At 68.6% G+C, this 112325-nt stretch carries 110 protein-coding genes, 2 tRNA genes and 3 pseudogenes (1 of these 115 running past the window's edge); 80 read left to right on the forward strand and 35 right to left on the reverse strand.

The window, feature by feature from the left end:
- Positions 1–81: 81 nt before the first annotated feature.
- The 4 genes and pseudogenes from A5732_RS27855 to gatB form a co-directional block, all read left to right on the forward strand.
- Positions 82–247: pseudogene (locus tag A5732_RS27855) on the forward strand (hypothetical protein); the annotation flags it as partial.
- 38 nt (positions 248–285) lie between these two features.
- Complete coding sequence (locus tag A5732_RS17240) at positions 286–1317, forward strand: ATP-dependent 6-phosphofructokinase (protein ID WP_064950315.1); 1032 nt, start codon at positions 286–288, stop codon at positions 1315–1317.
- 262 nt (positions 1318–1579) lie between these two features.
- The gene (locus A5732_RS17245) at positions 1580–2626 is read left to right on the forward strand and encodes a MinD/ParA family ATP-binding protein (RefSeq protein WP_253189083.1); all 1047 of its coding nucleotides are present in this window, start codon (positions 1580–1582) and stop codon (positions 2624–2626) included.
- Positions 2627–2710: 84 nt separating this feature from the next.
- The gene (gatB, locus tag A5732_RS17250) at positions 2711–4225 is read left to right on the forward strand and encodes an Asp-tRNA(Asn)/Glu-tRNA(Gln) amidotransferase subunit GatB (RefSeq protein ID WP_076102853.1); all 1515 of its coding nucleotides are present in this window, start codon (positions 2711–2713) and stop codon (positions 4223–4225) included.
- Positions 4226–4263: 38 nt separating this feature from the next.
- On the opposite strand, the gene A5732_RS17255 is transcribed toward gatB, so the two are convergent.
- The gene (locus A5732_RS17255) at positions 4264–5394 is read right to left on the reverse strand and encodes a PQQ-dependent sugar dehydrogenase (RefSeq protein ID WP_076051145.1); all 1131 of its coding nucleotides are present in this window, start codon (positions 5392–5394) and stop codon (positions 4264–4266) included.
- A gap of 263 nt (positions 5395–5657) precedes the next feature.
- On the opposite strand from A5732_RS17255, the gene A5732_RS17260 reads away from it, so the two are divergent.
- The gene (locus tag A5732_RS17260; protein WP_076102854.1) at positions 5658–6521 is read left to right on the forward strand and encodes a DoxX family protein; all 864 of its coding nucleotides are present in this window, start codon (positions 5658–5660) and stop codon (positions 6519–6521) included.
- A gap of 9 nt (positions 6522–6530) precedes the next feature.
- Here A5732_RS17260 and A5732_RS17265 read toward each other — a convergent pair whose 3' ends face one another.
- Positions 6531–6890 carry a PH domain-containing protein gene (locus A5732_RS17265; protein WP_178413010.1) on the reverse strand — a complete coding sequence of 120 codons (360 nt, stop codon included), beginning with the start codon at positions 6888–6890 and terminating at the stop codon, positions 6531–6533.
- Between the two features lie 355 nt (positions 6891–7245).
- Here A5732_RS17265 and A5732_RS17270 point away from each other — a divergent pair, with 355 nt between their 5' ends.
- From A5732_RS17270 to ilvC, 3 genes are all read left to right on the forward strand, one after another.
- Positions 7246–9114 (forward strand): acetolactate synthase large subunit, encoded by a 1869-nt coding sequence (locus tag A5732_RS17270; protein ID WP_076051126.1) that lies wholly within the window; start codon positions 7246–7248, stop codon positions 9112–9114.
- Positions 9114–9614 carry an acetolactate synthase small subunit gene (ilvN, locus tag A5732_RS17275; RefSeq protein WP_064880870.1) on the forward strand — a complete coding sequence of 167 codons (501 nt, stop codon included), beginning with the start codon at positions 9114–9116 and terminating at the stop codon, positions 9612–9614. The genes A5732_RS17270 and ilvN overlap by 1 nt, the downstream gene beginning before the upstream one ends.
- Before the next feature lie 62 nt (positions 9615–9676).
- Positions 9677–10678 (forward strand): ketol-acid reductoisomerase, encoded by a 1002-nt coding sequence (ilvC, locus tag A5732_RS17280; protein WP_064880872.1) that lies wholly within the window; start codon positions 9677–9679, stop codon positions 10676–10678.
- 73 nt (positions 10679–10751) lie between these two features.
- Here ilvC and wrbA read toward each other — a convergent pair whose 3' ends face one another.
- Together wrbA and A5732_RS17290 are read right to left on the reverse strand one after the other, a co-directional pair.
- Positions 10752–11354: an NAD(P)H:quinone oxidoreductase gene (gene wrbA / locus A5732_RS17285; protein WP_076051127.1), complete on the reverse strand. Its 603-nt coding sequence runs from the start codon at positions 11352–11354 to the stop codon at positions 10752–10754.
- Positions 11351–12802 (reverse strand): phytoene desaturase family protein, encoded by a 1452-nt coding sequence (locus A5732_RS17290; RefSeq protein ID WP_076102855.1) that lies wholly within the window; start codon positions 12800–12802, stop codon positions 11351–11353. Before A5732_RS17290 ends, wrbA begins: the two co-directional genes overlap by 4 nt.
- 29 nt (positions 12803–12831) lie before the next feature.
- Here A5732_RS17290 and serA point away from each other — a divergent pair, with 29 nt between their 5' ends.
- Together serA and A5732_RS17300 are read left to right on the forward strand one after the other, a co-directional pair.
- Positions 12832–14418 (forward strand): phosphoglycerate dehydrogenase, encoded by a 1587-nt coding sequence (serA, locus tag A5732_RS17295; protein WP_076102856.1) that lies wholly within the window; start codon positions 12832–12834, stop codon positions 14416–14418.
- On the forward strand, positions 14415–15425 hold the full coding sequence (locus A5732_RS17300; protein WP_076051129.1) for a 3-isopropylmalate dehydrogenase: 1011 nt from the start codon (positions 14415–14417) through the stop codon (positions 15423–15425). Before serA ends, A5732_RS17300 begins: the two co-directional genes overlap by 4 nt.
- Here the strand turns inward: A5732_RS17300 and A5732_RS17305 are convergent.
- Positions 15325–16629: an MFS transporter gene (locus A5732_RS17305; RefSeq protein WP_076051130.1), complete on the reverse strand. Its 1305-nt coding sequence runs from the start codon at positions 16627–16629 to the stop codon at positions 15325–15327. The genes A5732_RS17300 and A5732_RS17305 overlap by 101 nt on opposite strands.
- A 200-nt stretch (positions 16630–16829) precedes the next feature.
- On the opposite strand from A5732_RS17305, the gene A5732_RS17310 reads away from it, so the two are divergent.
- From A5732_RS17310 to A5732_RS17325, 4 genes are all read left to right on the forward strand, one after another.
- Positions 16830–17636, forward strand: a complete 807-nt coding sequence (locus A5732_RS17310; protein ID WP_075236204.1) for a fumarylacetoacetate hydrolase family protein — start codon at positions 16830–16832, stop codon at positions 17634–17636.
- Positions 17633–19111: a glutamate--tRNA ligase gene (gltX, locus tag A5732_RS17315; RefSeq protein WP_076102857.1), complete on the forward strand. Its 1479-nt coding sequence runs from the start codon at positions 17633–17635 to the stop codon at positions 19109–19111. Before A5732_RS17310 ends, gltX begins: the two co-directional genes overlap by 4 nt.
- 150 nt (positions 19112–19261) lie before the next feature.
- A tRNA-Gln gene (locus A5732_RS17320) sits at positions 19262–19333 on the forward strand.
- A gap of 83 nt (positions 19334–19416) precedes the next feature.
- Positions 19417–19489, forward strand: a tRNA-Glu gene (locus A5732_RS17325).
- 12 nt (positions 19490–19501) lie between these two features.
- On the opposite strand, the gene A5732_RS17330 is transcribed toward A5732_RS17325, so the two are convergent.
- Together A5732_RS17330 and A5732_RS17335 are read right to left on the reverse strand one after the other, a co-directional pair.
- Positions 19502–20014 (reverse strand): pyridoxamine 5'-phosphate oxidase family protein, encoded by a 513-nt coding sequence (locus A5732_RS17330; RefSeq protein WP_076102858.1) that lies wholly within the window; start codon positions 20012–20014, stop codon positions 19502–19504.
- 114 nt (positions 20015–20128) lie between these two features.
- Entirely contained in the window at positions 20129–20830 is a 702-nt protein-coding gene (locus tag A5732_RS17335; RefSeq protein WP_064950744.1) for an IclR family transcriptional regulator, read from the reverse strand.
- Positions 20831–20914: 84 nt separating this feature from the next.
- On the opposite strand from A5732_RS17335, the gene leuC reads away from it, so the two are divergent.
- The 3 genes from leuC to A5732_RS17350 all read left to right on the forward strand — a co-directional run bounded on the left by leuC (position 20915) and on the right by A5732_RS17350 (position 23830).
- Positions 20915–22354 (forward strand): 3-isopropylmalate dehydratase large subunit, encoded by a 1440-nt coding sequence (gene leuC, locus A5732_RS17340; protein ID WP_076051134.1) that lies wholly within the window; start codon positions 20915–20917, stop codon positions 22352–22354.
- A gap of 27 nt (positions 22355–22381) precedes the next feature.
- Positions 22382–22978 (forward strand): 3-isopropylmalate dehydratase small subunit, encoded by a 597-nt coding sequence (leuD, locus tag A5732_RS17345; protein WP_076103025.1) that lies wholly within the window; start codon positions 22382–22384, stop codon positions 22976–22978.
- 210 nt (positions 22979–23188) lie between these two features.
- Positions 23189–23830 carry an HU family DNA-binding protein gene (locus A5732_RS17350; RefSeq protein ID WP_076051135.1) on the forward strand — a complete coding sequence of 214 codons (642 nt, stop codon included), beginning with the start codon at positions 23189–23191 and terminating at the stop codon, positions 23828–23830.
- A gap of 94 nt (positions 23831–23924) precedes the next feature.
- On the opposite strand, the gene A5732_RS17355 is transcribed toward A5732_RS17350, so the two are convergent.
- The 3 genes from A5732_RS17355 to cofC all read right to left on the reverse strand — a co-directional run bounded on the left by A5732_RS17355 (position 23925) and on the right by cofC (position 27901).
- A complete protein-coding gene (locus A5732_RS17355) occupies positions 23925–24872 on the reverse strand; it encodes an NUDIX hydrolase (protein ID WP_076051136.1) in 948 nt (315 codons plus the stop codon).
- Between the two features lie 88 nt (positions 24873–24960).
- Positions 24961–27150: an RNA degradosome polyphosphate kinase gene (locus tag A5732_RS17360; protein ID WP_076051137.1), complete on the reverse strand. Its 2190-nt coding sequence runs from the start codon at positions 27148–27150 to the stop codon at positions 24961–24963.
- Between the two features lie 88 nt (positions 27151–27238).
- Positions 27239–27901, reverse strand: a complete 663-nt coding sequence (gene cofC, locus A5732_RS17365; protein ID WP_076051138.1) for a 2-phospho-L-lactate guanylyltransferase — start codon at positions 27899–27901, stop codon at positions 27239–27241.
- 167 nt (positions 27902–28068) lie between these two features.
- Here cofC and A5732_RS17370 point away from each other — a divergent pair, with 167 nt between their 5' ends.
- On the forward strand, positions 28069–29103 hold the full coding sequence (locus A5732_RS17370; RefSeq protein WP_076051139.1) for an NAD(P)H-dependent glycerol-3-phosphate dehydrogenase: 1035 nt from the start codon (positions 28069–28071) through the stop codon (positions 29101–29103).
- Positions 29104–29184: 81 nt separating this feature from the next.
- Positions 29185–30330 carry a D-alanine--D-alanine ligase family protein gene (locus A5732_RS17375; protein WP_076102859.1) on the forward strand — a complete coding sequence of 382 codons (1146 nt, stop codon included), beginning with the start codon at positions 29185–29187 and terminating at the stop codon, positions 30328–30330.
- Between the two features lie 6 nt (positions 30331–30336).
- Here A5732_RS17375 and A5732_RS17380 read toward each other — a convergent pair whose 3' ends face one another.
- Entirely contained in the window at positions 30337–30897 is a 561-nt protein-coding gene (locus tag A5732_RS17380; protein WP_076102860.1) for a DUF3515 domain-containing protein, read from the reverse strand.
- 145 nt (positions 30898–31042) lie between these two features.
- On the opposite strand from A5732_RS17380, the gene A5732_RS17385 reads away from it, so the two are divergent.
- Genes A5732_RS17385 through A5732_RS17395 form a run of 3 tightly spaced genes read left to right on the forward strand, consistent with a single transcriptional unit; the run spans position 31043 to position 33656 of the window.
- Complete coding sequence (locus A5732_RS17385) at positions 31043–31996, forward strand: thiamine-phosphate kinase (protein WP_171975043.1); 954 nt, start codon at positions 31043–31045, stop codon at positions 31994–31996.
- A 41-nt stretch (positions 31997–32037) separates the two neighbouring features.
- The gene (locus A5732_RS17390) at positions 32038–32721 is read left to right on the forward strand and encodes a uracil-DNA glycosylase (protein WP_076103026.1); all 684 of its coding nucleotides are present in this window, start codon (positions 32038–32040) and stop codon (positions 32719–32721) included.
- Positions 32722–32726: 5 nt separating this feature from the next.
- Positions 32727–33656 carry an NADP-dependent oxidoreductase gene (locus A5732_RS17395; protein ID WP_076051148.1) on the forward strand — a complete coding sequence of 310 codons (930 nt, stop codon included), beginning with the start codon at positions 32727–32729 and terminating at the stop codon, positions 33654–33656.
- Between the two features lie 84 nt (positions 33657–33740).
- Here A5732_RS17395 and A5732_RS17400 read toward each other — a convergent pair whose 3' ends face one another.
- From A5732_RS17400 to A5732_RS17415, 4 genes are read right to left on the reverse strand one after another with little or no spacing between them, the layout of a single operon-like run.
- Complete coding sequence (locus A5732_RS17400) at positions 33741–34571, reverse strand: oxidoreductase (RefSeq protein ID WP_065054394.1); 831 nt, start codon at positions 34569–34571, stop codon at positions 33741–33743.
- A 2-nt stretch (positions 34572–34573) separates the two neighbouring features.
- A complete protein-coding gene (locus A5732_RS17405; RefSeq protein ID WP_076102862.1) occupies positions 34574–35818 on the reverse strand; it encodes a hypothetical protein in 1245 nt (414 codons plus the stop codon).
- Entirely contained in the window at positions 35811–37028 is a 1218-nt protein-coding gene (locus A5732_RS17410) for a sulfotransferase family protein (RefSeq protein WP_076102863.1), read from the reverse strand. The genes A5732_RS17405 and A5732_RS17410 overlap by 8 nt, the downstream gene beginning before the upstream one ends.
- 3 nt (positions 37029–37031) lie before the next feature.
- Complete coding sequence (locus A5732_RS17415) at positions 37032–37475, reverse strand: nuclear transport factor 2 family protein (protein WP_076051665.1); 444 nt, start codon at positions 37473–37475, stop codon at positions 37032–37034.
- 95 nt (positions 37476–37570) lie between these two features.
- Here A5732_RS17415 and A5732_RS17420 point away from each other — a divergent pair, with 95 nt between their 5' ends.
- Positions 37571–38470 (forward strand): SDR family NAD(P)-dependent oxidoreductase, encoded by a 900-nt coding sequence (locus A5732_RS17420; protein ID WP_076103027.1) that lies wholly within the window; start codon positions 37571–37573, stop codon positions 38468–38470.
- A gap of 2 nt (positions 38471–38472) precedes the next feature.
- Positions 38473–39294 (forward strand): mycofactocin-coupled SDR family oxidoreductase, encoded by an 822-nt coding sequence (locus A5732_RS17425; protein ID WP_076051666.1) that lies wholly within the window; start codon positions 38473–38475, stop codon positions 39292–39294.
- Between the two features lie 24 nt (positions 39295–39318).
- Here A5732_RS17425 and rpmB read toward each other — a convergent pair whose 3' ends face one another.
- Entirely contained in the window at positions 39319–39513 is a 195-nt protein-coding gene (rpmB, locus tag A5732_RS17430; RefSeq protein ID WP_064950728.1) for a 50S ribosomal protein L28, read from the reverse strand.
- A gap of 509 nt (positions 39514–40022) precedes the next feature.
- Here rpmB and A5732_RS17435 point away from each other — a divergent pair.
- The 4 genes from A5732_RS17435 to A5732_RS17450 all read left to right on the forward strand — a co-directional run bounded on the left by A5732_RS17435 (position 40023) and on the right by A5732_RS17450 (position 45441).
- On the forward strand, positions 40023–40646 hold the full coding sequence (locus A5732_RS17435; RefSeq protein WP_436971834.1) for a hypothetical protein: 624 nt from the start codon (positions 40023–40025) through the stop codon (positions 40644–40646).
- A 177-nt stretch (positions 40647–40823) separates the two neighbouring features.
- Entirely contained in the window at positions 40824–42509 is a 1686-nt protein-coding gene (locus A5732_RS17440) for a DAK2 domain-containing protein (protein WP_142256638.1), read from the forward strand.
- Positions 42510–42511: 2 nt separating this feature from the next.
- Positions 42512–44731 carry an ATP-dependent DNA helicase RecG gene (gene recG, locus A5732_RS17445; RefSeq protein WP_076102865.1) on the forward strand — a complete coding sequence of 740 codons (2220 nt, stop codon included), beginning with the start codon at positions 42512–42514 and terminating at the stop codon, positions 44729–44731.
- A complete protein-coding gene (locus A5732_RS17450; RefSeq protein ID WP_076102866.1) occupies positions 44728–45441 on the forward strand; it encodes an HNH endonuclease family protein in 714 nt (237 codons plus the stop codon). Before recG ends, A5732_RS17450 begins: the two co-directional genes overlap by 4 nt.
- Positions 45442–45445: 4 nt before the next feature.
- Here A5732_RS17450 and A5732_RS17455 read toward each other — a convergent pair whose 3' ends face one another.
- Together A5732_RS17455 and A5732_RS27635 are read right to left on the reverse strand one after the other, a co-directional pair.
- Positions 45446–46291 (reverse strand): aldo/keto reductase, encoded by an 846-nt coding sequence (locus tag A5732_RS17455; RefSeq protein ID WP_076051958.1) that lies wholly within the window; start codon positions 46289–46291, stop codon positions 45446–45448.
- A gap of 5 nt (positions 46292–46296) precedes the next feature.
- A pseudogene (locus A5732_RS27635) lies at positions 46297–46510 on the reverse strand (aldo/keto reductase); the annotation flags it as partial.
- 252 nt (positions 46511–46762) lie between these two features.
- On the opposite strand from A5732_RS27635, the gene A5732_RS17460 reads away from it, so the two are divergent.
- The 6 genes from A5732_RS17460 (at position 46763) to A5732_RS17485 (ending at position 52552) form a co-directional block, all read left to right on the forward strand.
- Positions 46763–47881 (forward strand): alpha/beta hydrolase, encoded by a 1119-nt coding sequence (locus tag A5732_RS17460; RefSeq protein ID WP_076102867.1) that lies wholly within the window; start codon positions 46763–46765, stop codon positions 47879–47881.
- A 101-nt stretch (positions 47882–47982) separates the two neighbouring features.
- On the forward strand, positions 47983–48750 hold the full coding sequence (locus A5732_RS17465) for a DsbA family protein (RefSeq protein ID WP_064950757.1): 768 nt from the start codon (positions 47983–47985) through the stop codon (positions 48748–48750).
- A complete protein-coding gene (locus A5732_RS17470; RefSeq protein WP_076051671.1) occupies positions 48747–49394 on the forward strand; it encodes a vitamin K epoxide reductase family protein in 648 nt (215 codons plus the stop codon). The genes A5732_RS17465 and A5732_RS17470 overlap by 4 nt, the downstream gene beginning before the upstream one ends.
- A gap of 10 nt (positions 49395–49404) precedes the next feature.
- Positions 49405–49959 carry a 16S rRNA (guanine(966)-N(2))-methyltransferase RsmD gene (rsmD, locus tag A5732_RS17475; protein WP_076102868.1) on the forward strand — a complete coding sequence of 185 codons (555 nt, stop codon included), beginning with the start codon at positions 49405–49407 and terminating at the stop codon, positions 49957–49959.
- A 122-nt stretch (positions 49960–50081) separates the two neighbouring features.
- Positions 50082–50564, forward strand: coding sequence for a pantetheine-phosphate adenylyltransferase (gene coaD / locus A5732_RS17480; protein ID WP_064950721.1), 483 nt, complete (start codon positions 50082–50084; stop codon positions 50562–50564).
- A 278-nt stretch (positions 50565–50842) separates the two neighbouring features.
- Positions 50843–52552: a thiamine pyrophosphate-requiring protein gene (locus A5732_RS17485; protein ID WP_076102869.1), complete on the forward strand. Its 1710-nt coding sequence runs from the start codon at positions 50843–50845 to the stop codon at positions 52550–52552.
- 6 nt (positions 52553–52558) lie between these two features.
- On the opposite strand, the gene A5732_RS17490 is transcribed toward A5732_RS17485, so the two are convergent.
- Positions 52559–53773, reverse strand: coding sequence for a permease (locus A5732_RS17490; protein ID WP_436971831.1), 1215 nt, complete (start codon positions 53771–53773; stop codon positions 52559–52561).
- 420 nt (positions 53774–54193) lie between these two features.
- On the opposite strand from A5732_RS17490, the gene sepIVA reads away from it, so the two are divergent.
- From sepIVA to mutM, 4 genes are all read left to right on the forward strand, one after another.
- A complete protein-coding gene (gene sepIVA / locus A5732_RS17495) occupies positions 54194–54931 on the forward strand; it encodes a cell division protein SepIVA (protein WP_064880965.1) in 738 nt (245 codons plus the stop codon).
- A gap of 68 nt (positions 54932–54999) precedes the next feature.
- Entirely contained in the window at positions 55000–55590 is a 591-nt protein-coding gene (locus A5732_RS17500; RefSeq protein WP_212568074.1) for a YceD family protein, read from the forward strand.
- The gene (gene rnc / locus A5732_RS17505) at positions 55587–56300 is read left to right on the forward strand and encodes a ribonuclease III (protein ID WP_076051676.1); all 714 of its coding nucleotides are present in this window, start codon (positions 55587–55589) and stop codon (positions 56298–56300) included. Before A5732_RS17500 ends, rnc begins: the two co-directional genes overlap by 4 nt.
- A complete protein-coding gene (mutM, locus tag A5732_RS17510) occupies positions 56301–57203 on the forward strand; it encodes a bifunctional DNA-formamidopyrimidine glycosylase/DNA-(apurinic or apyrimidinic site) lyase (RefSeq protein ID WP_076102871.1) in 903 nt (300 codons plus the stop codon).
- 8 nt (positions 57204–57211) lie between these two features.
- Here the strand turns inward: mutM and A5732_RS17515 are convergent, their stop codons facing one another.
- A complete protein-coding gene (locus tag A5732_RS17515) occupies positions 57212–57988 on the reverse strand; it encodes a PIG-L deacetylase family protein (protein ID WP_076102872.1) in 777 nt (258 codons plus the stop codon).
- Between the two features lie 52 nt (positions 57989–58040).
- Here A5732_RS17515 and A5732_RS17520 point away from each other — a divergent pair, with 52 nt between their 5' ends.
- From A5732_RS17520 to A5732_RS17550, 7 genes are all read left to right on the forward strand, one after another.
- On the forward strand, positions 58041–58466 hold the full coding sequence (locus tag A5732_RS17520) for an OsmC family protein (protein WP_076102873.1): 426 nt from the start codon (positions 58041–58043) through the stop codon (positions 58464–58466).
- Positions 58453–58746 (forward strand): acylphosphatase, encoded by a 294-nt coding sequence (locus A5732_RS17525; RefSeq protein ID WP_076051680.1) that lies wholly within the window; start codon positions 58453–58455, stop codon positions 58744–58746. Before A5732_RS17520 ends, A5732_RS17525 begins: the two co-directional genes overlap by 14 nt.
- Before the next feature lie 279 nt (positions 58747–59025).
- On the forward strand, positions 59026–62622 hold the full coding sequence (gene smc / locus A5732_RS17530) for a chromosome segregation protein SMC (RefSeq protein WP_076102874.1): 3597 nt from the start codon (positions 59026–59028) through the stop codon (positions 62620–62622).
- A gap of 88 nt (positions 62623–62710) precedes the next feature.
- The gene (ftsY, locus tag A5732_RS17535) at positions 62711–64066 is read left to right on the forward strand and encodes a signal recognition particle-docking protein FtsY (protein ID WP_076102875.1); all 1356 of its coding nucleotides are present in this window, start codon (positions 62711–62713) and stop codon (positions 64064–64066) included.
- A gap of 100 nt (positions 64067–64166) precedes the next feature.
- A complete protein-coding gene (locus A5732_RS17540) occupies positions 64167–65645 on the forward strand; it encodes an ammonium transporter (RefSeq protein WP_076051683.1) in 1479 nt (492 codons plus the stop codon).
- A complete protein-coding gene (gene glnB / locus A5732_RS17545; protein ID WP_003878721.1) occupies positions 65642–65980 on the forward strand; it encodes a nitrogen regulatory protein P-II in 339 nt (112 codons plus the stop codon). Before A5732_RS17540 ends, glnB begins: the two co-directional genes overlap by 4 nt.
- Before the next feature lie 45 nt (positions 65981–66025).
- Positions 66026–68512: a [protein-PII] uridylyltransferase gene (locus tag A5732_RS17550; protein ID WP_076102876.1), complete on the forward strand. Its 2487-nt coding sequence runs from the start codon at positions 66026–66028 to the stop codon at positions 68510–68512.
- A gap of 139 nt (positions 68513–68651) precedes the next feature.
- Here the strand turns inward: A5732_RS17550 and A5732_RS17555 are convergent, their stop codons facing one another.
- From A5732_RS17555 to A5732_RS17570, 4 genes are all read right to left on the reverse strand, one after another.
- Entirely contained in the window at positions 68652–69362 is a 711-nt protein-coding gene (locus A5732_RS17555) for a hypothetical protein (RefSeq protein WP_081396051.1), read from the reverse strand.
- Positions 69359–69787: a hypothetical protein gene (locus tag A5732_RS17560; protein ID WP_076051686.1), complete on the reverse strand. Its 429-nt coding sequence runs from the start codon at positions 69785–69787 to the stop codon at positions 69359–69361. Before A5732_RS17560 ends, A5732_RS17555 begins: the two co-directional genes overlap by 4 nt.
- 628 nt (positions 69788–70415) lie before the next feature.
- Complete coding sequence (locus tag A5732_RS17565) at positions 70416–72179, reverse strand: DEAD/DEAH box helicase (protein WP_076102878.1); 1764 nt, start codon at positions 72177–72179, stop codon at positions 70416–70418.
- A gap of 101 nt (positions 72180–72280) precedes the next feature.
- The gene (locus tag A5732_RS17570; protein ID WP_075236220.1) at positions 72281–73075 is read right to left on the reverse strand and encodes an alpha/beta hydrolase; all 795 of its coding nucleotides are present in this window, start codon (positions 73073–73075) and stop codon (positions 72281–72283) included.
- A 135-nt stretch (positions 73076–73210) separates the two neighbouring features.
- Here A5732_RS17570 and ffh point away from each other — a divergent pair, with 135 nt between their 5' ends.
- The 5 genes from ffh to A5732_RS17595 all read left to right on the forward strand — a co-directional run bounded on the left by ffh (position 73211) and on the right by A5732_RS17595 (position 80119).
- Positions 73211–74767, forward strand: coding sequence for a signal recognition particle protein (ffh, locus tag A5732_RS17575; RefSeq protein ID WP_076102879.1), 1557 nt, complete (start codon positions 73211–73213; stop codon positions 74765–74767).
- A gap of 75 nt (positions 74768–74842) precedes the next feature.
- Positions 74843–75922, forward strand: a complete 1080-nt coding sequence (locus A5732_RS17580) for a metal-dependent hydrolase family protein (RefSeq protein WP_142256639.1) — start codon at positions 74843–74845, stop codon at positions 75920–75922.
- Between the two features lie 37 nt (positions 75923–75959).
- Positions 75960–77597, forward strand: a complete 1638-nt coding sequence (locus tag A5732_RS17585; RefSeq protein WP_076102881.1) for a serine/threonine-protein kinase — start codon at positions 75960–75962, stop codon at positions 77595–77597.
- A 103-nt stretch (positions 77598–77700) separates the two neighbouring features.
- Positions 77701–79521, forward strand: a complete 1821-nt coding sequence (locus A5732_RS17590) for an N-acyl-D-amino-acid deacylase family protein (RefSeq protein WP_076102882.1) — start codon at positions 77701–77703, stop codon at positions 79519–79521.
- A 1-nt stretch (position 79522) separates the two neighbouring features.
- Positions 79523–80119: a TetR/AcrR family transcriptional regulator gene (locus A5732_RS17595; RefSeq protein WP_076051692.1), complete on the forward strand. Its 597-nt coding sequence runs from the start codon at positions 79523–79525 to the stop codon at positions 80117–80119.
- Between the two features lie 7 nt (positions 80120–80126).
- Here A5732_RS17595 and A5732_RS17600 read toward each other — a convergent pair whose 3' ends face one another.
- Positions 80127–81020, reverse strand: a complete 894-nt coding sequence (locus A5732_RS17600; protein WP_076051959.1) for a D-alanyl-D-alanine carboxypeptidase family protein — start codon at positions 81018–81020, stop codon at positions 80127–80129.
- 58 nt (positions 81021–81078) lie between these two features.
- Between A5732_RS17600 and A5732_RS17605 the strand changes: the two genes are divergently transcribed.
- From A5732_RS17605 to trmD, 5 genes are all read left to right on the forward strand, one after another.
- Positions 81079–81498: a nuclear transport factor 2 family protein gene (locus A5732_RS17605; RefSeq protein WP_076051693.1), complete on the forward strand. Its 420-nt coding sequence runs from the start codon at positions 81079–81081 to the stop codon at positions 81496–81498.
- Between the two features lie 175 nt (positions 81499–81673).
- Positions 81674–82195 carry a 30S ribosomal protein S16 gene (gene rpsP / locus A5732_RS17610; protein ID WP_076051694.1) on the forward strand — a complete coding sequence of 174 codons (522 nt, stop codon included), beginning with the start codon at positions 81674–81676 and terminating at the stop codon, positions 82193–82195.
- An 8-nt stretch (positions 82196–82203) separates the two neighbouring features.
- Complete coding sequence (locus tag A5732_RS17615) at positions 82204–82446, forward strand: RNA-binding protein (protein ID WP_003878715.1); 243 nt, start codon at positions 82204–82206, stop codon at positions 82444–82446.
- 24 nt (positions 82447–82470) lie between these two features.
- Entirely contained in the window at positions 82471–82998 is a 528-nt protein-coding gene (rimM, locus tag A5732_RS17620; RefSeq protein ID WP_076051696.1) for a ribosome maturation factor RimM, read from the forward strand.
- Positions 82999–83007: 9 nt separating this feature from the next.
- Positions 83008–83721, forward strand: coding sequence for a tRNA (guanosine(37)-N1)-methyltransferase TrmD (gene trmD / locus A5732_RS17625; RefSeq protein WP_076102883.1), 714 nt, complete (start codon positions 83008–83010; stop codon positions 83719–83721).
- A gap of 5 nt (positions 83722–83726) precedes the next feature.
- Here trmD and A5732_RS17630 read toward each other — a convergent pair whose 3' ends face one another.
- Entirely contained in the window at positions 83727–84704 is a 978-nt protein-coding gene (locus tag A5732_RS17630) for a hypothetical protein (protein ID WP_076102884.1), read from the reverse strand.
- Between the two features lie 343 nt (positions 84705–85047).
- Here A5732_RS17630 and rplS point away from each other — a divergent pair, with 343 nt between their 5' ends.
- The 4 genes from rplS to A5732_RS17650 all read left to right on the forward strand — a co-directional run bounded on the left by rplS (position 85048) and on the right by A5732_RS17650 (position 87508).
- Entirely contained in the window at positions 85048–85389 is a 342-nt protein-coding gene (rplS, locus tag A5732_RS17635; protein ID WP_064877853.1) for a 50S ribosomal protein L19, read from the forward strand.
- A gap of 94 nt (positions 85390–85483) precedes the next feature.
- A complete protein-coding gene (gene lepB, locus A5732_RS17640) occupies positions 85484–86389 on the forward strand; it encodes a signal peptidase I (RefSeq protein WP_076051699.1) in 906 nt (301 codons plus the stop codon).
- Between the two features lie 2 nt (positions 86390–86391).
- Positions 86392–87198: a ribonuclease HII gene (locus A5732_RS17645; protein ID WP_076051700.1), complete on the forward strand. Its 807-nt coding sequence runs from the start codon at positions 86392–86394 to the stop codon at positions 87196–87198.
- Positions 87199–87202: 4 nt separating this feature from the next.
- Positions 87203–87508: a DUF2469 domain-containing protein gene (locus A5732_RS17650; protein WP_064954476.1), complete on the forward strand. Its 306-nt coding sequence runs from the start codon at positions 87203–87205 to the stop codon at positions 87506–87508.
- Positions 87509–87514: 6 nt separating this feature from the next.
- Here the strand turns inward: A5732_RS17650 and A5732_RS17655 are convergent, their stop codons facing one another.
- On the reverse strand, positions 87515–88285 hold the full coding sequence (locus A5732_RS17655; RefSeq protein ID WP_076051701.1) for a GAF and ANTAR domain-containing protein: 771 nt from the start codon (positions 88283–88285) through the stop codon (positions 87515–87517).
- A gap of 304 nt (positions 88286–88589) precedes the next feature.
- Between A5732_RS17655 and A5732_RS17660 the strand changes: the two genes are divergently transcribed.
- The 4 genes from A5732_RS17660 (at position 88590) to A5732_RS17675 (ending at position 92564) form a co-directional block, all read left to right on the forward strand.
- On the forward strand, positions 88590–89570 hold the full coding sequence (locus A5732_RS17660) for an NAD-dependent epimerase/dehydratase family protein (protein WP_076051960.1): 981 nt from the start codon (positions 88590–88592) through the stop codon (positions 89568–89570).
- Positions 89571–89679: 109 nt separating this feature from the next.
- Positions 89680–90501, forward strand: coding sequence for a formate dehydrogenase accessory sulfurtransferase FdhD (gene fdhD / locus A5732_RS17665; protein WP_076102885.1), 822 nt, complete (start codon positions 89680–89682; stop codon positions 90499–90501).
- Between the two features lie 174 nt (positions 90502–90675).
- Entirely contained in the window at positions 90676–91053 is a 378-nt protein-coding gene (locus A5732_RS17670) for a YraN family protein (RefSeq protein ID WP_076051703.1), read from the forward strand.
- Entirely contained in the window at positions 91053–92564 is a 1512-nt protein-coding gene (locus A5732_RS17675; protein ID WP_076102886.1) for a YifB family Mg chelatase-like AAA ATPase, read from the forward strand. Before A5732_RS17670 ends, A5732_RS17675 begins: the two co-directional genes overlap by 1 nt.
- Positions 92565–92590: 26 nt before the next feature.
- Here A5732_RS17675 and A5732_RS17680 read toward each other — a convergent pair whose 3' ends face one another.
- Complete coding sequence (locus A5732_RS17680; protein WP_076051705.1) at positions 92591–92866, reverse strand: DUF4190 domain-containing protein; 276 nt, start codon at positions 92864–92866, stop codon at positions 92591–92593.
- A 110-nt stretch (positions 92867–92976) separates the two neighbouring features.
- Between A5732_RS17680 and dprA the strand changes: the two genes are divergently transcribed.
- From dprA to A5732_RS17700, 4 genes are read left to right on the forward strand one after another with little or no spacing between them, the layout of a single operon-like run.
- Positions 92977–94155, forward strand: coding sequence for a DNA-processing protein DprA (dprA, locus tag A5732_RS17685; protein ID WP_076102887.1), 1179 nt, complete (start codon positions 92977–92979; stop codon positions 94153–94155).
- A gap of 34 nt (positions 94156–94189) precedes the next feature.
- A complete protein-coding gene (locus tag A5732_RS17690) occupies positions 94190–95047 on the forward strand; it encodes a siderophore-interacting protein (protein WP_076051707.1) in 858 nt (285 codons plus the stop codon).
- A 24-nt stretch (positions 95048–95071) separates the two neighbouring features.
- Positions 95072–96232, forward strand: coding sequence for a lactate 2-monooxygenase (locus A5732_RS17695; protein ID WP_076051708.1), 1161 nt, complete (start codon positions 95072–95074; stop codon positions 96230–96232).
- Positions 96233–96265: 33 nt separating this feature from the next.
- Positions 96266–97162, forward strand: a complete 897-nt coding sequence (locus A5732_RS17700; protein ID WP_076102888.1) for a tyrosine recombinase XerC — start codon at positions 96266–96268, stop codon at positions 97160–97162.
- Between the two features lie 9 nt (positions 97163–97171).
- On the opposite strand, the pseudogene A5732_RS17705 reads toward A5732_RS17700, so the two are convergent.
- A pseudogene (locus A5732_RS17705) lies at positions 97172–97657 on the reverse strand (M23 family metallopeptidase); the annotation flags it as partial.
- 295 nt (positions 97658–97952) lie between these two features.
- Here A5732_RS17705 and rpsB point away from each other — a divergent pair.
- From rpsB to A5732_RS17725, 3 genes are all read left to right on the forward strand, one after another.
- Complete coding sequence (rpsB, locus tag A5732_RS17715; RefSeq protein WP_064954458.1) at positions 97953–98783, forward strand: 30S ribosomal protein S2; 831 nt, start codon at positions 97953–97955, stop codon at positions 98781–98783.
- A gap of 12 nt (positions 98784–98795) precedes the next feature.
- The gene (gene tsf / locus A5732_RS17720) at positions 98796–99611 is read left to right on the forward strand and encodes a translation elongation factor Ts (protein WP_076051711.1); all 816 of its coding nucleotides are present in this window, start codon (positions 98796–98798) and stop codon (positions 99609–99611) included.
- A gap of 94 nt (positions 99612–99705) precedes the next feature.
- Positions 99706–101112: an amidase gene (locus A5732_RS17725; RefSeq protein WP_076051712.1), complete on the forward strand. Its 1407-nt coding sequence runs from the start codon at positions 99706–99708 to the stop codon at positions 101110–101112.
- Between the two features lie 42 nt (positions 101113–101154).
- Here the strand turns inward: A5732_RS17725 and A5732_RS17730 are convergent, their stop codons facing one another.
- On the reverse strand, positions 101155–101574 hold the full coding sequence (locus A5732_RS17730; protein WP_064877890.1) for a MarR family winged helix-turn-helix transcriptional regulator: 420 nt from the start codon (positions 101572–101574) through the stop codon (positions 101155–101157).
- A 122-nt stretch (positions 101575–101696) separates the two neighbouring features.
- Here A5732_RS17730 and A5732_RS17735 point away from each other — a divergent pair, with 122 nt between their 5' ends.
- Positions 101697–102110: a ChaB family protein gene (locus A5732_RS17735; RefSeq protein WP_076051714.1), complete on the forward strand. Its 414-nt coding sequence runs from the start codon at positions 101697–101699 to the stop codon at positions 102108–102110.
- A gap of 117 nt (positions 102111–102227) precedes the next feature.
- Entirely contained in the window at positions 102228–102557 is a 330-nt protein-coding gene (locus A5732_RS17740; RefSeq protein ID WP_076051715.1) for a DUF2795 domain-containing protein, read from the forward strand.
- A 26-nt stretch (positions 102558–102583) separates the two neighbouring features.
- On the opposite strand, the gene A5732_RS17745 is transcribed toward A5732_RS17740, so the two are convergent.
- Positions 102584–103423 (reverse strand): SDR family oxidoreductase, encoded by an 840-nt coding sequence (locus A5732_RS17745; protein WP_076102890.1) that lies wholly within the window; start codon positions 103421–103423, stop codon positions 102584–102586.
- 80 nt (positions 103424–103503) lie between these two features.
- On the reverse strand, positions 103504–103680 hold the full coding sequence (locus A5732_RS27360) for a hypothetical protein (protein ID WP_170879970.1): 177 nt from the start codon (positions 103678–103680) through the stop codon (positions 103504–103506).
- Between the two features lie 311 nt (positions 103681–103991).
- Here A5732_RS27360 and A5732_RS17750 point away from each other — a divergent pair, with 311 nt between their 5' ends.
- Positions 103992–104543, forward strand: coding sequence for an MPT63 family protein (locus A5732_RS17750; protein ID WP_076051717.1), 552 nt, complete (start codon positions 103992–103994; stop codon positions 104541–104543).
- A 95-nt stretch (positions 104544–104638) separates the two neighbouring features.
- Complete coding sequence (locus A5732_RS17755; protein WP_076051718.1) at positions 104639–105577, forward strand: lysophospholipid acyltransferase family protein; 939 nt, start codon at positions 104639–104641, stop codon at positions 105575–105577.
- Positions 105578–105639: 62 nt separating this feature from the next.
- Here A5732_RS17755 and A5732_RS17760 read toward each other — a convergent pair whose 3' ends face one another.
- A complete protein-coding gene (locus A5732_RS17760; protein WP_076102891.1) occupies positions 105640–106356 on the reverse strand; it encodes a winged helix-turn-helix domain-containing protein in 717 nt (238 codons plus the stop codon).
- Positions 106357–106560: 204 nt separating this feature from the next.
- Positions 106561–106800, reverse strand: coding sequence for a microaggregate-binding protein 1 (mbp1, locus tag A5732_RS17765; protein ID WP_007775289.1), 240 nt, complete (start codon positions 106798–106800; stop codon positions 106561–106563).
- A 345-nt stretch (positions 106801–107145) separates the two neighbouring features.
- Here mbp1 and pyrH point away from each other — a divergent pair, with 345 nt between their 5' ends.
- The 6 genes from pyrH to A5732_RS17795 all read left to right on the forward strand — a co-directional run bounded on the left by pyrH (position 107146) and on the right by A5732_RS17795 (position 112079).
- Positions 107146–107943: a UMP kinase gene (gene pyrH, locus A5732_RS17770; protein ID WP_076102892.1), complete on the forward strand. Its 798-nt coding sequence runs from the start codon at positions 107146–107148 to the stop codon at positions 107941–107943.
- A 64-nt stretch (positions 107944–108007) separates the two neighbouring features.
- Entirely contained in the window at positions 108008–108565 is a 558-nt protein-coding gene (gene frr, locus A5732_RS17775) for a ribosome recycling factor (RefSeq protein WP_007775283.1), read from the forward strand.
- Positions 108566–108595: 30 nt separating this feature from the next.
- Positions 108596–109525, forward strand: coding sequence for a phosphatidate cytidylyltransferase (locus A5732_RS17780; protein WP_076102893.1), 930 nt, complete (start codon positions 108596–108598; stop codon positions 109523–109525).
- 33 nt (positions 109526–109558) lie between these two features.
- The gene (gene rlmN, locus A5732_RS17785) at positions 109559–110653 is read left to right on the forward strand and encodes a 23S rRNA (adenine(2503)-C(2))-methyltransferase RlmN (RefSeq protein ID WP_076102894.1); all 1095 of its coding nucleotides are present in this window, start codon (positions 109559–109561) and stop codon (positions 110651–110653) included.
- A gap of 57 nt (positions 110654–110710) precedes the next feature.
- On the forward strand, positions 110711–111217 hold the full coding sequence (locus A5732_RS17790; RefSeq protein WP_076051723.1) for a protein disulfide oxidoreductase: 507 nt from the start codon (positions 110711–110713) through the stop codon (positions 111215–111217).
- 1 nt (position 111218) lies between these two features.
- Positions 111219–112079 carry a cytochrome c biogenesis CcdA family protein gene (locus tag A5732_RS17795; protein ID WP_076051724.1) on the forward strand — a complete coding sequence of 287 codons (861 nt, stop codon included), beginning with the start codon at positions 111219–111221 and terminating at the stop codon, positions 112077–112079.
- A 17-nt stretch (positions 112080–112096) separates the two neighbouring features.
- On the opposite strand, the gene A5732_RS17800 is transcribed toward A5732_RS17795, so the two are convergent.
- Positions 112097–112325: the 3' portion of a DUF2631 domain-containing protein gene (locus tag A5732_RS17800; RefSeq protein WP_076051725.1), read on the reverse strand. The gene runs 26 nt beyond the window's last position; only the last 229 of its 255 coding nucleotides appear in the window; the start codon falls outside the window, past its right edge; it ends in the stop codon at positions 112097–112099.

Consider the following 112325-nt stretch of genomic DNA (forward strand, 5'->3'; position numbering starts at 1 on the left):
GCGGGCGTGCGGGCGGCCCTCTACAACCCCCGCTTCTTACGCGGTCTTCGGGTGTCCTATTCATCGGGGTTCTTCCGCCAATGCGGCGTAGCGGCCGGTCTGTCGCCGGACGACGACCTGCCGGTCGGCCTGCAGATCATGGCGCCCGCCCTGGCCGACGACCGGCTGTACCGGGGGGGGGGCCGCCTACGCGGGGGCCCGCGGACCGCTGCCGTCGGCGCCCACCGTCGGGACTGTCGCCGGCTAAACGCGCCATGGAGCCGCCGCCCCAGGCAAAATGGGGGGATGCGGATCGGAGTGCTCACCGGAGGCGGCGACTGCCCCGGGCTCAACGCGGTCATCCGGGCAGTGGTGCGAACGTGCGACTCCCGGTACGGCTCGTCGGTGGTCGGATTCCAGGACGGTTGGCGCGGACTGCTGGAGAATCGGCGCATCCAGCTGCAGAACGACGACCGCAACGACCGCCTGCTGGCCAAGGGCGGAACCATGCTGGGCACCGCCCGCGTGCACCCCGAGAAGCTGCGGGCCGGGCTGAACCAGATCAAGCAGACTCTGGACGACAACGGGATCGACGTGCTGATCCCGATCGGCGGGGAGGGCACGCTGACGGCCGCGCACTGGCTCTCGGAGGAGAACGTGCCCGTGGTCGGTGTGCCGAAGACCATCGACAACGACATCGATTGCACCGACGTGACTTTCGGGCACGACACCGCGTTGACCGTCGCCACCGACGCCATCGACCGGCTGCACAGCACCGCCGAATCGCACCAGCGGGTGATGCTGGTCGAGGTGATGGGCCGCCACGCCGGCTGGATCGCGTTGAACGCGGGCCTGGCTTCGGGCGCGCATATGACCCTGATCCCGGAGCAGCCCTTCGATGTCGAAGAGGTCTGCCGGCTGGTCAAAAGGCGCTTCCAGCGCGGAGATTCGCATTTCATCTGCGTGGTCGCCGAGGGCGCCAAGCCCATTCCCGGATCGATTGCGTTGCGGGAAGGCGGGATTGACGAATTCGGCCACGAGAAGTTCACCGGCGTGGCGGCCCAGCTGGGCGCCGAGGTGGAGAAGCGGATCAACAAGGACGTCCGGGTGACCGTGCTGGGCCACGTTCAGCGAGGCGGCACCCCGACGGCTTACGACCGGGTGCTGGCCACCCGGTTCGGGGTGAATGCCGCCGACGCCGCGCATGCCGGCGAATACGGCCAGATGGTGTCGCTGCGCGGGCAGGATATCGGCCGGGTGCCGCTGGCCGACGCGGTGCGTCAGCTCAAGCTGGTGCCGGAAAGCCGCTACGACGACGCCGCCGCGTTCTTCGGTTAGCCGCGGTGGCGGGCAAACAACCGGTGGATCTGAGTGAACCGCGGCTTGAATTTGCCGGCTAATGATCCAGGTGGTTCGCACTTGCGACCATTTGGTGGTTTCCGGACCGGTCTTTCGGGGTTATACCGGGGGTATGAGCAACCGCGGTGCGATTCGCGGATTCGTTCAGCGATCCGCTGGAGGGGCGAGACCACCGAGCCCGCCGAATCAGATGCCAGATCGGCGCAGGCGGCGCGCCAACGGCGACCCCTTAGCGGCCACCGTGCCGCAGTCCCGCGGTCCGAATCAGCCCACGGCCGGCCCGCCACAACCTCCGCCGGCCGCGCCGCCGCCCCCCCAGCGGGTGGCGCCACCGCGGCCCGAGCCGATGCTGGGCGCGACGGCGCTCGACCGCTTCGACGCGCACGACACGGACTCCGCGGGGTTTAACTGGCGGCAGCTGCTTCATCGCGTCACCGGGATCGAGGTCGGCCCTGGCAAAAACACGGCCTACGAGAACGAGCTGCGGCGGCGCATCCGCGCGACGGTGGGTAGCGCCTTTCCGATTGCCGTGCTCAACCTCAAGGGTGGGGTCGGCAAGACGACGGTGGTGGAGGCGTTGGGGTCGACGTTCGCCGAAGTGCGCGACGACCGGGTCCTTGCCCTCGATATCGACGCCGGAGACCTGGCGGAGCGCCACGGCCGGCGCAACCCGCACAGCATGGCCGACCTGCTGCACGGCAAGCCGGCGGCGCAATACGAGGACATCCGCGCGCTGACCTATATGAACGGCTTCGGGCTGGAAGTGCTCGGGTTGCCGGACTCCGACTGGCGTCTGGAGCGCCACGACATGCTGCGGGCCTTCTCGATGCTGCGGAACCAGTACTCGCTGCTGTTGGTCGACTGCGTCAAAACGCTCAATTCCGCTGTGATGGACGCCGTTCTACCGGAATCGCGCGCCCTGGTGGTGGTCACCAGCCCCGCCATCGATGCGGTACGTAAAACGCGGGCGACGCTGGAGTGGTTGTGCCACAACGGCTATCAATCCTTGATGCAGTGGACGGTGCTGGCCGTCAACCATGTCGAGCCGGCCAAGGTCGACGGCGTGGCCGTCACCGAACTCGACCGCCTGTCCGCCCGCGTCGGCGCCACGGTGGTGTTGCCGTTCGACCGGCATGTGCACGATGGGCGAAGGATCGCGCTGGACCGGTTGAGCAAGGAGAGCCGGCGCAGTTACCTGGAGATGGCGGCGGTGCTGGCCGACATGTTCCCGGGCCGGGGAGGGCAGCGCGACCAATTCCCGGCGGCGCGATCACCGCGCACGGGCTGATGTGAGTTGACCACTAGATGTGATCGGTGGTGACCCGCTTCGCCCGGCTCCGCCGCGCTCGCGATCACCACTAGGATCGAGCGCATGAGTGTTGCCGCCAGCGCCGATCTGATGGACTACGACGACGTCATCGCGCGTTTCGATCCGGTACTCGGCCTCGAGGTGCACGTCGAACTGTCCACCGTCACCAAGATGTTCTGCGGCTGCACCACCGCATTCGGCGCCGAACCCAACACCCAGGTGTGCCCCGTGTGCCTCGGCCTGCCCGGCTCGCTGCCCGTGCTCAACCAGAACGCGGTCGAGTCGGCCATTCGCATCGGTTTGGCACTGAATTGCGAGATCGTGCCCTGGTGCCGTTTCGCCCGGAAGAACTACTTCTACCCGGACCAGCCGAAGAACTACCAGATTTCGCAGTACGACGAGCCCATCGCCATCAACGGCTACCTCGAGGCACCGCTGGAGGACGGCACCACCTGGCGGGTCGAGATCGAGCGCGCCCACATGGAGGAAGACACCGGCAAGCTCACCCACATCGGCAGCGAGACCGGCCGCATCCACGGCGCGACCACCTCGTTGATCGACTACAACCGCGCCGGTGTGCCGTTGATCGAAATCGTCACCAAGCCCATCGAGGGCGCCGGGGACCGGGCACCGCAGATCGCCCGGGCCTACGTGACGGCGTTACGAGACCTGTTGCGCGCCCTGGGCGTATCCGACGTGCGGATGGACCAAGGCTCGATGCGGTGTGATTCCAACGTGTCGCTCAAGCCGACCGGTGCGACCGAGTTCGGCACCCGGACCGAAACCAAGAACGTCAACTCGCTGAAAAGTGTTGAGGTCGCGGTGCGTTACGAAATGCAACGCCAAGCCGCCGTATTGGCGTCCGGCGGTCGAATCATCCAGGAAACCAGGCACTTTCACGAGACGGGCGGCTACACTAGTCCGGGCCGCACCAAAGAGACAGCCGAGGATTACCGGTATTTCCCCGAGCCGGACCTGGAACCCGTCGCGCCCAGTCGTGAGCTGGTCGAGCGACTGCGTAAGACCATCCCCGAGCTGCCGTGGTTGAGCCGCAAGCGCATTCAGGACGAGTGGGGCATCTCCGACGAGGTCATGCGTGACCTGGTCAACGCCGGGGCGATCGAACTGGTCACCACGACCATCGAACACGGCGCGTCCAGCGAGCAGGCCCGCGCCTGGTGGGGAAACTTCCTGATGCAGAAGGCAAACGAGGCAAACGTCGCGCTCGACGAGCTGGCCATCACGCCCGCCCAGGTCGCCGCGGTGGTGGCGCTGGTCGACGAGGGCAAGCTGTCCACCAAGCTGGCCCGCCAGGTCGTCGAGGGTGTGTTGGCCGGCGAGGGCGAGCCCGAAGCGGTAATGACCGCCCGCGGTTTGGCGCTGGTGCGCGACGACTCGGTGACGCAGGCCGCCGTCGACGAGGCGCTGGCCGCCAATCCCGATGTGGCAGAAAAGATCCGCGGTGGCAAGGTGGCCGCGGCCGGCGCGATCGTCGGCGCGGTGATGAAGGCAACCCGCGGCCAGGCCGACGCCGCCCGGGTGCGCGAATTGGTGTTGGCCGCCTGCGGCCAGGGCTAGCCGAGGGTTATTCGGCCGTCGTCACGGCGGCGAGGCCGTCAGCTCTTGTCGTCGCTGTTGCGCGGGAATCCGCCGCCCTGCGGGAAGAGCGGGAACACCACGTCGTCCAGCTTCTCGGCGTCCCCGGCCGTCTTGTTAACCGTTGCGCCCCAGACGTTCCCATCCGGCGACATGCGCAGCGCCCAGGCGTGCGCGTGGGTGTCCTTGCGCACGACGTCGGGTTGACCGGTGACCGCCCCCGTGCCCGGCGCCAGCCGGACCGCGACCGTCAGCTTGGTGTTGATCAGGTTGACCAGCACGGTCCCGTCCATCGCCGCGCATCCGGCCACGCCGGGCTTGTCCGGCCAGGTCCACACCGTGGACACCTCCGACGTTTTGGTGATGCGCTGCAACCGGTCTGCCGTCGGGGTGCGGTCGGCGACATACAGGGAGCCGTCGACCGGGTCGGTGCACAGGCCGCCGCCGGCGCCCACCCCGGACAGCGCGGTCGTCGGTGGCGCCTGGCCCACGGTGGTGGGTTGTTCGATCCGCAGTACCTTGCCGGCCAGCGATTTGGGATCGGCGGCCGCCGCCGGGTTGCCCGCGTCGCCGGTCATCACCACCAGCGTGGTGGGGCTGGTGAAGATCAACGCTCCGGTGTTCCCGGTGGCGCCCTTGGGGATCCCGGTCAGGATGTCCTTGGGGATGTCGCCGTCGGCCACGCGGATGACCCGGTTGTCGGTCGGCGTGCTGATGTAGGCGTACATCAGGCGGTCCTGCGTGTAGGTGGGCGACATGACGATGTCCATCAGGCCGCCATCCCCGGACCCGTCCACCGGGATCACCGTCTTCACCTTCGGCTCGGCGCTGACGGAGATCTCCTTGACCGCGCCGGTGGTGCGCTCGGCGACGAGCGCGGTTTTGCTGTCGGGGCCCATGATCAGGCCGCTGGTGCTCTCCAGGCAGCCCTGCATCACGCCGGGAGCGGGGCAGACCTTGGGAAACGGCGTGGGCGGCAGCGGCGGCGGCGGGGGAGGCGTCGAACTGGGCTGCGGCTTCAGCTCGGGGGCGGTGGTGAACGGCTGCGATTGGGCGTCGTTGAAGCGTGCGCACCCGCTCGTCGCCAGCACGAGGGCGCACAGCACGGCGAACCCGCGCCGAACCGGCCGCCCCGATCGCCCTAATCGCATGAACGTCAGGCTACGGACACTGCCAGTGGCGCCGCCACACACGTCCCCGTTGGCCACCGCCGAAAACTCGACCACGACGCTTCGGGCCCATGCCTGGTGCCACCTCCAGCGAACGGGCGATCTCCCGTGGCGGGCCCCTGAAACGGGCTCGGAAGGCGATTTGGGGCCGATCCGGGCCGGTTTGACGGGCAAACCACCGATTGCCAGGCGAAAGCGCCGCTCAAATCCCCAATTCAGGGCCGAATGCACTTACCCTGACACCCGTGACCAGTCAACCGAATGACGCACATTGGCAACGGCCCGGCGAATCGCCGGAGCCGACCCCGGGACGCCCTGCCTCGGCGCGGCTGGTCGATCCCGAAGATGATCTGACGCCAGTCGGCTACCCCGGCGACTTCAACCCGTCGACCGGAACCACCACCGTCATCCCCTACGGCAGCGCCCCCGCGGTCGCCGGCTCCGGGGTCGGTGGCTACAACCTGCTCGAACAGCAGGAGCCGTTGCCTTATGTCCAGCCGCATTCGGCGGCCCGGCACTCCGCCGCCGAGTCCGCCGACATCGACGACGACGATGTACACCACGACCGGTTGCACGACGTCGGTCGGCGCGGAACGCAGCATCTCGGTTTGCTGCTGCTGCGCGTGGGGCTGGGCGTGGTGCTCGGCGCCCACGGGCTGCAGAAGCTGTTCGGCTGGTGGGGCGGCTCCGGGGTGACCGGGTTCAAGAACTCACTGTCCGACGTCGGCTTCCAGCACGCCGACATCCTGGCCTACGTGAGCGCCGGCGGCGAGGCCGTCGCGGGCGTGCTGCTGATCCTGGGCCTGTTCACGCCGGTAGCCGCGGCCGGTGCGCTGGCGTTTTTGATCAACGGCCTGCTGGCCAGCGTCTCGGTGCGGCCGCACACCCGCACCTTCTCGTTCTTCCTGCCCGAGGGCCACGAATACCAGATCACCTTGATCGTCATGGCCGCCGCGGTCGTGCTGTGCGGGCCCGGCCGCTACGGCCTGGACGCGCGTCGCGGCTGGGCGCACCGACCCTTCATCGGGTCGTTCGTCGCCCTACTGGCCGGCATCGCCGCCGGTGTCGGGGTGTGGGTGGCCCTCAACGGCGTGAACCCGATCGGCTGACCGGCCTTCTCACTGGTAGGGGTTGGGAACCCGCCCCGCGCTGGCCTCGGTCAGCTCGGGCAGCGTGGAGAACGTGACCGCGGGTAACCGCAGGTCGGCGCCGCTCTTGAGGTGCGCGCGTCCCCACGAACCGCGGTGGAACCGCAGCCCATCGATGTCGTCCCAGCGCACCCGCTGGCTGCCGAAAAGAGTCCGAACGGTCACGCCCTTGTCGTCGGCGACGGTGCGTAGCCGGACGATCATGGCCGACAGCAGCACCGGGAGGATCAGCAGCGGGAGCGACGGCGGCCACAGCATCACCGGAATCAGCAATCCCAAGGTCAGGAACCCGACGGCCAGATGCGCTATCGGCGACACCTTGATCACGATGGGAGCTGCGGAGGGTGTTTGGGGAGACGAACCGGTAGCCACCCCACCATCATTTCACCCGGCAGCTGGGCCCGGCCCCGCGAGCGCTCGCCGTCGCCGACCCTGCTGGTGACCGGGGCGCCGAAGGACACGGATTTGACTGCTGAGCTGTGCGAAGACTACCGTCGGGCGCTATGAATACCGCCGGAATGCCCGGGATGCTCGTAGTAATTAGTCGGCGCGTTGGTGCCTGACTAGCCTTCGGCATTTCAAGCAATCCAGCACCAGCGCGCAACCCTCGTGCAGCAGAATGAGCTGTCGGGGGTTTTTTGTTGCCCCTGCGAGACCTCCCAGAGTGAATAAGGACTGAACCACAGTGAGCGCTCCCATCAGGCAGCACGTCTCCGAGACACTGGAAGCTGCCGACATCGCCACGGATGCGGCGAAGCCCGTCGCCAAGGCTGCGGCCGCCAAGCCGAAACGTATTGGGCCCGAACAACTTACCGGCGCGCAGTCGGTGATCCGCTCGCTGGAGGAACTCGGCGTAGAGGTCATCTTCGGCATCCCCGGCGGCGCGGTGCTGCCGGTGTATGACCCGCTGTTCGACTCGAAGAAGCTGCGCCACGTGCTGGTCCGCCACGAGCAGGGCGCCGGCCACGCCGCCAGCGGCTACGCGCACGCCACCGGCAAGGTCGGTGTCTGCATGGCGACGTCGGGCCCCGGCGCCACCAACCTGGTGACCCCGCTGGCCGATGCCCAGATGGACTCGATACCGGTCGTCGCCGTCACCGGCCAGGTCGGGCGCTCGCTGATCGGCACCGATGCCTTCCAGGAGGCCGACATCTCGGGCATCACGATGCCGATCACCAAGCACAACTTCCTGGTCCGCTCCGGCAACGAGATCCCGCAGGTGCTCGCCGAGGCGTTCCACATCGCCTCTTCGGGTCGCCCCGGCGCGGTGCTCGTCGACATCCCCAAGGACGTGCTGCAGGGCCCGTGCACGTTCAGCTGGCCGCCGCGGATGGATCTGCCCGGGTACAAGCCGAACACCAAGCCGCACAGCCGGCAGATCCGCGAGGCCGCCAAGCTGATCGCGGCCGCGCGCAAGCCGGTGCTCTACGTGGGTGGCGGGGTCATCCGCGGTGACGCGACCCAGCAGCTGCACGAGCTGGCCGAGCTGACCGGCATCCCCGTGGTGACCACGCTGATGGCGCGCGGTGCGTTCCCGGACAGTCATCCGCAGCACATGGGCATGCCCGGCATGCACGGCACGGTCGCCGCGGTGGCGGCGCTGCAGCGCAGCGACCTGCTGATCGCGCTGGGCACCCGCTTCGATGACCGGGTGACCGGAAAGCTGGACACCTTCGCCCCCGAGGCCAAGGTCATCCACGCCGACATCGACCCGGCCGAGATCGGCAAGAACCGCCATGCGGACGTGCCGATCGTCGGCGACGTCAAAGCCGTCATCATCGAGCTGCTCGAGTTGCTGCGCCAGGACGGGATTCCCGGCAAGCTCGACATGACCGGGTGGTGGGCCTACCTGAACGAGGTGCAGTCCACCTATCCGCTGAGCTACGGCCCGCAGAGCGACGGCAGCCTCGGCCCGGAATACGTCATCGAGAAGCTGGGCCAGCTCGCCGGTCCGGACGCCCTGTATGTCGCCGGCGTCGGCCAGCACCAGATGTGGGCGGCCCAGTTCATCTCATACGAGAAGCCGCGCACCTGGCTCAACTCCGGCGGGCTGGGCACCATGGGGTACGCCATCCCGGCGGCGATGGGGGCCAAGATGGCCCGCCCGGACGCCGAGGTGTGGGCGATCGATGGCGACGGTTGCTTCCAGATGACCAACCAGGAGCTTGCCACCTGCGCGATCGAGGGCGTGCCGATCAAGGTGGCACTGATCAACAACGGCAACCTGGGCATGGTGCGCCAATGGCAGACGCTGTTCTACCAAGAGCGCTACTCGCAGACCGATCTGGCCACGCACTCGCACCGCATCCCGGACTTCGTGAAGCTCGCGGAGGCACTGGGTTGCGTCGGATTGCGTTGCGAGCGTGAGGAAGACGTCGAAGACGTGATCAAACAGGCGCGGGCGATCAACGACCGCCCGGTGGTGATCGACTTCATCGTCGGGGCCGACGCGCAGGTGTGGCCGATGGTGGCCGCCGGCACCAGCAACGACGAGATCCAGGCGGCCCGCGGGATCCGCCCGCTGTTCGACGACGAGAGCGAAGGACACGCCTGATGCACACGCACACCCTGTCGGTGTTGGTCGAGGACAAACCCGGTGTGCTCGCCCGGGTGGCGGCGCTGTTCTCGCGGCGCGGGTTCAACATCGAATCGCTGGCCGTCGGTGCCACCGAGCAGAAGGACATGTCGCGGATGACGATCGTGGTGTCCGCCGAGGAGACCCCGCTCGAGCAGATCACCAAGCAGCTCAACAAGCTGATCAACGTCATCAAGATCGTCGAGCTCGATGACGACAACTCGGTGTCCCGGGAACTGGCGATGATCAAGGTCCGCGCCGACGCCGGCATCCGCAGTCAGGTGATCGAAGCGGTGAACCTGTTCCGCGCCAAGGTGATTGACGTATCGCCGGAGGCGCTGACGATCGAGGCGACGGGTGACCGCGGCAAGATCGAGGCGCTGCTGCGGGTCCTGGAGCCCTTCGGGATCCGCGAAATCGTCCAATCCGGAGTGGTGTCGCTGGCCCGCGGTCCGCGCGGAATCGGCACGGCCAAGTAAGTTTTCAGCGCAAACAAGAAGGAGATAGAGAAGTGGCTAACCCGTCTGGGGAGACATTGCCGATGTTCTACGACGACGATGCGGACCTGACGATCATCCAGGGTCGCAAGGTCGGTGTCATCGGATACGGCAGCCAGGGTCACGCGCACTCGCTGAGCCTGCGCGACTCCGGCGTGCAGGTGAAGGTGGGCCTCAAGGAGGGTTCGAAGTCGCGGGCCAAGGTGCAGGAGCAGGGCCTGGACGTCGACACCCCGGCCGAGGTCGCCAAGTGGGCCGACGTCATCATGCTGCTGGCGCCCGACACCGCGCAGGCCGACATCTTCAAGAACGACATCGAACCCAACCTCAAGGATGGGGACGCGTTGTTCTTCGGCCACGGCCTCAACATCCACTTCGACCTGATCAAGCCGCCGGCCAACGTCACCATCGCCATGGTGGCACCGAAGGGCCCGGGGCACCTGGTGCGCCGGCAGTTCGTCGACGGCAAGGGTGTGCCCGCGCTGATCGCCGTCGACCAGGACCCGAACGGCGACGGCGAGGCGCTGGCCCTGTCCTACGCCAAGGCCATCGGCGGCACCCGCGCCGGCGTCATCAAGACCACCTTCAAGGACGAGACCGAGACTGACCTGTTCGGTGAGCAGGCCGTGTTATGCGGTGGCACAGAGGAATTGGTGAAGACCGGTTTCGATGTGATGGTCGAGGCGGGTTACCCGCCGGAGATGGCCTACTTCGAGGTGCTGCACGAGCTCAAGCTGATCGTCGACCTGATGTACGAGGGCGGCATCGCGCGGATGAACTACTCGGTGTCCGACACCGCGGAATTCGGCGGCTACCTGTCGGGTCCGCGCGTCATCGACGCCGGCACCAAGGAGCGGATGCGAGAGATCCTGCGCGACATCCAAAGCGGCGACTTCACCAAGAAGCTGGTCGCCAACGTCGAGGGCGGCAACAAGCAACTCGAGCAGCTGCGCAAGGAGAACGCCGAGCACCCCATCGAGGTCACCGGCAAGAAGCTGCGCGACCTGATGAGCTGGGTCGACCGGCCGATCACCGAAACGGCCTAAGCGTTTTCGCGCCGAGCGTGCACTCAGGGCGAATATTCAGCGATTTTCTCGCCGTGAGTGCACGTTCGGTGTCTTAGGACGCCGCGAGGCGGCCCGCCGTCTGGACCACCCGGCGGGCCAGATGCTCGAGGGCGGTGCCGGTGGGTTCGTCGAATTCCTTGATGTTGTCGTGGGTGGTGACCAGGCTCGCCCCATAGGGATTGCCGTCGACGAACTTGCACGGGTCCGTGTATCCCGGTGGCACGATGATGCCGCCGAAATGCATCAGCGTGATGTACAGCGAGAGCAGGGTGGTCTCCTGGCCACCGTGCACGGTGTTGGACGACGTGAAGCCCGCGTACACCTTGTCCGCGAGTTTGCCCTGCGCCCACAGCCCGCCCAGCGAGTCGAGGAAGGCGCGCAATTGCGCTGCGGGAGAACCGAACCGGGTCGGTGAACCGAAGATCACCGCATCGGCCCAGACGATGTCGTCGCCGGTGGCCGCCGGAAGGTCTTTGGTGGCCTCATAGTTCGCCGTCCAGGCCGGGTTGTGGGCGAACGATCCAGGATCCTGCGTTTCAGCGACGTGCCTGAGCCGGACTTCGGCGCCCGCCGACTCGGCCGCGGCGGCGACGCGCTGCGCCATCGTGGTGCCATGGCCGGTGGCCGAGTAGTAGATGATCGCAAGTTTCGTCACGGCGTCATCGTAGGCCGCAGATCCGGAAGTGTGGAGATCCCGAATTCGCGGCGCAACAACGTGCGGGCCGCGTAGTAGCCGGCCATGCCGTGCACCCCACCGCCGGGCGGTGTGGCCGCAGAACACAGATACACCTTGGGAATGGGTGTGCTCCAAGGGTTTAACCGCGGTGTCGGGCCGGCGATCGCCCGCCAGGCGGAGTTGCCGCCGATCCCGATGTCGCCGCCGACATAGTTGGCGTTGTGGTCGCACAACCGGGCGGCCGGAATCGCGCGCGCCGCCACCACGACGTCGCGGAAGCCGGGTGCGAACCGCTGGACCACCGCGGTCACCGCTTCGGTCGCGTCGACGGTGGACCCCGCCGGCACGTGGGCGTAGGTCCAGAAGGGCCGCCGGCCGGCGTCGTCGATGCGGCCGGGGTCGGCGACGTGCGGCGACGCGGCCAGCACCATAGGCCACTGCGCGTGCCGGCCGGCGGCGATGTCGGCCTCGGCGCGGGCCATCTGCGTCCGGCTGCCGCCGAGATGCAGGGTGGGCGCTTGCCGCAGCCGGGGGTCCGACCACGGAATCTCGTCGTTGAGCACGAAGTCGACCTTGGCAACTCCGGGGCCAAAGGCGTAGCGCCGCAACGCCTTAGCGTAGCGAGCGGGCAGGGCGTCGCCGTAGATGCGCAGCAGCGCGGTCGGCGCGGTGTCGAAGGCGACGACTGAGCCCGGGGGGCCGGGCGGCTCCGTCACCTCGGTGCCCGCCGTGAGCTCGCCCCCGTGCGCGCGCAGGTCGGCGATCAGGGCGTCGGTGATCGCCTGGCTGCCGCCCACCGGAATCGGCCAGCCGACCGAGTGCGCGAGCGTGGCCAGCATCATCCCGGCGCCGGCCGCGGTCAGCGACGGCATCCGCGAAATGATATGCGCGGCAACGCCGGTGAACAGCGCGCGGGCGTCCTCGCCGGCCAGCGTCCCCCACGCCGGGGTACCCTGGGCCAGCATCCGCAGCCCCAGCCGCAGCGCCGACGGCAGCGAGTTCGGCACCGACCTTTTGTCGCCCAGCAGCAGGGCCACCACGTCGTCGGAACGCTCGACCAGCGGACCGAGCAGGCGTTTGAAGGACGCGCCGTGCTCGAGTTCGGCACAGGTGTGGTCCAGGTGGCGGTAGGCGATCACCGCGGGGCGCCCGGGCAGGGGGTTGGCGTACGAAATCTCGGGCACCGCCAGTCGCACGCCGCGGGCGGGCAGGTCGAATTCCTTGAAGAACGGCGACGCCAGCGCCAACGGGTGCACGGCGGAGCAGATGTCGTGCAAGACTCCCGCAGAATCTGGGTCGGGTGCCGTGCGCGCACCGCCGCCAAAGGTCGGCTGAGCTTCGACGACCTGCACTTTCAGGCCGGCCCGGGCGCAGATTACGGCGGCGGTCAACCCGTTGGGTCCGCTGCCGACGATGGTGACGTCCACGCGTCAATTACAGCCGATAGGCTGGCCGGGTGAATCTGCCTGTTGTACTCATTGCCGACAAGCTCGCCGAATCCACCGTCGCCGCCCTGGGCGACCAGGTCGAGGTGCGCTGGGTGGACGGCCCTGATCGGGAGAAGCTGCTGGCCGCCGTGCCGGAGGCCGATGCGCTGCTGGTGCGTTCGGCCACCACGGTCGATGCCGAGGTGCTCGCGGCCGCGCCCAAGCTGAAGATCGTCGCCCGCGCCGGGGTAGGCCTGGACAACGTCGACGTCAACGCCGCCACCGAACGCGGTGTGCTGGTGGTCAACGCGCCGACGTCGAACATCCACAGCGCCGCCGAGCACGCGCTGGCGCTGCTGCTGTCCGCGGCCCGTCAGGTTCCGGCCGCCGACGCCTCGCTCCGCGAGCACGCCTGGAAGCGGTCGTCCTTCTCGGGCACCGAGATCTTCGGCAAGACGGTCGGTGTGGTGGGTCTGGGCCGGATCGGGCAGCTGGTCGCCCAGCGGCTCAGCGCCTTCGGCACCCACCTGATCGCCTACGACCCCTACGTGTCGCCGGCCCGCGCCGCGCAGCTGGGCATCGAACTGCTGACGCTGGACGAACTGTTGGGCCGCGCCGACTTCATCTCGGTGCACCTGCCGAAGACGCCGGAAACCGCGGGCCTGATCGACAAGGACGCGCTGGCCAAGACCAAGCCGGGCGTCATCATCGTCAACGCCGCCCGCGGTGGCCTGGTGGACGAGGCCGCGCTGGCCGACGCGGTGCGCAGCGGCCACGTGCGCGCGGCCGGCCTGGACGTCTACTCCAAGGAGCCGTGCACGGACAGCCCGCTGTTCGAGCTGCCGCAGGTGGTGGTCACACCGCATCTGGGTGCATCGACCGAAGAGGCGCAGGACCGGGCCGGCACCGACGTCGCGGCAAGCGTGAAGCTGGCTCTGGCCGGGGAATTCGTCCCCGACGCGGTCAACGTCGGCGGCGGGGTGGTCAACGAGGAGGTGGCGCCCTGGCTGGACCTGGTGCGCAAGCTCGGCGTGCTCGCCGCCACGCTGTCCGACGGCCCACCGGTGTCTTTGTCGGTGCAGGTGCGCGGCGAGCTGGCCTCCGAAGATGTTGAGGTGCTTAAACTTTCGGCGTTGCGCGGGTTGTTCTCGGCCGTCGTCGAGGGGCCGGTGACGTTCGTCAACGCCCCGGCGCTGGCCGAAGAACGCGGCATTACCGCCGAAATCGGCACCGCGTCGGAAAGCCCGAACCACCGCAGCGTGGTCGACGTACGCGCGGTTGCGCACGACGGCACCGTCGTCAACGTCGCCGGCACATTGTCCGGGCCGCAACTGGTGGAGAAGATCGTGCAGATCAACGGGCGCAACTTCGATCTGCGCGCCCGGGGCACCAACCTGGTGATCAACTACGTCGACCAGCCCGGCGCGCTCGGCAAGATCGGCACTCTGCTGGGTTCGGCAGGGGTCAACATCGAAGCCGCGCAACTCTCCGAGGACGCCGAGGGCCCGGGTGCGACCATCCTGCTGCGCCTGGACCGCGACGTGCCGGGTGAGGTGCGGGCCGAGATCGGCGCGGCCGTCGGCGCCAACAAGCTTGAAGTGGTTGATCTCTCGTGAAGTTGGCGGTGATCGAGGGCGACGGGATCGGGCCCGAAGTCGTTTCCGAGGCCATCAAAGTTCTGGACGCGGTGCTGCCCGGCGTGGACAAGACCAGCTACGACCTGGGTGCGCGGCGATACCACGCCACCGGTGAGCTACTGCCGGACTCGGTCGTCGACGAACTGCGCGCGCATGACGCGATCCTGCTCGGCGCCATCGGTGACCCGTCGGTGCCCAGCGGCGTGCTGGAGCGAGGGTTGTTGCTGCGCCTGCGTTTCGAGCTGGACCATCACATCAACCTGCGGCCGGGCCGGCTGTATCCGGGAGTGAACAGCCCGCTCGCCGGCAACCCCGACATCGACTTCGTGGTGGTGCGCGAGGGAACCGAAGGGCCCTACACCGGCACCGGCGGCGCCATCCGCGTCGGAACGCCCAACGAAGTCGCCACCGAGGTAAGCCAGAACACGGCTTTCGGTGTGCGCCGGGTGGTGGCCGACGCGTTCGAGCGGGCGCAGCGACGCCGAAAGCACTTGACACTGGTGCACAAAACCAACGTGCTGACCTTCGCCGGCAGGCTGTGGTCGCGGATCGTGGCCGAGGTCGGACGCGACTATCCCGACGTCGAGGTGGCGTATCAGCACATCGACGCCGCGACCATCTTCATGGTCACCGACCCCGGGCGTTTCGACGTGATCGTCACCGACAACTTGTTCGGCGACATCATCACCGACCTGTCGGCGGCGGTGTGTGGCGGAATTGGCTTGGCGGCCAGTGGAAATATCGACGGCACCCGGACCAATCCCTCGATGTTCGAGCCCGTCCACGGCAGTGCACCGGACATCGCCGGCCAGGGCATCGCCGATCCGACCGCGGCCATCATGTCGGTGGCGCTGCTGCTCGCCCATCTCGGCGAGGACGCCGCCGCTACGCGGGTGGACCGGGCCGTCGAGCAGTATCTGGCAACGCGTGGGGACGAACGGCGCGCCACCACCGAAGTCGGCGAACGGATTGCTGCCGGGCTCTAGTTTCCAGGCCGGGCGGCACCAATCGCGTCGGCACCAGCGGCATCGCCGCCAGCGGGAACAACGCGCACAACATCCATGCCGGTGGATATTTCGCGGCCGAGATCAACGCACCGAACAGCGGGGGGCCGGCAGCGGCCATCATCCGCTGGGTGGTGTTCTGGATGCCCAGGGCGCGTCCGCTCCAATACGGGCCGGCGAATTCGGTGATGGCCGTGGCCTCTAACCCGTTGTCGAGGACCGCGAGCACCGAGATGGCGACCATCAGTCCGGCCTGCCATCGGGAGTTGGTGTGATCGGCCCACGCGAGCAACAGCAGGGCCAGGACGGCGGCGGCCGCGATATAGCGCACCGGCCGCATGCGTGAGCCGAGTCGATCGGACCAGCGGCCCACCGCCACGCGGCCAACCGCACCGAGCAGCTGCGACAGGGTGACCAACGCCCCGGCGGCCGCGACCGACCAGTGCAGGTTCTTGATCAGCCACACCAGCATGAACGTCACCGTGACCGTTTGCGGCATCATCATCAGACCCGCCACCGCGTGAATTCGCCATAGTGTCAACGACCCTCGATACGGGCTGGCGAGTTCCTGATGGCTGGCACTGGCGCGGGGTTTGCGCGGCGGGTCGACGATTCCGATGACGCTCACTACCGCTCCGAAGACGGACGCCAGCGCGGTGAACCGGAGGCCGGCCTGCGGCCCGTGTTCGGCGAGCTCGGGAATTATCATCGCGCCCAAGGCGATTCCGAGGGGCTGCGCGGTTTGGCGGATGCCCATGGCCAGCCCGCGCTGGTGTGGCGGGAACCACGCGGACACCAGCCGCCCGCCGGCCGTGTTGCAGCTGGCGGCGGCCATACCGCCGAGGAACAGGTACACGGCGATCATCAACATCGAATGCGCCGACGCCGCCGCGTAGGCGGCTATCGCGGTGAGCGCCGAGCCCGTGGCCATCACCACGCGCTCGCCGACCCGGTCGAGCACGTACCCCCAGAGCACCAGCGTCACCACCATGCCCCAGCTTGGCATCGAGGCCAGCAGACCGGCCTCGTCGAGGCGGATTTTGCGCACGCTTTGCAGCGACGGGATGAGGAACGCGACGCCATTGATGAAGAGGAACGAACTTGCCGTTGCCAGCAGCGAAACGATCATGATCGACCAGCGGGCGCCCGCGCCGATTTCGGACGTCGCGGCCGAGTCGTACTGCATCCCCCATGCTTGCATACCGCCGGGAAATTTAGGGGCAGGACTTGTACCGTCGCCCGTCATTGCCACCCCCAATTTCGCCCCTTTAAGTGACGGCCCACCACGCCCGGCTACGCCGCGCTCGCGACCGTCACTAGCTCGGATGGTGACGGCCCGCCACGCCCGGCTACGCCGCGCTCGCGACCGTCACTAGGCTCAACCAAATGCGCCTTGGTCGAATCGCCAGCCCGGACGGTGTCGCCTTCGTCAGTATCGAAGGCGACCTCAACGACCCAGCCGAGATGATCGCGCGCGAGATCGCCGAACATCCATTCGGCACGCCTAACTTCACCGGCCGTTCATGGCCGCTGGCCGACGTCCGGCTGCTCGCCCCGATACTGGCCAGCAAGGTGGTCTGTATCGGGAAGAACTACGCCGATCACATCGCCGAGATGAAGGACATGACGGGCCCCGCCCCGGTGGATCCGGTGATTTTCCTCAAGCCCAACACCGCGATCATCGGGCCGAACGTGCCGATTCGGTTGCCGGCCAACGCATCACCGGTGCACTTCGAGGGCGAGCTGGGGGTGGTCATCGGCCGGCCGTGCAAGGACGTCTCGGCGGCCCAGGCGGCGGAGAACATCCTCGGCTACACCATCGGCAACGACGTCTCGGCGCGCGATCAACAAAAATCCGACGGACAGTGGACCAGGGCCAAGGGGCATGACACCTTCTGCCCGGTGGGGCCGTGGATCGTGACCGACCTCAAACCGCTGGACCCCGGTGATCTGGAATTGCGCACGGAGGTCAACGGCGACGTCAAGCAGCACAGCCGTACCTCGCTGCTGATCCACGACATCGGCTCGATCGTCGAGTGGATTTCGGCCGTGATGACCCTGCTGCCCGGCGATATCATCCTCACCGGCACGCCGGCGGGGGTCGGCCCCATCGAGGACGGCGACACCGTCTCCATCACCATCGAGGGCATCGGCACCCTCACCAATCCCGTGGTCCGTAAAGGAAAATCGTGACTGCACCAGCACAAGTCCGCGTCCGATTCTGTCCCTCGCCGACCGGAACCCCGCACGTCGGGATGGTCCGCACGGCGCTGTTCAACTGGGCCTACGCCCGACACACCGGGGGCACCTTTGTCTTTCGCATCGAGGACACCGATTCTCAGCGTGACACCGAGGAAAGTTATCTGGCGCTGCTGGACGCGCTGCGCTGGCTGGGCCTGGATTGGGACGAGGGGCCCGAGGTGGGCGGACCCTACGGGCCTTACCGTCAATCGCTGCGCCGTGAGATCTATCACGATGTGGTGGCCAACCTGCTCGAAGCGGGGGAGGCCTACTACGCCTTTTCCACGCCGGAGGAGGTCGAGGCGCGCCACGTCGCCGCGGGCCGTAATCCCAAGCTGGGCTACGACAATTTCGACCGCCAGCTGACCGATTCGCAGCGCGCCGCCTTTCTGGCGGAGGGCCGCAAACCGGTGGTGCGGCTGCGGATGCCCGATGAGGATTTCAGCTGGGACGACCTGGTGCGCGGCACCACCACCTTCGCGGCCGGCACCCTGCCCGACTTCGCGTTGACCCGCGCCAACGGAGAACCGTTGTACACCTTGGTGAACCCGGTCGACGACGCGCTGATGAGGATCACCCACGTGCTGCGTGGCGAGGATCTGCTGCCGTCGACCCCGCGGCAGCTGGCGCTGTATCGGGCGCTGATCCGCATCGGCGTGGCCGAGCGGACCCCGCAGTTCGCCCACCTGCCAACGGTATTGGGGGAGGGAACCAAAAAACTCTCCAAGCGCGACCCGCAGTCGAACCTGTTCGTCCACCGCGACCGCGGCTTCATCCCCGAAGGTCTGCTCAACTATCTTGCGTTGCTCGGCTGGGCCATCGCCGACGACCACGACGTGTTCAGTCTCGACGAGATGGTGGCCGCGTTCGATGTGGTCAACGTCAACTCCAATCCCGCCCGCTTCGACCAGAAGAAGGCCGACGCGCTCAACGCCGAGCACATCCGGATGTTGGCGCTCGACGACTTCACCGCCAGGCTGCGCGACTATCTCAACATCCACGGCCATCGCCTCGAACTGGACGACGCCGGCTTCGCCACCGTCGCCGACCTGGTGCAGACCCGGATCGTGGTGCTCGGTGACGCCTGGAACCTGCTGAAGTTCCTCAACGACGACGAATACGCGCTCGACCCCAAGGCCGCCGCCAAGGAGCTGGGGACCGACGGCGCCGCGGTGCTGGACGCGGCGCTGCCCGCGCTGGACGCTGTGACGGACTGGACGGCGCCGCAGATCGAAGCCGCGCTCAAGACCGCGCTCATCGACAACCTGGGCCTCAAACCGCGCAAGGCGTTCGGCCCGATCAGGGTGGGAGCCACCGGGACGACGATCAGCCCGCCGTTGTTCGAGTCGCTGGAGCTGCTGGGACGCGACCGCAGCATGGGGCGACTGCGGGCCGCGCGCGAGACGGCCGGGCGGGACCCCGCTTGAGCGACCGCGACCACGCGTGCGGAGTGTGCGCCAAGACTTTGGTAGTCTGCACTGCGGTTTAGGAAAGGCCGACAACGGCTGGCGGCGGCGGAGTCCAAAGAGCTTATGAAGGCCCGCAATCGACGCTGACCAGCGGTTTTAGGCAGCCAATGGGGTATGGTGTAATTGGCAACACAGCTGATTCTGGTTCAGCCATTCTAGGTTCGAGTCCTGGTACCCCAGCAAAACTCTCGCTAAATATCCCAGCCTCAAGCGATTAGGTGGGCTTAGCGGGGTGAGCTATGCTGACTGCTCGGATCGTTTCTGGCCCCGTCGTCTAGCGGCCTAGGACGCCGCCCTCTCACGGCGGTAGCGTGGGTTCGAATCCCATCGGGGCTACAAATATCGCAGCTACTGGTCGGTCCCCAGGACCGCCGGTGCTGTCGATCCACCCACCGGCATAGCTGGCAAGCCGAGTTTGCGGTGATCCCACGAACGAGCCCGACGGGCCACGATGCGAACGCAGACCCGCTTGTTCATCATCTGCTCGACGAACGGCTTCATGTCGTCGCTGTAGGGACCGGTGTAGCGCTCCCAGACGCTGACGCCCACCCGGTGTGAGACGTCGGGATCGTCGACGATCTCGGCCACGCCCTCGAAGGACACCCCGCGCAGGGTGTCGTAGGTGTGGCCGTCCTCGATCAGAAAGCTCACCCGCGGATCGCGCTTGAGGTTGATGGCCTTCTGCGACTTGGCCTTGGTCTCCAGCCAGATCTCGCCGTCGACGACGGCGTACCACATGGCGGTCAGGTGAGGCTGGCCGTCGGCGCCGATGGTGGCCAGCGTGCCGGTGCGGCTTTTCACGACGAAATCGGCGATCTCGTCTTCGGACATGACGATGCTCGCGCGCTGATTGGTTCCCATGCCGGTCAGTCTGTCAGGCGGCCTGCGGTGACTGTGCACTGGTGGCGTTGGGCGTGCACCGATGGCGACAAACTCCCGATTACGCGGCCCTGGACGCACACTCGCCGGCACAGCTCAGAGGCGGCGGGTGAGTGCCTCGGCGGCGGACAGGAGGTCGGCGGCCCAGCGCGCCCCGGGGCGCCGGCCGATCCGGTCGATGGGACCGGACACCGAGATGGCCGCGACGACGGCACCGCGGCCATCGCGCACCGGCGCCGACACACTCGCCACGCCCGGTTCGCGCTCGGCCACGCTTTGGGCCCAGCCCCGCCGCCGCACTTCGGCCAGGGTTCGTTCGGTGAATTTCGCCGTCGCGAGCACCGTCTTCTGGGTGGCCGCGTCGCTATGGGCCAGTAGCACTTTGGCGCCCGACCCTGCCGTCATCGGCAATCGCGCCCCGATCGGAACCGTATCGCGAAGGCCCGCAGCGGGTTCCAGCGCGGCCACGCAGACGCGGTCGGTGCCCTCACGGCGATACAGCTGCACGCTCTCACCGGTGGTCTCGCGCAGCAGCGGCAGCACCGCGCTGCTGGCGGCCAGCAGCGGATCGTTGACGTGGGCCGCGAGTTCGGTGACGGCCGGGCCCAGCAGCCAGCGTCCTTCGTCGTCGCGCGCCAGCAGGCGGTGCACTTCGAGGGCGGCGGCCAGCCGGTAGGCCGTCGCGCGGGGCAGGGAGGTCCGCTCACACAGTTCGGCTAACCCACAGGGTGATTGGGAGATCGTGTGGAGGATACCCACGGCTTTGTCCAGGACGCCGATACCGCTATGCTGTCTCACAAGAAGATACTAGCGTCTCGCATTCTGAGATCACAACCCGAATGATCGGCGAGCCGCTACGAGGCGAATTGAGGCGAGTTCGATATGGGAATCGACCAAGGGGCGGCGGGGGCCGCCACCAAACCGCGCACTCTGGCCGAAAAAGTTTGGGATGACCACGTTGTGGTATCCGGTGGTGCCAGCGAGCCGGACCTGATCTACATCGATTTGCACCTGGTGCACGAGGTCACCAGCCCGCAGGCTTTCGACGGCCTGCGCCTGGCCGGCCGGCCGGTGCGCCGCCCCGATTTGACGCTGGCCACTGAGGATCACAACGTTCCGACCATCGACATCGACAAGCCGATCGCCGACCCGGTGTCGCGAACCCAGGTCGAGACATTGCGGCGAAACTGTGCCGAATTCGGTGTGCGGCTATATCCAATGGGCGACGTCGAGCAGGGCATCGTGCACGTGGTCGGGCCGCAGCTGGGTCTCACGCAGCCGGGGATGACGGTCGTCTGTGGGGATAGTCACACCTCGACGCACGGCGCATTCGGCGCGCTGGCCATGGGAATTGGCACCTCGGAGGTCGAGCACGTGCTGGCCACCCAGACGTTGCCGCTGCGGCCCTTCAAGACGATGGCGGTCAATGTCGACGGTCAGCTGCCCGCCGGCGTGACGGCCAAGGACATCATTCTCGCGCTGATCGCCAAGATCGGTACCGGCGGCGGGCAGGGCCACGTCATCGAATATCGCGGCAGCGCCATCGAATCGCTGTCGATGGAAGGCCGGATGACGGTCTGCAATATGAGCATCGAAGCCGGTGCCCGGGCGGGAATGGTCGCTCCGGACGAAACCACGTTCGAGTTCCTGCGCGGCCGTCCGCACGCCCCGCAGGGGGCGCAATGGGATGCGGCGATGAGTTATTGGCGGCAGCTGCACACCGATCCCGGAGCCGAATTCGACACCGAGGTCTACCTCGATGCGGCGTCGCTGAGCCCGTTCGTGACGTGGGGCACCAACCCAGGCCAGGGCGTTCCGCTGGCCGACGCGGTGCCGGATCCCGAGCTGATGACCGACGACGCACAGCGCCAGGCTGCTGAGAAAGCGTTGGCGTATATGGACCTTCGACCGGGTACGCCGATGCGTGACGTTGCCGTTGACACGGTGTTCGTGGGCTCTTGTACCAACGGTCGTATCGAGGATCTGCGCGTCGTCGCCGACGTGCTGCGCGGCCGCAAGGTCGCGCCCAGCGTTCGGATGCTGGTGGTGCCGGGCTCGATGCGGGTGCGCGCGCAGGCCGAAGCCGAAGGATTGGGCGAGGTTTTCACGTCCGCGGGCGCCGAATGGCGCCAAGCGGGCTGCTCAATGTGCCTGGGGATGAATCCCGACCAGCTTGCGCCGGGGGAGCGGTGCGCTGCGACGTCCAACCGCAACTTCGAAGGGCGCCAGGGTAAAGGCGGCCGCACGCATTTGGTGTCTCCGGCCGTTGCCGCAGCGACGGCCGTTCGCGGCACATTGTCTGCTCCAGCCGATTTGAGCTGACGAATTTCGACTGTTGAAGGGATGAGCATGGAAGCATTTCACGCCCACACCGGTATCGGTGTGCCGCTGCGGCGCTCCAATGTCGACACCGATCAGATCATTCCGGCGGTGTATTTGAAGCGTGTCACCCGAACCGGTTTCGAGGACGGCTTGTTCGCCAGCTGGCGGTCGGATCCGTCATTCGTGCTCAACCTCAGCCCCTTTGACCGGGGGTCAGTGCTAGTCGCGGGGCCCGATTTCGGGACGGGGTCATCGCGCGAGCATGCGGTGTGGGCACTGATGGACTACGGGTTCCGGGTCGTCATCTCGTCTCGATTCGGTGACATTTTCCGGGGCAACGCGGGCAAGGCGGGGCTGCTGGCGGCCGAAGTTTCTCAGGACGGTGTGGAGCTGCTCTGGAAGCTCATCGAGCAGAGCCCGGGCTTGGAAATCACTGTCAATCTTCAAGATCGAAATATCACCGCGGGAACGACGGTGCTGCCGTTCAAGATTGACGACCACACCGCATGGCGACTACTCGAAGGCCTTGACGATATAGCCCTTACGCTGCGGAAACTCGACAAAATCGAGTCATTCGAGATCGAGTATCCGGAGTGGAAACCGCGCACTCTGCCCACCTCTTGAGTAGTCGGCCGGCGCCGATTTTCTGCTTGATCGGCTAACTAAACCGAGCCGATTTTTAACGCCCCCACCGGTCAAGGGCGGCAACCAGATTGCGAAATCGGCGGACGCCTTGCCCTGAAATTGCGCGTGGCTCTTGGAAATTTGCTGGGTGAGGGTTTACCGTGTCCACTAGTCGGTTCAAATCGAGGACCACTAGTGTCGGAGGGATTGATGAACAAGGCAGAGCTCATTGATGTGCTCACAACTAAATTGAACACGGACCGTCGACAGGCGACCGCCGCGGTCGAGAATGTTGTCGACACCATTGTGCGTGCGGTACACAAGGGCGACAGCGTCACTATCACCGGGTTCGGTGTGTTCGAACAGCGGCGCCGCGCAGCGCGGGTGGCCCGCAACCCGCGGACCGGTGAGACGGTGAAGGTGAAGCCGACGTCCGTCCCGGCGTTCCGCCCCGGTGCTCAGTTCAAAGCGGTTGTGTCTGGCGCACAGCGCCTCCCGTCGGACGGCCCGGCCGTCAAGCGCGGTGTGGTAGCGGGTGGTGCGGCCAAGAAGACCGCCGCGAAGAAGGCTCCGGCCAAGAAGTCGGCGGCCAAGAAAGCGGCTCCGGCCAAGAAGGCCGCGGCCAAGAAGGCTCCGGCCCGCAAGGCCGCGACCAAGGCCCCGGCCAAGAAGGCCGCGACCAAGGCTCCGGTGCGCAAGGCCGCGACCAAGGCCCCGGCCAAGAAGGCCGCGACCAAGAAGGCTCCGGCCAAGAAGGCCGCGACCAAGGCTCCGGCCAAGAAGGCTGCGAGCAAGGCTCCGGCCCGCAAGGCTGCCGCCAAGAAGACGACCGCGCGTCGCGGTCGCAAGTAAGCGGAGTCAAGTTCTAGACACGAATACCCTTCGGGCGGCAGCGGTGCCCCCGAAGGGTATTCGTGTTGTCTAGCGGCGGGCCGCCGCCATCGCGCTAGGCCCGGACGTTGGCGGCCAGCGCACCGCCGATGTGGTCGGCGGCCACCAATCGCCCGTCTAACAGCGACAGCACCCAGGTGCTGCCCTTGTGGTTGCGCGACTTGTCGGGCCGCACGCCGTCGCGCTCACACCACCACGCGATCAGGTCCGGAATCACCTTGCCCTGCGTGCAGACAACCGGAGTGCCTTTCTGCTCGGCGATGTCGAGCATTCGGTGGCGTCCGCGTTTCGCGTTCTTCGCATAGGCCTCTTCGGTGAGGGTCGGTTCGTTCTGCACGGGCACGCTCAAGTCCTCGGCGAGCGGTTCCACCGTCTGGTGGCAGCGGACCCGGTCGGCCGCATACACCTGCGAGGCACCGAAGGCCAGGAGCTGTGGGACCAGCGCCTCGGCCTGCGCGCGGCCCCGTTTGTCCAGCGGGCGCTTGGCGTCATCGCCGGAGAAACGCGATTTGCGGCCGGCCGTGCCGTGCCGGACCACCAACACGGTTTGCGTATCGGCGGGCTTTTTATTGAAGTGGCGCAACACTTTTCGGTCTTGCGTGTAGTCGAGCCGCTGCATCGCCTCGGCGAGCGGGAGCCAGAGCAACCGGTCCACCTCGTGGCCCGGCACGAATTCGCCGCCGGTGGCGCGGGCCGCCCAGTAGTAAACCTTTTTGACGCCCTGGTCGATTGGATAGCTCACCAAATCGAGCCGCCTGCCGAGGATGGCGTGCTGACCCGTCTCCTCGTGCACCTCGCGCACGGCGGCCACCGGGGCCGTCTCGCCGGGGTCCACCTTGCCTTTGGGCAGTGACCAGTCGTCGTACCGGGGACGGTGGATGACGGCGATCTCGACGTCGTGGTCAGTCGCGTCGCCACTGCCGGGGCGCCACAGCACCGCGCCGGCGGCATAGACGACTCGGCTTCCCGAGCGCCGAGCGGTGGACGAATTCTGGGTCGGCACCTCAACTCCTGCAGATCAATTCACCTCGAGGGCCGCACGCTTGATCAGGGTGCGGCCCGGAGAAACAACCGGAAGTCACCGCACAGAGCTAGGGACTGCGATGGCGCTCCATCAAAGATACTTGGTGGTCACGCACGGTATGGCCTTCCTGTGGCGACGGGGTCCACTGCCCGTCGGGCCCCAATTCCCAGCAGCGGGTCGACGGATCCAGTGCGGATTCGAACAATTCGTCGAGCTGGACGGTGAGCTTGGGGTCCTTGACCTGAGCCAGCACCTCCACCCGCCGATCGAGATTGCGGTGCATCATGTCCGCGCTGCCGATCCAGAACTCGTTGATGTTGCGGAAATGGATGATCCGCGAGTGCTCCAGGAAGCGGCCGAGAATGGAGCGGACGAAAATGTTTTCGGAGAAACCCTCGGCGCCCGGGCGCAGCGCACAGATGCCGCGCACCACGACCTCGACCCGAACCCCCGCCTGCGAGGCTCGATACAGCGCGTCGATCACCTGCTCGTCGACAAGCGCGTTCATCTTCAGGCGGATACGCCCGTTGCCGCGTTCACGGTGCGCTTCGATTTCGCGTTCGACGCGTTCGATGATGCCGGCGCGAATTCCGTGCGGCGCCACCAGCAGATTGCGGTAGGAGACCTTACGCGAATAGCCGGTAAGCGAATTGAACAAATCGGTGAGGTCCGCGCCGATGTCGGGGCTCGCCGTCAGCAGGCCGACATCCTCATACAGGCGGGCGGTCTTGCTGTTGTAGTTGCCGGTTCCGATGTGGCAGTACCGCCGGATCGCCGAACCCTCGCGACGCACCACCAAGCAGGTCTTGCAGTGCGTCTTGAGGCCGACGAGCCCGTAGACCACATGCACGCCCGCCTGCTCGAGTGCGCGCGCCCAACGGATGTTGGCCTGTTCGTCGAAGCGCGCCTTGATCTCGACGAGTGCCACTGCCTGCTTTCCGGCCTCGGCCGCTTCGATCAGCGCCCGCACGATCGGCGAATCACCGGAAGTGCGGTACAGCGTTTGTTTGATCGCCAGCACGTTGGGGTCCGCGGCGGCCTGCTGGATGAAGCGCTGCACGCTGGTGGAGAAGGAGTCGTACGGGTGATGCACCAGGACGTCGCCCTCGCGCAGCGTCGCGAAGATGCTCTTGGGAGATTCGCGGTCGGCGAAGGCGGGATGGGTGTCCGGCACGAACGCCGGGTCCTTGAGCGCCGGCCGGTCCAGGCCGTATATCTGCCACAGCGACGAAAGGTCGAGCAGGCCCGGCACTTCGATGACGTCACCGGGATGCACGTCGAGTTCGCGAAGCAGCAATTCCAGCATGCCCTCGGTCATGTCGTCGGCGATCTCGAGTCGCACCGGCGGGCCGAACCGCCGGCGCGCCAATTCCCGCTCCAGCGCCTGCAACAGATCCTCGTCGCGGTCTTCTTCGACTTCCATGTCGGCGTTGCGGGTGATGCGGAAAGCGTGATGCTCCACGATTTCCATGCCCGGGAACAGAAGTGGAAGGAAGGCGGCGATCAGTTCTTCCATCGGCAGGTAGCGGACGATGGTCCGCCCCGAGCCGTCATCGCTGTTGATGGCGGGGAGTTCGACGAAGCGATCGACGTTGTTGGGCACCTTGACTCGCGCGAAGTGCTGCCCGCCGTCCTCGGGCTGGCGCACCATGACCGCCAGGTTCAGGCTCAGCCCGCTGACGAACGGGAACGGGTGCGCGGGATCGACGGCCAGCGGTGTCAGGACGGGGAACACCTGTTCGGTGAAATAGCTCGACAATTCGTCACACTCGGCCTGATCGAGATCGGCCCACGTGACGATGTGGATGCCCTCCTCGGCGAGCGCCGGCCGCACCGAATCGAGGAACACCCGCGCATGCCGGGTCGCGATCCGCTGAGTCTGTTCCCCGATGAGGGCGAGCTGCTTGCGCGGCGTCAAACCGTCGGCGGACCGAACCGACAGCCCCATCTCGTCGCGGCGTTTCAGGCCGGCGACGCGCACCATATAGAACTCGTCGAGATTGGAGGCGAAGATTGCCAGGAACTTGGCGCGTTCCAGCAGCGGTAACGAGTTGTCGTCGGCCAGCGCCAACACGCGGGCGTTGAAGTCCAGCCAGCTCAGTTCGCGGTTGAGGTAACGATCGTCCGGCAGATCGGTCAGCGCGGCCTGGGTCGCAGCCGGTGGTGCCGCCACGGCCGAGTCGCCCGAATGCCACAAATTCTCGTCGGGTCGCGCCTCAGCTTCGATTTCAGTCACCCTGCGATCATCGCGCATCACGCGCGGGTGCTGCTAGCGCTCGGGGGACATCCATTCGCCGTTGGGACGACGTTCACCCATCGGACAGATTTGTCCAGGGTGATCGAAATCAGTGCGGCGCGATGGCCCGGGCGGTCGCCGCCCCCACCCCGAGGCGGCGGGCGGCGGCGAGGTCGGTGGGAGTGTCGACGTCGCACCGCAGGCCGGGCCAGGCGCCGGTCAGCTCGATCGCGCCCGAACTGCGGTGCCGCGCCGAGGAATCGGACCCGAACCGGGGATCGAGCGGGCTGCCGAACGCAAACAGTGCCGCGGTGCCCGTCGCCAGCCGGTCGGCGACGAAGCTGCGCCGGTGCTGGCGTGCGGCGGCGATCGCCTCGTTCAGCTCCTGGGTCTGCAGTGCGGGTAAATCACCTTGCAGCGCAACGACATTGGCGAAGGAACTGCCCACCGCGCGCTCCGCCGTGGCGATGGCGTTGTTCAGGGGATCGGGGTGGCCCTCGGGCGTCGGATCCGCGAGCACGTCGGCGCCCAGCTCGGTGGCCGCGGCCGCCGCGGCGTCATCGGGCGTGATCACGGTGATCGAGCCCAGCGATCGGACACGTCCGGCGGCGGTCAGCGTGTCCATCAACATGGCGAGCACCACGCTTTCCCGGGTGCGCGCCGAGAAGACCGGGGCCAGCCTGGTCTTGGCCGCGGCCAACCTCTTGACGGCGATGATCAACGCCACGTCGCCTGCGCCGTTGGCCGCGCCGTCGGCCCGTATGCCGCTCATGAGATGTCATCCTGCCAGCGCCGCGCCGCGGATCGCTCGCGAGCCGGGGGCGATTCGCCCCACGCGCGGACACGCTGGCTCGCGTGACGCCCGGTCCGTCGCTGATCTAGGGTGTAGCGGCCGCGCCTGCCGCGTGAGCAACACCGACCACGGACAGGGGGTGGTACATGACCAGCGCATCATCGGGTGCCGTCGCGGTCATGGGTGCCGGGGCGTGGGGAACGGCGCTGGCCAAGGTGCTGGTCGAGGCCGGGGGACCGGAGGCCAGGGTCACGCTGTGGGCCCGCAGGCCCGAGCTCGCCGAGCAGATCAATTCCACCCGGCACAACCCCGATTACCTGCCCGGCACGGCGTTGCCGCCGGGCATCCGCGCCACCGCCGACGCCGCCGAAGCGCTGCACGACGCCTCAACGGTGTTGCTGGGCGTGCCGGCGCAGACGATGCGCGGCAATCTCGAGCGCTGGGCGCCGCTGATCCACCGGGGCGCGACCCTGGTCAGCCTGGCCAAGGGCATCGAGCTGGGCACGCTGATGCGGATGAGCCAGGTCATCGTCTCGGTCACCGGCGTCGACCCGTCCCAGGTCGCGGTGATCTCGGGGCCGAACCTGGCCAGCGAGATCGCCGCATCCCAGCCCGCCGCCACCGTCGTCGCGTGCAGCGACTCGGGCCGGGCCGTCGCCCTGCAGCGCATGCTGAACAGCGGATACTTCCGCCCGTACACCAACAGCGACGTGGTCGGCACCGAGATCGGCGGGGCCTGCAAGAACGTCATCGCCCTCGCGTGCGGGATGGCCGTCGGCGTCGGGCTCGGGGAGAACACCACGGCGGCGATCATCACTCGCGGCCTGGCCGAGATCATGCGGCTGGGCATTGCGCTCGGCGCCAAGGGCGCGACGCTGGCCGGGCTGGCCGGCGTCGGCGACCTGGTGGCCACCTGCAGCTCACCGCGCTCACGCAACCGCTCCCTGGGCGAACGGCTCGGCCGGGGAGCGACGATCCAGTCGCTGCTGGCGGGCACCCCCGACGGCGGCGACGGGCACGTCGTCGAGGGTGTGACGTCCTGCGAGTCGGTGCTGGCGCTGGCCGCCAGTTACGACGTCGAGATGCCCCTCACCGACGCCGTGCACCGCGTATGCCACAAAGGGCTGTCGGTCGACGAGGCGATGGCCCTGCTCCTGGGCCGCAGCACCAAGCCCGAATAAGCGACGCCGAAGATATGAAAAGCCCAGGCAAAGGCCCGTCACCCGACCGGTTCGGGTGCCACCCGGTAGCCTCTTGAGATTGTGAATGCCAGCGAGCGGTCGACGCCGCACCCCAGCTCGCGGGGTGGCGATCGGGTGCGCGTCGCGGTCGTTTTCGGCGGGCGCAGCAACGAACACGCCATCTCGTGCGTCTCGGCGGGCAGCATTCTGCGCAACCTGGACCCCGAACGGTTCGAGGTGGTCGCGATCGGCATCACCCCGCAGGGTTCCTGGGTGCTCACCGACGGCGACCCCGCCGCGCTGGCGATCACCAACCGCCAACTGCCCGAGGTGACCGCCGAATCCGGCACCGAATTGGCGCTGCCGGCCGATCCCCGGCGCAGCGGCCAGCTGGTGTCGCTGGCACCGGGCGCCAGTGAGGTGCTGGCCTCGGTCGACGTGGTGTTTCCGGTGCTGCATGGTCCCTACGGCGAGGACGGCACCATTCAGGGTCTGCTGGAACTCGCCGGTGTGCCGTACGTGGGGGCCGGCGTGCTGGCCAGCGCCGCCGGCATGGACAAGGAGTTCACCAAGAAGCTGTTCACCGCCGAGGGATTGCCTGTCGGCGACTACGCGGTGCTGCGCCCGTCGCGTTCGAGGCTGCGCCCCGAGGAGTGCGAGCGGCTGGGCCTGCCGGTGTTCGTCAAACCCGCACGCGGCGGCTCCTCGATCGGTGTGAGCCGGGTGTCGAGCTGGGATCAGCTGGACGGCGCGATCGCCGTCGCGCGCCGCCACGACCCCAAGGTCATTGTCGAGGCGGCGATCGTCGGCCGCGAGCTGGAATGCGGTGTGCTCGAAAAGCCAGACGGCACAGTCGAAGCCAGCACGCTCGGCGAGATCCGGGTGGCCGGGGTGCGCGGCCGCGAGGATTCGTTCTACGACTTCTCCACCAAATACCTCGACGACGCAGCCGAATTGGATGTGCCCGCCAAGGTGGACGACGAAATCGCCGACACGGTACGCCAATTGGCGGTCCGGGCGTTCAAGGCCATCGACTGCCAGGGGCTGGCCCGGGTCGACTTCTTCCTCACCGAGGACGGGCCGGTGCTCAACGAGATCAACACCATGCCGGGCTTCACCACGATCTCGATGTATCCGAGGATGTGGGCGGCCAGCGGCGTGGATTACGCGACCCTGCTGGCGACGATGGTCGAGACCGCGCTGGCCCGCGGCGTCGGCCTGCGCTGACCGACGCTAGCGGGGCTGGCCCGGGTCGATGGGCGCCGCCGGGATGCTGTGGGCGATCGCCTCGGACAGCCGCTGGATGGGCGTCGGGCCCGATCCGGTCGGCAGCGTGAGCGCCACATAGGTTCCGCGGTCCACCGCGTACCAGGTGGATCTGCCCGCGTCCCCGGCGGATTGTTGTTCGGCACGAACCTGGAACCACTGCACCCGATCGACGACCTGAATCGGGGAGCCGAGGACGAACTCGGCCGGGCGGTCCAGCCCGCAACGCAGCACCACCGGGTCACTGTCCGTGCCGCTGCGCCAGGCGGCGGCGCCCTGCGGGGCCGGCTGCTCGAGCGGCGCACGCTGGTAGTTCCCAAGCCGTTGCGGCAGCGCGCCCATCAGCGCCCGGCACGCGGAGCCGTCGGCCTGCGGCGCGGGGACCTCGGGAACGGCCACCGAGCGCGGGGGCGCCTCGCGGGTGGCCGCGATGGCCAGGATCACGCCGATCGTCGCGACGGCCAGCGCGATCGCGACGATGATCAGCGCGCGCGGCGGCCCGGCATCGGCGTCCAATTCGGCTGCCACCGCCCGCGCACCTCCTTCCCCCGCTAACCACTATCGCCTTCGTTTACCCAGGTGCCAATTTATTCTCGGGCCGAAACCGGCTCGCGTAGCCCCAAGGTTCGTCCGGCGCGGTCCGGGCGACAGCACGAGCCCTATCGTGAGTGGCGTGCAAGACGAATCGGGCGAGTCGCTGCAGCAACTCGGTGAGTTCGCCGTGATCGATCGCCTGGTGCGGGGTCGTGAGCAGCCCGCCGCGGTCGTGCTCGGGCCGGGGGACGATGCGGCGCTGGTGTCCTCGGGTGACGGCCGCGTCCTGGTGTCGACCGACATGCTGGTGCAGGATCGGCACTTCCGGCTCGACTGGTCGACGCCGCACGACATCGGGCGCAAGGCGATCGCGCAGAACGCCGCGGATATCGAGGCGATGGGCGGGCGGCCGACGGCGTTCGTGGTCGCCTTCGGCGCGCCCGGGGACACGCCGGCGGCGAAGGTGGACGGCCTCGTCGACGGGATGTGGGACGAGGCGCGGCGGATCGGTGCCGGAATCGCCGGCGGTGACCTGGTCCACTGCCCGCAGTGGGTCATCTCGGTGACGGTGCTGGGCGACCCGGGCGCGCGTGCACCGGTGCGGCGCTCGGGCGCGAAGCCCGGTGCGCTGATCGCCGTCGCCGGCGACCTGGGCCGCTCGGCCGCGGGATTCGACTTGTGGGGCAACGGCATTGACGGCTTCGATGAACTGCGTCGCCGGCATGCGGTGCCGCGGCCGCCCTACGGTCAGGGCGCGGTAGCCGCGGCCGGGGGTGCGCAGGCGATGATCGACATCTCCGACGGCCTGATCGCCGACCTGCGTCATGTCGCCAAGGCGTCGGGGGTGGGCATGGATCTGTCCACGGCGGCGCTGGCCGGGGACCGCGACGCGCTTGCCGCCGCGGCGTCCGCCGTCGGCACCGACCCCTGGCATTGGGTGCTCGGCGGTGGGGAGGACCACGCCCTGGTGGCGTGTTTCGCCGGTCCGGCGCCCGCCGGCTGGCGCATCATCGGGCGGGTTCTCGACGGGCCGGCCCGGGTGCTGGTCGACGATCAGGAGTGGAGCGGCTACGCCGGCTGGCAGTCGTATTAGGGTGACGCGGTGACCGTTTACGCGATCGCGGAGAGCCGATGATGACCGCGCGTCCGTTGGGGGAACTCGTCGAGCCGGGCTGGGCGAGTGCGCTGCAGCCGGTGGCCGACCAGGTCGCCGAGATGGGCCAGTTCCTGCGGGCCGAGATCGCGGCCGGGCGCAGGTATCTGCCGGCGGGGCCGAATGTGTTGCGGGCCTTCACCTATCCCTTCGACGACGTCAGGGTATTGATCGTCGGGCAGGACCCGTATCCGACGCCCGGACACGCTGTGGGGCTGAGCTTTTCGGTGGCGCCCGAGGTGCGGCCGCTGCCGCGCAGCCTGGCCAACATCTTTCAGGAGTACACCGCGGACCTGGGCCATCCGCCGCCCTCCTGCGGTGACCTGACACCCTGGGCGCAGCGCGGTGTGCTGCTGCTGAACAGGGTGCTCACGGTGCGCCCGAGTAATCCCGCCTCGCACCGCGGCAAGGGCTGGGAGGCGGTGACCGAATGCGCCATCCGGGCGCTGACGGAGCGGTCGCGTCCGCTGGTGGCGATCCTGTGGGGCCGCGACGCGTCGACACTCAAACCGATTCTCGCCCAGGGAAATTGCGTCGCCATCGAGTCGCCGCATCCGTCGCCGCTGTCGGCGTCGCGCGGGTTCTTCGGTTCGCGCCCGTTCAGCCGCGCCAACGACCTGCTGGCCGGGTTGGGCGCCGACGCGGTCGATTGGCGCCTGCCGTGAGCGAGATGGCCGCGCTGCGAGCGCACCAGCGGGGCGGCCCGGAGCAGCTGGTGCTCGAACGGGCGCCGATCCCGGTGCCGGCGCCGGGCGAGGTCTTGGTGGCCGTGCACGCGGCCGGGATCACCTTCGACGAGCTGACGTGGGACGAGACCTGGATCCGGGACGGGGCCAGCCGCGTTCCGGTGATCCCGTCGCACGAGGTGTCGGGCGTCGTCAAGGCGGTTGCCGCCGACGTCACGGATTTCGCGCCCGGCGCCGAGGTGTACGGGTTGATCGGGTTCGACCGCGACGGTGCCGCGGCCGAGTTCGTCGCGGTACCCGCGGCCGACCTGGCCACCAAGCCGTCGACGGTGTCACACGCCGTCGCCGCCGCGCTGCCGTTGGCCGGCCTGACCGCCGTGCAGGCGTTGGTCGACCACGCCGCGGTGCAACCGGGAGAGGCCGTCCTGGTGACCGGAGGTGCCGGGGGAGTGGGGCTGTTGACGGTTCAGCTGGCCGCGATGCTGGGTGCCCGGGTCACCGCGACCGTGCGCAGCGACACCGCCAATCTCCTGCGCGGGTGCGGCGCGCAGCGCGTGATCGACGTGCGCACCGAGGCATTCGACGAAATCGGCGCCGGTTACGACGTCGTCATCGACACGGTGGGCGGTCAGACGTTGGAGCGGTCGTTCGGCGTGCTGCGCCGCGGCGGCCGATTGGTCACGTTGTCGGCGCCGCCTCCGGAAGGCAGGGCCGACGAGTTCGGCGTCACCGCAACTTTCTTCATCGTGACGCCGAATCGCGATCAGCTCGACGAACTCGCCGCGCTGGTCGACGGCGACCGGTTGCACGTCGCGATCGCCCAGACGTTCGCCCTCGACGACGGCCGGGAAGCGTACGAAAGCCGCGGCAACGGCAGGCGCGCCGGCAAGACGGTCCTGATCGTGCGGGACTGACAGCCGCCGACCGCTCCTCGAGACATAAACCTGGCACATCCCTCGCGGTGTGTCGTGTGCGTGGGTTATATGTCGCGGCAAGACCTACGAGTCCGCGAAATTGACGTCCTTCGTGACTGCCTTCCACTCCTCGATCGACGCCGACATCGCAGTGATCTTGTCCCGCATGGCCTTCAGCACGTCGCGGCCCAGCAGCAGCCGCAGCGGCGGTTCGTCGAGCGTGGTCACCATCAGCACCGCGTCGGCCACCTTCTTCGGGTCGCCGGGCAGGTGGTCGGCGAACTGCTTGATCAGGTCCTTGCGCGCGGCCACGTCGGCGTAGTCGGAGATCGGGCTGCCGGATTCCTTCATCGATCGCGTCGCCCAATCGGTGCGGAACGCGCCCGGCTCGATCGCGGTCACCTTGATGCCCAGCGGGCGCACCTCGGCGGCCAGCGCCTCGGTCACCGCCTCCAGCGCGAACTTGGTCGACGAGTAATAGGCGTTGGGCGGATTGGCCACCAGACCGGTCATCGAGGAGATGTTGATGATGTGCCCCGACCCGCGGGCGCGCATGGCCGGCAGCACCGCCTTGATCATGTCGACGGCACCGAAGTAATTGACGTCGAACAACTTTCGCACCTCGGCGTCCTCGCCCTCTTCGACCGAGGACAGGTAGCCGTGGCCGGCGTTGTTGACCAGGACGTCGATTCCGCCGAATGCCTGGTCGGCCGCCGACACCGCCGCCGCGATCTGGGCTGCGTCGGTCACGTCGAGGGGCACCGCGACGGCCCGATCCCCGAACTCGTCGGCGATGTCGGCCACCGCCTCGACCCGCCGTGCGGTCACCACCACGCTGTGGCCGGCTTGCAGCGCGGCGCGCGCGATCTCGCGTCCAAAGCCGGTGGAGCATCCCGTGATCAGCCAGCGCGCCATCGTCAGATCGTCCCTTCCGGCAGGCGGCGCAGATAGGCCGCGCGCCGCTGCGCCAGTTCGGTGGCCCGCTGCTGCTCGCTCACCCGCGGCAGGTGCGGCACCTCGGCGTCGAGCCGGTCCAGCTTGATCACCCGCCCGCGCGCGCCGAGGTTTTCCCGCGGACCGCCCTCGCCGAACTCCGCCATGCGCAGGGTCAAGATGGCCTCCCGCAGACCGTCGGAGTCGATCCAGTTCGCCACGCCGGGATCGACGGGGGAGATCACATAGGTGTACGAGCCGTCCTCGCCTGCCACCGACTGCGCCTTGTTGAGGCTGCCGGTGCGGTCGACGAGATCGAGCGTGGTGCCCCAGATGTTGCTCAGCGGCACCGTGAAGTATTCGGCGCCACCGTCGTTCAGGTCCACGACGAAAACCTCGTCGGGGGCGAGGTCGAACCGGCCCATGACGTAGACCTGGTTGCGCATCGCGCCGACCTTGTCGGCCGACCAGGCGAGGTTGAAGTGGTTGGCGGGCATCTTGTAGACGCCGTGGCTGAGCTTGCCGGTGAAGTTCGCGAAGTAGTCCATCATCGCGGCCGTGGCCTCGGCCTGCTCGTCGAGTGTGCGCGCCGGGGTGGCCGGCGGCCCGCCAAGCCGTTGCACCTCAATGTGATTGGGGTCGTCGCGGCCCCAGTCCAGCAGCACGTCGCGGATGTAGAACTCGTGGGCTTGCGCCGTGGTCTGCACGTGGTTGGGCCGACCGTTGGCGGGGTCGGCGTCGACGGTGATGGTGTAGCTGCCATCGGAGTCGACCTGCATGGTGCGGCCGTTGAGTACGGCGACCGTGCCCATGTGCGCATCCCACAGCGTGAAGTAGTTCTCGGTCATGCGGTGTTCGCCCACCCGGCCGCGGATCTCGTAGCGCTCGTCGCCCGAGATCGGGATCACCCGGTACACGCTGTCGGGATTGTCGATGCCCCAACGTGATCCGGGGATGCGGCGGCCGTCCACCGGGTGGGCGAGCCGGGTGATGCAGCTGACCTTCGGCCGCAGCTTGTCCTGATTGGACGACCAAACCGCCGCCGAGAACATCACCTCGGCGAACGCCTCGTCGAACCGTTCCCGCATCGCGTCCGACGCCCTGGCCCGGCCCAGCCAGGTCTCGGCGACGCTTCGGTAGGCGGCCTTGACGGTAGGGTGCTCGATCAGGTCGAGGGCTGCCAGCTCCTGTTCGTGCTGGGACACGGTCGCGACCGGGTGGTCAGGCATGTGCTGTTCCTCCGATGTGCTGTCCAAAACGCCTGTTGTACAACGTGAATCGCTCGTCGACCTGCTCGGGACGCAGTCCGTAGGCGTCCAGCCCGTAGGGCGGGCGCGGCAGCTCCCGGGGGCGGTGCGCCAGCCAGCGCCGCATCGCCTCCTCGGCGTCTACCGTCAGCGCCAGCCCGATGGCGTCGTAGACGCGGGCCACCTGACCGATCGGATCGGCCACCGCCTCGTCGAATCCGATGTCGGTGACCACGGCGCCCTCATCGGTCCAGCCGTCGCGGACCGTCATCGCCCGATCGTTGGTCCAGCCCATCCGCTGCAACCATTGCGCACCGACCCGGTGCGCGTCGACGGTATCGGCGTGCATCGCGTGCAGGGTCGCATTGAGGCTGGCCCCCGACGCGATCGTGGTGCGCGGGTCGCGATGCATGTGCACGATATGCAGGTCGGGAAACCGCGCCCGCAGCAGGTCCAGATATCCAAGGTGCGCAGGCGATTTGAGCACCCAGCGCCAAGGCGGCAGAGCCGCCTCGGCAAGACTTTGCCGTTTCTGCCACTGCAGGAACTGCAGCATGCGGTGCAGATAGTCGTAGGCGGGGGAGAAGTCCTGCTCGTCGAGCCAGGACCGGTAGTGCGGCAGGTGCGCGCCCGATTCGGGGACGTGCGACAGGAACGCGTCGGCCAGAAAGACGATCTCCTCCTCGGCCTCCCGCGCGTACATCGGGTGGATGGAGAACAATTCGGGCGCCAGTTCGCGTGACTTCGCTTCTCGCGCTTCGCTGATCGCGATCCTCGGATCAGGCGCGTCGGTGAACCGGTGGTCCAGCCGTGGCGCGGCCTCGACCACTTCCCAGCCGTAGGCGCAGACGAAGCGCGGGTCCGCGGCCAGCAGCCGCTGCAGCAGCGTGGTGCCGCTGCGCATCATCCCGACGACGACGATCGGCGCGGCCACCCGCTCGTCGAGGATCTCCGGATGCCGGCGGATCCACTCCTGCGCGCGCAGCCGCATCCGCAGGCTGTGCACGATGCCCGACCGCAGGATGTGCACGCCGATGGCGTTGAGGTCGGCGCGGGCATAGTCGGCCAGCAACACGGCCAGCGGGCCCTCGAATTCGCCGGGGCCCCAATCGGTGAGGCCTTCCTTGCGTTGCGCATCGGCCAGCACGGCGGCCGGGTCGAACGGGCCGTCGGACGCGCTCGCGGATGCCACGGGTCAGAACTTCAGGTGCTGGCTGACGTCGCCGACCTGGTCGACGAACATGGTGCGGCTGTCGAAGCGCCAGGCCCCGTCCACGCGGTGAAACGTGTCCTTGTAATGCCCGGTCACGATGACCTGCAGCGGCAGCTCCGGGGTGGCCTGCGTGACGCAGTAATACGAGGTGCTCCGCGCGGTGCCGGCGGCCTCGTCGATGTAGAGCTGCACGTTGGTCGTGTTGTGTTTGGTCTTCGGGGTGCCGTCCTCGTAGATCCGGGTGGCCATGTCATACATCTCCCGCACCCGGGCGGAACCGGCGAACACCGTCTCGGGCGGGCCGTCCTCCATCCCGCAGATGCGGCCGTGCTCGAAGAGCCGGGCCACGCCGTCCAGATCGCCGCCGTCGAGAAGCTGCGCATAGGTGTAGATGAGGTTGGTGATCTCGGTGGCGCTGTCACTCATTGTCGAACCGCCTCGGGAGTCTTCCGCTGTGTTCCGCAACAATGTTGGCAGAACCGGTCCAACTTACATAGAACCGACCATTACTCTTGATCGCCGTGACCTTACCGTGGACGCCGAGCAGGCTCGGCAACCTCACCGGCAAACGCGTGATCGTGACCGGAGCGACCAACGGCGTCGGGCTCGGCACCGCGCGGGCGCTGGCCAAAGCCGGTGCGCACGTGATCCTGGCCGTGCGCAACACCCAGCTCGGCGAGCAACGCGCCGCCGAAATTTCTGCGATGGGCGGCTCGACCGCCGTGGTCAAGCTCGACCTCGCCGACCTGTCGTCGGTGCGCGCGTTCGCGGGCCTGATCGATAAGCCGGTGGACATCCTGATCAACAACGCCGGCGCCCTGACCGACCGGCGCACCGAGACGGTCGACGGCTTCGAGATGACGCTGGGCACCAACCTGCTCGGGCCCTTCGCCCTGACCAATCTGCTGCTGGGAAAGGTGCGCTCGCAGATCATCAACGTCGGCTCCGACGCGCACCGGTCGGCGACACTGCGGCTCGACGACCCGCACCTGCGTCAGCACAAGTGGACGCGGTTGGGCGCCTACGCGCAGTCGAAGCTCGCGGTCATGCTGTGGGGGCTGGAGCTGGACCGCAGGCTGCGCGCCGCCGGATCGCCGATCGTCACGCAGCTGACCCACCCGGGCTGGGTGGCCTCCAACCTGTCGAACCTGGGCGACTCGCCGCTGATGTCGCTGGCCCACAAGGGGGTCAAGGCGGTGGCCGACCGGTTGGCCAACGACATCGACGAGGGTGCGGCGCCCACGCTCTACTGCATCAGCGAGCCGATTCCACCCGGCAGCTACGTCGGGGTCAGCGGCAGGTTCGGGCTGCGCGGCGGCCCGGTGCTCATCGGCCGCACGCAGCTGGCATGCGATTACGACACCGCCGGGCGCTTGGTGGCCTTCGCCGAGCGCGAGACCGGCACGACACTGGAGGTGTAGTCATGGGTGAATTCGACGACACGGTTGCCGTGATCACCGGCGCCGCGCGCGGCCAGGGCCGCAGCCACGCCGTGGCGCTGGCCGAGCAGGGCGCCGACATCATCGCCGTCGACATCTGCGCCGATCTCGAGGCCATCCCGTACTCGTTGGGAACCAAGGCCGACCTCGAGGAGACCGTCCGGCTGGTCGAAGCCGCCGGGCGCAAGGCCGTGCCCGTCGTCGCCGACGTCCGCGACCTGGCACAGCTGGAGGCCGGGGTGCAGGGCGCGATCGACGTCATCGGAGAGGTGGACATCGTCATCGCCAACGCGGGAGTGGTCGCGATCGGTGACGCCGACGCCCATTCCGAGCCGGTGTTCAACTCGATCGTGGACACGAATCTCAAGGGGGTCTGGCACACGCTGCTCGCGACGGTGCCGTCGATCATCCGCAAGGGCCGGGGCGGCTCGATCGTGATGATCAGCTCGTCGCAGGGTCTGACCGGGCGGGGCGGCGACGGCAGTTCCGCGATGTTCGCCTACGCCGCATCCAAGCACGGCGTGGTGGGGTTGATGCGTTCGGCCGCCAATGCCTATGCGCCACACAAGATCAGGGTCAACTCCATCCACCCGGCCGGTGTCATGACGCCGATGATCCTCAACGACTTCGTCGTCAACCGCATGCTGGAGAACCCGAATCCTGCCGTCTCCCAGATGCTGCTGCCGGACGTGCCGCTGGTCGAAGCGCAGGACGTGACCGAGGCGGTGCTGTGGCTGGCCGGCCCGAAAGCACGTTATGTGACGGGCGTGTCGGTGCCCGTCGACGCCGGGCACATCGTGATGTAGCTGCGGCCCTAGCCCCGGACGACTTTAGCCCCGGACGACCTTGCCGGCCTTGATGCAGGACGTGCAGACGTTCAGACGCTGCTTGTTGCCGCCCGGACGGGCGACGACGTGCACGGTCTGGACGTTGGGGTCCCACCGGCGGCTGGTGCGGCGGTGGGAGTGCGACACCGACTTACCGAAGCCGGGGCCTTTCCCGCAGATGTCGCACACAGCGGCCATTGTTCAAGCTCCTCAAATCTCGGGGGTCCGGCAATCTGGCCGGGACAGCCCAGGTTCGCCCGGGCTCAACCAGAATACCGACTGTGGTGGCAACCACCAAAACGGTCACCACCGGCAGACCCTGCGATTACGTGGGTCACGCCGGGTCGGCTGTGTGCTGGCACGCCTCGCACCGTCGACATGGAGTCGATCACAGTTGCCGGTCGGATCAGGGTTGCTCGGGCAAACCGCCGTTAGGATGGCGTCGCCGCCGATGGTCGGCGCGGTCCCGCCTCAGGCGTGGACGGCGCGCTGGCCGTGGCTGAAGTTTTCTTCCCGGTGGTGCCGGCCCGCGCGGAGTTGCGGATGAGGCTGGGAAGCAAATATCGGCAGGCTTGAGGGGAGTGCGCGGAGTGTTTGCGCGCGCCGAAAACACCGCTGGTTGCGCCCGCGTCGAAAACCGACGGGGCTGTCCGGCGGGCGTACGACGGTTGGCATCGCGGTTGCGACGGCTCGCGACGGCTTATCTGCTGGTGACGGCGCTGGGCAGCGTCGCTATAGGCGGTACCTCGGGTAATACCCCGGTCGCTGGCTTCGGGCCGGGCCCCAAAGCGTCGTGGACCGGCCGGGCCGGCGCCGCAGCCTCTTGGTGGCAGCCCGATGGTCGTCGTGCTGCGGTGCAGGAGGCTGCTGCCGCACCGCGCCGGATCAAGCTGCGGGAGGTGGCTTTCGACGGTCGGGGAGCGTGGCCGGACGGACCGGAGGCGGTCCGCGGCTACCTGGAAGAGGCGCTGACGCGGATAGGCATTACCGAGGCGCCGGCCCGCGGTCATTGGATCGAGGGAATGATGACCATCGCCGATCACGAGGCTCAGTTCCACGCGAACGCGATCAACCTGTCGGACAGCAATGCCTACGGGCCGCCCCAGCTCGACGGAGGCCCGCTACACGCGACCCGCGGGCCGTGGCAGGTGATGCCCGATACCTTCGCGGCTTTTCACCAGGCGGGGACGTCGAACTCGGCGTGGGATCCGGTGGCCGCCGCGTGCGCGTCGATCAACTATCAGATGAGTCGCTACGGGGTGAGCCGCGACGGTAGCAACCAGCGCATGCTCGTGGGACAGGCCAATCCCGGTATCAGGCAGGGCTATTAAGCCCGCCCGCGGTTTATCCTTGCGAAGGTGAATGGCGTCGAGGATCACCTCGATCAGATGGATCTGATGCTCGCTGCTCAGGCTTTCGCAATGGCGCCGAGCAACTGAACGCAGCGGCTCCGTCGCACGGCTACGCTGGCGCCCACCCCGGAATTGGTGCGGAGGAGGTGGGTCACCCTGGGCACTGCTGACACGTCGCAGGATCGTCTCCTGGACGCGATCACCCTGCGCGACTGGGCGCACACCGCCGTCAGCGACCTGATCACGCACATCGACGAGATCAACCGGCTCAACGTCTTCCCCGTCGCCGACTCCGACACCGGCGCCAACATGCTGTTCACGATGCGTTCGGCCTTGGCCCAGGCCAGGGTCGGCGCCGAGGGCGGCTCGACGTGCGCGGCGCGGGCCGCGGCGGCGCTGTCGACCGGCGCCCTGAACGGCGCGCGCGGCAATTCCGGGGTGATCCTGTCGCAGATCCTGCGCGGCATCGCCGACGCCACCGCGACGGCCGCGGCCGACGCCGGCGGCGAGCTGGCCCACATCGACGTCGTCGTCCTCGGCGCGGCGCTGCAGCGCGGCGTGGAGCTGGTGATCAGCTCGATGGGCGGTGAGGAGGTTCCCGGGACCATCGTGTCGGTGCTGCGGGCGGCCGCCGGAGCGGTGGCGCAGTGCGCCAATGCCGGGGACGGGCTGGTGCCGGCGGTCATCGCCGCCGGTGACGCGGCGGTGGTGGCGCTGGAAAAGACGCCCGAACAGCTCGACGTGCTGGCCGACGCCGGCGCCGTGGACGCCGGCGGGCGCGGTCTGCTGGTCCTGCTGGACGCGTTGCGGTGCACCATCACCGGGCAAGCGCCGGCCCGCACGGTGTACGAGCCGTCGCCGCGAGCGCCGCAACCGGAGGCCTCCGCTCAGCGCCCGGCGCCCCAGTTCGAGGTGATGTACCGGCTGGACGGCTGCGAGCCCACGGCGGCGGACGCGCTGCGCGACCGGCTGGGGGAGCTGGGTGATTCGGTGGGCATCGCCTCGGCGCCGTCATCGGCGCAGCGGACGTACTCGGTGCACGTGCACACCCACTACGACGGCGCCGCCGTGGAGGCGGGGCTGGCGGCCGGGCGGCTCAGCCGGATCGTCATCTCGGCCCTGAGCTCCGGCGGCCCCGGGCTGCCCACCGGCGGCTGGACGCGGGAGCGCGCGGTGCTGGCCGTCGTCGACGGCGACGGCGCGGCCGACCTTTTCGCCGGCGAGGGCGCCAGCGTGCTGCAGCGGGAGCCGGCCGGGCACGATCCCGTCACCAACATCAGCGCGCACCAGCTGATGCGGGCCGTCGTCGACACCGGCGCCGCCCAGGTGATGGTGCTGCCCAACGGGTATGTGGCGGCCGAGGAGCTGGTGGCCGGCTGCACCGCGGCCATCGGCTGGGGGATCGACGTGGTGCCGATCCCGACCGGGTCGATGGTGCAGGGGCTGGCCGCTCTGGCCGTGCACGAGACCGACCGGCAGGCGGTGGACGACGGCTACACCATGGCCCGCACCCCGGCCGCGGCGCGGCACGGCTCGGTGCGCATCGCCACCGAGAGCGCATTGACCTGGGCGGGGCGCTGCCGCCCCGGCGACGGCCTGGGCATCGCGGGCGACGAGGTGCTGATCGTGGCCGCCGACGCGGTCGGGGCGGCGATCGGCCTGCTTGATCTCCTGCTGGCCTCCGGCGGCGACTTGGTGACGGTGCTGCTGGGCGCCGACACCGACACCGGGGCCGTCGGCGACATCCTGGAAGAGCACATGCACGACCACCACCCCGGAACCGAACTAATCACCTACCGCACCGGCCACCACGGTGACGCGATGCTGATCGGGGTCGAGTAGCGATGGTGTCGCTGAGCGACCGGCTGGACTTCGTCGTGGGCGCCAAGGCCGCCGAGCCGCTCGACGAGGTGTTCGGCATCCGCACCGTCGACGACCTGTTGCGCCACTACCCGCGCAGCTACACCGAGGGCGCCAGCCGGTGGGACGCCGACGGCGAGCGACCCGAGACGGGCGAGCACATCACCATCATCGACACGATCGTCGAGACCAAGACGTTCCCGATGAAGAAGACCCCGAAGAGGTTGTGCCACCGCATCACCCTGGGCACCGGGCGCAACAAGGTGACCGCAACGTTCTTCAACGCGAATTACCTGAAGAAGGATTTGACCAAGGGCGCCAAGGTGATGCTGTCGGGCGAGGTCGGCTTCTTCAACAACGTCATGCAGCTGACGCACCCGGCGTTCCTCATCCTCGACTCCCCGGATGGCCGCAACCGCGGGACCCGATCTCTGAAGAACATCGCCAACGCCTCGGGCGCCACCAGCGGCGAAGAACTGCTGGACGCTTACGAACGCCATTTCTTCCCGATCTATCCGGCCAGCACGAAACTGCAGAGCTGGGACATCTTTTCGTGCGTGCGCCAGGTGCTCGACGTGCTCGACCCGGTCCCGGATCCACTGCCCGAGGAACTGCGCTCCCGGCTCGGCCTGGTCTCCGAGGACGAGGCGTTGCGCGACATCCATCTGGCCGAGAGCGAGCCGCGGCGGCAGCGGGCCCGGGAGCGCCTCACCTTCGACGAAGCCGTCGGCCTGCAGTGGGCGCTGGTGGCCCGCCGCCACGGCGAGCTGTCGGAGTCGGGCCCGCCGGCACCGCCGCGTCCCGACGGTTTGGCCGCAGGACTGTTGGGGCGCTTACCCTTCGAGCTGACCGCGGGGCAGCGCGAAGTGCTCGGGGTGCTGACCGACGGGCTCGCGGCGACCCGCCCGCTGAACCGCCTGCTGCAGGGTGAGGTGGGTTCCGGCAAGACGATCGTCTCGGTGCTGGCGATGCTGCAGATGGTCGACGCCGGCTATCAGTGCGCGCTGCTGGCGCCGACGGAAGTGCTTGCCGCGCAACATCTCCGGTCGATTCGCGACGTGCTCGGCCCGTTGGCGATGGCGGGCCAGCTCGGTGGCGCCGACAACGGGACCCGGCTGGCGCTGCTGACCGGTTCGATGACAGCCGCGCAGAAGAAGCAGATCCGCGCCGAGATCGCCGGCGGTGAGGTTGGCATCATCGTCGGCACCCACGCGCTGCTGCAGGACGCGGTGGAATTCGACAACCTGGGCATGGTGGTGGTCGACGAACAGCACCGCTTCGGCGTCGAGCAGCGAGATCAGTTGCGCGCCAAGGCCCGTCCCGGCGTAACGCCGCACCTGCTGGTGATGACGGCGACGCCGATCCCGCGCACCGTCGCGCTCACCGTGTACGGCGATCTGGAAACCTCGACGCTGCGCGAACTTCCGCGCGGTCGCCAACCCATCACCAGCAACGTCATCTTCGTCAAGGACAAGCCCGCGTGGCTGGACCGGGCCTGGCAGCGCATCACCGAGGAGGTCGTGGCCGGACGCCAGGCCTACGTGGTGGCGCCGCGCATCGACGAGAGCGACGACCCGGGCGATCAGGAGCCGAACGCCAAGGCCCCGGAGACCGCTGAGGGCCTGTACGCCCGGCTGCGCTCGGGCGAGCTGGCGAACCTGCGCCTGGGCCTGATGCACGGGCGGTTGTCGGCGGAGGAAAAGGACGCCGCGATGGCGGCCTTTCGGGCCGGCGAGGTCGATGTTCTGGTGTGCACCACCGTCATCGAGGTTGGCGTCGACGTGCCCAACGCCACCGTCATGCTGGTGATTGACGCCGACCGGTTCGGGATCAGTCAGTTGCATCAGCTTCGCGGCCGCATCGGCCGCGGTCAGCATCCGAGCCTGTGCCTGTTCGCCAGCTGGTCCGCGCCGGGTTCGTCGGCCGGGCGGCGGCTGAGCGCGGTGGCCGGGACGCTGGACGGCTTCGCCCTGGCCGATCTCGATCTCAAGGAACGCCGGGAGGGAGATGTGTTGGGCCGCAACCAGTCCGGCAAGGCGATCACGCTGCGGCTGTTGTCCCTGGCCGACCATCAGGAATTCATCGAGGCGGCCCGCGACTTCTGCGTCCAGGCCTACACCGACGACCGCTCCAACCCCGGCTTGGCCGTGCTGGCAGCGCGATTCACCGACACCGACCGCATCGAATATCTGGACAAATCGTGAACCGCAAAGTGCTGCTGTGGCTGGCCGCGGCGGCGGCGCTCGCGCTGCTGGTGGCCTACCAGACGGTGGGCTCCTCGACGGCCCGGCATTCGGCCGAATACGCCGCGCGCGCCGACGTTCCGACGGTTCTGCCCGGCACCGACGTGCTCGCGGGCGTCGCCGTCGTGCCGCTGCGCCAGCACCGCTACGACTACCTGCGGTCGGCGTTCGGCGACGCCTGGGACGACGACAACGATGCGCCGATGGGGCACAACGGATGTGACACCCGCAACGACATCCTCAACCGCGATCTCGTCGACAAGACGTATGTGTCGGTCAAGCGGTGTCCCGACGCGGTGGCCACCGGCACGCTGCATGACCCGTACACCAACAAGACCATCGCGTTTGCGCGCGGGCCCAAGGTCGGCGAATCCGTTCAGATCGACCACATCGTCCCGCTCGCCTACGCCTGGGACATGGGCGCCAGCGGCTGGCCCGCCCCCGAGCGGCTGCGTTTCGCCAACGATCCGGCCAACCTGCTGGCCGTCGACGGGCAGGCCAATCAGGACAAGGGCGATTCACCGCCGGCGCAATGGATGCCGCAGAACGCGGCGTTCGCCTGCCAGTACGCCATGCAGTTCATCGCGGTGCTGCGCGGCTACGCGCTGCCGGTGGACCGGGCGTCGACCGGCGTGCTGCGGCAGGCCGCAACGACCTGCCCGGCGGGATAGCGGGCTACGAGCCCGTGTAGGTCTCCGGGTCCGGGCGCAGCCGGGTGCCGTCGTTGAGGCCGTTGATCGCGTCCATGTGCTCGTCGGCCAGCTCGAAGTCGAACACGTCCAAGTTGGAGGCGATGTGCTCGGCGTTGGCCGACCGGAAGACGACCGCGTTGCCCAGCTGCAGGTTCCACCGCAGCAGCACCTGCGAGGCGGTCTTGCCGTATTCGCCGGCGACCGAATTCACCGTCGCGTTGTCATTCAGCTTGCCCAGCGCCAGCGGCGTGTAGGACTGCGTGAGCACGTTGTGCTCGGCGTTCGTCTTACGCAGCGCTTCCTGGTTGAGCAGCGGGTGCAGCTCGATCTGGTTGACCGCCGGGGTGACGAAGGTGAGGTCGATGACCGTCGTCAGGTGCTCGTCGGTGAAGTTGGAGACGCCGATCGAGCGGGCAAGACCATCCCCACGCGACTGGATCAGCCCGCCGAAGGAATTGACGTACGTCCCCAGCGACGGAGCGGGCCAGTGGATCAGGTAGAGGTCGACGTAGTCCAGGCCGAGGCGCTCGAGGCTGGCGCTGCACGCGTCCATCGCACCCTTGAAGCCCTGGTCGGAAGTCGCCAACTTGGTGGTGACGAACAGCTCGGCGCGGGGAATCCCGGAGGCGGCGATCGCGCGGCCGACGGCGGCTTCATTCCCGTAGACGGCGGCGGTGTCGATCAGCCGACAGCCGGCCTCCAGCGCAGCCGACACCGCGCGTTCGGTCTCGTCGTCCGCCAATTCCGCGACACCCAGGCCGAGGGCCGGGATCGTGTTTTCGTCGTTGAGAGCAATTGAGGGTAAGGCGGAGCCCGACTCGCCGGCCAATTCATTCACCTGCCTGTGAAATTGAAGGTTCGAGATTGTGCACCGAGCCGGGTTCCGTCATCGAGCGAGAGATCAACGCCGTTCGGCGCCGGGTTCGAGGCGCTCAGTTCGATATCGAACACGTTGAAGTTGCTCGCAGTCCGATGACAGCTCACCGACTTGGGGATCACGATATTACCGAGTCTGTAAAGGCAACCTAATCAACACCTGGACGGGTGTCTATCCGCGCCTTCTGCATCGAGTACGCGACCCCGTACAGTTAGTCGCGCGGCACACCGGAATCGGCAGCCGCTCGGCCGGTCTTGCGTATGACGCGGGGCGGCGGCGATGTCGATTTGGGAGGTAACCGACGACGGCGGGCGCTGACCGCCCGTTTGGTGGCCGCGTGGGGCGGCAAGCCTTGAGGCGATGGGTAGCGGTAACCACCGTTCGTCGTCGAGCGTTAGCACGTGTTGTTAAAGGGGGTTGCCCATGACCAGGCCTCTGTCAGGCGCACCGGAGCTCGAGGTCGGAGCAGACCGCGCCTCGGTGCCGCTAGCCAGTCGCATCCAGGGCGCCGTCACCAGCGTCGGAGCCAAGGTCATCCCGTGGATCCCGACCGCGATCAGGCGAGGGCTGGTGCGCGGACGGTCGGTCATCATCGAGGGCAACACGCTGGATCCGACGTTGCAGCTGATGCTGTCGGGCCTGCGCGCCGTCGGCATCGACGGGCTGGTCGTGGACGACGACCCGCAGGCCTCGCGCGCGCAGATGCGCGAGTCGACCGTCGGGTTTCCCGGTCCGCAGATCCACGTCGACGTCGACGAGCTGTCGCTGCCCGGCCCGGCCGGCGACATCCCGGCCCGCCACTACCGTCCGGCGGGCGGCGAGGCGGCGCCGCTGCTGGTCTTCTATCACGGCGGGGGCTGGTCGATCGGCGACCTGGACACCCACGACGCCCTGTGCCGGCTGACCTGCCGCGACGCCGGCATCCACGTGTTGTCGATCGACTACCGGCTGGCCCCCGAGCACCCGGCGCCGGCCGCCATCGAGGACGCCTACGCGGCCTTCACCTGGGCCTACCGGCACGCCGGCGAGCTGGGCGCGACGCCGGGGCGGGTCGCGGTCGGCGGCGACAGCGCGGGCGGCAACCTGGCCGCCGTCGTCAGCCAGATGGCGCGCGACGAGGGCGCACCGGCGCCGGTGCTGCAATGGCTGATCTATCCGCGCACCGACTTCACCGCGCAGACCCGGTCGCTGACCCTGTTCTCGCGCGGCTTCCTGCTCACCAAACGGGACATGGACTGGTTCGAATCGCAGTATCTGCGGCGCTCCGAGCTCGACCGCACCGATCCGCGGATATCCCCGGCGCTGGCCGAATCGCTGGCCGGACTGGCTCCCGCGCTGATCGCGGTCGCCGGCTTCGACCCGCTGCGCGACGAGGGCGAGAGCTACGCCGAGGCGCTGCGGGACGCCGGGGTCGCGGTGGACCTGCGGTACCTGGGTTCGCTGACCCATGGCTTCGCGAATCTGTTCCAGCTGGGCGGGGACAGCATGGTCGCCACCAGCGAGCTGATTTCGGCCCTGCGCGCACACCTGAGCCGGGTCTGATTCCTTGAGCGGCCGGCGCCGGTAATCTAGAGGCGCTTTGTCCGATCGCTTTGTCCGCAACCGGGCAGACCGACAACTCGTACCGAAAGATCAGGGAACCTGTGGCCGACAACCCCAAACGTCCCCCGCGATTCGACATGAAGGCGGCCTCCGGCGGTAAGTCGAGCCGGCTCGTCCAAATCGGCGGCACCGCATTCGTGGTGATCTTCGCGGTCGCCCTCGTCTTCTACATCGTGACGTCGCACCACAAGAAGACCGGCCCCACCGGCGCTGGGGACACCGTCCGGGTGACGTCGAGCAAGCTGGTCACCCAGCCGGGCAGCGGCAACCCCAAGGCCGTGGTGACGTTCTACGAGGACTTCCTGTGCCCGGCGTGCGGCAACTTCGAGCGCACCTTCGGCCCGACGGTGTCTCGGCTCATCGACATCGGCGCCATCGCCGCCGACTACTCCATGGTGTCGATCCTGGACAGCTCGCGGAACCAGAACTATTCGTCGCGCGCGGGGGCCGCGGCCCTGTGCGTCGCCGACGAGTCCCAGGACGCGTTCCGGCGCTTCCACTCCGCGCTGTTCAGCACCGACATCCAGCCGAGCGAAACCGGTAAGACCTTCCCGGACAACGCGCGGTTGATCGAACTCGCCCGCGAGGCCGGGGCGGCGGGCAAGGTGCCGGACTGCATCAACAGCGGCAAGTATCTGTCCAAGGTCACCGGCGAAGCGGCGACCGCACACATCAACGCGACGCCGACCATCAAGATCAACGGTGACGACTACGACCCGTCGACGCCGGACGCGCTGGTCAACAAGATCAAAGAGATCGTGGGCAACATCCCGGGCATCGACGGCGCGGTCGCGCCGGCATCCATGTGACCGGTGCGGTGTCCACAGCAGCTGCCGACACGACCGGCGACCTGACCTCGGATACGTCGCCGGCGCCGCGAGTTCCGCCGCTCAGCGCCTGGTGGGTGCTGATCGCCGGCCTGATCGGCCTGGTGGCGTCGATGACGCTGACGGTCGAGAAGATCGACATATTGCTCAACCCGTCGTACGTGCCGTCCTGCAACATCAACCCGATCCTGTCCTGCGGCTCGGTGATGATCACGCCGCAGGCGTCGCTGCTCGGCTTCCCGAACCCGTTGCTGGGCCTGGTGGCCTTCACCGTGGTGGTCGTCACCGGGCTGCTGGCGCTGACGAAAGTGGCGCTGCCGCAATGGTATTGGGTGGGACTGACGCTCGGGGTGCTGGTCGGTGCGGTGTTTGTGCACTGGCTGATCTTCCAGAGTCTGTACCGGATCAACGCGTTGTGCCCGTACTGCATGGTGGTCTGGGCGGTCACCATGTCGCTGCTGGTGGTGGTCGCCTCGATCGCCTGTCGCCCGGCCCTGCAAGACCGCCAGACCGGCCCGGCATGGGTGCTCTTCCAATGGCGGTGGTCGATCGCCGCGCTCTGGTTCACCGCGGTGTTCCTGCTGATCATGGCGCGGTTCTGGGACTACTGGTCGACGCTGCTGTAGGTAGCTGCAGGTGACCCGGATCATTGGCGGCGCGGCGGGGGGTCGTCGCATCGCGGTCCCGCCGCGCGGCACCAGGCCCACCACCGACAGGGTCCGCGAGTCGCTGTTCAACATCCTGACCGCGCGCCTGGACCTGACCGGGCTCAGCGTGCTGGATCTCTACGCCGGTTCGGGCGCACTGGGACTGGAGGCGCTTTCCCGCGGCGCCGCCGCCGCGCTCTTCGTGGAGTCCGACCCGCGCACCGGATCCGTCATCGCGCGCAACATCCAAACCCTGGGCCTGCCCGGCGCGACGCTGCGCCGGGGACCGGTGGCGACCGTACTGGCGGCCGGCACCGCGGCCCCATTCGATCTGGTGCTGGCCGACCCGCCCTACGACGTCGACGTCGCCGAGGTCGAGGCCGTGCTGGCAGCGTTGGCCGCCCACGGCTGGGTGCGCGGGGGCAGCGTCGCGGTGGTGGAGCGGGCGGCGGGCGGCGCGCCGCTGAATTGGCCGGCCGGGTGGTCCGTGTGGCCGCAACGAGTTTACGGCGACACCCGTTTGGAGCTGGCCGAGCGTCAGTGAGGCGGGCGTGTACCGTCATTCGTCATGGCGCCGCTCCTCAGCATCGCTTCGCTCTGCATCGCCTCGGCGCGCGTCATGGTCGCCGATGGACGCAGACCAGCCCTTCACATCGGAGCGCCCGCGTGACCGGCGCGGTGTGCCCGGGCTCGTTCGACCCGGTGACGTTGGGCCACATCGACGTCTTCGAGCGCGCGTCGGCTCAGTTCGACGAGGTGGTGGTGGCGATCCTCACCAACCCCGCCAAAAAGGGCATGTTCGATCTGGACGAGCGGATCGCGATGATCAACGAATCGACGACGCACCTGCCCAACCTGCGGGTGGAAGCCGGGCAGGGTCTGGTGGTGGATTTCGTCCGGGCGCGCGGCATGACCGCCATCGTGAAGGGGCTGCGCACCGGCACCGACTTCGAATACGAGCTGCAGATGGCGCAGATGAACAAGCACGTCGCCGGCGTGGACACGTTTTTCGTGGCCACCGCCCCGCGCTATTCGTTCGTGTCGTCGTCGCTGGCCAAAGAGGTCGCGATGCTCGGCGGTGACGTGTCGGAACTGCTGCCCGAGCCGGTCAATCGTCGCCTGCGCCAAAGGATTTCGGCTAAGTCCTGACCCGGTTGCCCGACCCCGAACGCCATGCGCGGCAATCGGATTGACGAGGCCGGCGGGCGGCGTGGAGTACCCGGGCGTGCAGCGGGTACCCGATGGATTCGAGTTCTCCGTCGATTACCCGTGAGTCGCTCGCAAGGGGCAGTCGACGGGTTCGAGCGCGCCACGGGCAACCCAGTCCACCGGAAAACATCGTAAACGCCCACGCAGAACGTATGTTGAAGGCCTGATCCGGAGGAGGGGTACGCGAGGTCGCCGACGTCGATAGGAGAACGGCAGCCATGACGGTAGACAATCCATTCGACGTACCCGAGGCTGCGGCCGACCTGATCGCGCTGCTCGCCGATGAGGGGGTCGCGCACTTCTTCATCAATCCCGGAACGGATTCCGCGCCGATCCAGGAGGCGTTGGCTGCGGCGCGCGCCGCCGGCACGCCGAGCCCGCAGGCCGTGTTGTGCGTGCACGAGAGCATCGCCCTGGCGGCGGCCATCGGGCACCACATGGCCAGCGGCCGCCCGCAGGCGGTCATGGTGCACGTCGACGCCGGGACGCTGAACCTGGGCTGCCAGCTGCACAACGCGCAGCGCAACGGAACTCCGGTGGTGATGTTCGCCGGGCGCACTCCCTACAGTTCGGCGCCGAAGGTGCGCGGTCACCGCGACACCTACATCCATTGGCAGCAGGAACAACTCGACCAGCCGGCCGTGGTGCGCAACTACGCCAAGTGGCACATGGAGGTGCCCCGCGGCCGCGAGCTGGCCCCGATCGTGCGTCGGGCGTTCCAGGTCGCCCAGTCCTGCCCGTCCGGTCCCGCCTACGTCATGCTGCCGCGAGAAGCGTTGATGGAGCCCGGCGTCGGGGCGTTGCCGCGCCGGTTGCCGCCGGCCGTGCCGCCCGGGCCTGACCCGGGCGCGCTGGGACGGTTGGCGGGAATCCTGGTGGCGGGCAAGCGGGTTGTCATCGTCACGTCCAGGACCGCCGCCGACCCGGGAACCGCGACCGTGCTGGGCCGCATCGCCGAGCTGCTAGGCGCGCCGGTGATCGATCAGGGCGACCGCGCCAACCTGCCGCCGGGGCACCGGCTGCACGTGGTGGGCGACGCCGCGCCGCTGGAAAGCGCCGACACCGTGCTGCTGCTGGACTCCGAGGTGCCTTGGGTGCCGTCGGAACTGGCCCCGCCCGCGCACGCCCGCGTGGTGCAGATCGACGGGGATCCGGTCAAACCGAGCATGCCGCTGTGGTCGTATCCGGTCGAGGTCGCGTTGACCGCCGACACCCGCGTGGCGCTGCTGCTGCTGGAACAGACCCTGCTGCGGCTGGCCACCGACGAATTGCGGGAGAAGTGGGCCGCACGCCGGCAGGCGGCGGAGGCCGAGACCGCCGAACGCGGCCGCGAAGCGATCCGCCGGGCCGCCTCCGACCACCCGGCCGATGTCGCCGATGCGATGCTGGCCGCGCTGGGCCGCGCCCTCCCCGACGACGCGGTGGTGGTTCAGGAGGCGGTGACCAACCGGGCCGCCGTGGCCCGGCAGGTGCGCCGGGCGCCCGGGCACCTGTTCGACACGGGCGCACCGGCTTTGGGCTGGGCGCTCGGCGGTGCCTTCGGGGTCAAACTCGCCCGGCCGGAGGCGCCCGTCGTCGCCATCTGTGGTGACGGTTCGTTCAACTTCGGCGTGCCCACCGCCGCGTTGTGGTCGGCGCATCGCCACGGTGCGCCGTTCGTGACCGTCGTCTTGAACAACCGGTCTTACCTGGCCTCCAAGCTGCCGGTGATGGGGCTGTACCCGGACGGAGTGTCGGTGCGGGAGAACGACTTCGGCGAAACTCGGCTCACCCCGGACACCGACTACGCCGCCCTCGCCAAGGCCTGCGGCGGCGGCGGACACAGCGTGCACACGCCGGCGGAGATGACCGATGCCGTCGGTTGGGCGCTCGGCGAGGCGGACCACGGGCGTTGCGCGGTGCTGGATGTGCGGTTGCCGCAATCCTGACGCCGGTCAGTGGTGACGTTCGGTTTCGCCGGCGTCGGGGGAGCCGCCCATCATGCGGACCATCGGCAGGCCCCCAGAGGTGACGAACCGGGCGACCAGGATTGCCGCAAGCGCCAGGAACACGATGTTGAGCCAGGTCGTGTAGTTCCACGAGATCGAGGCCTCGATCACCGTCGCGTCGCGCTGGATGGGAATGAGATGGGTTGTGCCGAAGATCAATTCGATTAGATATCCGGCGGCGACCATCGCGGCGTAGAAGGTGCCCAGCAGCGTCAGCATCATCTTGGTGCCGTAGTACTTGCGGTAGATACTCAGGATCGGAAGGATCAGCAGGTCGGCATAGATGAACGCGATGACGCCGCCGAAGCTGATGCCGCCGTTCCACAGCACCGCGGCCAGCGGGACATTGCCGATGGAGCACACGAAGGACACGATCGCCACGATGGGCCCCACGATCGGTCCCCATATCGCCGAGAGGCCGGGGTGATCGGCCAAAAAGAAGACCTGCCAGAACTTTTCGGGCACCCAGGCCCCGATGGCTCCCGCGATCAGCAGGCCCAGGACGAGGTCGCGCAGGATCGCCAGCCACTCCATCACGAACACGTGCGAGACGGAGGTCAAACCCGCGGGGGAGAACAGCCGTCGCCAGAACGAGCCTTCGCCTTGGATGGACATGTCCATGGCGGCGTGGCCTTCCATCGAGCCGGCCACTCCCCGCTCGGCCTGCTCGCGGGCGGCGTCGACCAGCCGCGACCGCACGAACAGCCGGAACAACACGGCCAGCGCCACGATCATCAGCGGGCCGCCGACGAACTCGGCGGCGGTGAACTGCCAGCCCATCAGCAGCGCCAGGATGATGCCCAACTCCACCACCAGGTTGGTGGACCCGATTTGGAACGCCATCGCGGCGGTGAAGTCGGCGCCCTTGCGGAACAGCGACCGCGCCAGCGCCACCGCGGCGTACGAGCACGACGACGACGCCGCGCCCAATCCGGCCGAGACGGCCAGGGTGCGCGGCCGGTCGTCACCCATCAACGCCACGATCGTGGAGCGGCGCACCACGGCCTGCACCACCGCCGAGAGCGCAAAGCCCAGGATCAGCGCCCACAGGATTTCCCACGTCATCGAGCCCGCGAGCGTCAGAGCATGGCCGACCGCTGATAGCACCGTCACTGTGTCCTCCTGCGGGAAACGAGTCGCTTCGAGGGCCGCCGCGCCCAACCGTGGAGTATATACCCCTTGGGGGTATGAGTGACGGACGCAATGTCGCATCGTGCCCGTTCCGATGAAGGCTTGGATAGTGCCCCGGCCGTCCGCGACCTAGAATCGCTGGCAAATAGCCGGGCCCCGGTGCGTCGACGCAAACGTCGGGCCTGCGCCCCACCCGCATCGGCGGGGACCCGGCAACGAATATGGATGAACCACCCCGCGCGGCCGCCGTGGCCGCGGTAACAGCCTGAATGGGCACTTCTGCGATGACACTGACTTCCCGCCGGCGGGCGGAAAACACCGGACCAGGGCGTTTGAGGCGCCCCGGACGGGCAAATACCCGACACACCGGTGTCGCCACCGCAGTCACAGAGACATCACCAGGCACACTAGTAACAACAGGATCTTTGCAGACGCCAGGAGGGTATGGCCGTGTATCGAGTCTTTGAGGCGCTGGACGAACTCAGCGCCATCGTGGAAGAAGCCCGTGGCGTTCCGATGACGGCCGGCTGCGTGGTGCCTCGCGGCGACGTGCTGGAGTTGATCGACGACATCAAGGATGCGATCCCGGGCGAGCTGGACGACGCCCAGGACGTCCTGGATGCGCGCGACTCCATGCTGCAGGACGCCAAGACGCACTCCGAGTCCATGGTGTCCTCGGCGACCACCGAGTCCGAGTCGATGCTCAACCACGCCCGCTCGGAGGCCGACCGGCTGCTGTCCGACGCCAAGGCGCAGGCCGACCGGATGGTCAGCGAAGCGCGCCAGCACAGCGAGCGGATGGTCGGCGAGGCCCGCGAAGAGTCGGTGCGCATCGCCACGGCGGCCAAGCGCGAGTACGAGGCCAGCGTCGGGCGCGCCCAGGCCGAAGCCGACCGGCTGCTGGAAAACGGCAACATCTCCTACGAGAAGGCCGTGCAAGAGGGCATCAAGGAGCAGCAGCGCCTGGTCTCGCAGAACAGCGTGGTGGAGGCGGCCAACGCCGAGGCCACCCGGCTCATCGACTCGGCGCACGCCGAGGCCGACCGGCTGCGCGGCGAATGCGACATCTACGTCGACAACAAGCTCGCCGAGTTCGAGGAATTCCTCAACGGCACCCTGCGGTCGGTGGGGCGCGGGCGTCACCAACTGCGGACCGCGGCCGGGACTCACGACTACGCGGTGCGCTAGCCCTTCGCGGTTGTTTGCCGGGCGGGCGCGCCCTGGAATTATGCGGTCAGCGCCGTAGGATTTCCGATATGACGCGGCAGCACAGCACACCATCGGCTCGGTCACGCCTGGCCGCGCCGATGGCGTTCGACCTCACCCGGCTCGGGCGCCGCCCCGGGGCGATGGTGACGTGGCAGACAACCGTGCCCAGTCCGGCCCGCATCGGGCTGGACATGATCGCGATCGAGGCGGACGCCCCACTCGAGCTGGACTTACAGATCCAATCGGTGTCCGAGGGCGTCCTGGTGACCGGGACGGTGACCGCACCCACCGCCGGCGAGTGTTCGCGTTGCCTGACCAAGCTCGAGGGGCAGGTGCAGGTGCGGCTCACCGAGCTGTTCGCCTACCCGGACAGCACCACGGAGGCGACCACCGAGGAAGACGAGGTGGGCCACATCGTCGACGACACCATCGACCTCGAGCAGTCGATCGTCGACGCCGTGGGACTGGAGCTTCCGTTCTCGCCCGTGTGCACGCCGGACTGCCCGGGGCTGTGCCCCGAGTGCGGTGTTTCGCTGGCCGCCGAGCCGGACCATCAGCACGATCGGATCGATCCGCGCTGGGCCAAGCTGGCGGGCATGTTCACCGCGGAGTCGGACGAGCCGCGGGGTGAGCGGTGAGTTCGCGCCAACCGCTGCTCGACGCCCTCGGGGTTGAACTGTCCGAGGAACTGCTGTCCCTGGCGCTCACGCATCGCAGCTACGCCTACGAACACGGCGGCCTGCCGACCAACGAACGCCTGGAATTCCTGGGCGACGCCGTGCTGGGCCTGACCATCACCGACGAGCTGTATCACCGGCACCCCGACCGCACCGAGGGTGATCTGGCCAAACTGCGGGCCAGCGTGGTCAATACCCAGGCGCTGGCCGACGTCGCGCGCAAGCTGTGCGACGGGGGCCTCGGCGTCCACCTGATGCTGGGACGCGGGGAGGCGAACACCGGCGGCGCCGACAAATCGAGCATCCTGGCCGACGGCATGGAATCGCTGCTAGGCGCGATCTACCTCGATCACGGCATCGACGTTGCGCGCGAGGTGATTCTGCGGTTGTTCGGCCCGCTGCTGGACGCCGCGCCGACGCTGGGCGCCGGGCTGGACTGGAAGACCAGCCTGCAGGAGCTGACCGCGGCCCGCGGTATGGGCGCGCCCTCCTACGTCGTCACCTCCACCGGGCCCGACCACGACAAGGAATTCACCGCGGTCGTCGTGGTCGCGGAGACCGAATACGGCACTGGTGTGGGCCGCTCCAAGAAGGAGGCCGAGCAGAAGGCCGCGGCGGCCACCTGGAAGACGCTCGACGTGCTGGACCCCGCGGGGAGAACCAGCGTCTAGATGCCCGAACTGCCCGAAGTCGAGGTGGTGCGCCGCGGCCTGCACGCCCACGTCGTCGGCAAGACGATGACGGCCGTCCGGGTGCATCACCCGCGCGCGGTGCGTCGTCACGAAGCCGGGCCCGCGGACCTCACCGCCCGGCTGCTGAACGCGCGGATCACCGGCACCGATCGGCGCGGCAAATACCTGTGGTTTTTGCTCGACACGGAACCCGTTGGGCAGGAATCGGATACGGCGCTGGTGGTGCACCTCGGCATGAGCGGGCAGATGCTGCTGGGCGGGGGTCCCCCCAGCCGCGAAGCGGCGAGGGGGAAGGTGCCGCGCGCCGACCACGTCCGGATCTCCGCACTGCTCGACGACGGGACCGTGCTGAGCTTCGCCGATCAGCGCACCTTCGGTGGATGGATGCTCGCCGATCTGGTCGAGGTGGACGGCAACCTGCTGCCGGAGCCCGTCGCGCACCTGGCGCGTGACCCGCTGGACCCCCGCTTCGATGTGGATGCGGTGGTGAAAGTGTTGCGGCGCAAGCACTCCGAGATCAAGCGGCAGCTTCTCGATCAGCAGGTGGTGTCCGGCATCGGCAACATCTACGCCGACGAGGCGCTGTGGCGCGCCAAGCTGAACGGCGCCCGGATCGCCGACACGCTGAGCCGCAAGCAGTTGATCGGCGTGCTGGACGCGGCCGCCGAGGTGATGCGCGATGCGCTGGCCCAGGGCGGGACCTCGTTCGATTCGCTGTACGTCAACGTCAACGGCGAATCCGGATACTTCGACCGATCGCTGGACGCCTACGGCCGCGAGGGTGAAGCCTGCCGCCGCTGCGGGGCGGTGATGCGCCGGGAGAAGTTCATGAACCGCTCCTCGTTCTACTGCCCGAAATGCCAACCGCGACCGCGTGTTTGAGTGTCTACTCAGTCGAAGATGTCGCGGAGCAGCGTCCCGGTGGGCAGCGCCGGGTCCACGAACCACTCGTGGCTGAACAGCGCACCGAACACCTGGGGCGGCAACCGCAGCAGCAGCCCGAAGACCTTCGCGGCCAGGCCGGAAGCGCCGATCTGAGAGCGGTGCGCGGCGAATGCGTCGCGCTTCTGGCGCGCGAAGCGAAAGACGTTGACGCGGTGGGTGATTGTGGCGCGCGGCGCGTACGCGCCGCGGACGATGTCGCGCTCGTACGGTCCGGGCAGGCGCAACAGGTGGGCGACGTCGCTGACGCGGAGCAGCATTTCGCGCGGCATCGTCACCTCGAGCACCCGCGGGGTGGCGGCGAGTTCGGCGGCCCGCTTGCCGACGTGGTGCACCTGGACGTGATCGCGGTGGCCGTAGCCGCCGTTGGGCTGGTAGCTGAGCAGCACGTCGGCGCGCTCGTCGCGCAGGATGCTGGCCAGCCGCCCGGCGGCCTCGTCGAGATCGGCCCGCCCGAACCGGGTGCGCCCGGGTGGGTCCGGATAGAACAGCGGGCCGTAGCCGCTGTCGGCGTACCCGAGGCACTCCACCCGGTGCGCCCCGAGAATGCTTGCGCTTCGGCGTAATTCGTCCAGCCGGTCGTTGTCGTCCTCGTTGTGGATGCGCCCGTCGGTGGCCGTGACCACGACCACCCGGTGCCCGGCCGCGGCGGCCCGCGCCAGGGTGCCGCCGGTGAGCACGACCTCGTCGTCCGGGTGGGCGTGGAAAGCGACCACGGTGGCCATGCAAGCAGTATGCCCGCGCGTCTGAGTTCGCCTCGCCCGGTAGAAATAAGCCATGGCCGAACTATGGGTGGAACGCACCGGAACTCGCCGCTACACCGGATATAGCTCGCGCGGGGCGCAGGTGCTGATCGGTTCCGAGGACGTCGACGGCGTGTTCACGCCCGGTGAGCTGCTCAAGATCGCGCTCGCGGCGTGCAGCGGGATGTCCAGCGACCTGCCGCTGGCCCGCCGGCTGGGCGACGACTACAAGGCGGTCATCAAGGTCTCCGGCGCCGCCGACCGCGAGCAGGAGCGCTATCCGCTGCTCGAGGAGACCATGGAACTGGATCTGTCGGGCCTGGCCGACGACGAGAGGGAGCGCCTGCTGGTCGTGGTCAACCGGGCCATCGATCAGGTCTGCACCGTGGGGCGCACGCTCAAGTCCGGTACCACGGTCAACTTCGAGGTCAGCACCGAGGCGAAAAATGTCGGAGCCTGACACCCGGCTCACCGCCTGGGTGCACGGCCAGGTCCAGGGGGTGGGTTTCCGCTGGTGGACGCGTTCTCGTGCGCTGGAACTGGGCCTCACCGGCTACGCGGCCAACCAGGCCGACGGCAGCGTCCTGGTGGTCGCCCAGGGTCCGCGGGCGGCCGGCGAGCGGCTGCTGCATCTCCTGGAGGGCGGCACGGCCTGGCCGTCGCGACCCGGTCACGTCGACAAGGTGGTCGCGGAGTGGTCGCAGCCGCAGGAGCGGTTCGAGGGATTCGTCGAGCGCTGACGGGCACCTCCGGGCGCCGTGCGGTCCCCCAGGGGCGCAGTGCGGCCCCCGGGCGTCACATCTGTCACACGGGCACCGGCTGGGGCTTCGATGGTCGAGTCCGAAACGAGCTAGCGCCGGCGCTAGCTCGTTTCGGAAGGTCGCAATCACCCTCTCTCCGTGGCGGATGTGACCATTGTGACCAGTGCGCCGACCGGTCGGAGCGCGGCGATATTTCGGGCCGGCCGACACCCCTCGGTGAAGCCGTCCGGGGTGATTTGAGCGGTAGTCTGGCTCGCCGTGTACCTCAAGAGTCTGACGCTGAAGGGCTTCAAGTCCTTCGCCTCGCCGACGACTCTGCGCTTCGAGCCGGGCATCACCGCCGTCGTCGGGCCCAATGGCTCCGGCAAATCCAACGTCGTCGACGCGCTGGCCTGGGTGATGGGGGAGCAGGGGGCAAAGACGCTGCGCGGCGGCAAGATGGAAGACGTCATCTTCGCCGGGACCTCGTCGCGGGCGCCGCTGGGCCGCGCCGAAGTCACCGTCACCATCGACAACTCCGACAACGCGCTGCCCATCGAATACTCCGAGGTGTCCATCACGCGGCGGATGTTCCGCGACGGCGCCAGCGAGTACGAAATCAACGGCAGCAGTTGCCGTTTGATGGATGTTCAGGAACTGCTGAGTGACTCCGGGATCGGCCGGGAGATGCACGTCATCGTCGGGCAGGGCAAGCTCGACGAGATCCTGCAATCGCGGCCGGAGGACCGTCGCGCGTTCATCGAAGAGGCCGCCGGCGTGCTCAAGCACCGCAAGCGCAAGGAAAAGGCCCTCCGCAAACTCGACGCGATGCAGGCGAACCTGGCCCGGCTCACCGACCTGACCACCGAACTGCGCCGCCAGCTCAAGCCGCTGGGCCGCCAGGCCGAGGTGGCCCGCCGCGCCCAGACCATCCAGGCCGACCTGCGTGACGCCCGGCTGCGGCTGGCCGCCGACGACCTGGTCAACCGGCAGGGCGAGCGCGAGGCGATCTTCGAGGCCGAGGCCGCCATGCGCCGCGACCACGACCAGGCCTCGTCGCGGCTGGCCGTGGCGTCCGAGGAGCTGACCACCCACGAGGCCGCGGTCGGCGAACTGTCGAGCCGGGCCGAGTCGGTTCAGCACACCTGGTTCGCGCTGTCCGCGCTGGCCGAGCGGGTCGCCGCGACCGTGCGCATCGCCAGTGAGCGGGCCCACCACCTCGATGTGGAGCCGCTCGCCCCCAGCGACACCGACCCCGACGCGCTGGAAGCCGAGGCCGAGCAGGTCGCGGTCGCCGAGCGGCAGCTGCTCGCCGAACTGGCCGGGGCGCGCACCCGCCTGGACGGCGCCCGCGCCGATTTGGCCGAGCGCGAGCGCGAAGCCGCCGAGGCCGACCGGGCCCACATGGCTGCGGTGCGCGCGGAGGCGGATCGCCGAGAAGGCTTGGCGCGCTTGGCCGGTCAGGTGGAGACGATGCGGGCGCGGGTGGAATCGATCGACGACAGCGTGGCGCGCCTGTCCGAACGCATCGAACAGGCCGCCGCCCGCGCGCAGCAGGCCAAGGTGGAATTCGAGACCGTGCAGGGCCGGGTGGGTGAACTCGATCAGGGCGAGGTGGGTCTCGACGAACACCACGAGCGCACCGTTGCCGCGCTGCGGCTGGCCGACGAGAGGGTGGCCGAGCTGCAGTCCGCCGAGCGGGACGCCGAACGCCAGGTGGCGTCGCTGCGGGCCCGCTTCGACGCGCTCGCGATCGGGCTGGAGCGCAAGGACGGCGCGGCGTGGCTCACCGAAAACCACGGCGGCACAGGACTTTTGGGGCCGATGGCCAAGCTGGTCAAGGTTCGCTCCGGCTACGAGGCGGCGCTGGCCGCGGTGCTCGGATCGGCGGCCGACGCACTGGCCGCCGAAAGCTTCGGCGCGGCCCGTGAAGCAGGCGCCGCCCTCAAGGAGGCGGACGGCGGCCGCGCCGCGCTGGTGCTGGGCGACTGGCCCGCCGATCAGCCCGCGCCGCAGCCCGCCCCGGCGGGCGCGCGGTGGGCGCTCGACTTGATCGACGCGCCGGCGCGGCTGCGCGGCGCGATCACGGCCATGCTCTCCGGCGTCGCGGTGGTCGACGACCTGGACCAGGCGCTGGCCCTGGTGGCGGCGCACTCAAGGCTGCGCGCCGTCACGCTCGACGGCGACCTGGTGGGCGCGGGCTGGGTGAGCGGCGGCTCGGACCGCAAGCTGTCCACGCTCGAGGTGACCTCGGAGATCGACAAGGCCGGCGACGAGCTGGCCGCCGCGGAGGCCCGGGTCGCCCAGCTGACCGCGGCGCTGTCCGGCGCGCTGACCGAGCAGGCCGCTCGCCAGGACTCGGCCGAGCAGGCGCTGGCCGCGCTCAACGAGTCCGACAGCGAGATCTCCGGGATGTACGAGCAGCTGGGCCGGCTCGGCCAGGACGCCCGGACGTCCGAGGACGAGTGGAGCAGGCTGCTGCGGCAGCGCGAGGAGCTCGAGGCGGGCCGGACCCAGACCGTCGCCGAGGTCACCGAACTGGAAACCCGGCTGCGCAACGCCCAGGAGACCCAGCACGCGCCGACCGAAGAACCCGTGAACCGTCAGCAGATCGCCGCGGCGACCGAGACGGCCCGCAGCGTCGAGGTGGAGGCCCGGCTGGCGGTGCGGACCGCCGAGGAGCGCGCGAATGCGGTTCGCGGGCGGGCGGATTCGCTGCGCCGCGCGGCCGCGGCCGAACGCGAAGCCAGGCTGCGGGCCCAGCAGGCGCGGGAGGCGCGACTGCGCGCCGCCGCGGTGGCGGCCGCGGTGGCCGACTCGGGGCGCCTCCTGGCGCAGCGGCTGAACGGGGTCGTCGGCGCCGCCTCCAAGATCCGCGACGCGCTGGCCGCCGAACGCCAGCAGCGTGCGACCGCGATGGCGGCGGTGCGCGACGAGGTGAACGCGTTGAGCGCCCGGGTGGCCGCCCTGACCGACTCGCTGCACCGCGACGAGGTGGCCAACGCCCAGGCGGCCATGCGGATCGAGCAGCTCGAGCAGATGGTGCTCGAGCAGTTCGGCATGGCGCCGGCCGACCTGATCGCCGAGTACGGCCCGGAGAATCAGCTGCCGCCCTCCGAGCTGGAGATGGCCGAATACGAGCAGGCCAAGGAGCGCGGCGAACAGGTATTCGCACCCGCGCCGATTCCCTACGACCGGCCTACCCAGGAGCGGCGGGCCAAGCGGGCCGAACGTGAGCTGGCCGAACTGGGCCGGGTCAACCCGCTGGCGCTGGAGGAGTTCGCCGCGCTCGAGGAGCGCTACAACTTCCTGTCCACTCAACTCGAGGACGTCAAGGCCGCCCGCAAAGACCTGCTCGGGGTGGTCGACGAGGTCGACGCCCGCATCCTGCAGGTGTTCAGCGAGGCCTACACCGACGTCGAACGCGAGTTCACCGAGGTCTTCACCGTGCTGTTCCCCGGCGGCGAGGGCCGACTGCGGCTGACCAACCCCGACGACATGCTGACCACCGGCATCGAGGTCGAGGCCCGCCCGCCGGGCAAGAAGATCACCCGGCTGTCGCTGCTGTCGGGTGGCGAGAAGGCGCTGACGGCGGTGGCGATGCTGGTCGCGATCTTCCGGGCCCGCCCGTCGCCGTTCTACATCATGGACGAGGTGGAGGCCGCCCTGGACGACACCAACCTGCGGCGGCTGATCTCGCTGTTCGAGCTGTTGCGGGCGCGCTCGCAGCTCATCATCATCACGCACCAGAAGCCGACGATGGAGGTCGCGGACGCGCTCTACGGCGTGACCATGCAGGGCGACGGCATCACCGCCGTCATCTCCCAGCGGATGCGGGGCCAGCAGGTGGACCAGCTGGTCACCAGTTCGTCGTAGCGCCCGGTCGCGAGCGCGGCGCCATCCGTCGTAGCGCCCGAAGGTGGTGGCTGCCGCACGGCCACGCTGCCCCTGAAACAATGTCAGCGTGTCACAAGGTCTTTGGATCGCCATCGCGGTCGTCGCTGCCCTGCTCGTCATCACCGCGCTGGTCCTCGGCCTGCTGCGGTATCGGCGGCGCCGCATCAGCTTCTCGACCCGGGCCGAGCCCGGGGCGATCGACCGGTCCGGCGGCTACACCGCGTCCTCGGGCATCACCTTCAGCCAGACCACGACGGCCGACCGGCTCGACACCACCGGCCTGCCCGCGGTAGGCGACGACGCGGCCATTCCGCGCGACGCGCCGCGGCGGACCATCTCCGAGGTCGAGCTCCCCGAACCCGCGCCCCAGCCCGAGGCCCCGACGGTCCCGCCGCTACCGGACGTTCAGGCCCCGCCCGCGCCGGCGGCGCCGGCGCCGCAAGCCCCCGCGCCGGAGGCCCCGGCGCCCGAAGCCGCGGCCGCGCCCGAGATCGAGGAGATCGCGCCCACCGAGGGCCGGCTGGAGCGGCTGCGCGGCCGGCTGGCCAGGTCGCAGAACGCGCTCGGCCGCAGCATGCTGGGCCTGATCGGCGGCGGCGACCTGGACGAGGACGCCTGGCAGGACGTCGAGGACACGCTGCTGATCGCCGACCTGGGCCCGGTGGTGGCCGAATCGGTGATCGCGCAGCTGCGCAGCCGACTGGCCAGCAGCGACGTGCGCACCGAGGCCGACGCCAAGGCCGTGCTGCGCGACGTGCTGATCAAGGAGTTGCAGCCCGGCATGGACCGGTCGATCCGGGCGCTGCCGCACGAAGACCATCCCTCGGTGCTGCTGATCGTGGGCGTGAACGGCACCGGAAAGACCACCACCGTCGGCAAGCTGGCCCGGGTCCTGGTGGCCGACGGGCGGCGCGTCGTCCTGGGCGCCGCCGACACGTTCCGGGCCGCGGCGGCCGATCAGCTGCAGACCTGGGCGTCGCGGGTGGGCGCGGAGGTGGTGCGCGGGCCCGAAGGCGCCGACCCGGCCTCGGTGGCGTTCGACGCCGTTGACAAGGGCATCGTCGCGGGCGCCGACGTGGTGCTCATCGACACCGCCGGGCGGCTGCACACCAAGGTTGGGCTGATGGACGAGCTCGACAAAGTTAAGCGGGTTGTAACACGGCGTGCCGCGGTCGACGAGGTGTTGCTGGTGCTCGACGCCACCATCGGGCAGAACGGGCTGGCCCAGGCCCGGGTGTTCGCCGAGGTGGTCGAGATCACCGGTGCGGTGCTGACCAAGCTGGACGGAACGGCCAAGGGCGGCATCGTCTTTCGCGTTCAGCAGGAACTCGGTGTGCCGGTCAAACTGGTCGGGCTCGGGGAAGGCCCGGACGATCTCGCGCCGTTCGAACCGGCCGCTTTCGTCGACGCGCTGCTGGGCTGAAACCCCTAACACGGCGAGCGGGACGTTAATCCCGCTGAAACACGGCCGCACCATCGCCGAAACAACAATCTCGCAATGTTCTGGACAGGTCATCAGACGCATGTCTGGCGGCCAATCGTGGGCCGACCGGAGGAGATTGCGAGTGACATACCCGATACTGGGCCAGCCCAATACCGGCGATACCGCCTGGATGTTGGCCAGTTCCGCGCTGGTGCTGTTGATGACGCCGGGTCTGGCGTTTTTCTACGGCGGCATGGTGCGCGCCCGAAGCGTTTTGAACATGCTCATGATGAGCATCAGCGCGATGGGCGTGGTCACCGTGCTGTGGGTGCTCTACGGCTATTCGCTCGCCTTCGGCGACGACGCCGGCGCCGGTGTCGTAGGAAAGCCGACCTCGTTTTGGGGGCTGAAAGGCCTCATCGGGGTCAACGCGGTGGCCGCCGATCCGAGCAAAGGCACTGCGGCAACGGATATCCCGCTGGCGGGCACCCTGCCCGCCACGGTGTTCGTTGCGTTCCAGCTGATGTTCGCGATCATCACCGTCGCCCTGATCTCGGGCGCGGTGTCCGACCGGCTGAAGTTCGGTGCGTGGCTGGTATTCGCCGGCCTGTGGGCGACGTTCGTCTATTTCCCAGTCGCCCACTGGGTTTTCGCGTTCGACGGCTTCGCGTCGGAGAAGGGCGGCTGGATCGCGAACAAGCTGCACGCGATCGACTTCGCCGGCGGGACCGCGGTCCACATCAATTCCGGTGTGGCGGGCCTGATGCTGGCGATCGTGCTGGGCAAGCGGCGCGGTTGGCCCACCACGTTGTTCCGGCCGCACAACCTGCCGTTCGTGATGCTCGGTGCCGGGTTGCTGTGGTTCGGTTGGTACGGGTTCAACGCCGGATCGGCCACCAACTCCAACGGTGTGGCCGGGTCGACCTTCATCACCACTACGGTCGCGACGGCCACCGCGATGCTGGGCTGGATGCTCACCGAACGCATCCGCGACGGCAAGGCGACGACGCTGGGCGCGGCGTCCGGCATCGTCGCCGGCCTGGTCGCCATCACGCCGTCGTGCTCGTCGGTCAACGTGCTGGGCGCGCTGGTGGTGGGCCTGGTGGCCGGCGTGGTGTGCGCGCTGGCGGTCGGCCTGAAGTTCAGGCTGGGCTTTGACGACTCGCTCGACGTGGTCGGGGTGCACCTGGTCGGCGGTCTGGCCGGCACCCTGCTGGTGGGGCTGCTCGCCGCACCGGAGAGCCCGGCCATCAACGGCGTCACCGGGGTGTCCAAGGGACTGTTCTACGGCGGCGGCTGGGACCAGCTCGAGCGGCAGGCAGTCGGCGCGTTCAGTGTCCTCATCTACTCTGGGGTGGTTACGCTGATCCTGGCGTTGATCCTGAAGTACACCATCGGGCTTCGTCTCAACCCGGAGGCGGAAGCCGCGGGTATCGACGAGGCCGAGCATGCCGAGAGTGGATACGATTTCGCCGTGGCTACCGGTTCGGTTCTGCCGCCCCGGGTCGCTGTGGCGGATACCCGCAACGGCCTGGAGGAGGAGCGAGTGGGCGACAAAGTGGAGGCAGAGCAGTCATGAAGCTGATCACCGCGATCGTAAAGCCGTTCACGCTCGATGACGTGAAGACCAGTCTCGAGGACGCAGGCGTCCTGGGGATGACGGTCAGCGAAATCCAGGGCTACGGACGGCAGAAGGGCCACACCGAGGTTTACCGGGGCGCCGAATACTCGGTCGACTTCGTGCCCAAGGTGCGCATCGAGGTCGTCGTCGACGACTCCATCGTCGACAAGGTCGTGGACAGCATCGTCCGGGCCGCGCGCACCGGCAAGATCGGTGACGGCAAAGTGTGGGTGAGCCCCGTGGAAACCATCGTGCGGGTGCGCACCGGCGAGCGTGGAACCGATGCGCTATGACATTCGCTGTCAATTGCTGATTCGACCCGGGCGGGCCGGGAGGGCATGAGCCCGAACGACCCCGACTCGTCCGGGCACCTGAGCGGGACAGAAAGCGCCTGCGGGGCAGTCGATCTGGCTGCCTCGCGGCGCCAACTGCTGTCTGAGGGCAGCAAGCTGCACGCCGCAGAACTGCGGCACGCCTGGCTGGATCTGCACGAATCATGGTTGATGGCCAAGGCCGCCGAGATCGGGATCACCGATGACAGCGGCTTCGCGGTCGTCGGGATCGGCGGACTGGGTCGCCATGAGCTGTTGCCGCATTCCGACCTCGATTTGATGTTGTTGCACGACAACAAGTCCGACGACGTACTGGGCAAGGTCGCCGACAAGTTGTGGTATCCGTTGTGGGACGCCAACGTTCGGCTCGACCACAGCGTGCGGACCGTTTCCGGGGCCCTCGGCGTCGCCAATGCGGACATGATCGCGGCGTTGGGCATGTTGGACGCCCGCCACATCGCCGGCGACGCGCGGCTGTCCGACGAACTGATCGCCGGCGCTCGGCGCCAGTGGCGCAGCGCAATTCGCTCCCGCATGAATGAGCTCGTCGAAATGACGCAGGCCCGCTGGGACCGGTGTGGCCGCATCGCTCAGCGCGCCGAGCCGGACCTGAAGTCGGGTCGCGGCGGCCTTCGCGATGTCCAACTGCTCGACGCGCTGGGCGTGGCCCAACTGATCGACCGCCACGGCATGGCGCGTCCGGAATCACCCGGGGGGTCCCTCGACGACGCCCACCTGACGCTGCTCGACGTGCGCACCGAGCTGCACCGGGTGTCGGGGCGCGGGCGCGATCAGCTGCAGGCCCAATACGCCGACGAGATCAGCGCGGCCCTGCACATCGGGGACCGATTCGACTTGGCGCGCAAGCTATCCGATGCCGGGCGCACCATCGCCTACCACGCCGAGACCGGCATTCGGACCGCCGAGAACGCGCTGCCGCGCCGCGGGGTGACGGCCCTGGTGCGGCGCCCCAAGCGCCGCCCGCTGGACGAGGGCGTCGTCGAATATGCCGGAGAGATCGTGCTTGCCCGCGACGCACGCCCCGATACCGACGTGGGTCTGGTGTTGCGGGTGGCCGCCGCATCGGCCGATACCGGATTGCCGATCGGCGCCGCCACGCTGAGCCGGCTGGCCGCCAACGCGCCCGAGATGCCGGTGCCGTGGCCGCGAGAGGCGTTGGACGATTTGCTGGTTGTGCTGTCCGCCGGCCCGACCACGGTGGCGACGATCGAAGCGCTGGACCGCACCGGGCTGTGGGGCCGGCTGCTGCCGGAGTGGGACGCCATCCGCGACCTGCCGCCCCGCGACGTCGCGCACAAATGGACGGTGGACCGCCACGTCATCGAGACGGCCGTCAACGCCGCACCGCTGTCCACCCGGGTGGCGCGGCCCGACCTGCTCGCGCTCGGCGCGCTGCTGCACGACATCGGCAAGGGTCGCGGCGTCGATCACAGCGTGCTCGGCGCGGGCCTGGCGCTGGAGATCGGTCCCAGGCTGGGCATACCGCCGATCGAGGTCGAGCTGCTGGCGCAACTGGTCCGTCACCACCTGCTGCTGCCGATGGTGGCCACCCGCAGCGATCTCAATGACCCCAAAACCATTGAGCGCGTGGTGAAATCGTTGAGCGGGGACGCGCTGCTGCTCGAAGTTCTGCACGCGCTGACCGAGGCGGATTCCAAGGCCACCGGCCCCGGGGTGTGGAGCGAGTGGAAGGCGTCGCTGATCGAGGAGCTGGTCCGGCGCTGCCGGCTGGTGATGGCGGGGGAGTCGCTGCCCGAGGTGGAACCCGCTGCGCCTCAAGATCTTTCGCTTGCCGCGCATCGCGGCGTGCATGTGGACATCAGGCCCAGCGGTGGTGAGCGCCTGGACGTGGTGATGGCCGCGCCGGACCAGCGGGGGCTGGTATCGAAGGGCGCCGCGGTGCTGGCGCTGAACTCGCTGCGCATCCATTCGGCCTCGGCCAGCACCCACGAGGGATTCGCGATCGTCGAATTCGTGGTGTCGCCGCTGTTCGGTTCGCCGCCGGAAGCGGGTCTGCTGCGCCAGCAGTTCACCGGCGCGCTTGCCGGTGACGTCGACGTGCTGGGCACGTTGGAGAAGCGCGACAGCGACGCCGTCAGCGCCGCGACCGGCCGGGCCGGCGAGGTCCAGGTCGGGGTGCCCGTCACCCGGTCGAGCGCCCCGCCCCGCATCCTGTGGGTCGACTCGGCCTCACTCGACCAGTTGATCGTCGAGGTGCGCGCCATGGACCGACTCGGGCTGCTCGCCCTGCTGACCCGCGCGCTGGAACGGGCGGGCGCCGACATCGTCTGGGCGAAGGTCAACACCTTCGGGTCGACGGCGGCGGACGTGTTCTGCGTGACGGTGTCGGCCGAAGTGGCCGAGGCGGCCGGCGGCGCCGAGCACGGCGCGCGGGACGTGGTCGAGCAGAGCCTGCTGGCGGTGTTGGGCGGCCCCGCGGTCGAGGTGCTCGAGGAACCCGTCGGGGACTAGGCCTGAAACTGACTGAGGCTCCTGATGGAAGGCGCCGCACGACTGATGGTGTCTGGAGTGCGAAAGATCCTATCCACCAAGCGAAACGGCGCCTAGCTGTGTTGCTTGACCGCCCGAGGCTCCTGATCGAGACCTGACATCAGAATCGGCTCCAGCGCCGCCTGTCGATTGCATAAAGCCATGGCAATGTCAAAAACGGTGTCATGTACCAGATGTCGAATACCCACCAGCCGGTGACGCCGAACACACTCGACCCGAAGCGCGCCGGGAAGTTCATCACCATGTTGACGATGTAACCGAGCCAGAGCATGACGTAGGCCCAGCTGGTGATGATCATCCACCGGTATCCCCACCGCTTGAGTTTGATGAAACCGTACGCCGCCACCATGCGGGCCGGAAATACACCCAGGATGCAAAACACTTCCCAGCTCTTTTCACCGGCTGCCGCCGAGCCGCCGGCCCAAAGGCTGTTGTAACCCAGGTAATAGGCGGCATCGGCGAGCCGGCCCCAACCCGTGAGTCCCCATTGCACGATGCGTGTGTCGTGGGCCCACAGATCCAGCGACCAGCCAAGGAAGTTGGCCGCAGCATCGACCATGGCGAAGATTCCGAACAGCGTGACCGCAGCAGGGCGGACAAATTCACCGGAGGCCTTCGCGCGTGCGGTCTTGATAAACCCGATGGCGATGACGATCAGCCCGGCCAGGCTGAAGATCAGGCTCCCGGCAAGAACCGCGCCGGTGATCAACCAGCGATCAGCAGCCCGGACCACCGGCCCGTCTGTTGCCGGAACGGCACGGTATGTGGTTTGTGCGATCTTCGCATTGCTCACGCTGGTCTGATCGCTCATAGGACCCATCCGTAACGAATGGCGACCACCGGCAGGACTGCCGAGGCACCGACGACGATGCCAACTAGGCAGCCGATGGCAACCACCATCAAGAACTTGGTCAAGCCGGGGACGTCGACGACGTACCACGACGCGCCGTCTTTCAGGTCGACATCGCTTTCGTCCGGCGCAACGGGATCGTCCACACTCGGGTTGTCCAACCGACTGGCCGCGAAGTACCAGACGAACAAGATGATCAGGTCGATAACGACAGCCCCAGCCAGCAATCCCAGGTCGCCCCAAAAGCCGGTGCCGCCCAGCGGCGGTACGCGGGCCGAAAGTTCCTTACCGTCACCAAACCCGGTGCCGTAGCCATACTGTGCGGCCGCGATATAGCACGCCGAAATGACAACGACAAAGAAGACGACACATACGATGGCGAGCACGTATACGCCCCGGCGGCGCTGCCGATAGGCGTGGTCATCGTTGGCCTGGGCGGACGCTGGTGGAGCATCGCCGACCCGGCCTCCTGTCGGGACACGTTGTGTCATAATGCTATTCCGTATCTACGAGCCGGGAGATCGCCTTCCCCGCTTCACCACAATTCTCGCGTTCGCCACAACTCCTCGCGCTTGGCGATCACGTCTCATGACGCTGCCCGGAATTTTCCAGCCCGATCCCATCAGTCTAGACGGAACAGATATTTGGTTCAAGAGGTCTAGGGCCCTGCAATGCGACCAAGTTCATCGTGCTGGGACTCGGAACGACGCTGTACCGCTATACATGTCGAGGGCTAGCAGATCCACGGCGACACCGAAGCTTCACTTCGAACCAAATATCTGCTCCGATAGGAGCCCTTGACTCACTTGCTGACATGTTTGGGTCCACGTCGGTGACATCGGGATTCCTCTCCCTCTGCCATTTGGGGCTCAGCCGCAGCCTTTGGACCTGGATTTTCTGACTGGACCGTGGCGTTTTGCTTCGTGCCGCTGGGCGGCGGTGAGGTATCTCTCTGCGGGGCAACGATATTGATCGAAACTTAGGTGAGGGAACTGAAGTCCATCGGCCGGCCGCTCACGAATGCTCGGCGTTGAGCTGCCGTACGGCATCGATGCGCGCGCGCAGCTGTTCGCGGCTCGCCGCGGCGATCGGGGGGCCACCGCAGCGGCGCCGCAGTTCGTTGTGGATCCAGCCATGCGGCTTGCCGGTGCGGTGATGGGCGATCGACACCAGGGTGTTCAGCTCGCGGCGCAGCTCCCGAAGCTGGCCGTGCACGGTGGCCGGCGGGGCCTCGACGCCCGACAGCGGGCCGCCTTGTTTTGCTAGTTGGGCCCGCTTCTGCAGCTGCTCGTCCTGGCGCTGGTGCAGCAGCGCGCGCATCTGCTCGGCATCGAGCAGGCCCGGGATGCCGAGATAGTCGGCCTCCTCGTCGCTGCCGGCCGCGGCCGCGGTGCCGAACGACGAGCCGTCGAAGATGAGCTGATCGAGTTCGGCGTCGGCGCCCAACGAGGTGAACCCCTTGTCGAGGTCGCTCTTCTCGTCCTGCGTCTTGGTGGCGGGATCGTTCTCGAGCGGGTCGCCCTCGGATACGCGGTGCGGCTCGCCGAGCACGTGGTTGCGCTGGGCCTCCAGCTCGCTGGCCAGCTGCAGCAGGTTCGGCACCGACGGCACGAAGATGCTCGCGATCTCACCCGGCCGCCGCGACCGCACGAACCGGCCGATGGCCTGGGCGAAGAACAGCGGCGTCGAGGCACTGGTGGCGTAGATCCCGACCGACAGCCGCGGCACGTCGACGCCTTCGGAGACCATGCGCACCGCGACCAGCCAGCGGCTGCTGCTCGCGGCGAAGTCGCTGATGCGCGCCGACGATCCGGGATCGTCGGAGAGCACCAGCGTCGGCGCCTCGCCGGTCAGCTTGGTCAGCAGGACGGCGTAGGCCCGGGCCGCGGTCTGATCGGAGGCGATGATCATGCCGCCGGCATCGGGTATGTGCGTGCGCAGCTGGCGCAGCCGCAGATCCGCGGCGGTGATCACCGCGGGCATCCATTCGCCGGCGGGGTCCAGCGCGGTGCGCCACGCGCGCGCGGTCTGCTCGGCGGACAGCGGCTCGCCGAGGCGGGCCGCGTGCTCCTCGCCGGCGCTGTCGCGCCACCGGGCCTCCCCCGAGTAGGCGAGGAAGACCACCGGCCGCACCACGCCGTCGGCGAGGGCGTCGGTGTAGCCGTAGGTGTGGTCGGCCTGCGAGCGCCGTATCCCGTCGGGACCGGCCTCGTACGTCACGAACGGGATGGGGCTGTCGTCGCTGCGAAAGGGCGTCCCCGTCAGGGCGAGCCGTCGGGTGGCGTCGCCGAACGCCTCGCGGATCGCGTCGCCCCACGTCTTGGCGTCGCCGCCGTGGTGGATCTCGTCGAGGATGACCAGGGTCTTGCGCTGCTCGGTGCGCACCCGGTGCAGCGTCGGATGCGCGGCGACCTGGGCGTAGGTGACCATCACGCCGTGGTACTCCGGGGCGATCCGCGCGTTGCCGTTGGAGAACTTCGGGTCCAGGGCGAGGCCATAGCGCTGCGCGGCCTGCGCCCACTGCACCTTCAGGTGCTCGGTGGGCACCACCACGGTGACGTGCTCGACGGCCCGCTGGCCGAGCAGTTCGGCCGCGACCCGCAGGGCGAAGGTCGTTTTCCCCGAGCCCGGGGTGGCCACCGCCAGGAAATCGCGCGGCTGGGCGGCGAGGTACTTGACCAGCGCCCTGCGCTGCCAGCCACGCAGCACGCCGGTGCCGCTGGTGTCGCCGGGAACGCTGTCGGCCCGCGCCTGGATGCTGCTGAGCGGCACCGACACAGGCCCCCCGTTCGTTACTCGTCGACGCGGCTGACTCGGTTGAGTCGCGGCTGTGAAATCTAGCACGCCAACGCTTTTCGGCGCAGTAACGACTCGACTGGCTATCGTGTCGGGCTCACCGTTTCGCGGGTCTGCAGCCATTCATGGATGCGTCCGGCAACGTCGGCCCAGCCCGGTTCGAGCATCATGTTGTGGCCCATGGAAAAGAATTCCGGCTCGGTCCGGTAGGCGCGCGCCGTGTTGCGCACCTCGCGGACGCTGACGAAGCCGTCGTACTCGGCGCCCAGCACCAGCATCGGCGTGGTCACCCGCTTGGTCCGGACGCGCCGGACGATCGGGTCGGTCATCGCGGCGCGGACGCTCTCAGCCCCGGCGCGCTGCCGGCAGGATTCGACGACGGCCTCGGGCGTGTCGGCGCAGAACAGGTATTCGCGGGCCAGCGCCGGGGTCGCGAGGAATCTCAGCAGCGTGGGATCGCTCCACGATTCCAGCGTCATCGACGGCCGGCGGCGCCACACCCGCAACGCCAGGGTGAGCACGCCCTGCGGCGGCACCGAGCCCACCAGCACGGCGGCCGGGGCGCGGCGATCTTCGAGGTAGCGCTGGATCACGAAGCCGCCCAGGGAATGGCCGACCAGGACCGGCGCGCCGCCCAGGTCGTCGGCCACGGAACTGACGTCGTCGATGTAGTCGGCGATCGACACCTTCGGCAGCGGCTTGGCCGTGGGGCTGGCGCCGTGTCCGCGCAGGCTCATCGCGACCGCGCGGTAGCCGGCGTCGGCGAAGAAGTCCAGGAAGTGTTCCCAGCACCATGCGCCGTGCCAGCCGCCGTGCACGAAGAGCAGCGGCACCGGATGCGCTTCGCTGCAGGACCCCTTGTCGATCACCTCGAGCATGAGCCTGACCCCTTCGTCATCTCCTTGCCGAAACATAAGCCACGGTGACGTTGCCCGGCCGGTCTTCTGCGTGATTTATGTGTCGCGGAGCCCGCGCCCAGCAGGCAGCGCTGGGAGTACCACTAGGCTGGCGGGGTGTTTGAATCGCTGTCCGACCGTTTGACCGGTGCCCTTGCCGGGTTGCGCGGCAAGGGTCGATTGACCGACGCCGATATCGAGGCCACCACCCGCGAGATCCGGCTGGCGCTGCTGGAAGCAGACGTGTCGCTGCCCGTGGTGCGCGCCTTCGTCACCCGGATCAAGGACCGCGCCAAGGGCGCCGAGGTCTCCGGGGCCCTCAACCCGGCGCAGCAGGTCGTCAAGATCGTCAACGAAGAACTCATCGGCATCCTGGGCGGGGAGACCCGGCAGCTGGCGTTCGCCAAGACGCCGCCGACTGTGGTGATGCTCGCCGGTCTGCAGGGTTCGGGTAAGACGTCGCTGGCCGGCAAGCTGGCCTCCTGGCTGCGCGGCCAGGGGCACACCCCGCTGCTGGTGGCGTGCGACCTGCAGCGCCCGGCCGCGGTGAACCAGCTGCAGGTCGTCGGTGAACGGGCCGGCGTACCGGTGTTCGCGCCGCATCCCGGCGAGTCGCCCGGATCCGGGCCCGGCGACCCGGTCGCGGTCGCGGCCGCCGGCCTCGCCGAGGCGCAGGCCAAGCACTTCGACGTCGTCATCGTCGACACCGCCGGCCGGCTGGGCATCGACGACGAGCTGATGTCGCAGGCCGCGGCGATCCGTGCGGCGATCAATCCCGACGAAGTCCTGTTCGTGCTGGACGCGATGATCGGTCAGGACGCCGTCACCACTGCGGAGGCGTTCCGCGAGGGCGTCGGCTTCACCGGTGTGGTGCTGACCAAGCTGGACGGTGACGCCCGCGGTGGCGCGGCGCTCTCGGTCCGCGAGGTGACCGGCGTCCCAATCCTTTTCGCCTCCACCGGCGAGAAGCTAGAGGACTTCGACGTCTTCCATCCCGACCGGATGTCGAGCCGCATCCTGGGCATGGGCGACGTGCTGAGCCTGATCGAGCAGGCCGAGCAGGTCTTCGACGCCGAACAGGCCGAGGCCGCCGCCGTCAAGATCGGCAGCGGCGAGCTCACGCTCGAGGACTTCCTGGAACAGATGCTGGCCATCCGCAAGATGGGCCCGATCGGCAACCTGCTCGGCATGCTGCCCGGCGCCGGGCAGATGAAGGACGCGCTGGCCCAGGTCGACGACAGCCAGCTCGACCGCCTGCAGGCCATCATCCGCGGCATGACGCCCGCCGAGCGCGCCGACCCGAAGATCATCAACGCGTCGCGGCGGCTGCGCATCGCCAACGGCTCGGGCGTCACGGTGTCGGAGGTCAACCAGCTGGTGGACCGCTTCTTCGAGGCCCGCAAGATGATGTCGTCGATGCTCGGCGGCATGGGCATCCCCGGTCTGGGCCGCAAGTCGGCGACGCGAAAGTCGAAGGGAGCGAAGGGCAAGGCGGGCAAAAAGGGCAAGAAGGGCGGACGCGGCCCAACGCCGCCGAAGGTGCGCAACCCCCTGATGCAGGGCATGCCGGCCGGGTTCCCGGACCTGTCGCAGATGCCCGAAGGCCTCAACGAGCTGCCGCCCGGTCTGGCCGACTTCGACCTGTCCAAGCTCAAGTTCCCGGGCAAGTCGTGACGATCGCGAGCGCGGTGGAGCCGGGCGAAGCGGGTCGTCACCGTTGGACCGGAAGCCGGTAGCCGCCCGGTGCGCATGCACGTGCGGGGCGTGGGGCTGCCCGACGAAACCGAGATCGAACTGTGGATCGTCGACGGCCGCATCAGCGCCGAACCGGTCGCCGGCGCCGACACCGTCTTCGACGGCGGCTGGATCGTGCCCGGGCTGGTCGACGCCCACTGCCACGTCGGCCTCGGCGACCACGGCGAGATCCCGCTGGACGACGCGATCGCCCAGGCCGAGATCGAACGCGATGTCGGCGCGCTGTTGTTGCGCGACTGCGGCTCGCCGACCGACACGCGCAGCCTCGACGATCGCGACGATCTGCCCCGCATCATCCGCGCCGGAAAGCACCTGGCCAGGCCCAAGCGGTACGCGGCGGGCTTCTCGCGGGAGCTCGAAGACGATTGGCAACTGCCTGACGCGGTCGCGCAGGAGGCCAAGCGCGGCGACGGCTGGATCAAGCTGGTCGGCGACTGGATCGACCGCGGCGTCGGCGATCTCGCCCCGTTGTGGTCCGACGACGTGCTCAAGGCCGCGATCGAGACCGCGCACGCCCACGGCGCCCGGGTCACCGCGCACGTCTTCAGTGAGGACGCGCTGCCCGGCCTGATCAACGCCGGCATCGACTGCATCGAACACGGCACCGGACTGACCGACGACACCATCGAGCTGATGGTCGAGCACGGGACCGTGCTGGTCCCGACGCTGGTCAACATCGTGGAGAACTTCCCCGGGATCGCCGACGCCGCCGCGAAGTATCCGGCGTATGCGGCGCACATGCGTGAGCTGCACGCGCGCGGCCTGTCCCGGATCGGCGCGGCCCGCGACGCGGGCGTGCCGATCTACGCCGGCAGCGACGCCGGCACGATGGTCGCGCCCGGGCGCATCGCCGACGAGGTCGAGGCGCTCAAGAGCATCGGGATGACTCCGACCGAGGCGCTGGGCGCGGCCTGCTGGGACGCGCGTCGCTGGCTCGGCCGGCCCGGCCTCGATCACGGCGCCTCGGCGGACCTGCTGTGCTACTCGACCGACCCGCGTTCGGGCGCCGCCGTGCTGAACAGTCCTGATCTGATCATGCTGCGCGGCAAGATCTTTCGTTCGCCGGCCGCTTAGCCGCGCGCCCCAGTGCGCGGGCGGATAGGATCGCCGAATGTCGTTGCCCAGTGGCGCGAGCTTTGCCGGCTACATCGTGTCGCGAGGGCTGGGTTCGGGAGTGACGGGTGAGGTCTACCTCGTCCAGGATCCCCAGTCGATGCGCCGGCAGGCGTTGAAGGTGCTGTCCCGCGAGCTGTCGGCGGACACCGAGTTCAAGGCGCGGTTCCGGGAGGAAACCCCGGTCGTCGTCAACCTGCACAACCCCCACATCGTCGAGGTGCACGAGCGCGGCCAGTTCGACGGCCGGCTCTACATCGCGATGGAATACGTCGAAGGCACCAGCGCCGCCCAGCTCATGACCGACCGGTTCCCCGCCGTTTCGCCGGTCGACGAGGTGCTGGCCATGGTCACCGCCATCGCCGGCGCCCTCGACCACGCCCACTTGCGGGGGCTGACGCATCGCGATGTGAAACCGGCCAACATCCTGCTGACCGATCGTGCCGGCGGAGAACAACGAATCCTGTTGACCGACTTCGGCATAGGCCTGCAACTCGTGCGGGCAGCGGACGACGCGACGCAGGTCAGTGTTGCTTACGCGGCGCCGGAACAGTTGAGTGGCGACGACGTCGACGGGCGCGCCGACCAGTACGCGTTGGCGGCCACCGCATTTCACCTGCTGACCGGCGCGCCGCCGGTTGCGCATGCCGACCCCGTGGCCGCGCTGCGCCGGCACCGCGACGGCAAGCTGCCGCGGCTCAGCGACCAGCGTCCCGAGCTGGCGCACCTGGACAGCGTCTTCGCCAAGGCGCTCGCCGAACGACCCGACGACCGATTCGAAACGTGTCACGACTTCGCCCGGGCGGCAAGCGAACTGGCAGGCCTGTCGACGGGTGAACGCCCCGAACCCGAACCCGAACCTGAGCCGGACGACGACGAAATGGACACGGCGGCAGCGCCGGAGGACGTCGCGGCCACGACGCCGGACGAACCGGACGTGCCCCTGAAGCGCAGGCCGCGAAAGGTCTTGTTGGGGGCCGCGGCGGTGGCAATCGTCGCCGGGGCGCTGGTCGCGGGCATCGCCATCGGGCGCCACACCGCCACCACACCTAAGCAGGTCGCCGGTCCGGCGCCGACCACCCCGGCGCCCCCGCCTGCCCCACTCGACGGCAGCTACCGCATCGAGGCCGAACGCACCAAGCAGACATATAACTACGTCGCCGATCCGCAGCCGCCGGATGTCAGAACGTGGTGGGCGTTCCGGTCGTCGTGCAAGCCGGAGGGCTGCTCCGCCGCCGCGATGCAGCTCGACGACAACGACCACATGCAGGGGATGTCACCCGGCGGGGGATCCCTCTTCATGAAGTTCACCAACGGCGAGTGGCAGTCCGCGCCGGTGGACCTCGACTTCCCGTGCGTGGGGCCGGACGGATCGCAGTCCACGCAGGGCACCACCATGGTGCTCGCGCTGCGGCCGCAGCCCAACGGCGAGTTCGTCGGCGAGGAGGTCGTCACCGTGCGAACGGATGAGTGCGGCCAGCAGTCGGCCGTGATCAGGGTACCCACGGTGGCGAGCCGGACGGGCGAGGTGCCGCCGGCCGTGGCCGTGCCGGAACCCGGCTCGGGTCCGCAGAGCCCGGAGCTGCACGCGCCCAGCGCCGCGCCGACGGCGGCGCCGTTTCGGCCTCAGAACTGATCGCTGACCCACAATCAATTAGCAGCCTTCAGCGGGCCGGCGTGTCTGCCCGAAAAGATTGCGAGTGATCGCTATCTATGTTAGCGTTCCGGGCATCGACGACATGGAGGAAACCATGGCCTACGACGTGATCGTTCGCGACGGATTGTGGTTCGACGGCACCGGCAGCGCCCCGCTGACGCGCACGCTCGGCATCCGCGACGGCGTCGTGGCCACGGTCTCCACCGAGGCGCTGGACGAGACCGGGTGCCCCGAGGTGATCGACGCGGCCGGCAAGTGGGTGGTGCCCGGCTTCCTCGACGTGCACACCCACTACGACGCCGAGGTGCTGCTGGATCCCGGGCTGCGCGAGTCGGTGCGCCACGGCGTCACCACGGTGCTGCTGGGCAACTGTTCGTTGTCGACGGTCTACGCCGATTCCCGGGACGCCGCCGACCTGTTCAGCAGGGTGGAGGCGGTGCCACGCGAACACGTCTTCGGCGCGCTGGATTCCAACCGGACCTGGTCGACGGCCGCGGAGTACATCAAGGCGATCGACGCCCTGCCGCTGGGGCCCAATGTCGGTTCACTGCTTGGTCATTCGGACCTGCGGACCGCGGTGCTGGGACTGGACCGGGCCACCGACGCCGCGGTGCGGCCCACCGAGGCCGAGTTGGCGAAGATGGCCGACCTGCTGGACGAGGCCCTGGACGCCGGTGTGCTTGGCATGTCCGGGATGGACGCGCCCATCGACAAACTCGACGGCGAACGGTTCCGCTCACGCGCCCTGCCGTCCACCTTCGCGACGTGGCGGGAACGGCGCAGACTGATCAAGGTGCTGCGCAAGCGCGGCCGGATTCTGCAGAGCGCCCCCAACGTGGCCAAGCCGTCGACCGGAATGCTCTTCTTCCTGGCCAGCAGCCGAATGCTTAACTGGGGCAAGGGCGTTCGGATGAGCATGCTGGTATCCGCCGACGCCAAATCGATGCCGTTGTCGGTCTACGTGTTCGGCCCGGGCACTCGCCTGCTGAACAAGCTCCTAGGTGCCAGCGTGAAATTCCAGCACCTGCCGGTGCCGTTCGAGTTGTACTCCGACGGAATCGACCTGCCGGTCTTCGAAGAGTTCGGCGCCGGAACGGCGGCCCTGCACCTGCGGGACCAGTTGGAGCGCAACGAGTTACTGGCGGACAAGGAATACCGCCGGAAGTTCCGGCGCGAGTTCGACCGCATCAAGCTCGGGCCGTCGCTGTGGCACCGCGACTTCCACGACGCGGTCATCGTCGAATGCCCGGACAAGTCGTTGATCGGCAAGAGCTTTGGCGCGATCGCCGACGAGCGCAAGCTGCACCCGCTCGACGCGTTCCTGGACGTGCTCGTCGAGAACGGTGAACGCAATGTCCGGTGGACGACCGTCGTCGCCAACCATCGCCCCAAGCTGCTGGATGCGCTCGCCACCGAAGGCAGTGTGCACATGGGCTTCTCGGATGCCGGTGCGCACCTGCGCAACATGGCCTTCTACAACTTCGGGCTGCGGATGCTCAAGCGCACCCGGGACGCGTACCGCGCGGGCGCACCCTTCATGTCGATCGAGCACGCCGTGCACCGGCTCACCGGTGAACTGGGCGAGTGGTTCGGCATCGACGCCGGCACGCTACGCCAGGGCGACCGTGCGGATTTCGTGGTGATCGACCCGGCCGGGCTCGACGAATCCGTTGACGGCTACCACGAGGAGGCGGTGCCGTTCTACGGTGGCCTGCGGCGCATGGTCAACCGCAACGACGACGCCGTGGTCGCCACCGGCGTGGGCGGCGTGGTCGTCTTCGGCGGAAGCCATTCCAAAGGCGAATTCCGGGATGGCTATGGACAATCCGTGCGGTCGGGCCGCTACCTGCGGGCGGGGGAGCGCCCCCGTCACGAGCGCGGCGCGCTGGGCGTTACCGCCTGACATGGCCAGAACCCAGCAGCAGCGCCGCGAGGAGACCGTCGGACGGCTCATCGACGCCTGCATCGCCACCATCATCGAGGTCGGCTACGCCAAGGCGTCGGCGGCGGTCATCGCCAAGCGGGCCGGGGTGTCGGTGGGTGCGCTGTTCCGGCACTTCGACACCATGGGCGATTTCATGGCCGCGACTGCCTCGGAGGTGTTGCGCCGTCAGCTGGAGTCGTTCACCAAGGGGGTCGCCGAGATACCGGCCGACCGCCCGGCGCTGCAAGCGGTGCTGGAGATTTTGCGGGAGCTCACCAGCGGCCCGACCAACGCCGTGATCTACGAGCTGACCGTCGCGGCGCGCACCGACGAAAAGCTCAGGGACACTTTGCAACACGAGCTCGCGCAGTACGCCGCGAAGATCGACGACGTGGCCCGTGCGATGCCGGGCATCGAGGTCTTTCCCGAGGACACCTTCCTGGTCCTGGTGGCGCTGATGCGCAACGTGTTCGACGGGGCCGCGGTGATCGAGGGGGTGTTGCCGCAGCCTGAGGTTGCGGCGCAACGCATTCCGGTGCTGATGGCGTTGCTGACCGCGGCGTTGCCGGATTCCTGACGAAAAGCTACAGCGAGCCGATGCTGGACTGCGGGCTCTGCGAGAATCCCCAGTCGAACAGCGTCGCCGCCTGATCCCAGTACGTCGGTCCGCCCTCTTTGATCAGCCCGTACATCATGGCGATCACCAGCCGGCGGCCCCCGCGCGCGGCGGCCCCGACGAAGGTCTTGCGGGCGGCGTTGGTGAAGCCGGTCTTGCCGCCGATCGCGCCGGGATAGCGCTGCAACAGCTCGTCCTGGTTTTCGATCGGGTGATCGCCGTTGTCGCCGGGGAACATCGCCGACGGCTCGGCGGTGATCTGCGCGAACACCGGATTGGCCATCGCCGCGCGGAAGATTACCGCCAGGTCGTGCGCCGTCGACGCGCCCGAACCCCCGGGCCCGTCCAGGCCGGAAGGTGTCGCGGCGTGCGTGTTGGTGGCGCCCAGCGAGGCCGCCTTGGCGTTCATCTTGGCCACCGTGACGTCCGGTCCACCCAGCATGTGCGCCAGCGTGTTGGCGGCGTCGTTACCGGAGACCAACAGCAGGCCGTCCAGCAGTTGGCGCGCGGTGTAGGTGCGGCCCGGTTTGATCCCGACGCAGTTGCACTCCACCTGGGTGTCGGCGACGTCGGCGACCACCGTGGAGTCCAGGCTCACCGAGTCCAGCACCACCTGGGCCAACAGCGTCTTGATGGTGCTCGCCGGCGGGTGGGCGACATCCTGGTCGCGGCCGGCCAGCACCTGACCGCTGTCCAGGTCGGCGATGATCCAGGTTCGGGCCGGCCCGTCGGGAATGGGAATCGAGCCGACCGGCTGCGAGTTGTCCGCCCAGGCGGGGGACATGGTGACGGTGGCGGTGCAGGTACCGAGCGCGAGCAGGGTAGCGGCCATCCTGAACCCCAGGGCCGTGAGCTTCCGCATGGCCGCAAAGTCTAACTTCCGACCCTGTTCGCGGCGGATCTTCAGTACTGTCCGATGCATGTTGAGCCTGGAAGAGATCTCGGATCGACTCGAGATCCAGCAGCTTCTGGTGGATTACTCCACCGCCATCGACAACCGGCGATTCGACGATCTGGACAAGGTCTTCACGCCGGACGCCTACATCGACTACACGGCTCTGGGCGGCATCGAGGGTCAGTACCCGGAGGTGAAGAAGTGGCTGGCCGAGGTGCTGCCCAACTTCCCGGTGTACGCACACATGCTGGGCAACTTCTCGGTCCGGATCGACGGGGACAAGGCCTCGTCACGGGTGATCTGCTTCAACCCGATGGTGCTCGGCGGTGACAAGGACCAGGTGCTTTTCTGCGGGCTCTGGTACGACGACGAGTTCCTGCGCACGCCCGAAGGCTGGCGCATGACCCGGCGGGCGGAGACCAAGGTCTTCCAGAAAGTGATGTGATCCCCGCGTGTCGCGCGATTTCTGATCGTCGCGGCTGTTCTGGCAGAATAGGCGGCTGTCCGCCGCGCGATCACGCATCGCCGACCGGTCATACACGCGAGGCAAAACCGGATCCGGGCATCCCGCCCCGATCGCTGAATTGCAGCGTGACACACACAGGAGAATTCGCTTAACCATGGCTGTCAAGATCAAGCTCACCCGGCTTGGCAAGATCCGCAATCCCCAGTACCGCATCTCCGTCGCCGACGCCCGTACCCGCCGCGACGGCCGCTCCATCGAGGTCATCGGCCGCTACCACCCGAAGGAAGACCCGAGCCTCATCGAGATCAACTCCGAGCGCGCCCAGTACTGGCTGTCCGTGGGGGCTCAGCCCACCGAGCCGGTCCGCAAGCTGCTGCAGATCACCGGCGACTGGCAGAAGTTCAAGGGCCTGCCCGGCGCCGAGGGCCGCCTGAAGGCCGCCCCGGCCAAGCCCAGCAAGCTGGAGCTGTTCAACGCCGCGCTGGCCGACGCCGACGGCGGACCGACCACCGAGGCCGCGAAGCCGAAGAAGAAGGCCCCGGCCAAGAAGGCCGCCAAGGGCGCGGACGAGGCCGCCGAGCCGGAGGCCGCCGCCGAGACCCCGGCGGAGAACGCCGCTGAGGCCGAGGCGCCCGCCGAGGGCGGCGAGCAGGCCGAGCCGACCACCGAAAGCTGACCGCGGCGATGAGTACGGTTGTCGTTGACGCTGTTGAGCACCTGGTTCGCGGGATTGTCGACAACCCCGACGACGTCCGGGTCGACATGGTGACCAGCCGCCGCGGGCGGACGGTCGAGGTTCACGTCCATCCCGACGATCTGGGCAAGGTGATTGGGCGCGGCGGCCGCACCGCGACCGCACTGCGCACCCTGGTCGCCGGCATCGGCGGTCGCGGCATCCGCGTCGACGTGGTGGACACCGACCAGTAGGGCAGCGCTGCTCATGGAACTCCGTTGGAGTTGACCGTCGGGCGCGTGGTGAAAGCCCACGGCATCACCGGCGAGGTGGTCGTCGAGGTTCGCACCGACGATCCCGACGCCCGCTTCGCACCGGGTAACGCGTTGCGCGCCAAGCATTCCCGCACCGGCTGGGAGCGTGAGCTCACCGTCGAGAGCGCGCGCGAACACGGCGGGCGGCTGCTGGTGCGGCTGGCCGGTGTCACCGACCGTGACGCGGCCGACGCGCTGCGCGGCACCCTGTTCGTCGTCGATTCCGGCGACTTGCCCGACATCGACGAGGCGGACACCTACTACGACCATCAGCTCGAGGGCCTGCGCGTGCGCACCACCGCGGGCGAGCAGATCGGAGTCGTGGCCGAGGTGCTGCACACCGCCGCGGGTGAACTGTTGGCGGTGCGGCGGGATTCGGGCGACGAGAAGCGGGAAGTGTTGGTGCCGTTCGTGTCCGCGATCGTCACGTCGGTGTCGCTGGACGACGGCACCGTCGAGATCGACCCGCCCGAAGGCCTGCTGGACCTGTAGGCCTGCAATATGAGAATCGACGTCGTCACGATCTTTCCGGCCTATCTGGACCCGCTGCGGCAATCGTTGCCCGGCAAGGCGATCCAGTCCGGCCTGGTCGATCTGCAGGTGCACGACCTGCGGCGCTGGACGTATGACGTGCACCGCTCGGTCGACGATTCCCCCTACGGCGGCGGTCCCGGGATGGTGATGAAGGCGCCGGTGTGGGGTGAGGCGCTCGATGAGATCGCCTCCGAGGAAACACTTTTGGTCGTTCCCACCCCCGCCGGGCGGTTGTTCACGCAGGCGACGGCCGCGCGCTGGAGCGCCGAGAACCACCTGGTGTTCGCGTGTGGCCGTTACGAGGGCATCGATCAGCGGGTCATCGAGGACGCCGCGGGGCGGATGCGGGTCGAAGAGGTCTCGATCGGCGACTACGTGCTGCCGGGCGGCGAGTCGGCGGCCGTGGTGATGATAGAGGCCGTGCTGCGCCTGCTCGACGGGGTGCTTGGCAATCCCGCGTCGCACCGCGAGGATTCGCACTCACCGGCGCTGGACCGGCGCCTGGAGGGGCCCAGCTACACCCGGCCGCCGAGCTGGCGCGGGCTCGACGTCCCCGAGGTGCTGCTGTCGGGTGACCACGCGCGAATCGCCGCGTGGCGCCGGGAGATCTCGTTGCAGCGCACCCGCGAACGCCGGCCCGAACTGGTTGAGCCCGAAGTAATTGAGCCCGAAAGCGATTGAGCCCGTCAGAGCCCGTGCCGGGGCACCTCGACGCGGCCCTCGGGAAATATCGTCCTGACCGCCCGGGTGATGGTGTCGCGGGCGGTGGCGTCGTCGGCGGGCTGCAGGGACTGGACCACCATGATGTAGCGGTGATCGGCCCCGATCACGCCGGTGGACAGATGCATCCAGTCGCTGCCGATGCAGCACATCCAGCCCTGCTTGACCGCGACCGGCTCGGCGTACAGACCGTCCGGGATGCCGAACCGCTGCGGGTAGCCGTCGAGCCCGGTGGGGGTGGACTGCGCCAGGTCGTTCACGATGATCCTGGCGTCATCGGCCGGCAGGCCTCCCGATCCGTCCAGCAGCATCTGGTAGTAGCGGATCAGGTCGGTCACCGAGCTCATCGTGTTCCACCACCGCCCGTCGCTGGGCGGGGTGGTGGAGGACAGGCCATAGCGGGACGCGACCTCCGTGATGATCGCGGCTCCACCGCCCTCCCCCCAGAACTTCTCGGCCGCGCCGTCGTCGGATGACTGCAGCATGATGTCCAGTGCCTGGCGGTCGTCGGCGCTCAGCGGCGCCTTGCCTTCGGACTCGTGCAGCAGCAGATCGTCTGCGATGAACAGCTTGGCCACCGACGCGGTGCCGATGACCTGGCTGTTGCCATTGGAGATCAGCTGATGGGTGTTGCGATCGAGGATGGCCACCGACAGGGCGGCGCCGCTGCCGGCGGCCTCGTCGGCGGCCTGCTGGACGCGGGCCTGCAACTGGCCGAACCCAGGCCCCGGTAGCGCCTGGGCCGGCTGCGGGGGTGTGGCCGCCTCGAGCATCAGCGTGGTCGACTGCGGGGGAGTCGAGGTGGGTGGCGCGGAGATGACCCGGACGGGCGCAGTGACCGGCAGGTCGTACACCTTCGCCTGGACCAGCGCCTCGGAACCGGCGGCAACCACCAACGTCACCGCCGCCGTGGCGGTGAACAGCGTCAGCGGACGTACCCGCATTCGACTCCTCCGGCGAGACTTCGACACAGTGCAACAGCGGGACCCTCGCGCCACCTGCACCGGCCATCACGCCCCTGCACGGGTAGCGCGTTCTGACCCCAGTCATATGTACCATTTACCAGCGCGTTTGGCGCGTTACGAACCGCCGACCAGGCTGTGATTTTCGCAGCACGCGCCCCGTCTGGCACAATTGACCAGTTGTCTCCAGGGGTCGCAGGCCGGTTGGGCCGTTTCCCGCCCGCTGCGAGATACGCCAGTAAGCCCGAAACCATCGGCTGGGCGACCGCCTCACACCCGCGTGTGGGTCGCTGTCGTCGGCCGCGACCTCAAGGAAGTGTCTCGCATGAACCGGCTGGACTTCGTCGATCAGGCGTCGCTGCGCGACGATATCCCGGTGTTCGGCCCGGGCGACACCATCAACGTGCACGTCAAGGTCATCGAGGGCGCCAAGGAGCGCATCCAGGTATTCAAGGGCGTGGTGATCCGTCGTCAGGGCGGTGGCATCCGCGAGACCTTCACCGTGCGCAAGGAAAGCTATGGCGTCGGCGTCGAGCGGACCTTCCCGGTGCACTCGCCCAACATCGACCACATCCAAGTGGTGACTCGCGGTGACGTCCGCCGCGCGAAGCTGTACTACCTGCGTGAACTGCGCGGCAAGAAGGCCAAGATCAAGGAGAAGCGCTGAGCCGGGACGCCTTGGTGGCGCTGCTGATTCGTCCCACCGTTTCGCCGGTGCGCCGGTCTGGGCGGCCCCAACATGCGCTGGCTACGCTGATCTCGTGACCGATACCGCGGATTCATCGAAGCCCGAGCCCCACGCCGGCGAGTCAGATCCGAAGGTCTCTACCCGCAACCCTGAGACGCGCCCCGACGAGGCCGCGACGACGGCCGGATCGGTCCCCGAACCGGGGCCGGCGACCGAGACGCCCGACGAGGGCGAACCCGAGGACCCCAAGCGTTCGACGTTGCGCGAGTTCGCGCTCCTGGCGGTGATCGCCGTCGTCCTCTACTACGTCATGTTGACGTTCGTGGCGCGCCCCTACCTGATCCCGTCGGAATCCATGGAGCCCACGCTGCACGGCTGCACGGGCTGCGTCGGCGACCGGATCATGGTCGACAAGGTCAGCTACCGCTTCAGCGCGCCGCGCCCCGGTGACGTCATCGTCTTCAAGGGTCCGCCGCCGTGGAACCTCGGCTACAAGTCGATCCGGTCCAACAACACCGTGCTGCGCTGGGTGCAGAACGGGCTGTCCTTCGTCGGCTTCGTGCCGCCCGACGAGAACGACCTGGTCAAACGGGTCATCGCGGTGGGCGGGCAGACGGTGCAATGCCGGGCCGACACCGGATTGACGGTCGACGGCAAGCCGCTGAAGGAGCCGTACCTGGATCGCAACACCATGGCCGCCGACCCGTCGGTGTACCCGTGCCTGGGCAGTGAGTTCGGGCCGGTTCACGTCCCGGCCGGACGGCTGTGGGTGATGGGCGACAACCGGACGCACTCGGCGGATTCGCGGGCCCACTGCACCAGCGTGCCGGCCGAGGCCCTCAAGGGCGTGCTGTGCACCGGCGACCCGACGTCGGGAACCGTGCCGGTGTCCAACGTGATCGGAAAAGCCAGGTTCATCGTGTGGCCGCCATCCCGGTGGGGCGGCGTGGGATCGGTGAACCCGCAGCAGAATCGGTAGCCATGGCCACGACGTGGCCGCCGCGGACGGTGATCCGTAAATCATCGGGGTTGCGCACCCTGGAATCGGCGCTGTACCGCAGCGGGTTGGGCCCGGTGGCCGGCGTCGACGAGGTGGGCCGCGGCGCCTGCGCCGGACCGCTGGTGGTGGCGGCCTGCGTGCTCGGCCCGGGGCGAATGGAAAGCCTTGCCGCGCTTGATGATTCCAAGAAGCTCACCGAGGCCGCCCGGGAGAAGCTGTTTCCGCTGATCCGCCGCTACGCGCTGGCCTATCACGTGGTGTTCATCCCGCCCGCCGAGGTGGACCGGCGCGGCGTGCATGTCGCCAACATCGAGGGGATGCGCCGTGCCGTCGCCGGGCTGTCCGTGCGGCCCGGCTATGTGCTGAGCGACGGCTTCCGGGTGCCCGGGCTGGCCGTCCCGTCGCTGCCGGTCATCGGGGGCGACGCGGTCGCGGCGTGCATCGCGGCGGCCAGTGTGCTGGCGAAGGTCAGCCGGGACCGGTTGATGGTCGCCATGGAGGCCGACCATCCGGGCTACGGCTTCGCGCTGCACAAGGGCTACAGCACGCCCGCGCACAGCACGGCGCTGGCCCGGCTGGGCCCGTGCCCCGAGCATCGTTATTCGTTCATCAACGTGCGGCGGGTGGCCGACGGGTCGGGCAGTCGGGTGGTGGCCGACTGCCAACCGGACCCACCGCTGCAGCGGGACGGATACGGTGAGGAAAGATGGGATCAGGATTCCCACCCCGGCGAACGGCAGCTACCGCCGGGATGTCCGGGGAACGCTGTCTGGGAGAAGGACGTCTGAGCAGATGAGTGCAGAAGATCTCGAAAAGTATGAAACCGAGATGGAGCTCTCGCTGTACCGCGAATACAAGGACATCGTCGGCCAATTCAGCTACGTCGTGGAGACCGAACGGCGCTTCTACCTGGCCAACAGCGTGGAGATGACGCCGAAGAACGCCGACGGCGAGGTCTACTTCGAGCTGCGGCTGTCCGACGCCTGGGTGTGGGACATGTACCGGCCGGCGCGGTTCGTCAAGCAGGTACGGGTGGTCACCTTCAAGGACGTCAACATCGAAGAGGTCGAAAAGCCCGAGCTGCGGCTTCCCGAGTAGCCGCCGCTACGCGTTCGGCGGAACCTGGTTGTCGCCGGGGACCGGCAGCTGACCGCGGTGTTCGATGACCTCCCGGGCGACCTCGGCCAGCTTGACGTTGAGTGCCTGGGAGTGGCGCCGCAGCAGATCGAACGCGTCGTCCTCGCTCATTTCGTGCAGCATCATCAGCATGCCGACGGCCTTGCCGATCTCGCGGTTGCTCATCAACCCGCGGCGCAGGCTCGCCGCGTCCTCGCCTTTGTTGACGGCATTGATCGCGACGCTGGCGAATGCGGCCAGCACCGCCGCCCGCCCGGCGGACTCGGCGTCGAACATGTTCGGGGTGTCGCTGAACAGATTCAGTGCGGCGCCTTTGCGCTTGTCGACCAGCAGCCGAAACCCCATCGCGCCGCGCACCGGTGTCTCGGCGACCAGGACGGCGGCCAGCTTGGGCCACATCGACGACGTGGTCAGGTCCGTGTCGATCTGTGGCGTCTCTTCCTCGATGGCGTCGATGCACGGACCGTCGCCGGCGCGTCGTTCGAGGTCGTCTATGGCTTCGGCCAGCCTGTCACTGGCGCCCACGGTGACGTATCTGTCGTTCTCGCGCACCAGCAGGCTGGCGTGGTCGCAGCCGCGGACGGTCAAGGTGGCGGCAACGCAGATGGCGGCGTACATCTGGTTGACGTCCGAGCCCTGGTAGATGATCTCGGCGAGGGCGGCGAAAACCGTCGCGGGGTCGGCCTTCTCCCCGCCGTTCGCGGACGTGTCCGCGCCGGTCGTCGATTCCTGCCCCATGCTGCGCCTCGTTTTCTGCAGTGCCGGCGGTGCCTGACCGCTTTCGATCGCCGTAAATTATCGGTCGCCGAGACCAGCCTTACACCCGGTTTCGTCTGGTTGCAGCTAACCAGCGGGCATCTTGTTGGTCACCGTCGACCGCCAAGCTACCGCTGACGAAGCGGAACGCCCGCACGTCCACCCGCCCACGAACCGCGAGACGCTGGAAAGATGGTTCTATCACGCGCCGATCGCGCGCGCCGGGGGCTCGGTGAGGTGCCGCACGCCGGGGTTTCAGCAGGCCGCGGGAGGGAAGGAAGTTCTGATGGGAGTGACCGTCGCGGTGACCGGACCGACCGGGGAGATCGGCCTCTCCGCGGTGACGGCGCTGGAACGCGAACCTGCCGTCGACGCGATCATCGGGATGGCTCGACGGCCCTTTGACCCGCCGTCACGCGGCTGGCTGAAGACCACCTATCAGCAAGGCGACATCCTGGACCGCGAGGCCGTCGACGCCCTGGTTGCGCAGGCCGACGTGGTGATCCACCTGGCCTTCATGATCATGGGTTCGCGCGACGAGAGCGCCCGGGTGAATCTCGAAGGTTCTCGCAACGTGTTCGAGGCGACGGTGGCCGCCGAGCGGCCCCGGCGCCTGGTCTACACGTCGTCGGTGGCGGCGTACGGCTACCACTCCGACAACCCGGTCCCGCTGACCGAGGACGTGCCGGTCCGGGGGTCCGAGGAGCACTACTACTCGGCGCAGAACGCGGCGTCCGAAGCGCTGCTCGCCGAGATCGCCAAGGACTCGCCGCTCGAGGTGTTCGTGTTGCGGCCCTGCATCGTCGCCGGGCCCAAAGCCACCGCGCTGGCCGACGCGATGCCGTGGAATCAGCTGCCCGGCCCGATGCGTGCCGTGGTCAAAGCCGTCCCGGCGCTGAAGCCGGTGGTGCCGGATCCGGGTTTTCCGCTGCAACTGGTACACCACGACGACGTCGCGGCGGCGATCGCGCTGGCGGCCACCGCACCGGCCCCGCCGGGGGTGTACAACATCGCCGGCGACGGGGTCGTGACGGTGGCCGACGTGGCCAAGGCGCTGGGTGGGCGCCCGGTGCGGGTTCCGGCCGTCGCCGCCACGGCGGCCTCCGCGGCGATCTCGCGGGTGCCGCTGGTGCCGTCCATGCTGGAGTGGCTGCACACCGCGCGGACGTCGATGGTGATGGACACCTCCAAGGCCAAGACCCAGCTGGGCTGGCGGCCGCTGCACTCGTCGGCCGAGACGCTGCAAACGCTGGCCGAGGGGACGTGAGAGCGTTGTCCTGCTCGGCGGCCGGCCGCCGGCCGGGGTAGTTTGATCCGGTGGGGTTCCAGCGTTCCGCCGCTTCTCGCGACGTCTCCGCCGGCGGTGAAATCGCCTAGTGGGGCACGTAACGTCGCGTCGGCGGGTCACGCATCTGACCGCCGAGAAGGCGGTCACCCGACCGGAGACCCTGGTCGTGGAGGAGCCGTTGGAGATTCGGGTCGACGGCTCGGCGATCACGGTGACGATGCGCACGCCGGGATCGGATATCGAACTCGCCCAAGGGCTTTTGCTCACCGAAGGCGTCATCGCGGGCCGCGACGACGTGCACAGCATCCGGTACTGCGCCGGGCGCGACGACGAGGGCGCGAACACCTACAACGTGCTGGACGTGACGCTGGCCCCGGGGGTGGAAAAACCCGGCCTTGACGTCACCCGCAACTTCTACACCACCTCGTCGTGCGGGGTCTGCGGCAAGGCGTCACTGGATGCGGTGCGGCTGATCAGCCGGTTTTCGCCGGGCGCCGATCACGCGACCGTCGCGGCCGCGACTCTCAAGGCGATGCCCGACCAATTGCGTTCGGCGCAAAAGGTTTTCGATAGCACCGGTGGCCTGCACGCCGCGGCGCTGTTCGGGGCGGACGGCGCGATGCTGGTGGTGCGCGAGGACGTGGGGCGACACAACGCGGTCGACAAGGTGATCGGCTGGGCGCTGGAGCACGGGCGGATACCGCTGCAGGCTTCGGTGTTGTTGGTCAGCGGGCGGGCATCGTTCGAGCTGACGCAGAAAGCCGTGATGGCCGGCATTCCGGTGCTGGCGGCGGTGTCCGCGCCGTCGTCGCTGGCGGTGTCGCTGGCCGAGGAGTCCGGCATCACGCTGGTGGCGTTTTTGCGGGAGGACTCGATGAACATCTACACCCGGGCCGACCGGATCACCTAGGCCCGATGGCGGCGACCCGCCGCGCCCGGCTACGCCGCGCTTGCGATCGCCGCCAGCCAGGTCTCACCCCGCCGGCTGTGGATGGGCGCCGCACTGGGGATAACCGACCGTTGCGGGGGCCGCGGGTCGCGTTGGTGGCCCGTCCCGTCGGGGGCGCCGGGCACGGTGGCCCCCATGACGACCGAAACGACGATGACCCGGATCCAGCTGGGGGCGATGGGCGAGGCGCTCGCCGTGGATCACCTGATGCGGAGGGGATTGCGGATCGTGGCGCGCAACTGGCGCTGCCGCTACGGCGAACTCGACATCATCGCCCGCGACGACGCCACCTCGACGGTGGTGTTCGTCGAGGTGAAGACCCGCACCGGGGACGGATACGGGGGCCTGGCCCATGCCGTCACCCCGCGCAAGGTGCTGCGGCTGCGCAGGCTGGCCGGCCTGTGGCTGGCCGGCCAGGACCAGCGCTGCGCGGCGATCCGCATCGACGTGATCGGCGTGCGGGTCGGGCGCCGGCGCACCCCCGAGATCACCCACCTGCAAGGGATCGGCTGATGGCGCTGGGACGCGCGTTCTCCGTCGCGGTGCGCGGCGTGGACGGACAGAGCGTGGAGATCGAAGCCGACATCACCTCCGGGCTGCCGGGCGTGCACCTGGTCGGCCTGCCCGACGCGGCCCTGCAGGAGTCGCGCGACCGCGTCCGGGCGGCCGTCACCAACTGCGGCAACACCTGGCCCATGGCGCGGCTCACCCTGGCGCTGTCGCCGGCGACGCTGCCCAAGATGGGGTCGGTCTACGACATCGCCCTGGCCGCCGCGGTGTTATCGGCACAGCGCAAGAACCCGTGGGACCGGCTGGAGAAAACGGTGCTGCTGGGTGAGCTGTCCCTGGATGGGCGGGTCCGGCCGGTGCGCGGGGTGCTGCCGGCCGTGCTGGCCGCCAAGCGCGACGGCTGGCCGGCCGTGGTGGTGCCCGTCGACAACCTCGCCGAGGCCAGCCTGGTCGACGGCATCGACGTGTGGGGCGTGCGCACCCTAAGGCAACTGCAGAAGTGGCTCAGCGGCTCGGGCGCCCTGGACGGCAGGATCGACGCGAAACCCACGGACGGGGAGCCCGAGGCGGATCTGGTCGACGTGGTGGGGCAGACGCAGGCGCGGTTCGCGGTGGAGGTGGCCGCCGCCGGGGCGCATCACCTCATGCTCACCGGCCCGCCGGGGGTGGGCAAAACGATGCTCGCGCAACGACTTCCGGGGTTGCTGCCGCCGTTGACGGATGCCGAGTCCCTGGAAGTCACCGCGATCCACTCGGTGGCCGGGTTGCTGTCGGGCGACACACCTCTGATCACCAGACCGCCGTTCGTGGCGCCCCATCACAGCTCCAGCGTCGCGGCGCTGGTCGGCGGCGGGTCGGGGATGGCACGCCCCGGCGCCGTCAGCCGGGCGCATCGCGGGGTGCTCTTCCTCGACGAGTGCGCCGAGATCCGGGTCAGCGCGCTGGAAGCCCTGCGAACACCGTTGGAGGACGGCGAGATTCGGCTTGCGCGGCGTGACGGGGCGGCGTGCTATCCCGCCCGGTTCCAGCTGGTGCTGGCCGCCAATCTGTGCCCGTGCGCGCCGGCCGACCCGCAGGACTGCGTCTGCGCGGCGGCGGCCAAACGCCGTTACCTGGGCAAGCTGTCGGGGCCGCTGCTGGATCGCGTGGATCTGCGCGTGCAGATGCATCAGGTCAAGGCGGGGGCCTTCGCGGGCCGAGCCGGTGAATCGACGGCGCAGGTCCGCCATCGGGTGGCGCAGGCCCGCGCCGCCGCCTCCGAGCGCTGGTCATCGCACGGGTTTCACACCAACGGCGAGGTCAGCGGGACACTGCTGCGCCGAAAGTTCCGTCCCAGCAACGCGGCAATGCAGCCGCTACAGCGGGCGCTGGACGGCGGACTGCTCAGCATCCGTGGCCTCGACCGCACGTTGCGGGTCGCGTGGAGCCTGGCCGACCTGGCCGGTCGCACCTCGCCCGGGACCGACGAAGTCGCCGCCGCACTCAGCTTCCGCCAGCCCGGGGCGCAGCGATGAGCGCCGCGACCCACATGCTGCGGGCGCTACCAGCGCGCCATGGTCAGCCAATCGGTGTGCCCACCCCGCACCGCTATCGCGACGGTCACCAGAATCGCGAATGCGCGGGCGAATTGGGCCAGGGCGCGGCCACTTTCACCCCGCTGTTCCATCTCGCGCAACCCGAGGCACGCCAGGCCGATGCTGATGATGGGGATGGGAAAACCGATCCAGCTGACCAGGCTGAGCGCGAACGCCGCGACGGCCCACGGGTTCTTGGGACGCTCGGACACGGTGTACACCATCGGCAGGTCGAGGATCATGGGTCGTTCCGTTCGTTGCGGGCCGGCGTGCGGCGGGCGGCTGACGACACCACGTTCGCGCGCGGGGCTAAAAGGATCCTTGGCGGATCCTCGAGACCGGGGGCACGGCGATGACGACGGCGCTCGACGATCCCGCGCTGCGCGCGTGGGCCTATCTGTCCCGGGTGGCCGAGCCGCCCTGCGCCGAACTCGCCGCCCTGGTTCGGCACGTCGGCCCGGTGGAGGCCGCGGAGCGGGTCCGCCGCGGACTGGTCGACGACGACGTGGCGCGGCGCACCGAGGCCCGGCGCGAGATCGACCGCGGCGCGGCCGATCTCGAGATGCTCGCCCGGCGTGGCGGGAGGTTGATCACCCCGGACGACGACGAGTGGCCGCTGCTGGCGTTCGCCGCCTTCCGCGGCGCCGCACCGCGATCCGGCGGCGGCGCGCCGATGGTGGCGCCGATGGCGTTGTGGGCGCACGGGCCCGTGCGGCTGGCTGAGGTCGCGTACCGGGCGGCCGGTGTGGTCGGGACGCGCGCCTCGACCACGTATGGCGAGCACGTCGCCGGCGAACTGGCGGCCGGGCTGGCGCAACGCGACGTCGCGGTGGTTTCGGGCGGAGCGTCCGGCACCGGCGGCGCGGCGCACCGCGCCGTCCTGGAGTGCGACGGCGTCACCGTGGCCGTCCTGGCCGGCGGGCTCGACGTTCCCTACCCGAGCGGTCACACCGCGCTCCTGCACCGGATCGGCCAGCACGGGCTGCTGTTCACCGAATACGCGCCGGGCATCCGCCCGGCCCGCCACCGGTTCCTGACCCGCAACCGGCTGGTGGCCGCGGTCGTCGGTGCCGCCGTCGTGGTGGAGGCCGGTCTGCGCAGCGGCGCCGCCAACACCGCGGCCTGGGCGCGGGCGTTGGGGCGGGTGGTGGCCGCGGTGCCCGGGCCCGTCACGTCGTCGGCCTCGGCGGGCTGCCACGCCCTGCTGCGCGACGGCGCCGAACTGGTCACCCGCGCCGACCACGTCCTCGAGCTCGTCGGCCACATCGGCGAACTGGCCCGCGACGAGCCGCACCCCGCGACGCCTCTCGACGGCCTCAGCGACGCCGAACGCCGGATCTACGAGGCCTTGCCGGGCCGCGGCGCCGCCACGGTCGACGAGATCGCGGTCGCATCGGGAATGGTGCCCGAGCTGGCGCTGGGGCCGCTGGCGATGCTCGAGCTGGCCGGATTGGTGCAGCGTCAGGATGGGCGGTGGCGGATTGTCCGGGTCGCCGCGGGCCAAGCTGCGTCAACGAAGCGACTCGTATAGTCGACCGGGGGTCGGGGTTCGGACAGGAGGACAAGTGGCTGGTCGACCACTGCAACGCTTCGAAGTTGTCGGTACCGAACAACTCACACCGCACATGGTGCGGATAGTGCTCGGGAGCAAGGACTTTGACGCTTTCGTGCCCAGCAAGTTCACCGACTCCTACGTCAAGCTGGTGTTCGTCGCCGACGACGTGGACGTGGCCGGCTTGCCCGAGCCGCTGACCCTCGACAGCTTCGCCGACCTGCCCCCGGAGAAAAAGCCCTCGGTGCGGACCCTCACCGTCCGCCACGTCGACATCGAGAAACGCCGCATCACGCTCGACATCGTCGTGCACGGCGAGCACGGCATGGCGGGTCAGTGGGCGTCCACCGCCCAACCCGGCCAAACGATCTATCTGATGGGCCCCGGCGGGGCTTACACGCCCGACCCGGCCGCCGACTGGCACCTGCTGGCCGGCGACGAATCGGCGCTGCCGGCCATCGCCGCGGCGCTCGAAGCGCTGCCCGCCGGCGCGGTCGGCAAGGCGTTCATCGAGGTCGCGGGCCCGGAGGACGAGATCCCGCTGACCGCACCCGAAGGCGTCGAGGTGCACTGGGTCTACCGCGGCGGCCGCGCCGACCTGGTTCCCGAGGACCGCGCCGGCGACCACGCGCCGCTGATCGAGGCCGTCACCAGCGCGCCCTGGCTGCCCGGACAGGTGCACGTCTTCATCCACGGCGAGGCCCAGGCCGTCATGCACAATCTGCGGCCCTACATCCGCAAGGAGCGGGGGGTGGACGCCAAATGGGCGTCGTCGATCTCGGGGTATTGGCGCCGCGGCCGCACCGAAGAGACCTTCCGCCAATGGAAGAAGGAACTGGCGCAAGCAGAGTCGTCGAACTCGTCAGCCTGACGGCGGCCTGGCATTGTCTTTTCCATGGCATTCGGCGACTACCAGAACGAGATCTACTTCAAGGGCCTGGGCGGGGTGGCGCCCGCGCTGCCGATGGCCTTCGCGGAGCTGGAGGCACGCGCCGAGCGGGCGATGTCGCCGTCGGTGTGGTCCTACGTCACCGGTGGCGCCGGTGACGAACGTACGCAGCGGGCCAACCGGGAGGCGTTCGATCGGTGGGGCCTGATACCGCGCATGTTCGTCGGCGCCGCCGCCCGCGACCTTTCGGTGGAGATGTTCGGCCTGACCCTGCCGTCGCCGGTGTTCATGGCCCCGATCGGCGTCATCGGCATCTGCGCCCAGGACGGCCACGGCGACCTGGCCACCGCGCGTGCGGCGGCGGCCACCGGCGTCCCGATGGTCGTGTCCACCCTGACCGCCGACCCGATGGAAGACGTCGCCGCGCAATTCGGTGACACCCCCGGCTTTTTCCAGCTGTACACGCCGAAGGATCGCGACCTGGCCGCCAGCCTCGTCCAGCGGGCCGAAGCCGCCGGCTACCAGGGCATCGTCGTCACCCTCGACACCTGGATTCCCGGGTGGCGCCCGCGCGACCTCTCCACGGCCAACTTCCCCCAGCTGCGGGGGCTCTGCCTGAGCAACTACACGAGCGATCCGGTCTTCCGCGCCAAACTCCAACGCCCGCCGGAAGAGGACCCGCAGGGCACCGTGCTGCAGTGGGTGACGACCTTTGGAAACCCCCTGACCTGGGACGACCTGCCCTGGCTGCGGTCGCTGACCGACCTGCCGCTGATCATCAAGGGCATCTGTCACCCCGACGACGCGCGGCGCGCCAGGGACGGCGGCGTCGACGGCATCTACTGCTCCACCCACGGCGGCCGCCAGGCCAACGGCGGCCTGCCCGCCCTCGCGTGCCTGCCCGGCGTCGTCGAGGCGGCCGACGGGCTGCCGGTCCTGTTCGATTCGGGGATCCGCAGCGGCGCCGACGTCGTCAAGGCGCTCGCGCTGGGCGCCACGGCCGTGGGCATCGGCCGCCCCTACGCCTACGGCCTGGCGCTCGGTGGCGCCGACGGCATCGTGCACGTGCTGCGCTCGATCCTGGGCGAAGCCGACCTCATCATGGCCGTCGACGGCTACCCGACGCTCAAAGATCTCACCCCGGACACGCTTCGGCGCGTCGACTAGAGCGCCCCGGGCCGCGCCTGCGACCGTGGGGGAGTGCAGGCCATCCTCGACGAGTTCGACGAGTACCTGGACTTGCAGTGCGGCCGTTCCGCACACACCCGTCGCGCCTACCGCGGCGACCTGCGCTCGCTGCTCGCCTTCATCGGGGACCGCGGCGCCGGCCTGGACGGGCTGAGCCTGCCCCTGCTGCGCTCCTGGCTGGCCGCGGCGGCCGCGGCCGGCGTCGCCCGCACGACGCTGGCCCGGCGCACCTCGGCGGTCAAGGCGTTCACCGCCTGGGCGGTGCGGCGCGGCCTGCTGACCACCGACCCGGCCGCCCGGCTGCAGGTCCCCAAGGCGCACCGCACCCTGCCCGCGGTGCTGCGCCAGGACCAGGCGTGCGACGCCATGGCCGCCGCCAAATCCGGTGCGCAACAAGGTGATCCGATGGCGTTGCGGGACCGGCTGATCGTGGAGATGTTGTATGCCACCGGGATCCGGGTCAGCGAGCTGTGCGGCCTGGACATCGACGACGTCGACACCCATCACCGGCTCGTCAAAGTCCTCGGCAAGGGCAACAAGCAGCGCAGCGTGCCGTTCGGCCGGCCCGCCGCCGAGGCGCTCGACGCGTGGCTGGCCGACGGGCGCCCGGCCCTGGCCAACGCCGAGTCGGGTCCGGCGCTGCTGCTGGGCGCGCGCGTCCGACGGCTCGACGTCCGCCAGGCGCGCACGGTGGTGCATCAGACCGTCGCCGCGGTCGACGGTGCGCCGGACATGGGGCCGCACGGCCTGCGGCACAGCGCGGCCACCCACCTGCTCGAAGGCGGCGCTGACCTGCGCGTGGTCCAGGAGCTGCTCGGTCATTCCAGCCTGGCGACCACCCAGCTGTACACCCACGTCGCGGTGTCCCGGTTGCGCGCGGTGCACGACCAGGCCCACCCGAGGGCCTGAAGCTCAGCGGTTCAGCGGTTTGAGCCGCACCGGCGTGGACTCCAGCAGGCCCAGCGGATCGACATAGCGGGCGCCCGACGCCGGGCCCCACATCGCGCCCCAGTGCAGGCACGCCGCGGCCGGGCAGCCGGCATGCCCGGGCGTCAGCTCGCCGATCACGGTCGCGGCCGTCACGTGCTCGCCGGCCCGCACCGCCGCCCGGACCGGCTCATAACTGGTGTGCAAGCCACCGGGATGGGCCAGCGACACCACCGGCCGCCCGGCCAGCAGCCCGGCGAACACCACGGTCGCGGCGCCCGCCGCGTACACCGGCTGACCGGCGGCCCCGGCCAGGTCCACGCCCCGATGACCGGGATTCCAGTTGGGCGACGGGGCGTCGAATCCCCGGGCGACGGCCGGCGGCGGGCGCAGCGGCCACTCCAGGCGATCTGCGGCGGCACCCGCCGGCACCGCGCTGACCAGGCCCGCACACAACAGCAGCGTTGTCCACCGCATCCAGGCAGTTCAGCGCGCCGCCCGCCACCCGGCCACCCAACCGCGGCGGACTTGTGGACGAGGGGCCCCGGTTGGGGAAGCGTGGCAAAACCACCTGCTGAGTCGGTGTAAACTGCTGGTCGCAGCTCGTTCGCGGGCTGACTTCGCGCGTCTGCATCGCGTCTCTGGTTCCACGAGGAGAACGCAATCGCATGCCGGGCGGTCCCGTCCAACAACGGGTCCGGCATCGCAGCAGCCGCCAGGGCCCGGCCTCAACCCGATGCCAGGCGACAACCGACACAAGTAAGGCACAACCATGGCCGTCGTAACCATGAAGCAGCTGCTCGACAGCGGCACCCACTTCGGGCACCAGACCCGTCGCTGGAATCCCAAGATGAAGCGGTTCATCTTCACCGACCGCAACGGCATCTACATCATCGACCTGCAGCAGACCCTGACCTTCATCGATCAGGCGTACGAGTTCGTCAAGGAGACCGTCGCCCACGGCGGCAGCGTGCTGTTCGTCGGCACCAAGAAGCAGGCGCAGGAGTCAGTGGCCGCCGAGGCTACCCGCGTCGGCATGCCGTACGTGAACCAGCGCTGGCTGGGCGGCATGCTGACCAACTTCTCCACCGTGCACAAGCGCCTGCAGCGCCTCAAGGAGCTCGAGGCGATGGAACAGACCGGTGGCTTCGAGGGCCGCACCAAGAAGGAAATCTTGATGCTGACCCGGGAGAAGAACAAGCTGGACCGCAGCCTCGGCGGTATCCGCGACATGGCCAAGGTGCCGTCGGCCATCTGGGTCGTCGACACCAACAAGGAGCACATCGCCGTCGGCGAGGCCCGCAAGCTCGGTATCCCGGTCATCGCGATCCTGGACACCAACTGCGACCCCGACGAGGTCGACTACCCGATCCCGGGCAACGACGACGCGATCCGTTCGGCCGCGCTGCTCACCAAGGTGATCGCCTCGGCGGTCGCCGAGGGCCTGCAGGCCCGCGCCGGAGTCGGCCGCGGCGACAAGCCCGAGGCCGAGGCCGCCGAGCCGCTCGCCGAATGGGAGCAGGAGCTGCTGGCCTCCGCTACCACCACCGCCCCCACCGAAGCCGCTGCGGGCGCCCCCGAACCAACAACTAACCCCTCATAGGAAGGCTGATCATTGGCGAACTTCACCGCTGCCGACGTCAAGCGGCTTCGGGAACTCACCGGTGCCGGCATGCTGGACTGCAAGAACGCGCTGGCCGAGAACGACGGCGACTTCGACAAGGCCGTCGAGGCGCTGCGCATCAAGGGCGCCAAGGACGTCGGCAAGCGCGCCGAGCGTGCGACGGCCGAGGGTCTGGTCGCGGCCCAGGGCGGCGCGCTGATCGAGCTGAACAGCGAGACCGACTTCGTCGCCAAGAACGCGGAGTTCCAGGCGCTGGCCGACCAGATCGTGGCCGCGGCCGTGTCGTCCAAGGCCAAGGACGTCGACGAGCTCAAGACCGCCAGCGTCGGTGACAAGACCGTCGAGCAGGCGATCGCGGAGCTGTCGGCCAAGATCGGCGAAAAGTTGGAGTTGCGCCGCGTGGCGAACTTCGACGGCACCGTCGAGACCTACCTGCACCGGCGGGCGGCTGACCTGCCCCCCGCGGTCGGCGTGCTGGTCGAGTACCAGGGCTCGGACACCGAGGCCGCCCACGCCGTCGCGCTGCAGATCGCCGCGCTCAAGGCCCGCTACCTGTCCCGCGACGACGTGCCCGAGGACGTGGTGGCCAGCGAGCGCCGCATCGCCGAGGAGACCGCCAAGGCGGAGGGCAAGCCGGAGCAGGCCCTGCCCAAGATCGTCGAGGGCCGGCTGAACGGCTTCTTCAAGGACGCGGTGCTGCTCGAGCAGCCGTCGGTGTCCGACAGCAAGAAGACCGTCAAGGCGCTGCTCGACGACGCCGGCGTCACGGTGACGCGGTTCGTCCGCTTCGAGGTGGGTCAGGCCTGATTCGGGCCTGACCGCCCGGCACCGATACGGTCCGGGCCGCGCACGAGGCGGGAAACCTCCCAGCGGCACGGGTCCGCGGGTTAGCGTCTGTGCCATGCGACACGTGCACGCGTTCGGCGACGATGCCCTTGGCGACTTGGACGCGGTCGGCCTGGCCGACGCGCTGAAGTCCGGCCAGGTCGGCAGGGCCGAGGTGGTCGAGGCCGCGATCGCCCGTACCGAGGCCGTCGACCCGCTGCTGAACGGGTTGGCGTACGCCGCTTTCGAGCAAGCGCGGGCGGCCGCCGCCAACCCTCCGAGCGGTTACTTCGGTGGTGTCCCCACATTCATCAAGGACAACGTCGACGTCGCCGGGCAGCCCACGATGCACGGCACCGACGCGTGGACGAGCTGGAATGCCGTCGCGGACAGCGTCTTCACCGAGCTGTTCCTGGCCACCGGGCTGACCTCGGTGGGCAAGACGCAGCTGTCCGAGTTCGGGTTCAGCGCGTCGGCCGAGCATCCGCGGCTGGGCCCGGTCCGCAATCCATGGGACACCGACTACACCGCGGGCGCGTCGTCGTCGGGTTCGGGTGCGTTCGTCGCCGCCGGTGTGGTGCCGATGGCGCACGCCAACGACGGCGGCGGTTCCATCCGGATTCCCGCCGCCTGCAACGGGTTGGTCGGGCTCAAACCCTCGCGTGGGCGGCTACCGCTCGACCCGACGCTGCGCCGGATGCCGGTCGGCGTCGTCGCCAACGGGATGGTGAGCCGTTCGGTGCGCGATACCGCGGCCTTCTACCGCGAGGCCGAGCGGATCTGGCGCAACCCCAGACTGGCGCCCGTCGGGGACGTCACCGCCCCCGGCCGTCAGCGGTTGCGGATCGCGGTGCTGACCCGGTCGATACAGCGCGAAAGCAGTCCCCAGGTGCGGGAGCTGACGCTGAAGTCCGCCGGCCTGCTCGAGGAACTGGGCCACCGCGTCGAACACATCGACGAACCCCCGGTCGCCGCCAGTTTCGTCGACGACTTCGTCATGTACTGGGGATTTCTGGCGCTGGCCCAGGTGCGCGGCGGGCGGCACATGTTCGGCGAGACGTTCGATCGCAGCAAGCTGGACAGCCTGACCCTGGGTCTGCTGCGGCACACCAGCCGTAACATCCACCGCCTTCCCATGGCGATCGTGCGGCTGCGCCGGGCGCGCAGGCGCACCGCGCGGTTCTTCCGCATCTACGACGCCGTGCTCACGCCGACCCTGGCCGACGAGACGCCCCGCATCGGATTCCTGGCGCCCACCGACTACCAGCAGGTGATCAGCCGGCTGATCGACTGGGTGTCGTTCACCCCGCTGCACAACGTCACCGGCGAACCCGCGATCTCGCTGCCGCTGGCCCAGTCCGCCGACGGTATGCCGGTGGGCATGATGCTGTCGGCCGATGTGGGGCAGGAGGCGCTGCTGCTCGAATTGGCCTACGAGCTCGAAGAAGCCCAGCCCTGGGCGCGCATCCACGCCGCCGGGTGATCAGGCTGATGGCGGCGGGCCGGGTACGCCGCGCGCTCGCGGCTAGTCGGAGCCGAGTTTCTCGAGCATCCTTTTGAATTCGCGCTGCTGAGGTTCGGTGAGCTTGGCCAGGATGCGGGCGTCGGCGCCGCGGACTGCTCCCTCGGCGCGCTTGAGCAGGGCGCGGCCCTGGCCGGTCAGGTTGGCCGGGAGCGCGCGCCCCGAGGACACCGACGACGGGCGCGCCACCGCCCCGACCTCTTCGAGCTTGCGCAGCACCGTGTTCATCGCCTGCGGAGTGACATTGGTGTGGCGGGACAGCTCGGCGCTCGACATGCCCGGGAACATCGAAAGTATGCGCAGGCAAACGAATTCGGGCAGGGTCAGGCCCAGCGGGCCCAGCGCGGTGGCAACTTCGGGTCGCAACACCGCCCCCACCCGATACAGCAGGTAACCCAGCGGAGCGTCGTCGGCCTGAATCATGTCAACGATATTGACATATTTCCGCCGGACCGTTGCGCACATTGTTCACACCGTGATTGTCCGCGCCGCAACGGGGTAACCGACCGGTTACCCACAGCGCTTGCGGCACACGAGGAGGTTCGATGCCGAAGACGACGAAGGGCGGCGCGGCCAAAAAAAGCGAATTGCCCAGCACTCTGCAACGTTCCAGCGCCAAGGCCCAACGCACATTCGCGAAAACCCATGACGCGGCTGCCGACCAGTACGGCAGCGAAGAGCGCGCCCACCGGGCGGCGTATGCCGCTGTCAAGCACAGTTTCGAAAAAGTCGGCGACCACTGGGAGGCGAAGGACGAGAAGGGCCCATCCGATGAGCGGGCCGAGATCGGTGGCCTACGCCCAATTGGGCAGTCGGAAGAGGGCGTCGATGCCAACGCGAGCAAGAAGCACCTGCTCGACCTGGCCCGCCGCCTCGACATCGCGGGCCGGTCCACCATGAGCAAGCCGGAATTGGTCGACGCGATCAAGAAGCACAACCGCCGGGTCCGGGGCAGCTGACGGCCGCATCGCACGTCGAAACCGCTGGTAATTAGGCCGCTTTCGGCTCACCGGCCGGCCCGGCATTTCTGCGGCGGGGCCCGTTTAGGCGCCGGGTTACCGGGCACCCCGACCCCCATGGTTGCGTCTACTACTCCCACCCAGCTTCGCCAGTGCCTCAGCGATGTGGACTTTCCGGCGAACAAAGAGGACCTGCTCAGCGCGGCCGAGCGCAATGGCTGCGACGGCGAGACCGTCCGCGCCCTGCGTGCGGTTCCGCCGGAGACCTACGCCAACGTAGCTCAGGTCGCCGCGTCGGTCACCATCGCCGGCGACCGCGACGTTTCCGACGGGGACAAGGCCGCCGCGCGTTGCACCCACACCCAGCCCGGCCGGGCCGAAAGCGCGAAAGACATCCCCACCCAGAGCCCGATCGTCGACGAGTTGGGCGAGAATCGGGGCTCGTGAGCACCGCTGCGGAATAACGGTTTTCGCTAAAGGATCGGTCGTCCGCCGGTCACGGCCACCCGCGCCCCGGAGATGTAGCTCGCGTCATCGGAGGCCAACAGCACGTAGATCGGCGCGAGTTCGGCGGGCTGCCCGGCGCGTCCCAGTGGCACGTTGTCGCCGAAGGATTCCACGCTGTCCGGCGGCATGGTCGACGGGATCAACGGCGTCCATATCGGCCCGGGTGCCACGCTGTTGACGCGAATTCCCTTGTCGCCCAACAGCTGGGCCAGGCTTGCCGAGAAATTGGCGATGGCCGCCTTCGTCGCCGCATATGGCGCCAGGGTGGGATTGGGTGTATCGGAATTGACCGATGAGCTGCCGATGATCGACGAGCCGGGTCTCATGTGCGGCACGGCCGCCTTGGCGAGGTAGAAATACGCGCCGATGTTGAGCCGGAACGTGTACTCCCACTCCTCGTCGCTGATCTCGTCGAGGCTTTTGCGCATCATCTGGTAGGCGGAGTTGTTGACCAGGATGTCCACGCCACCCAACTCCTGCACCGCCCGGTCGACGACGGCGCGGCAGTGCGCAGGGTCGGAAAGATCGGCCGGCACGAGTACGCATTTGCGGCCGGCGTTGGTGACGTAGCGGGCGACCTCGCGCGCGTCGTCATCCTCGTTGAGGTAGGCGATCAGGACGTCGGCGCCCTCGCGTGCGAACGCAATGGCGACCGCGCGGCCAATGCCGCTGTCACCGCCGGTGATGATCGCCTTTTTGCCTAGCAGTTTGCCCGAGCCCTGGTAAGTGTTTTCACCACAGTCCGGAATCGGGTCCATCTCCGCCTGCACGCCGGGGACGGATTGTTGTTGCGCCACAAAGCCCATGCGTTTTCCTTTACGGATTGTCCGGGTGATTAACAATTCAGACGAGCCGTGCAAGCGGCCGGCTTTTACCGGCCACCGCTTTACGAATCGCGCGGTGCCGGGCCGGCCGTCGGGACATCCGGGTCGTCGTCGGCCGGCGGCTCCGGGTCGCGCCATTCCTCGCTGCGGCTGGAACGGTTACCGCGAACCGTGCCTTCCAATTCTTCCTTGAGCGCGTCGTCCTCGCGCGCACCGTGCTTGGAGCTTCCGCGTTCCACCTGACTGCCCCCTTCTGCGGCTGTCTCGGCTTGCCCACGCTGACACGCCAATTGCCAGGCGAAGGCCTCAGCGCACCGACTACCCGCCGGCACACCGCCTAATCGCAACTCCCGGCTGTGAGTATTGGTACAGGTGTTATTCGTGGTGCCAAAGTTGCTGTCCAAGAACGCAAACCCATTCCTGTGGCTAACCGGGCGATATAGGCCTTATGCGGGCGCAGATGTTTAAGGGGATGGTCGGATGGATATTTGCTGCAACTATGCGCATGCCCTTTCCGGGGGGCAATTGTTCTACATGAAAGGAATGAGCAATGAAGGTCACCAAGATTGCTGCGACAGCTGCCGCTGCCGGGGGTATAGCGGTGGCAAGCGTTTTCGCGGCGACGCCCGCGTCCGCCGCGCCCAACATTCAGGGCTTCGGCACCAGCGAGCAGCTCATCGATGGGCCACTCATCACCAACTACACGGTGAGCAACCTGCAGCCCAGCAACGTCGCCATCCCCGGCTACACGCCCAAGGGGACGCTGTACCAGGCTGATATCACCGCCAGGTCGGACGGCGGGCTCGTCACCCCGATGGTCAACGACTTCGTCGCCCGCGGCCCCAACGGCCAGAACTACCGGGTGATCGACAAGGTTGGTGTCCCGAACGGGCTCAACCCGGCACCCATCGCTCAGGGCAACGAGTCCACCGGCACGCTGTACTTCGACGTGACCGGTGCGCCCCCGAACGGCGTCGTCTACAACGACGGGATGCAGGACGTCCTGATGTGGACGTCAAACGTCCAGGGTGGCTCGGCGCCGGCCGCGCCGAACAGCCCGGCACCGGGTGCCCCACCTGCACCTGCACCGGCACACACCTAAACCGGCTGTGAAATCTCCCCGCGCCACGCCATGTGGCGCGGGGAGATTTGCGTGTGGGCGAATCATGGGCGCCCGAATCGGGTATGCGACTACCCATGAGTAACCCGGATCACAGACCGGCGCCGGTACGCGCTCAGGCGCGGCGGGTCGCCGAAGAAGCCCGCGAGGCGATGGAGGAACGACGCAGCAAGCAGAGCGGCGGGCTGAGCGGCTGGCTGGCCGAGCGGGCCGCGAGGTGGGATCTCTCCGGCCAGGACGAGACCACCCTGCAGCGACAGAAATATCTGTGGAATGTGCTGGTGGACTATTGGTTTCGGATGGAGATCGATGGCTGGGAGAACATCCCCGAGTCACCGCCCGCGCTGTTGGTGGGGATTCACTCCGGCGCTCCCTTCGTCTGGGATGCCTGGACCGTCGGCCTGCAATGGTGGCGGCGGTTCGGCCAGGACCGCACCCTGCACGGCACCGCCCACGATGCGCTGATGGCAATTCCGTTGTTCGGGAGGTACTTCCGGTCGATGGGGGTGCTGCCAGCCGCCCCCGATGCGATTGCCACCGCGCTGGCCGAGGGGCGTGACGTGGCGCTGTGGCCCGGTGGGGAAGTGGACTCACTGCGGCCGTGGACGGAGCGCGACCAGGCCAACCTGGCGGGGCGCACCGGCTTCGTCAAGATGGCGATTCGTGCGGGCGTGCCGATCGTGCCGATCGCCACAGTCGGCGGTGCCGACGCGATGCCGGTGTTGATCCGCGGGGACCGGTTGTCGAAAGCGCTACGCCTGGACCGCATCCTGCGGCTCAAGGTGTTTCCGTTGGCCGTCTCGTTGCCGTGGGGGATCGCGCCGGCGGCGCTGCCGCAGCTGCCCCTGCCGGCCAAGATCAGAACCCGGTTCATGCCCGCCGTGGAACTCGACAACGATCCCGCGCGGGCCGACGACGACCGATACGTCGACAGCAAATACCACGAGGTGCAAGACGCCATTCAGGAAGGAATGGATGCGCTCGCGCGCCGGCGCGCATTCCCATTCTTCGGCTGACGGGTCGCCAAAAGCGTTGCAGCCAACCGGGTTAGAGCCTTCCGGATGCACCGGACCGGTGGTCAGGTGAAGATCGGTGTCGGTGTCGGGGTCGCGTCGGCGACGATCCATTCGGGTTGCGGTGGCGTGGCTGCCCGGTAGCCGACGCCCCGGACGGTGTCGACCAGGAACTGGTGGCGGATACCCAGCTTGGCGCGCAGCCGCCGGATGTGCACGTCTACCGTACGGACCTTGCCGGTGCTGTCGTAGCCCCACGCCTCCCGCATCAACCGGGTCCGGGTGAATGCCTGACCGGGATGCTGTACAAGGAAATTCAACAATTTGAACTCGGTGAGGGTCAGGCCCAGGTCGTTGCCGTCCAGCGTGGCGGTGAAACTGGCCGGATGCAGCAGAAGGTCGCCGAATTTCAGCGTGCCGTCGACCACGCTGCGCCGGCGTCCGATGGCAAGGCGCATCCGTGCCTGCAATTCTTCGGCACCGGTGCCGGGCAGCATCACGTCATCGAAATTGCAGTCGACATCGACCGCGGCGCAATCGGCCGGGGCTACCAGGGCCACCACCGCGGTACCGGGATTGTCGGCCGTCAGTCGATGGCTGACGGCCTGGGCCACCGCCATATTGCTGCGCGCGTCGATGATCGCGATGTCGGCTGTGGCGAAGTGCCCGTCGGGCTCGGCCGCCAGGGTGATGCGGCGCATCGGCTGCGCGAACGTCGCCAAATCCGGTAGGGCCGACTCGAAATCGTCCTCATCGGTGAGCACCACCACGTCCAATGACATCTCCAAACCTCGTAACGTCCCGGCTTCCCCCCCGGTCCGTAGGCACCTCTGCGGAGATGTCTTACAGCGCTACGCCTGGATACCCGTCCCGCCGAAAACTATGCAAAGCTATGCAAACTCAGGCTGTGTTTCGTCCGAGTCGGTCGGACAGAAAGTCGATGGGCCCGACCCGTTTTCACGGACCGGGCCCATCGCTACAGCGTGTTACTGGTTGTCCTTCTGGCGCTCCTCGGCCGCCTTGGCGCCGCCGCGCGCGGCCTCGGCTTCGGCTTCCTTCTTCGCCGCGTCGCGCTGCGCATCGGCCTTGTCCTGCTGCGCCTGGCCCTCGCGGGTGAGGTCATCACGACCGGCCACCGCGCCTACGGCCTCCTTGGCCTTACCTTTGACGTCCTCGACGACGCCCTTCACAGCTTCGGCAGGTCCCGACTTGTTTTCTTCAGCCATGGAAGTACTCCTCCTCGTTGGCGTACTGCGAGCGATTCACGCTCAACGGCGATCGCAAGCGATCGATCCGGTCATACGGCGAGGCCGGTCCTTGTTGCTCAAGACCGCATATTTCTGCCGCGTTGATGCGGATTCCCATGGCAACCATCGCTCAAACGCGGGCCCGAGGAAAGCACGCGGGCGCCGGCCTATTCCGGTACCGGGAGACTCGAAAATTGGTCCGGCGCGCCAACAATGCGCATAATGCACCCCGCCGACGCCGCATTGTGCTGCGATGAGGCAGGATGTGAAATGCCGTTCCGGGATGGAGATCGCCCGGGATGGCACTCTCATGCGAGGAGTCTGATGACGGAGTCCAGGGAGCCCCAAGTCGCCGGCTCGGCGGCTCCGAGGCCGGAGCCGGCCGGCAACGGCGTATCCGGCCAGCCACCGAGCCGGGCCAGGTATTCGCGAGTGCTGCTCAAGCTCGGCGGCGAGATGTTCGGCGGCGGCCAGGTCGGCCTGGATCCCGATGTCGTGGCGCGGGTGGCTCGGCAGATCGCCGAGGTGGTCCGCGGCGGTGTCCAGGTCGCCGTGGTGATCGGCGGGGGCAACTTCTTCCGGGGCGCGCAGCTTCAGCAGCGCGGCATGGAACGCACCCGGTCGGACTACATGGGCATGCTGGGCACCGTCATGAACAGCCTCGCGCTGCAAGACTTTCTGGAGAAGGAAGGCATCGTCACCCGGGTCCAGACCGCGATCACCATGGGCCAGGTGGCCGAGCCCTATCTGCCGTTGCGCGCCGTACGCCACCTGGAGAAGGGCCGCGTGGTGATCTTCGGGGCCGGCATGGGGCTGCCCTACTTCTCCACCGACACCACCGCCGCTCAGCGCGCCCTGGAGATCGGTGCCGAGGTGGTCTTGATGGCCAAGGCGGTCGACGGCGTGTTCGATGCGGATCCGCGGCAGCATCCCGATGCCGAATTGATCGCCGCGATCAGTCACCGTGAGGTGATCGACCGCGGGCTACGAGTGGCCGATGCCACCGCGTTCAGCCTGTGCATGGACAATGGCATGCCGATCCTGGTGTTCAACCTGCTGACCAATGGCAATATCGCCCGGGCGGTCGCTGGTGAGAAAATCGGGACTCTGGTCACCACCTGAGGGGAAACGCGATGACTTGCGCGTGCGAGGATGCGCAGCGCAGCAATGAGGAGGAGCGGCGCACATGATCGACGAGGCTCTCTTCGACGCGGAAGAGAAAATGGAGAAGGCCGTTGCGGTCGCCCGCGACGACTTGTCGACCATCCGGACCGGGCGCGCCAACCCGGGCATGTTCTCGAGGATCGTGATCGACTACTACGGAACGGCCACGCCCATCACGCAGCTGGCCAGCATCAACGTGCCCGAGGCGCGCCTCGTCGTCATCAAGCCCTACGAGGCCAGCCAGGTGGGCGCGATCGAGACCGCGATCCGCAACTCCGACCTCGGCGTCAACCCCACCAACGACGGCACCCTGATCCGGGTGGCGGTGCCGCAGCTCACCGAGGAACGGCGCCGGGAGCTGGTCAAGCAGGCCAAGAGCAAGGGTGAGGACGCCAAGGTCTCGGTGCGCAACATCCGCCGCAAGGCGATGGAGGAGCTGCATCGCATCCGCAAGGATGGCGAGGCCGGCGAGGACGAGGTCGGCCGGGCCGAAAAGGACCTGGACAAGACCACACATCAATACACCACACAGATCGAAGAGCTGGTCAAGCACAAAGAAGGCGAGCTGTTGGAGGTCTAGGGACCTCAGCAGCTAAGTCCATCCAGACCAGTGGCAACCCCCGAACCCGGCGCCGGCGACCCGCCCGACAATCACTCGCGCGCCGCCAAGGAGACGATCCGGCAGCCGGGCAAGAAGACATCGCGGGCCGGACGCGACCTGCGCGCCGCGATCGCGGTGGGGGCCGGTATCGGCGGCGTCCTGGTCGTGACGCTGGTGTTCGCCCCACGCTTCTGGGTTCCGATCGTCGCCCTGGCCATCGTGGTGGCCACCCACGAAGTGGTTCGGCGGTTGCGCGAAGCCGGCTACGTCATACCCGTCATCCCGCTGCTGGCCGGGGGCCAGCTCACCGTCTGGCTGACCTGGCCGTTCCACGCCGCGGGCGCCCTGGCCGGCTTCGGTGTCACCGTGGTGGTCTGCAACGTGTGGCGGCTGTTCATGCAGGACAACAGCAGACGGCCGGAGCCGTTCGACGGCTCGCCCTCGGCCAACTACCTCCGGGACGCCTCGGCCACCGTGTTCCTGGCCGCCTGGGTGCCGCTGTTCGCGTCCTTCGGCGTGCTGCTGGTCTACCCGCACGACGGCGCCGGGCGGGTGTTCTGCCTGATGATCACAGTCGTCGCCTCCGACACCGGCGGTTATGCCGTGGGGGCGCTCTTCGGCAAGCACCCGATGGTTCCGGCGATCAGCCCCAAGAAGTCGTGGGAGGGATTCGCGGGTTCCCTGGTGTTCGGAATCACCGCGGCGACCCTGACGGCGACCTTCCTGGCCGGCAAACCGTGGTGGATCGGCGTGCTGCTGGGTGTCGTCCTGGTGCTGACCAGCACGCTTGGCGATCTGGTGGAGTCGCAGGTCAAGCGCGACCTCGGCATCAAGGACATGGGCCGGCTGCTACCCGGCCACGGCGGCCTGATGGATCGGCTCGATGGCGTCCTGCCGTCGGCGGTCGCGGCCTGGACGGTGCTGACACTCGTTCCCTAGGCAGTCCCGAACGTGACCGATACTGGACAGGTCATGGTTCAACAATTGGTGTTCTCCGAGCCGCGGCGCGCCAAGCCGCCGCGGCACCTGGCCGACCTCGATGAGGACGGCCGCGCGTCGGCCGTCGCGGACCTGGGCCTGCCGGCGTTTCGCGCCAAGCAGTTGGCGCATCAGTACTACGGCCGGCTGATCGCCGATCCGCGGCAGATGACCGACCTTCCGGCGGGCTTGCGCGACGCCATCGCCGAGACGATGTTTCCGATCCTGCTCACCGCGGCCTCCGAGGTGACCTGCGATGCGGGCCAGACCCGAAAGACGTTGTGGCGCGCGCTCGATGGGGTCACCGTCGAGTCGGTGCTGATGCGCTATCCGCAACGCAACACCGTGTGCATCTCGTCGCAGGCCGGCTGCGGCATGGCCTGTCCGTTCTGCGCGACGGGCCAGGGCGGGCTGACCCGCAACCTGTCGACGGCCGAGATCCTCGAGCAGGTGCGTGCCGGCGCCGCGGCCCTGCGCGACGACTTCGGGGACCGGCTGTCCAACGTGGTGTTCATGGGCATGGGGGAGCCGCTGGCCAACTACGCCCGCGTGGTCGCCGCGGTGCGGCGCATCATCGCCGCGCCGCCACACGGCTTCGGCATCTCGGCCCGTTCGGTGACGGTGTCGACGGTGGGCCTGGCCCCCGCCATCCGCAAACTCGCCGACGAACGGCTCGGCGTCACGCTTGCGCTGTCGCTGCACGCGCCCGACGACGAACTGCGCGACACGCTGGTGCCGGTCAACAACCGGTGGAAGATCACCGAGGCCCTCGACGCCGCACGGTATTACGCCGACGTCACCGGGCGGCGGGTGTCGGTGGAGTACGCGTTGATCCGTGATGTCAACGACCAGCCTTGGCGCGCAGACCTTTTGGGGCAGCGCCTGCATCGTGCGCTCGGACCGCTGGTGCACGTGAACCTGATTCCGCTCAACCCGACCCCGGGAAGTGAGTGGGACGCCAGCCCCAAGGCGGTCGAGCGGGAGTTCGTCCGGCGCGTCCGCGGCAAGGGGGTGTCCTGCACGGTGCGCGACACCCGCGGCCGCGAGATCAGCGCCGCCTGCGGGCAGCTGGCCGCCGAGCGCGGATGAACCGGGAGGGCGACCCGCACGTCTTTAAGACATAACGCCAGCAAACGGGGGTGCGTCATGATTCGCCTGTTCTCTCCGCTCAGGTTGTTTGCTGCGGCCGTTTTCGCCGCCGCACTGATATTCGTGCTGGGCGGTTCGCCACGCGCGCTGGCCGCGGACGACCGGCTGCAATTCACCGGGACGACGCTCAGCGGCGCGCCGTTCAACGGCGCCAGTTTGCAGGGCAAGCCCGCGGTGCTGTGGTTCTGGGCGCCGTTCTGCCCGTTCTGCAACGCCGAGGCCCCCGGCGTCAGCCAGGTGGCGCGGGCAAATCCCGGCGTCACCTTCGTCGGCGTCGCCGGGCACTCGGACGTCGGCGCTGAACAGGCCTTCGTCTCCAAGTACGGCCTGAACTTCACCAACCTCAACGACGCCGACGGGTCCATCTGGGCCCGCTACAACGTGCCCTGGCAGCCCGCCTACGTGTTCTACCGCGCGGACGGCAGCTCGACGTTCGTCAACAACCCGACCTCGGCGATGTCACAGCAGGAGCTCTCCGACCGGGTCTCCGCCCTGAGGTCCTGACTTGGCGGACCAGGGTCTGGTCGGCCTGGCCTTCGCCGCCGGGCTGGTGGCCGCGCTGAACCCGTGTGGGTTCGCCATGCTGCCCGCCTACCTGCTGCTGGTGGTGCGCGGCCAGCGTGCCGGGGCCTCGTCGGGTCTGACGGCCGCCGGGCGGGCGCTGGCGGCCACCGCCGGGATGGCGCTGGGCTTCCTGACGGTGTTCGGCGTGTTCGGCGCGCTGACCATCTCGGCGGCGACGACCGTGCAGCGGTACCTGCCCTACGCCACCGTGGTCGTCGGCTTGGTCCTGATCGGGCTCGGGGTGTGGCTGCTGTCCGGCCGGGCGCTGTCGGCACTGACCCCGAGGCCGCTGGGGCCGCGGTGGGCTCCCACCGCCCGGCTGGGCTCCATGTACGGCTACGGCATCAGCTACGCGATCGCCTCGCTGTCATGCACCGTTGGGCCGTTTCTGGCCGTCACCGGCGCCGGCCTGCGCGGGGGATCGATCGCCACCGGCGTGGCGGTCTACCTCGCCTACACCGCGGGGCTGACGCTGGTGGTCGGGGTGCTCGCGGTGGCCGCGGCGACGGCGAGCTCGGCGATGGTGGACCGGCTGCGCCGCATGCTGCCGCTCGTCAACCGGATCGGCGGCGCGTTGCTGGTTCTCGTCGGCCTCTACGTGGCCTATTACGGCAGCTACGAGGTGCGTCTGTTCGGCGCGAACGGCAATCCGCAGGACGCGGTGATCGGCGCGGCCGGGCGGCTGCAGGGCGCGGTGGCCGGCTGGGTGCATCAGCACGGGGGGTGGCCATGGGTGTTCGCCGTGGTCGCGCTGGCGGCCGTCGTGATCGGCGGCGCCTGGCATCGCCGGGCCCACCGCTAGGCAGACGGGCTGACCCGCTACCTGATCCAGCCGCGGCGGCGGCCCCACAGGTCGCGGATCAGCGCGACGAGGATCAGCGCCGCGAACCCGATCAGGAACCAGTTCTCGATGTGGCCGACGTGGTTGCCGCGCAGCATCGCCAGCAGGAATCCGAAGCCGATCAGGCCGGCGATGTGCCAGGTCCGGTGGTTGATCCTGCTCCAACCCCACGCTGCCGACGGCACCTCGACTTCGTCGACGCCGTTG

It is taken from the genome of Mycobacterium colombiense, assembly GCF_001953985.1.
Taxonomy (GTDB): Bacteria; Actinomycetota; Actinomycetes; order Mycobacteriales; family Mycobacteriaceae; genus Mycobacterium; species Mycobacterium colombiense_B.

What these genes read in the sequence shown, in the direction of transcription:
- A5732_RS17400 (WP_065054394.1), bottom strand. Translation starts at nt 34,571, where the DNA reads ATGGCGCGCTGGCTGATCACGGGATGCTCCACCGGCTTTGGACGCGAG.
- A5732_RS17645 (WP_076051700.1), top strand. Translation starts at nt 86,392, where the DNA reads ATGGCCACGACGTGGCCGCCGCGGACGGTGATCCGTAAATCATCGGGG.
- A5732_RS17460 (WP_076102867.1), top strand. Translation starts at nt 46,763, where the DNA reads ATGACCAGGCCTCTGTCAGGCGCACCGGAGCTCGAGGTCGGAGCAGAC.
- A5732_RS17555 (WP_081396051.1), bottom strand. Translation starts at nt 69,362, where the DNA reads ATGAGCGATCAGACCAGCGTGAGCAATGCGAAGATCGCACAAACCACA.
- leuD (WP_076103025.1), top strand. Translation starts at nt 22,382, where the DNA reads ATGGAAGCATTTCACGCCCACACCGGTATCGGTGTGCCGCTGCGGCGC.
- A5732_RS17605 (WP_076051693.1), top strand. Translation starts at nt 81,079, where the DNA reads ATGTTGAGCCTGGAAGAGATCTCGGATCGACTCGAGATCCAGCAGCTT.
- A5732_RS17540 (WP_076051683.1), top strand. Translation starts at nt 64,167, where the DNA reads ATGTCTGGCGGCCAATCGTGGGCCGACCGGAGGAGATTGCGAGTGACA.
- A5732_RS17310 (WP_075236204.1), top strand. Translation starts at nt 16,830, where the DNA reads ATGCGCCTTGGTCGAATCGCCAGCCCGGACGGTGTCGCCTTCGTCAGT.
- A5732_RS17570 (WP_075236220.1), bottom strand. Translation starts at nt 73,075, where the DNA reads ATGCTCGAGGTGATCGACAAGGGGTCCTGCAGCGAAGCGCATCCGGTG.
- A5732_RS17405 (WP_076102862.1), bottom strand. Translation starts at nt 35,818, where the DNA reads ATGCCTGACCACCCGGTCGCGACCGTGTCCCAGCACGAACAGGAGCTG.
- A5732_RS17500 (WP_212568074.1), top strand. Translation starts at nt 55,000, where the DNA reads ATGACGCGGCAGCACAGCACACCATCGGCTCGGTCACGCCTGGCCGCG.
- A5732_RS17255 (WP_076051145.1), bottom strand. Translation starts at nt 5,394, where the DNA reads ATGCGATTAGGGCGATCGGGGCGGCCGGTTCGGCGCGGGTTCGCCGTG.
- recG (WP_076102865.1), top strand. Translation starts at nt 42,512, where the DNA reads ATGGTGTCGCTGAGCGACCGGCTGGACTTCGTCGTGGGCGCCAAGGCC.
- trmD (WP_076102883.1), top strand. Translation starts at nt 83,008, where the DNA reads ATGAGAATCGACGTCGTCACGATCTTTCCGGCCTATCTGGACCCGCTG.
- rpmB (WP_064950728.1), bottom strand. Translation starts at nt 39,513, where the DNA reads ATGGCCGCTGTGTGCGACATCTGCGGGAAAGGCCCCGGCTTCGGTAAG.
- mbp1 (WP_007775289.1), bottom strand. Translation starts at nt 106,800, where the DNA reads ATGGCTGAAGAAAACAAGTCGGGACCTGCCGAAGCTGTGAAGGGCGTC.
- A5732_RS17305 (WP_076051130.1), bottom strand. Translation starts at nt 16,629, where the DNA reads ATGCAGTACGACTCGGCCGCGACGTCCGAAATCGGCGCGGGCGCCCGC.
- pyrH (WP_076102892.1), top strand. Translation starts at nt 107,146, where the DNA reads ATGACGGAGTCCAGGGAGCCCCAAGTCGCCGGCTCGGCGGCTCCGAGG.
- A5732_RS17550 (WP_076102876.1), top strand. Translation starts at nt 66,026, where the DNA reads ATGAGCCCGAACGACCCCGACTCGTCCGGGCACCTGAGCGGGACAGAA.
- A5732_RS17650 (WP_064954476.1), top strand. Translation starts at nt 87,203, where the DNA reads ATGAGTGCAGAAGATCTCGAAAAGTATGAAACCGAGATGGAGCTCTCG.
- A5732_RS17725 (WP_076051712.1), top strand. Translation starts at nt 99,706, where the DNA reads ATGCGACACGTGCACGCGTTCGGCGACGATGCCCTTGGCGACTTGGAC.
- dprA (WP_076102887.1), top strand. Translation starts at nt 92,977, where the DNA reads ATGACGACGGCGCTCGACGATCCCGCGCTGCGCGCGTGGGCCTATCTG.
- A5732_RS17350 (WP_076051135.1), top strand. Translation starts at nt 23,189, where the DNA reads ATGAACAAGGCAGAGCTCATTGATGTGCTCACAACTAAATTGAACACG.
- gatB (WP_076102853.1), top strand. Translation starts at nt 2,711, where the DNA reads ATGAGTGTTGCCGCCAGCGCCGATCTGATGGACTACGACGACGTCATC.
- rplS (WP_064877853.1), top strand. Translation starts at nt 85,048, where the DNA reads ATGAACCGGCTGGACTTCGTCGATCAGGCGTCGCTGCGCGACGATATC.
- A5732_RS17515 (WP_076102872.1), bottom strand. Translation starts at nt 57,988, where the DNA reads ATGGCCACCGTGGTCGCTTTCCACGCCCACCCGGACGACGAGGTCGTG.
- A5732_RS17735 (WP_076051714.1), top strand. Translation starts at nt 101,697, where the DNA reads ATGCCGAAGACGACGAAGGGCGGCGCGGCCAAAAAAAGCGAATTGCCC.
- leuC (WP_076051134.1), top strand. Translation starts at nt 20,915, where the DNA reads ATGGGAATCGACCAAGGGGCGGCGGGGGCCGCCACCAAACCGCGCACT.
- A5732_RS17395 (WP_076051148.1), top strand. Translation starts at nt 32,727, where the DNA reads ATGGCCGCGCTGCGAGCGCACCAGCGGGGCGGCCCGGAGCAGCTGGTG.
- A5732_RS17740 (WP_076051715.1), top strand. Translation starts at nt 102,228, where the DNA reads ATGGTTGCGTCTACTACTCCCACCCAGCTTCGCCAGTGCCTCAGCGAT.
- A5732_RS17655 (WP_076051701.1), bottom strand. Translation starts at nt 88,285, where the DNA reads ATGGGGCAGGAATCGACGACCGGCGCGGACACGTCCGCGAACGGCGGG.
- A5732_RS17370 (WP_076051139.1), top strand. Translation starts at nt 28,069, where the DNA reads ATGACCAGCGCATCATCGGGTGCCGTCGCGGTCATGGGTGCCGGGGCG.
- A5732_RS17240 (WP_064950315.1), top strand. Translation starts at nt 286, where the DNA reads ATGCGGATCGGAGTGCTCACCGGAGGCGGCGACTGCCCCGGGCTCAAC.
- rpsP (WP_076051694.1), top strand. Translation starts at nt 81,674, where the DNA reads ATGGCTGTCAAGATCAAGCTCACCCGGCTTGGCAAGATCCGCAATCCC.
- A5732_RS17580 (WP_142256639.1), top strand. Translation starts at nt 74,843, where the DNA reads ATGCACGTGCGGGGCGTGGGGCTGCCCGACGAAACCGAGATCGAACTG.
- A5732_RS17790 (WP_076051723.1), top strand. Translation starts at nt 110,711, where the DNA reads ATGATTCGCCTGTTCTCTCCGCTCAGGTTGTTTGCTGCGGCCGTTTTC.
- A5732_RS17485 (WP_076102869.1), top strand. Translation starts at nt 50,843, where the DNA reads ATGACGGTAGACAATCCATTCGACGTACCCGAGGCTGCGGCCGACCTG.
- A5732_RS17520 (WP_076102873.1), top strand. Translation starts at nt 58,041, where the DNA reads ATGGCCGAACTATGGGTGGAACGCACCGGAACTCGCCGCTACACCGGA.
- frr (WP_007775283.1), top strand. Translation starts at nt 108,008, where the DNA reads ATGATCGACGAGGCTCTCTTCGACGCGGAAGAGAAAATGGAGAAGGCC.
- A5732_RS17745 (WP_076102890.1), bottom strand. Translation starts at nt 103,423, where the DNA reads ATGGGCTTTGTGGCGCAACAACAATCCGTCCCCGGCGTGCAGGCGGAG.
- A5732_RS17525 (WP_076051680.1), top strand. Translation starts at nt 58,453, where the DNA reads ATGTCGGAGCCTGACACCCGGCTCACCGCCTGGGTGCACGGCCAGGTC.
- glnB (WP_003878721.1), top strand. Translation starts at nt 65,642, where the DNA reads ATGAAGCTGATCACCGCGATCGTAAAGCCGTTCACGCTCGATGACGTG.
- mutM (WP_076102871.1), top strand. Translation starts at nt 56,301, where the DNA reads ATGCCCGAACTGCCCGAAGTCGAGGTGGTGCGCCGCGGCCTGCACGCC.
- A5732_RS17595 (WP_076051692.1), top strand. Translation starts at nt 79,523, where the DNA reads ATGGCCAGAACCCAGCAGCAGCGCCGCGAGGAGACCGTCGGACGGCTC.
- A5732_RS17615 (WP_003878715.1), top strand. Translation starts at nt 82,204, where the DNA reads ATGAGTACGGTTGTCGTTGACGCTGTTGAGCACCTGGTTCGCGGGATT.
- A5732_RS17670 (WP_076051703.1), top strand. Translation starts at nt 90,676, where the DNA reads ATGACGACCGAAACGACGATGACCCGGATCCAGCTGGGGGCGATGGGC.
- rlmN (WP_076102894.1), top strand. Translation starts at nt 109,559, where the DNA reads ATGGTTCAACAATTGGTGTTCTCCGAGCCGCGGCGCGCCAAGCCGCCG.
- ilvN (WP_064880870.1), top strand. Translation starts at nt 9,114, where the DNA reads ATGCACACGCACACCCTGTCGGTGTTGGTCGAGGACAAACCCGGTGTG.
- A5732_RS17600 (WP_076051959.1), bottom strand. Translation starts at nt 81,020, where the DNA reads ATGCGGAAGCTCACGGCCCTGGGGTTCAGGATGGCCGCTACCCTGCTC.
- ilvC (WP_064880872.1), top strand. Translation starts at nt 9,677, where the DNA reads ATGTTCTACGACGACGATGCGGACCTGACGATCATCCAGGGTCGCAAG.
- A5732_RS17680 (WP_076051705.1), bottom strand. Translation starts at nt 92,866, where the DNA reads ATGATCCTCGACCTGCCGATGGTGTACACCGTGTCCGAGCGTCCCAAG.
- A5732_RS17760 (WP_076102891.1), bottom strand. Translation starts at nt 106,356, where the DNA reads ATGTCATTGGACGTGGTGGTGCTCACCGATGAGGACGATTTCGAGTCG.
- A5732_RS17630 (WP_076102884.1), bottom strand. Translation starts at nt 84,704, where the DNA reads ATGCGGGTACGTCCGCTGACGCTGTTCACCGCCACGGCGGCGGTGACG.
- rpsB (WP_064954458.1), top strand. Translation starts at nt 97,953, where the DNA reads ATGGCCGTCGTAACCATGAAGCAGCTGCTCGACAGCGGCACCCACTTC.
- A5732_RS17750 (WP_076051717.1), top strand. Translation starts at nt 103,992, where the DNA reads ATGAAGGTCACCAAGATTGCTGCGACAGCTGCCGCTGCCGGGGGTATA.
- A5732_RS17415 (WP_076051665.1), bottom strand. Translation starts at nt 37,475, where the DNA reads ATGAGTGACAGCGCCACCGAGATCACCAACCTCATCTACACCTATGCG.
- A5732_RS17390 (WP_076103026.1), top strand. Translation starts at nt 32,038, where the DNA reads ATGACCGCGCGTCCGTTGGGGGAACTCGTCGAGCCGGGCTGGGCGAGT.
- A5732_RS17425 (WP_076051666.1), top strand. Translation starts at nt 38,473, where the DNA reads ATGGGTGAATTCGACGACACGGTTGCCGTGATCACCGGCGCCGCGCGC.
- A5732_RS17590 (WP_076102882.1), top strand. Translation starts at nt 77,701, where the DNA reads ATGGAGGAAACCATGGCCTACGACGTGATCGTTCGCGACGGATTGTGG.
- cofC (WP_076051138.1), bottom strand. Translation starts at nt 27,901, where the DNA reads ATGAGCGGCATACGGGCCGACGGCGCGGCCAACGGCGCAGGCGACGTG.
- A5732_RS17660 (WP_076051960.1), top strand. Translation starts at nt 88,590, where the DNA reads ATGGGAGTGACCGTCGCGGTGACCGGACCGACCGGGGAGATCGGCCTC.
- A5732_RS17730 (WP_064877890.1), bottom strand. Translation starts at nt 101,574, where the DNA reads ATGATTCAGGCCGACGACGCTCCGCTGGGTTACCTGCTGTATCGGGTG.
- A5732_RS17585 (WP_076102881.1), top strand. Translation starts at nt 75,960, where the DNA reads ATGTCGTTGCCCAGTGGCGCGAGCTTTGCCGGCTACATCGTGTCGCGA.
- A5732_RS17330 (WP_076102858.1), bottom strand. Translation starts at nt 20,014, where the DNA reads ATGGGAACCAATCAGCGCGCGAGCATCGTCATGTCCGAAGACGAGATC.
- A5732_RS17675 (WP_076102886.1), top strand. Translation starts at nt 91,053, where the DNA reads ATGGCGCTGGGACGCGCGTTCTCCGTCGCGGTGCGCGGCGTGGACGGA.
- A5732_RS17695 (WP_076051708.1), top strand. Translation starts at nt 95,072, where the DNA reads ATGGCATTCGGCGACTACCAGAACGAGATCTACTTCAAGGGCCTGGGC.
- A5732_RS17755 (WP_076051718.1), top strand. Translation starts at nt 104,639, where the DNA reads ATGAGTAACCCGGATCACAGACCGGCGCCGGTACGCGCTCAGGCGCGG.